The 115,343-nt window shown below is 62.1% G+C and carries 99 protein-coding genes, 1 tRNA gene and 1 other RNA gene (2 of these 101 only partly in view); 50 read left to right on the top strand and 51 right to left on the bottom strand.

Annotated features, from left to right (window positions below; translation table 11 throughout):
- From ABEA23_RS13360 to ABEA23_RS13345, 4 genes are all read right to left on the bottom strand, one after another.
- Positions 1 to 738 carry the 5' portion of a GntP family permease gene (locus tag ABEA23_RS13360; RefSeq protein ID WP_345478489.1) on the bottom strand. The gene continues 612 nt to the left of window position 1, outside the view, so the window shows 738 of its 1,350 coding nt (coding positions 1-738); it begins with the start codon at positions 736 to 738; its stop codon lies off the left edge, out of view.
- A 113-nt stretch (positions 739 to 851) separates the two neighbouring features.
- Positions 852 to 1,874, bottom strand: a complete 1,023-nt coding sequence (locus ABEA23_RS13355; RefSeq protein WP_345478488.1) for an NAD-dependent epimerase/dehydratase family protein — start codon at positions 1,872 to 1,874, stop codon at positions 852 to 854.
- The gene (locus tag ABEA23_RS13350) at positions 1,871 to 4,618 is read right to left on the bottom strand and encodes an alpha/beta fold hydrolase (protein ID WP_345478487.1); all 2,748 of its coding nucleotides are present in this window, start codon (positions 4,616 to 4,618) and stop codon (positions 1,871 to 1,873) included. Before ABEA23_RS13350 ends, ABEA23_RS13355 begins: the two co-directional genes overlap by 4 nt.
- Positions 4,612 to 5,655, bottom strand: coding sequence for a 3-oxoacyl-ACP synthase III (locus ABEA23_RS13345; protein ID WP_345478486.1), 1,044 nt, complete (start codon positions 5,653 to 5,655; stop codon positions 4,612 to 4,614). The genes ABEA23_RS13350 and ABEA23_RS13345 overlap by 7 nt, the downstream gene beginning before the upstream one ends.
- Positions 5,656 to 5,760: 105 nt before the next feature.
- Here ABEA23_RS13345 and ABEA23_RS13340 point away from each other — a divergent pair, with 105 nt between their 5' ends.
- Both ABEA23_RS13340 and ABEA23_RS13335 read left to right on the top strand, forming a co-directional pair.
- A complete protein-coding gene (locus ABEA23_RS13340) occupies positions 5,761 to 6,402 on the top strand; it encodes a DUF5998 family protein (RefSeq protein ID WP_147640435.1) in 642 nt (213 codons plus the stop codon).
- Positions 6,403 to 6,459: 57 nt separating this feature from the next.
- Positions 6,460 to 7,668 (top strand): alkaline phosphatase family protein, encoded by a 1,209-nt coding sequence (locus ABEA23_RS13335; protein ID WP_345478485.1) that lies wholly within the window; start codon positions 6,460 to 6,462, stop codon positions 7,666 to 7,668.
- Between the two features lie 147 nt (positions 7,669 to 7,815).
- On the opposite strand, the gene sepH is transcribed toward ABEA23_RS13335, so the two are convergent.
- Positions 7,816 to 9,351 (bottom strand): septation protein SepH, encoded by a 1,536-nt coding sequence (gene sepH / locus ABEA23_RS13330; protein ID WP_345478484.1) that lies wholly within the window; start codon positions 9,349 to 9,351, stop codon positions 7,816 to 7,818.
- A gap of 269 nt (positions 9,352 to 9,620) precedes the next feature.
- On the opposite strand from sepH, the gene ABEA23_RS13325 reads away from it, so the two are divergent.
- A complete protein-coding gene (locus ABEA23_RS13325; protein WP_044494711.1) occupies positions 9,621 to 9,920 on the top strand; it encodes a DUF4193 domain-containing protein in 300 nt (99 codons plus the stop codon).
- Between the two features lie 88 nt (positions 9,921 to 10,008).
- On the opposite strand, the gene ABEA23_RS13320 is transcribed toward ABEA23_RS13325, so the two are convergent.
- A complete protein-coding gene (locus ABEA23_RS13320; RefSeq protein WP_345478483.1) occupies positions 10,009 to 10,482 on the bottom strand; it encodes a DUF3093 domain-containing protein in 474 nt (157 codons plus the stop codon).
- 46 nt (positions 10,483 to 10,528) lie between these two features.
- Between ABEA23_RS13320 and dut the strand changes: the two genes are divergently transcribed.
- The 6 genes from dut (at position 10,529) to dxs (ending at position 19,275) form a co-directional block, all read left to right on the top strand.
- Positions 10,529 to 11,002, top strand: coding sequence for a dUTP diphosphatase (gene dut, locus ABEA23_RS13315; RefSeq protein WP_345478482.1), 474 nt, complete (start codon positions 10,529 to 10,531; stop codon positions 11,000 to 11,002).
- Between the two features lie 31 nt (positions 11,003 to 11,033).
- On the top strand, positions 11,034 to 11,924 hold the full coding sequence (locus ABEA23_RS13310; protein WP_345478481.1) for a DUF3710 domain-containing protein: 891 nt from the start codon (positions 11,034 to 11,036) through the stop codon (positions 11,922 to 11,924).
- Between the two features lie 13 nt (positions 11,925 to 11,937).
- Entirely contained in the window at positions 11,938 to 12,705 is a 768-nt protein-coding gene (locus ABEA23_RS13305) for a DUF3159 domain-containing protein (protein WP_345478479.1), read from the top strand.
- Positions 12,698 to 14,134: a class I SAM-dependent RNA methyltransferase gene (locus tag ABEA23_RS13300; RefSeq protein ID WP_345478478.1), complete on the top strand. Its 1,437-nt coding sequence runs from the start codon at positions 12,698 to 12,700 to the stop codon at positions 14,132 to 14,134. Before ABEA23_RS13305 ends, ABEA23_RS13300 begins: the two co-directional genes overlap by 8 nt.
- 152 nt (positions 14,135 to 14,286) lie before the next feature.
- Positions 14,287 to 17,118 (top strand): aconitate hydratase, encoded by a 2,832-nt coding sequence (locus tag ABEA23_RS13295; RefSeq protein ID WP_345478477.1) that lies wholly within the window; start codon positions 14,287 to 14,289, stop codon positions 17,116 to 17,118.
- A gap of 156 nt (positions 17,119 to 17,274) precedes the next feature.
- Positions 17,275 to 19,275 carry a 1-deoxy-D-xylulose-5-phosphate synthase gene (gene dxs, locus ABEA23_RS13290; RefSeq protein ID WP_345478687.1) on the top strand — a complete coding sequence of 667 codons (2,001 nt, stop codon included), beginning with the start codon at positions 17,275 to 17,277 and terminating at the stop codon, positions 19,273 to 19,275.
- Here dxs and ABEA23_RS13285 read toward each other — a convergent pair.
- The 6 genes from ABEA23_RS13285 to msrB form a co-directional block, all read right to left on the bottom strand.
- The gene (locus ABEA23_RS13285) at positions 19,272 to 20,423 is read right to left on the bottom strand and encodes a sensor histidine kinase (RefSeq protein ID WP_345478476.1); all 1,152 of its coding nucleotides are present in this window, start codon (positions 20,421 to 20,423) and stop codon (positions 19,272 to 19,274) included. The two genes, dxs and ABEA23_RS13285, sit on opposite strands and share 4 nt — an antisense overlap.
- Before the next feature lie 338 nt (positions 20,424 to 20,761).
- Positions 20,762 to 22,882 (bottom strand): 3-hydroxyacyl-CoA dehydrogenase NAD-binding domain-containing protein, encoded by a 2,121-nt coding sequence (locus ABEA23_RS13280; RefSeq protein ID WP_345478475.1) that lies wholly within the window; start codon positions 22,880 to 22,882, stop codon positions 20,762 to 20,764.
- A gap of 83 nt (positions 22,883 to 22,965) precedes the next feature.
- Positions 22,966 to 24,201, bottom strand: coding sequence for a ribonuclease D (locus tag ABEA23_RS13275; RefSeq protein ID WP_345478474.1), 1,236 nt, complete (start codon positions 24,199 to 24,201; stop codon positions 22,966 to 22,968).
- A 6-nt stretch (positions 24,202 to 24,207) separates the two neighbouring features.
- The gene (locus ABEA23_RS13270; protein ID WP_425577188.1) at positions 24,208 to 24,897 is read right to left on the bottom strand and encodes a DUF3000 domain-containing protein; all 690 of its coding nucleotides are present in this window, start codon (positions 24,895 to 24,897) and stop codon (positions 24,208 to 24,210) included.
- A 70-nt stretch (positions 24,898 to 24,967) separates the two neighbouring features.
- Positions 24,968 to 26,026 (bottom strand): threonine aldolase family protein, encoded by a 1,059-nt coding sequence (locus ABEA23_RS13265; RefSeq protein ID WP_345478473.1) that lies wholly within the window; start codon positions 26,024 to 26,026, stop codon positions 24,968 to 24,970.
- A 1-nt stretch (position 26,027) separates the two neighbouring features.
- Entirely contained in the window at positions 26,028 to 26,432 is a 405-nt protein-coding gene (gene msrB, locus ABEA23_RS13260; protein ID WP_345478471.1) for a peptide-methionine (R)-S-oxide reductase MsrB, read from the bottom strand.
- A 73-nt stretch (positions 26,433 to 26,505) separates the two neighbouring features.
- On the opposite strand from msrB, the gene ABEA23_RS13255 reads away from it, so the two are divergent.
- The gene (locus tag ABEA23_RS13255; RefSeq protein WP_345478470.1) at positions 26,506 to 27,867 is read left to right on the top strand and encodes an alpha/beta hydrolase family protein; all 1,362 of its coding nucleotides are present in this window, start codon (positions 26,506 to 26,508) and stop codon (positions 27,865 to 27,867) included.
- Between the two features lie 64 nt (positions 27,868 to 27,931).
- Here ABEA23_RS13255 and ABEA23_RS13250 read toward each other — a convergent pair whose 3' ends face one another.
- Positions 27,932 to 28,381: a SufE family protein gene (locus ABEA23_RS13250; RefSeq protein WP_044494726.1), complete on the bottom strand. Its 450-nt coding sequence runs from the start codon at positions 28,379 to 28,381 to the stop codon at positions 27,932 to 27,934.
- Positions 28,382 to 28,410: 29 nt separating this feature from the next.
- Positions 28,411 to 29,298: a sulfurtransferase gene (locus tag ABEA23_RS13245; RefSeq protein ID WP_345478468.1), complete on the bottom strand. Its 888-nt coding sequence runs from the start codon at positions 29,296 to 29,298 to the stop codon at positions 28,411 to 28,413.
- A 126-nt stretch (positions 29,299 to 29,424) separates the two neighbouring features.
- Between ABEA23_RS13245 and zapE the strand changes: the two genes are divergently transcribed.
- The 3 genes from zapE (at position 29,425) to gndA (ending at position 33,077) form a co-directional block, all read left to right on the top strand.
- Positions 29,425 to 30,498, top strand: coding sequence for a cell division protein ZapE (gene zapE / locus ABEA23_RS13240; RefSeq protein WP_345478467.1), 1,074 nt, complete (start codon positions 29,425 to 29,427; stop codon positions 30,496 to 30,498).
- A 100-nt stretch (positions 30,499 to 30,598) separates the two neighbouring features.
- Positions 30,599 to 31,525, top strand: a complete 927-nt coding sequence (gene ppk2, locus ABEA23_RS13235) for a polyphosphate kinase 2 (protein ID WP_260073132.1) — start codon at positions 30,599 to 30,601, stop codon at positions 31,523 to 31,525.
- 94 nt (positions 31,526 to 31,619) lie between these two features.
- Positions 31,620 to 33,077 (top strand): NADP-dependent phosphogluconate dehydrogenase, encoded by a 1,458-nt coding sequence (gene gndA, locus ABEA23_RS13230; RefSeq protein ID WP_345478466.1) that lies wholly within the window; start codon positions 31,620 to 31,622, stop codon positions 33,075 to 33,077.
- Positions 33,078 to 33,153: 76 nt separating this feature from the next.
- Here gndA and epsC read toward each other — a convergent pair whose 3' ends face one another.
- Genes epsC through msrA form a run of 3 tightly spaced genes read right to left on the bottom strand, consistent with a single transcriptional unit; the run spans position 33,154 to position 35,393 of the window.
- Positions 33,154 to 33,741: a serine O-acetyltransferase EpsC gene (gene epsC / locus ABEA23_RS13225; protein WP_345478465.1), complete on the bottom strand. Its 588-nt coding sequence runs from the start codon at positions 33,739 to 33,741 to the stop codon at positions 33,154 to 33,156.
- Positions 33,742 to 33,787: 46 nt separating this feature from the next.
- Positions 33,788 to 34,720, bottom strand: coding sequence for a cysteine synthase A (gene cysK / locus ABEA23_RS13220; RefSeq protein WP_345478464.1), 933 nt, complete (start codon positions 34,718 to 34,720; stop codon positions 33,788 to 33,790).
- A gap of 52 nt (positions 34,721 to 34,772) precedes the next feature.
- Positions 34,773 to 35,393 (bottom strand): peptide-methionine (S)-S-oxide reductase MsrA, encoded by a 621-nt coding sequence (gene msrA, locus ABEA23_RS13215; protein ID WP_345478463.1) that lies wholly within the window; start codon positions 35,391 to 35,393, stop codon positions 34,773 to 34,775.
- A gap of 129 nt (positions 35,394 to 35,522) precedes the next feature.
- Between msrA and ABEA23_RS13210 the strand changes: the two genes are divergently transcribed.
- A complete protein-coding gene (locus ABEA23_RS13210) occupies positions 35,523 to 36,374 on the top strand; it encodes a Nif3-like dinuclear metal center hexameric protein (RefSeq protein WP_345478462.1) in 852 nt (283 codons plus the stop codon).
- Positions 36,375 to 36,425: 51 nt separating this feature from the next.
- Positions 36,426 to 37,109, top strand: coding sequence for a reverse transcriptase-like protein (locus ABEA23_RS14285; RefSeq protein ID WP_425577186.1), 684 nt, complete (start codon positions 36,426 to 36,428; stop codon positions 37,107 to 37,109).
- Between the two features lie 19 nt (positions 37,110 to 37,128).
- On the opposite strand, the gene ABEA23_RS13200 is transcribed toward ABEA23_RS14285, so the two are convergent.
- Positions 37,129 to 37,890, bottom strand: a complete 762-nt coding sequence (locus tag ABEA23_RS13200) for a YaaA family protein (protein ID WP_345478461.1) — start codon at positions 37,888 to 37,890, stop codon at positions 37,129 to 37,131.
- 139 nt (positions 37,891 to 38,029) lie between these two features.
- Between ABEA23_RS13200 and ABEA23_RS13195 the strand changes: the two genes are divergently transcribed.
- The 4 genes from ABEA23_RS13195 (at position 38,030) to ABEA23_RS13180 (ending at position 41,823) form a co-directional block, all read left to right on the top strand.
- Positions 38,030 to 39,019 (top strand): aldo/keto reductase, encoded by a 990-nt coding sequence (locus ABEA23_RS13195; protein WP_345478460.1) that lies wholly within the window; start codon positions 38,030 to 38,032, stop codon positions 39,017 to 39,019.
- 34 nt (positions 39,020 to 39,053) lie between these two features.
- Positions 39,054 to 39,419, top strand: an RNA gene (gene rnpB, locus ABEA23_RS13190) — RNase P RNA component class A.
- A 149-nt stretch (positions 39,420 to 39,568) separates the two neighbouring features.
- Positions 39,569 to 41,014, top strand: coding sequence for a glyceraldehyde-3-phosphate dehydrogenase (locus ABEA23_RS13185; RefSeq protein ID WP_345478459.1), 1,446 nt, complete (start codon positions 39,569 to 39,571; stop codon positions 41,012 to 41,014).
- 209 nt (positions 41,015 to 41,223) lie between these two features.
- Positions 41,224 to 41,823: a single-stranded DNA-binding protein gene (locus ABEA23_RS13180; protein WP_345478458.1), complete on the top strand. Its 600-nt coding sequence runs from the start codon at positions 41,224 to 41,226 to the stop codon at positions 41,821 to 41,823.
- A gap of 75 nt (positions 41,824 to 41,898) precedes the next feature.
- Here ABEA23_RS13180 and ettA read toward each other — a convergent pair whose 3' ends face one another.
- Both ettA and ABEA23_RS13170 read right to left on the bottom strand, forming a co-directional pair.
- Entirely contained in the window at positions 41,899 to 43,581 is a 1,683-nt protein-coding gene (gene ettA / locus ABEA23_RS13175; RefSeq protein WP_345478457.1) for an energy-dependent translational throttle protein EttA, read from the bottom strand.
- 175 nt (positions 43,582 to 43,756) lie between these two features.
- On the bottom strand, positions 43,757 to 44,407 hold the full coding sequence (locus ABEA23_RS13170; protein ID WP_345478456.1) for a DUF8185 domain-containing protein: 651 nt from the start codon (positions 44,405 to 44,407) through the stop codon (positions 43,757 to 43,759).
- A 78-nt stretch (positions 44,408 to 44,485) separates the two neighbouring features.
- Between ABEA23_RS13170 and ABEA23_RS13165 the strand changes: the two genes are divergently transcribed.
- The gene (locus tag ABEA23_RS13165; protein WP_345478455.1) at positions 44,486 to 45,499 is read left to right on the top strand and encodes an acyl-CoA thioesterase; all 1,014 of its coding nucleotides are present in this window, start codon (positions 44,486 to 44,488) and stop codon (positions 45,497 to 45,499) included.
- Here the strand turns inward: ABEA23_RS13165 and ABEA23_RS13160 are convergent.
- From ABEA23_RS13160 to ABEA23_RS13135, 6 genes are all read right to left on the bottom strand, one after another.
- Entirely contained in the window at positions 45,487 to 46,764 is a 1,278-nt protein-coding gene (locus ABEA23_RS13160) for a glycosyltransferase (RefSeq protein WP_345478454.1), read from the bottom strand. The two genes, ABEA23_RS13165 and ABEA23_RS13160, sit on opposite strands and share 13 nt — an antisense overlap.
- Before the next feature lie 38 nt (positions 46,765 to 46,802).
- On the bottom strand, positions 46,803 to 48,335 hold the full coding sequence (locus tag ABEA23_RS13155; protein WP_345478453.1) for a DUF2079 domain-containing protein: 1,533 nt from the start codon (positions 48,333 to 48,335) through the stop codon (positions 46,803 to 46,805).
- Between the two features lie 123 nt (positions 48,336 to 48,458).
- On the bottom strand, positions 48,459 to 48,929 hold the full coding sequence (locus ABEA23_RS13150) for an SRPBCC family protein (protein WP_345478452.1): 471 nt from the start codon (positions 48,927 to 48,929) through the stop codon (positions 48,459 to 48,461).
- 12 nt (positions 48,930 to 48,941) lie between these two features.
- Positions 48,942 to 49,286 (bottom strand): ArsR/SmtB family transcription factor, encoded by a 345-nt coding sequence (locus ABEA23_RS13145; protein ID WP_345478451.1) that lies wholly within the window; start codon positions 49,284 to 49,286, stop codon positions 48,942 to 48,944.
- 239 nt (positions 49,287 to 49,525) lie between these two features.
- Positions 49,526 to 49,598, bottom strand: a tRNA-Arg gene (locus ABEA23_RS13140).
- Between the two features lie 39 nt (positions 49,599 to 49,637).
- Positions 49,638 to 50,063 (bottom strand): globin, encoded by a 426-nt coding sequence (locus tag ABEA23_RS13135; RefSeq protein WP_345478685.1) that lies wholly within the window; start codon positions 50,061 to 50,063, stop codon positions 49,638 to 49,640.
- Between the two features lie 312 nt (positions 50,064 to 50,375).
- Here ABEA23_RS13135 and ABEA23_RS13130 point away from each other — a divergent pair, with 312 nt between their 5' ends.
- The 7 genes from ABEA23_RS13130 to ABEA23_RS13100 all read left to right on the top strand — a co-directional run bounded on the left by ABEA23_RS13130 (position 50,376) and on the right by ABEA23_RS13100 (position 56,862).
- Positions 50,376 to 50,849, top strand: a complete 474-nt coding sequence (locus ABEA23_RS13130; protein WP_345478450.1) for a ribose-5-phosphate isomerase — start codon at positions 50,376 to 50,378, stop codon at positions 50,847 to 50,849.
- A gap of 21 nt (positions 50,850 to 50,870) precedes the next feature.
- On the top strand, positions 50,871 to 51,824 hold the full coding sequence (locus ABEA23_RS13125; protein ID WP_345478449.1) for an Fpg/Nei family DNA glycosylase: 954 nt from the start codon (positions 50,871 to 50,873) through the stop codon (positions 51,822 to 51,824).
- Positions 51,825 to 52,015: 191 nt separating this feature from the next.
- Positions 52,016 to 53,908, top strand: coding sequence for a threonine--tRNA ligase (thrS, locus tag ABEA23_RS13120; RefSeq protein ID WP_345478684.1), 1,893 nt, complete (start codon positions 52,016 to 52,018; stop codon positions 53,906 to 53,908).
- Positions 53,909 to 54,478 carry an HIT family protein gene (locus ABEA23_RS13115; RefSeq protein WP_345478448.1) on the top strand — a complete coding sequence of 190 codons (570 nt, stop codon included), beginning with the start codon at positions 53,909 to 53,911 and terminating at the stop codon, positions 54,476 to 54,478. It abuts the gene before it with no gap.
- Positions 54,478 to 55,080 carry a phosphatidylinositol phosphate synthase gene (pgsA, locus tag ABEA23_RS13110; RefSeq protein ID WP_345478447.1) on the top strand — a complete coding sequence of 201 codons (603 nt, stop codon included), beginning with the start codon at positions 54,478 to 54,480 and terminating at the stop codon, positions 55,078 to 55,080. The genes ABEA23_RS13115 and pgsA overlap by 1 nt, the downstream gene beginning before the upstream one ends.
- A 57-nt stretch (positions 55,081 to 55,137) precedes the next feature.
- Positions 55,138 to 55,569, top strand: a complete 432-nt coding sequence (locus tag ABEA23_RS13105) for a LexA family protein (RefSeq protein WP_425577185.1) — start codon at positions 55,138 to 55,140, stop codon at positions 55,567 to 55,569.
- Positions 55,570 to 55,575: 6 nt separating this feature from the next.
- Entirely contained in the window at positions 55,576 to 56,862 is a 1,287-nt protein-coding gene (locus ABEA23_RS13100) for a Y-family DNA polymerase (RefSeq protein WP_345478446.1), read from the top strand.
- 32 nt (positions 56,863 to 56,894) lie between these two features.
- Here ABEA23_RS13100 and ABEA23_RS13095 read toward each other — a convergent pair whose 3' ends face one another.
- On the bottom strand, positions 56,895 to 58,928 hold the full coding sequence (locus ABEA23_RS13095) for a M3 family metallopeptidase (protein ID WP_345478445.1): 2,034 nt from the start codon (positions 58,926 to 58,928) through the stop codon (positions 56,895 to 56,897).
- A gap of 102 nt (positions 58,929 to 59,030) precedes the next feature.
- Here ABEA23_RS13095 and ABEA23_RS13090 point away from each other — a divergent pair, with 102 nt between their 5' ends.
- The 8 genes from ABEA23_RS13090 to ABEA23_RS13055 all read left to right on the top strand — a co-directional run bounded on the left by ABEA23_RS13090 (position 59,031) and on the right by ABEA23_RS13055 (position 68,330).
- The gene (locus tag ABEA23_RS13090) at positions 59,031 to 59,792 is read left to right on the top strand and encodes a YebC/PmpR family DNA-binding transcriptional regulator (protein ID WP_345478444.1); all 762 of its coding nucleotides are present in this window, start codon (positions 59,031 to 59,033) and stop codon (positions 59,790 to 59,792) included.
- A 12-nt stretch (positions 59,793 to 59,804) separates the two neighbouring features.
- Entirely contained in the window at positions 59,805 to 60,476 is a 672-nt protein-coding gene (gene ruvC / locus ABEA23_RS13085) for a crossover junction endodeoxyribonuclease RuvC (RefSeq protein ID WP_345478443.1), read from the top strand.
- Positions 60,477 to 60,677: 201 nt separating this feature from the next.
- Positions 60,678 to 61,313 (top strand): Holliday junction branch migration protein RuvA, encoded by a 636-nt coding sequence (gene ruvA, locus ABEA23_RS13080; RefSeq protein WP_345478442.1) that lies wholly within the window; start codon positions 60,678 to 60,680, stop codon positions 61,311 to 61,313.
- A complete protein-coding gene (gene ruvB, locus ABEA23_RS13075) occupies positions 61,310 to 62,380 on the top strand; it encodes a Holliday junction branch migration DNA helicase RuvB (RefSeq protein ID WP_345478441.1) in 1,071 nt (356 codons plus the stop codon). The genes ruvA and ruvB overlap by 4 nt, the downstream gene beginning before the upstream one ends.
- A gap of 37 nt (positions 62,381 to 62,417) precedes the next feature.
- Positions 62,418 to 62,780, top strand: coding sequence for a preprotein translocase subunit YajC (locus tag ABEA23_RS13070; RefSeq protein WP_345478440.1), 363 nt, complete (start codon positions 62,418 to 62,420; stop codon positions 62,778 to 62,780).
- A gap of 11 nt (positions 62,781 to 62,791) precedes the next feature.
- A complete protein-coding gene (secD, locus tag ABEA23_RS13065) occupies positions 62,792 to 64,672 on the top strand; it encodes a protein translocase subunit SecD (protein ID WP_345478439.1) in 1,881 nt (626 codons plus the stop codon).
- A complete protein-coding gene (gene secF / locus ABEA23_RS13060) occupies positions 64,672 to 65,820 on the top strand; it encodes a protein translocase subunit SecF (protein WP_345478438.1) in 1,149 nt (382 codons plus the stop codon). Before secD ends, secF begins: the two co-directional genes overlap by 1 nt.
- A gap of 146 nt (positions 65,821 to 65,966) precedes the next feature.
- On the top strand, positions 65,967 to 68,330 hold the full coding sequence (locus ABEA23_RS13055; RefSeq protein WP_345478437.1) for a RelA/SpoT family protein: 2,364 nt from the start codon (positions 65,967 to 65,969) through the stop codon (positions 68,328 to 68,330).
- Here the strand turns inward: ABEA23_RS13055 and ABEA23_RS13050 are convergent.
- The 7 genes from ABEA23_RS13050 to lipB all read right to left on the bottom strand — a co-directional run bounded on the left by ABEA23_RS13050 (position 68,327) and on the right by lipB (position 76,136).
- Entirely contained in the window at positions 68,327 to 69,034 is a 708-nt protein-coding gene (locus ABEA23_RS13050) for a hypothetical protein (RefSeq protein WP_345478436.1), read from the bottom strand. The two genes, ABEA23_RS13055 and ABEA23_RS13050, sit on opposite strands and share 4 nt — an antisense overlap.
- A 98-nt stretch (positions 69,035 to 69,132) precedes the next feature.
- Positions 69,133 to 69,624, bottom strand: a complete 492-nt coding sequence (gene ruvX, locus ABEA23_RS13045) for a Holliday junction resolvase RuvX (protein WP_345478435.1) — start codon at positions 69,622 to 69,624, stop codon at positions 69,133 to 69,135.
- 7 nt (positions 69,625 to 69,631) lie between these two features.
- Entirely contained in the window at positions 69,632 to 72,325 is a 2,694-nt protein-coding gene (gene alaS / locus ABEA23_RS13040) for an alanine--tRNA ligase (protein ID WP_345478434.1), read from the bottom strand.
- A gap of 165 nt (positions 72,326 to 72,490) precedes the next feature.
- The gene (rpsD, locus tag ABEA23_RS13035; RefSeq protein ID WP_044494790.1) at positions 72,491 to 73,123 is read right to left on the bottom strand and encodes a 30S ribosomal protein S4; all 633 of its coding nucleotides are present in this window, start codon (positions 73,121 to 73,123) and stop codon (positions 72,491 to 72,493) included.
- 270 nt (positions 73,124 to 73,393) lie between these two features.
- Positions 73,394 to 74,194, bottom strand: coding sequence for a DUF4191 domain-containing protein (locus ABEA23_RS13030; RefSeq protein ID WP_345478433.1), 801 nt, complete (start codon positions 74,192 to 74,194; stop codon positions 73,394 to 73,396).
- A gap of 65 nt (positions 74,195 to 74,259) precedes the next feature.
- Positions 74,260 to 75,240: a lipoyl synthase gene (gene lipA / locus ABEA23_RS13025; protein WP_345478682.1), complete on the bottom strand. Its 981-nt coding sequence runs from the start codon at positions 75,238 to 75,240 to the stop codon at positions 74,260 to 74,262.
- A gap of 80 nt (positions 75,241 to 75,320) precedes the next feature.
- Positions 75,321 to 76,136, bottom strand: a complete 816-nt coding sequence (gene lipB, locus ABEA23_RS13020; protein WP_425577222.1) for a lipoyl(octanoyl) transferase LipB — start codon at positions 76,134 to 76,136, stop codon at positions 75,321 to 75,323.
- On the opposite strand from lipB, the gene ABEA23_RS13015 reads away from it, so the two are divergent.
- Positions 76,135 to 77,133, top strand: coding sequence for a protein kinase domain-containing protein (locus ABEA23_RS13015; protein ID WP_345478431.1), 999 nt, complete (start codon positions 76,135 to 76,137; stop codon positions 77,131 to 77,133). The two genes, lipB and ABEA23_RS13015, sit on opposite strands and share 2 nt — an antisense overlap.
- Here the strand turns inward: ABEA23_RS13015 and sucB are convergent.
- The 3 genes from sucB to ABEA23_RS13000 form a co-directional block, all read right to left on the bottom strand.
- Positions 77,076 to 78,881, bottom strand: a complete 1,806-nt coding sequence (sucB, locus tag ABEA23_RS13010) for a 2-oxoglutarate dehydrogenase, E2 component, dihydrolipoamide succinyltransferase (RefSeq protein ID WP_345478430.1) — start codon at positions 78,879 to 78,881, stop codon at positions 77,076 to 77,078. The two genes, ABEA23_RS13015 and sucB, sit on opposite strands and share 58 nt — an antisense overlap.
- A gap of 50 nt (positions 78,882 to 78,931) precedes the next feature.
- Positions 78,932 to 80,299, bottom strand: coding sequence for a dihydrolipoyl dehydrogenase (lpdA, locus tag ABEA23_RS13005; RefSeq protein ID WP_345478681.1), 1,368 nt, complete (start codon positions 80,297 to 80,299; stop codon positions 78,932 to 78,934).
- A gap of 71 nt (positions 80,300 to 80,370) precedes the next feature.
- Positions 80,371 to 81,924 carry a leucyl aminopeptidase gene (locus tag ABEA23_RS13000; protein ID WP_345478429.1) on the bottom strand — a complete coding sequence of 518 codons (1,554 nt, stop codon included), beginning with the start codon at positions 81,922 to 81,924 and terminating at the stop codon, positions 80,371 to 80,373.
- A 104-nt stretch (positions 81,925 to 82,028) separates the two neighbouring features.
- On the opposite strand from ABEA23_RS13000, the gene ABEA23_RS12995 reads away from it, so the two are divergent.
- From ABEA23_RS12995 to ABEA23_RS12985, 3 genes are all read left to right on the top strand, one after another.
- Positions 82,029 to 83,126 (top strand): PAC2 family protein, encoded by a 1,098-nt coding sequence (locus tag ABEA23_RS12995; RefSeq protein ID WP_345478428.1) that lies wholly within the window; start codon positions 82,029 to 82,031, stop codon positions 83,124 to 83,126.
- A 123-nt stretch (positions 83,127 to 83,249) separates the two neighbouring features.
- Positions 83,250 to 84,551 carry a DUF4192 family protein gene (locus ABEA23_RS12990; RefSeq protein WP_345478427.1) on the top strand — a complete coding sequence of 434 codons (1,302 nt, stop codon included), beginning with the start codon at positions 83,250 to 83,252 and terminating at the stop codon, positions 84,549 to 84,551.
- Positions 84,552 to 84,742: 191 nt separating this feature from the next.
- Positions 84,743 to 86,089 carry an RNA polymerase sigma factor gene (locus tag ABEA23_RS12985; RefSeq protein WP_425577220.1) on the top strand — a complete coding sequence of 449 codons (1,347 nt, stop codon included), beginning with the start codon at positions 84,743 to 84,745 and terminating at the stop codon, positions 86,087 to 86,089.
- 98 nt (positions 86,090 to 86,187) lie between these two features.
- On the opposite strand, the gene ABEA23_RS12980 is transcribed toward ABEA23_RS12985, so the two are convergent.
- On the bottom strand, positions 86,188 to 86,397 hold the full coding sequence (locus tag ABEA23_RS12980; RefSeq protein ID WP_044494801.1) for a DUF7455 domain-containing protein: 210 nt from the start codon (positions 86,395 to 86,397) through the stop codon (positions 86,188 to 86,190).
- A gap of 224 nt (positions 86,398 to 86,621) precedes the next feature.
- Here ABEA23_RS12980 and ABEA23_RS12975 point away from each other — a divergent pair, with 224 nt between their 5' ends.
- The 4 genes from ABEA23_RS12975 to ABEA23_RS12960 all read left to right on the top strand — a co-directional run bounded on the left by ABEA23_RS12975 (position 86,622) and on the right by ABEA23_RS12960 (position 92,057).
- Positions 86,622 to 88,697: a DNA gyrase/topoisomerase IV subunit B gene (locus ABEA23_RS12975; protein ID WP_345478425.1), complete on the top strand. Its 2,076-nt coding sequence runs from the start codon at positions 86,622 to 86,624 to the stop codon at positions 88,695 to 88,697.
- Positions 88,698 to 88,816: 119 nt separating this feature from the next.
- A complete protein-coding gene (locus ABEA23_RS12970; protein ID WP_260073081.1) occupies positions 88,817 to 89,761 on the top strand; it encodes a heme o synthase in 945 nt (314 codons plus the stop codon).
- Complete coding sequence (locus ABEA23_RS12965) at positions 89,758 to 90,399, top strand: ABC transporter ATP-binding protein (protein ID WP_345478424.1); 642 nt, start codon at positions 89,758 to 89,760, stop codon at positions 90,397 to 90,399. The genes ABEA23_RS12970 and ABEA23_RS12965 overlap by 4 nt, the downstream gene beginning before the upstream one ends.
- Before the next feature lie 80 nt (positions 90,400 to 90,479).
- Positions 90,480 to 92,057, top strand: a complete 1,578-nt coding sequence (locus ABEA23_RS12960; RefSeq protein ID WP_345478423.1) for a DUF6297 family protein — start codon at positions 90,480 to 90,482, stop codon at positions 92,055 to 92,057.
- On the opposite strand, the gene ABEA23_RS12955 is transcribed toward ABEA23_RS12960, so the two are convergent.
- From ABEA23_RS12955 to ABEA23_RS12945, 3 genes are all read right to left on the bottom strand, one after another.
- Positions 92,054 to 92,752 carry an IMPACT family protein gene (locus ABEA23_RS12955; protein WP_345478422.1) on the bottom strand — a complete coding sequence of 233 codons (699 nt, stop codon included), beginning with the start codon at positions 92,750 to 92,752 and terminating at the stop codon, positions 92,054 to 92,056. The genes ABEA23_RS12960 and ABEA23_RS12955 overlap by 4 nt on opposite strands.
- A gap of 63 nt (positions 92,753 to 92,815) precedes the next feature.
- A complete protein-coding gene (locus tag ABEA23_RS12950; protein WP_345478421.1) occupies positions 92,816 to 93,517 on the bottom strand; it encodes a hypothetical protein in 702 nt (233 codons plus the stop codon).
- 249 nt (positions 93,518 to 93,766) lie between these two features.
- Positions 93,767 to 94,006, bottom strand: coding sequence for a hypothetical protein (locus ABEA23_RS12945; RefSeq protein ID WP_345478420.1), 240 nt, complete (start codon positions 94,004 to 94,006; stop codon positions 93,767 to 93,769).
- 159 nt (positions 94,007 to 94,165) lie between these two features.
- On the opposite strand from ABEA23_RS12945, the gene exaC reads away from it, so the two are divergent.
- Positions 94,166 to 95,689, top strand: a complete 1,524-nt coding sequence (gene exaC / locus ABEA23_RS12940) for an acetaldehyde dehydrogenase ExaC (protein ID WP_345478419.1) — start codon at positions 94,166 to 94,168, stop codon at positions 95,687 to 95,689.
- A gap of 86 nt (positions 95,690 to 95,775) precedes the next feature.
- Positions 95,776 to 96,165: a DUF779 domain-containing protein gene (locus tag ABEA23_RS12935; protein WP_260073280.1), complete on the top strand. Its 390-nt coding sequence runs from the start codon at positions 95,776 to 95,778 to the stop codon at positions 96,163 to 96,165.
- A 37-nt stretch (positions 96,166 to 96,202) separates the two neighbouring features.
- Here the strand turns inward: ABEA23_RS12935 and ABEA23_RS12930 are convergent, their stop codons facing one another.
- From ABEA23_RS12930 to ABEA23_RS12915, 4 genes are read right to left on the bottom strand one after another with little or no spacing between them, the layout of a single operon-like run.
- The gene (locus ABEA23_RS12930) at positions 96,203 to 98,125 is read right to left on the bottom strand and encodes a glycoside hydrolase family 13 protein (protein ID WP_345478418.1); all 1,923 of its coding nucleotides are present in this window, start codon (positions 98,123 to 98,125) and stop codon (positions 96,203 to 96,205) included.
- A complete protein-coding gene (locus ABEA23_RS12925) occupies positions 98,122 to 99,003 on the bottom strand; it encodes a sugar ABC transporter permease (RefSeq protein WP_345478417.1) in 882 nt (293 codons plus the stop codon). The genes ABEA23_RS12930 and ABEA23_RS12925 overlap by 4 nt, the downstream gene beginning before the upstream one ends.
- Position 99,004: 1 nt before the next feature.
- Positions 99,005 to 100,627, bottom strand: a complete 1,623-nt coding sequence (locus tag ABEA23_RS12920) for an ABC transporter permease subunit (protein WP_345478416.1) — start codon at positions 100,625 to 100,627, stop codon at positions 99,005 to 99,007.
- A gap of 3 nt (positions 100,628 to 100,630) precedes the next feature.
- Positions 100,631 to 101,908 carry a sugar ABC transporter substrate-binding protein gene (locus ABEA23_RS12915; protein ID WP_345478415.1) on the bottom strand — a complete coding sequence of 426 codons (1,278 nt, stop codon included), beginning with the start codon at positions 101,906 to 101,908 and terminating at the stop codon, positions 100,631 to 100,633.
- Between the two features lie 203 nt (positions 101,909 to 102,111).
- Here ABEA23_RS12915 and ABEA23_RS12910 point away from each other — a divergent pair, with 203 nt between their 5' ends.
- Positions 102,112 to 103,800 carry a glycoside hydrolase family 13 protein gene (locus ABEA23_RS12910; RefSeq protein ID WP_345478414.1) on the top strand — a complete coding sequence of 563 codons (1,689 nt, stop codon included), beginning with the start codon at positions 102,112 to 102,114 and terminating at the stop codon, positions 103,798 to 103,800.
- 25 nt (positions 103,801 to 103,825) lie between these two features.
- Positions 103,826 to 104,836: a LacI family DNA-binding transcriptional regulator gene (locus ABEA23_RS12905; RefSeq protein WP_345478413.1), complete on the top strand. Its 1,011-nt coding sequence runs from the start codon at positions 103,826 to 103,828 to the stop codon at positions 104,834 to 104,836.
- 46 nt (positions 104,837 to 104,882) lie between these two features.
- Here ABEA23_RS12905 and gdhA read toward each other — a convergent pair whose 3' ends face one another.
- Positions 104,883 to 106,241 (bottom strand): NADP-specific glutamate dehydrogenase, encoded by a 1,359-nt coding sequence (gdhA, locus tag ABEA23_RS12900; RefSeq protein WP_345478412.1) that lies wholly within the window; start codon positions 106,239 to 106,241, stop codon positions 104,883 to 104,885.
- Positions 106,242 to 106,350: 109 nt separating this feature from the next.
- Positions 106,351 to 107,598, bottom strand: coding sequence for an MFS transporter (locus tag ABEA23_RS12895; protein ID WP_345478411.1), 1,248 nt, complete (start codon positions 107,596 to 107,598; stop codon positions 106,351 to 106,353).
- Between the two features lie 152 nt (positions 107,599 to 107,750).
- Between ABEA23_RS12895 and ABEA23_RS12890 the strand changes: the two genes are divergently transcribed.
- From ABEA23_RS12890 to ABEA23_RS12880, 3 genes are read left to right on the top strand one after another with little or no spacing between them, the layout of a single operon-like run.
- Positions 107,751 to 110,708 (top strand): DEAD/DEAH box helicase, encoded by a 2,958-nt coding sequence (locus tag ABEA23_RS12890; RefSeq protein WP_345478410.1) that lies wholly within the window; start codon positions 107,751 to 107,753, stop codon positions 110,706 to 110,708.
- Positions 110,698 to 111,867, top strand: a complete 1,170-nt coding sequence (locus ABEA23_RS12885; protein ID WP_345478409.1) for a hypothetical protein — start codon at positions 110,698 to 110,700, stop codon at positions 111,865 to 111,867. The genes ABEA23_RS12890 and ABEA23_RS12885 overlap by 11 nt, the downstream gene beginning before the upstream one ends.
- Before the next feature lie 10 nt (positions 111,868 to 111,877).
- On the top strand, positions 111,878 to 112,609 hold the full coding sequence (locus ABEA23_RS12880; protein WP_044494995.1) for a polyprenol monophosphomannose synthase: 732 nt from the start codon (positions 111,878 to 111,880) through the stop codon (positions 112,607 to 112,609).
- A 109-nt stretch (positions 112,610 to 112,718) separates the two neighbouring features.
- On the opposite strand, the gene ABEA23_RS12875 is transcribed toward ABEA23_RS12880, so the two are convergent.
- The 4 genes from ABEA23_RS12875 to ABEA23_RS12860 all read right to left on the bottom strand — a co-directional run.
- Positions 112,719 to 113,060, bottom strand: coding sequence for an RNA polymerase-binding protein RbpA (locus tag ABEA23_RS12875; RefSeq protein WP_345478408.1), 342 nt, complete (start codon positions 113,058 to 113,060; stop codon positions 112,719 to 112,721).
- A 127-nt stretch (positions 113,061 to 113,187) separates the two neighbouring features.
- The gene (locus tag ABEA23_RS12870; RefSeq protein ID WP_345478407.1) at positions 113,188 to 114,456 is read right to left on the bottom strand and encodes an SPFH domain-containing protein; all 1,269 of its coding nucleotides are present in this window, start codon (positions 114,454 to 114,456) and stop codon (positions 113,188 to 113,190) included.
- A gap of 54 nt (positions 114,457 to 114,510) precedes the next feature.
- Positions 114,511 to 114,996 carry an NfeD family protein gene (locus ABEA23_RS12865; RefSeq protein WP_345478406.1) on the bottom strand — a complete coding sequence of 162 codons (486 nt, stop codon included), beginning with the start codon at positions 114,994 to 114,996 and terminating at the stop codon, positions 114,511 to 114,513.
- 106 nt (positions 114,997 to 115,102) lie between these two features.
- Positions 115,103 to 115,343 carry the end of a putative RNA methyltransferase gene (locus ABEA23_RS12860; protein WP_345478405.1) on the bottom strand. Its footprint extends 611 nt past the window's final position, so the window shows 241 of its 852 coding nt (coding positions 612-852); its start codon lies beyond the right edge, outside the window; it ends in the stop codon at positions 115,103 to 115,105.

The following is a 115,343-nucleotide window of genomic DNA, read 5'->3' as shown; positions in this document are numbered from 1 at the left end:
ATTACCCAGAATCAGCAGAAGAGGCACAGCCAGAATCGTCAGAATAAGTCCGAAGCTGGGGGTGGATTCGGTGGCGGGGGAGTCCTCGTCATCATCATCAAGATCTTCCGGTACGCCCACATCCACGTACCGGGCAATGAATCGACCGTAGAAGACGCCAGCGACGACCACCGCCGGCACGCTTCCGAGCAGACCCATCGCGATCACCCAACCCAGATCTGCCCCGAGTACGCCGGCTGCGGCCACTGGACCGGGGGTGGGAGGGACGAGGCTGTGCCCGGCGCTGATACCAGCCAACAGCGGCAGGGCGAGCACCACCAGCGCAGTCTGCGCCTTGCGGACAAGGCTGTAGACCAGCGGCATCAGCATGACCAGCAGAACGTCGAAGAAGACCGGAATGGCCAGGATCAGGCCGGTCAGCCCCAATGACCACGGCAGGCGCTTTTCTCCGAAGGCCTGCACGAGGGTATCGGCGATCTTTTCTGCAGCACCGGTGGCTTTGAGCACTTGGCCAAACATGGCACCAAGTCCCACAATGATGGCCACGAAGCCCAGGACACCGCCCATGCCTTCTTCGACAGTGTCGATCACCTCGCTCAGCGGAATACCCACGACCACCGCGGTGATGATGCTGGTCAGCAACAGTGCGACGAAGGCATGCAGCTTCAGCTGCATGATCAACAGGAACAGGACGACGACGGCGCCCACCACCGCGATGAGCAGGCCAGCTGCAGACACGTTGGGTCTCCCCAGGCTAGACGTCAGGTGGCAGCCAGGTTAAGAAGGGTTGCTTTCCAGTACCCGGACATCAGCTGGACGGCAGGTGAGCACCGGTGCGGACCTAGTGGCCGCTAAAGCACCGTGCCAGTGCTGCGGATGTGACTGCCCAAACGAGCCAGCCCCTGATCAATACTGATGGACGGCGTCCAGTCCAGCAGCTGCTGAGTTCTGCGCTGGTCAAACCAGTGGGCGGTGGAGAGCTGTTCTGCGAGGAACTTGGTCATCGGGGGTTCATCCTGATGAGGTCCGGTGACCCGCTCAGAGAACGCCCAGATCTTCTCCACTGCCAGGCCCGCGGCCTTGGCCAGTGCGGCAGGCACCCGAAGCTTCGGCGGTGCAGCCCCGCCGGCTGCTGCGATGCCCATGATCAGCTCGCCGATGGGGCGCGGTTCGCCGTTGGTCACCACCAGTGTCTCGCCGGCAATCAGCGGAAGCCGACGAAGACCGCTGACGAAGGCCTCCACCGCGTTGTCGATATAGAGCGTGTCCACCAGGGGAGCGCCGGTGCCGATCAGCGGAAGCCGGCCACACCGGGCGCGATCAATAATGCGCTTGGTCAGCTGCCCATCACCGGGACCCCAGACCAGGTGCGGGCGCATAATCAGGACATTGACTCCCGCCGAACCTCGGGCCTGGGCCAGCACCTCTGCCTCGGCTTTGGTCCGTGCGTAATGGCCCTCAGCATGCTGGGGATCCGGCGGACCAGCCGGAGCACCCACCAAGGAGGACCCGGCGTGAGCCACTGACGGGGAGGAGACATGCAAGATGTTCTCAACGCCAGCGCCCCAGGCCGCGTCGAAGAGCTTTTCCGTGCCTAGGATATTGACCCGTTCAAAGTCCTCGCGACGGCCGGAAACTGACACTTTTGCCGCCATATGCACAATGGCGTCCTGGCCGGCGACTGCTTGCGCTACGGCGTCGTCGTCGGTCAGCGAACCGCGCACATCACGTGCGCCGACCACGCCGGAAGCGCTGCGCTGGAAGGTGGTGACCTGATAACCGAGATCGGCAAGCCGCTGCGCTACGCTGCGGCCCAGCAGACCTGAGGCACCGGTGACCAGCACCCGGGCGGGAGGCAGAATCTCGCGGCTCACAGTGCAGCCTTCTCTCCGGCGAGCACGGCCGCAGCCCAGGCGGCCAGCCTGCTGCGCTCAATCTTCGAGTTGTGACGAATATCTGTCGGCAGTTCATCAACAATGAGTACCGCCGAGACCGGCACTCCAGAACTTGCCTCGCGGACCGCGGACGCGATCTGCGGCTGGGCTAAGGGGGAGGAACCCACTCGAAGGTTGGCACCGTCAACGGGTTCAACAACGACGACGACCGCCTGGGTACCGGCAGGGCCCACTCCTACCGCAGCGCTGCGTGCTACCTGGTCGAGGGCGTCAACCGGAGTCTCGACGACGCCGGGTCCGATCGGGCCCGCAGGGGTACTGATCACATGCTGCAGCCGCCCCTGGATCCAGAGCCTGCCGTCAGCATCGATATGGCCCACATCGCCGGTGCGGTGCCATAGCAGTCCCTTCTCAGTGTCCCGACGGGACTGCCGATCGGTGTACCAGAGCCGGTCATAGCCGGCCTTCAGGTGGGCTGCGGAGACGACGAGCTCACTGAGCACCCCTGGTGCATCAGCGGGATCAACCAGCTGCTCGGCAGGGGTGCCCAGCTCATCCAGCGGCGCCAGAGCGAACTGCACTCCGCTGACTGGGCGTCCCACACATACTCCGGCCTGGCTGGTGGACATGGCCTCATGGATATCTTTGCGGGAGATGTCGGCCTGAAGCAGTCCCTCGGTCATGCCGTAGGGAGTGTGCAGCTCAGCCTGCGGGAAGATGTCCTGGACTGCATCCAGGACATCTGGGTGCACCGGGGCACCGGCGGAGAGCACCAGGCGAATCCGCTGCAGTGCCTGCCGCTGCTCCGGCTTAAGCGCACCGGCTGTGGCCACCACATTGCGCAGCGCCGCCGGTGACCCGAAGAACATAGTGGCTTTACCTGCCGCTGCGGCTTCGGCCACTGCCTGGGCAGTGAGGGTTGCCGGCTTGGTGACAGACATATCGGGGGTCACTGAGGTGGCACCGATGGCCGGCCCCAGCAGAGCAAAAGGCGCAAAGCCTGCAATCAGCGAGGAGCCGGGTTTGATGTCGAACTGCTGCCGAAGCAGCGCGACCAGGGCTCCCAGCCGCTCATGCGTGTAGAGCACTCCTTTTGCGGGACCAGTGGACCCGGAGGTGAAGAGCACCGCGGCGGGGTCAGCAGCTGAAGGCATCGGGACATCCTGCAGCCGTGAGCCGGCAGCCGAGCGCAGCAGTCGCTCCACCGAAGCCGCAGTTCCCAACAGTGCGGACTGGCGTTCAGAGAGCGCATCCACGCTGATCCGGGTACCGGGCCAGCCCAGGGCGCGGGCCACTGTCAGCCCTGGCAGAGCGCCGATGATCCACTGCGGGCGCGCGCTGCGCACCGCTCGGGTCATTCCCTTCAGGCCCAGGCCCGCGTCGGCCACCACTGCCACGGCGCCAAGGCGCAGGCAGGCGTAGAGGATGACTGTGAGGGAATTGCCCGGCTGTACCAGCAGCGAGACCCGGTCGCCGCGACGGACGCCGAGCTCATAGAGGCCGGCCGCCACGGAATCCACCTGGGACTTCAGCTGCTCCCAGGTCAGTGTTTCGGGGCCGCCGGTAGCGGTCATATCGACGCTTGCGGGTTCGTCCTTGTGCCAGCTCAGCGTCATGGCTTCCAGCTGCTCGCCGAGCCCCATGACTTGTGCCGCCGGTGCGGGAGAGCTGAGCTGCTGAGAATACTCCTGTGGCGTGAAGCGGTCCTTCAGCCAGGTGAAGAGCACAGCGGCGATATCCCGATCCTCTGCCACCAGATGTCCGGCACCTTCGAATCGGTGCAGGTCAGCATGTGGGATGCGCTCCAGTAGGTCAGCGAGGTAACGGTCCTGGAACACCGGGTCCTTCGGCCCCCAGATCAGCAATGCAGGCTTATCCCACTGCTGCAGTCCAGCGGAGACTTCTTCCAGGACGGTGCGTGAGGCGTGCTTGGCCAGGGCAGGAATATCGGCCACGAAACCGCCGATTCCGCCTCGACCCAGCCGGGAGACATAAGGTGCCCGGTAGGCGCGGTATACATCTTTGGGCAGCCCGCCCTCGGCCAGGGCCAATGTGACGCGAAGAAAGCCATCAGTGACCACCGTGGACCCCGGCAACAACCCGGGAGCCATCGCCGCCCGCAGAGCCGGGGGAACCGGTTCTCCGGTGGGATGATCCACGGCGGTGTTGAGGCTGACCACCGCGTCCACCGCATTGCGCTGGCGAGTGGCCCAGCCCAGGGAGATGATCCCGCCCCAGTCATGGCCGAGGGTGACCAGGGGCCGGTCGACGTCGACGTCGAGGGCGTCCATCAGTCCATCCAGGTCAGTCAGGCGTTGCTCAAACCGCCGGTAGCTGGGGGCATCCGCGGAGGGAGGTTCTGGATGTGACAGCCGTTCCGAGAAACCCATATCCAGCTGGTCCGGGGCGATGACACGCCAGGCGTTGCCATGTTCAGCACGTTCAACGGAGGCTGCCAGTACTCCCCGCCACAGATAGGACCAGGTGGGATTGCCGTGAACAGCCAGAATCGTGCCGGTGGGCTCGATGCCGCGGGCAGCCAGTGCAGGCCCGGTGTCCAGGACATGGAAGGTGCGTTCACCGTCATCGGTTTTAGCGCGTACCAGATGCGACCACGTCGGATCGATGCCGGGAAGCGGGGTGTGGCGGAGGGTATCGAAGGGCAGCCGCGCTGCAGCGGCCGGTATCGGCTTCCACGGGCTGAAGGTCCGGAGAGTCACCATTCCAGCTCCACCATCGCAGTGTTGAGGCCGGAACCCACACCCATGCAGAGCACTCGGGCGCCGCGGGCCAGGTTGGCGGCTTCTCGGGCCAGGGTGATCGGCAGCGAGGCCGGTCCCACATTGCCCAGCTCGGGGTAGGTGACCGGCACGCGCTTCTTGTCCAGTCTGGCCGCCTTGATGATGGACGAGGTATGCAGCTGCGAGACCTGATGGGTGACGTAGGAATCCATGTTCTCCCAGCTGAAATGGGCCTTGGCGTCTTCCCAGGCATCCATCACCAATTGCAGGCCGCCATCGAGCAAACCTCTGGCATCGGTGTACATGCCGCGGTGATCGCCCACGCAGAGTTCATGGTGCTGGGTGGCAGCACGGGTGACTCCGCCGACGATTCGGTGCCCCTCCGGATGCAAGTCAGCAGGACCGACCACGGCAGCGGCGGCTCCACAGCCTAATGTCAATGAGGCGAACTCCATCATGAAGTCGTCCCGGGAGACCATCTTCTCCAGGGAGTTGATGCGCTCCACCGTCGCGTCCTGCACCTTGCGGGCATCTTCACCATTGACGATCAGCACATATTTAGCCTGTCCGGCGTCGATCATGGAGCTGGCCAGCGTGATGGCGTTGACGAATCCTAGGCAAGCATTGGTGATATCGAAGTTCATCGCCGAACTCGGCAGGCCCAGCTCATGGTGGATGCCCACCGCGACTGAGGGCTCCAGGTGTTCGCGGGTCACCGAGGTGTTGACCATCAGCGAGACATCCTGGGCGGTGATGCCTGCGGCGTCCATCGCTTTGCGGGCGGCGTCGACGGTGGCTGTGCGGACGTCACCATCGGAGCGCCAGTTCCGCCGGGACTTGACCCCCGCCACTCGCTGGAGGAGCCCAGTGGGCAGCTTCAGCCGCTTAAGAGCGTCGGCGAGCCGCTTGTCGAGGTCCTTCGAGGTCAGTACCTCTGGGGCCTCCACCTCGGCCACGGACAGCAGTGCGGCATTGCGGTGATGGAAGGTCGCGTTTCCCTGGCCTGAATTTTGGAGCACCGCTCCATTATGGCGAACCCCGTTCTCAGCGGGCGAATCGCTCCGCCCCTGGTGAAATCCACAGGATGAATATGACCGCAGCGCTTGACGGATACCATGGAATCCATGACCCCCAGCCACCACAATCCCGCACAGGCCTCCGGATTGACGCTTAAGGAAGCCATCGATCGCGGGGGCTTCTACCCCTCACTGGTGCACCATACGGTGACCGATGCCCTGGATGGGCGCGAGGCCACCCACCAGATCGTCCACGTGGACACCCATTTTGATATGGAAGAAGTCCACCGCCACATCACCGTGCTGGTACTGGCCGATGATGTGGTCGTCGTCGCTCATCTCGATGATCACGATGCTGAGGATGAGCCCCGTGCCGTAGGGCACGAGGACCGCGGTCGTGCCGGTTCAGCAGAAGTTGTCGCGCGCATCTCCACAGAGGTTGTGCCGGTCTCGCGCATCCGCTCACTCATCCTCTCCGAAGTACACCGCCGCCCGGATCAGTTCCGACCGGACAGGGGCCTGGCCGAGGTCAGTTTGAATATGAACTGGAGCGGCGGCGCCCGGCTGGATACCTACCCAGCTGAATGCGGCAACCCTGAGTGCATGGCTGATCATGGTGACACCGGCACCCTGGCACCGGAGGATATTGTGCTGCGCATCGCGGCGACCGCAGAAGGCGATACCGCGGTAGATGAGGCGCGCAGTTTTGTGCGCGCTCTGCGCCGGGCTTGCGCCACATACGCCCGCTGAGCGCACCCAGTACACCCCCGGTGAGATGCCGACCCGCCACAGACCCAGGAGGCCCAGATGAGCCTGCCGCTGCCACCCGCTCCTGACTACGACGGCGCTCACTTACGTCATGTGCTGCCCTCAGCCTGTGCCGCCTTGGGTCTGGAAGGGTTTGCGAACCGACTCGATATTCCGCCGTGCAGCATTGCAGTGGTCATCATGGTCGACGGACTCGGCGATCACAATCTGGCCGCCCACACCGGTCACGCGCGCTTCCTCGCCTCTGCCTGGCGCCGGGCGGCTCAAGGGCGCGTGCTGGACTGCGGGGCACCTGCAACGACCTCTGCATCACTGACTTCGCTGGGCACCGGCAAGGCACCAGGGGAGCACGGAATGCTGGGTTATGACCTCTTGGCGCCTGAGTTGGGCCGAGTGGTCAATATGCTCGGGGGGTGGGATGACGACGTCGACCCCCGCAGCTGGCAGCGGCACCCCTCAGTGCTGCAGCAGGCGGTAGATGCCGGGGCGAGAGTACTCACTGCTTCGCGCAGCCAGTTCCGCGATTCAGCGTTGACAACTGCGGCACTTTCAGGCGGTGAGTTCCTCGGCGCGGACCGCATTGAGAGCCGGTTCCGGGCGGCGCAGGAGTGGATCATGGACCGGCGCACCGCCAAGGGCGGCGTGCGGCGTGGTCCGGCTCCTGCGCAACTGGTCTACCTGTATGTGGATGAACTTGATAAGACCGGTCATCACGCCGGTGTGGACAGCGTGATGTGGCGAAGCATGCTGGAGAACCTCGATGAGGCGGCTCGTCGGCTGTGCTCCGCGCTGACCGAGCGCTATGGCGATGAAGTTGCCGTGTTGCTGACTGCCGACCACGGCATGCTCGACATTGCCGAGCAGGATCTGGTGGATATCGCCGAGTGCGATGACCTGCTGCGCGGTGTCGCCCACACCGGCGGGGACCCTCGCATGATGTATCTCTACGCCGAGGCGGAGCAGGACCCTGTGGAGTTGGCTGCGCGCTGGCGGGCGGAGTTCGGGGATGTGGCCTGGGTGCTTACTCGCGATAAGGCCATTGCTGCCGGCTGGTTCGGCGCCGTGGAGGAGCGGGTGCTAGGTCGCCTCGGGGATGTGATCATCGCGGCCCATGCGCCGATCGCCATATTTGATACTGCCCGCACCGGCGTCGGAATCATGTCAATGGTCGGTATGCACGGCTCGCTGACGGAGGTGGAGCGGAAAATCCCGCTGCTGGAGCTTACCGGCCGGGGGTTCACCGGTTAAACGTGACCTGCACGTAGGGTCGAATGACCGGGGAGGCGTCGGTTATCGAGTGGTCAATCCATCCGTTAAGACGAGATTTTTCGCGCCTTTTAGCGGACAAACTGACCACTCAGCTGCGCGAGGCATGCGCCCGCTCGCGGAACGCGCTCACTCGTTCTTCGAGCCGAAGAGAATATCGTCCCAGCGCGGCATGGAGGGGCGCTTGGATTTTGAGCTACGACGGCGCTTCTCGGTGTCGCTGCTCTCCTGATCTTTTCGGCTGGGCTCCGCCGGCCGATGCGGAGAGTCCTCGGGCTCAGGTGCATGACGTCCGGATTCGCTGGGCGCGGGTTCATCGACGTCGTCTCCGGTGTCCTCGTAGCTGAAGCCCCAGGCGTCTGTGCCGGTCTCATACCCGGGTTCCTCGGCGTGATCGAGCTGTTCTTCCAGTCCGGGGATGGGGCCGGTGTGCTGCAGATCGTCGTCCTCGCCGCGGCGCCGTGCGGGGCGATGAGTTTCTGCTGCGGGCTCACCATGGCTTTCGGGGCGGCCGTGTCCGGTGCGGTCCTTGTCGCCTGACTCGCCCTCGCCACGGTCCTTTTCACCAGGATTCTCTGCTGCCCGGTGCCGTGGTGAGTCTGCTCCGGACCGCACGGGACGGCTCGGGCGATGGGGGGCGTCCTGATCAGGGATGGAGTGCGGTGAGGAGCGCGGCTGCTCATCGCGGGTGAGCAGAGTGGCGAGTTTGTCATCTCCGGATTCATCGGTACCAAGTCGCTGACCGCGGCGCGCCCGCAGAATATCGAGCAGATCCTCAGTATCGGTGCCCTGTCCGGCGTCGTCGTCTGCTTCATTCGAGGGCCTGAAGGGGCTCACGCTCGGATCGGCAACCCGATCCGGGCCTGCACCTCTGCCTCGCGTGGAGGCATGACCTGCGCGGCGGGGGGAGGAGGACGTCACGCTTGCTGGTCCGCGGTCCACATCGAATGGCTCATCCACTGCTGCTAGTCGGCGCCCTGACCGCTGTCCGGAGCCGAGCACCTCAGAAGTATCGAGCTGGGAGAGCGACTCAGCCCATTTGTTCTCAGCACGCAGCGACCGGGTATGGGTGTCGAAAGCCCACTCGGCCGGAGGTTTCAGGCCGATTCCCTCGGCGTGGGTGGAAGAGGAGCTGATGTCGAAGGAGCAGGTGATGGCCCACCGGCCATCTTCTCTACGCCACGCGTCCCAGCTGAGCGAACTCAGCGGGACATCCATCGCGCGCAGCCGGACCCGGACCATCGCTTCAAGGGTGGCTGGGGAGTCGCCGAAGGCCACCCGGTGATGCTCGGTGGTGGACGCTGATGCTATGACGGTCTGCCTGGCGCGGGTGGCGATATAGGCGCGCTCGTCAGCTACCGGGCCTGCGTACCGAAGCACGTGGTCACGTGATTGTCCGGAGGCTTCTACGACCTGCTCAATGGTGGCACCGGCCCGCAGCCGAGCCTGAATCTCTCGGGGTGAGAGGCTCGGCTTCGGTGCTGCCGCGCCTGTGGCGGACTCGGATGCTGCAGTTCCGGAGGGGGATGCACCCGGAGTTCTTCCCACGGCAGCACGCAGCGCGTCATCAACGGGCAGGGCATAGTCAGCTCCAGCCTCGTCGGAGAGCATCAGCCGCGGGGGATCGTTCTCCTCATCCAGCCCCACGATCCGCAGATCCTGCATCCTTACGCGTCCTCCAGGTACGTGTGGGAAGTCCTATCCGGCAACTGTATCGCGCAGAGGAAGACTCAGTCCTGGGGGCCTCAACCCCACCTGGAAGGATGGGTCCTGCCGGCTTTGTTCGGGCGCAGTATTTCACCCTCAGCCGTAAAGTGCCGACGCGGATTTGTCCTATGGGGGCTGATACGACACAATCTGTGCGACCTGATAAGTCCTCAAGGGTCTGCGACCTGCGGGGATGAGCAAAATACTCATGATGTGGAGCACCAGCCATGGCTACCGACTACGATGCGCCGCGGAAGAACGACGACGACGTCAACGAGGACTCGATTGAGGAGCTGAAGAACCGCTCCAATAACCGCCAGTCGGCTGTTGTCGATGAGGATGAGGCCGAGGCCGCAGAGGGCTTTGAGCTGCCCGGCGCTGATCTTTCTGACGAAGAGCTGCAGGTTCGGGTCCTGCCGGCGCAGTCGGATGAGTTCACCTGTGCCTCCTGTTTCCTGGTGCGGCACCGGTCCCAGGTGGCACGCGAGGAGAACGGTCAGTTCTTCTGCACTGACTGTGAGGGCTGATCTTCTAAGGTTTCAGCTTCGCTAATACGCCAAGGGCGACCCTGCAGAGATGCCGGGTCGCCCTTGGCGTATTCAGTTCCAGTACCGGTCAGGCCAGCGAGACTCCAGCCGTGCGTACCGGCTCATCGGATTTTAGGGCTTCCAGAAGCGCTTCAGGCTGGCGGGTGGAGAAGAGCCAATAGGGCGTGGCGTCCTCTGGATCAGTGATCTCAGCGGTGATGACCGGATCGATCCAGCCGCGGATGCACTGGTAGCTACGCGCATCAAATCCAGGCCCCAGCTGTTCCCGGGCAGCATCGCCGCGGTGACCCACCACGCGACCTAAATGTTGACGTTCAATACGCGCTCGGCCGACACGCAACCAGCCCTCGGTGACTTCGACCCGCGGAGTGGTGATCACCAGCGCAAAGACGCACAGGGCAACCCCGATGACCAGTGCAAGAGTCCCAAAAGTCGCGTTGATCGGGAAGAACATAATGGAGATAGAAGCGCCGACAATGACGGCGGACACCCACAACCACCAGGCGGGCCAGAGCTTCTCCGAATACAGCACGTCATTCATAATCCCATCGTCTCACGAGAGGCCAGTGGGCTAGGCCGGTAGACTCGTGAGCGTGAACACCATCGACGTGCCGATTCAGCTTCTGGACCCCGAACTTCCTTTGCCGCACTACGCCCATCCTGGTGATGCCGGCGCCGATCTGGTCAGTGCAGAGGACTTCACTCTTGAACCGGGCGAGCGACGTTTGGTCCCCACAGGCATCGCCGTGGCAATTCCCGAAGGCTGGGTGGGTCTCATTCACCCGCGCAGCGGCCTGGCCGTCAAGCACGGGATCACCATGGTGAACACTCCAGGCACGATCGACGCCGGGTACCGCGGGGAACTCAAGGTCTGTCTGCTCAACACGGACCGGCACACCGCGGTCAGCTTCTCCCGCGGTGACCGGATTGCTCAGCTGGTCCTGCAACAAGTCGCTCAGGCACAGTTCACTCCGGTGGATAAGCTCCAGGAGAGTGTGCGCGGTGCTGGAGGCTTCGGCTCCAGCGGTATCGCCTCTCCCGGGCTCACTCCCGCTCACTGACCACCCCACCCACACTCAAGTAAGGAGAGGCATGCTCTTCGGTAGAAAGAAGAAGAACGAGCCGAAAAAGCCAGCCACTATTCGTGAGGCTCTCGATCAGGAATCTGCCCCTGAGGTAGAAATCGAGGAGGCTGAGCTGGGGGATGAGCAGGGCGTCGTCGCTGGCGAGGAGACCGAGGTCCAGGACAGCACCGGTCACCAGAGCACCGCTGCTGAGCCGACGGATCAGTCGGGACAGGCGGATGCCGAAGAGGCTCTCCGAGGCCCGCGTGATGCCGATGAGGTCGAATCCAAGAAGGGCTACCTGGACTTCGGTGCGCTCCTGGTGCCCGCGGGCAAGGACCAGAAGGTACGACTGGACATCGACCAGAAGACCAAGCGGGTGGTGTCACTGACCATTGCAGTGGGCGAAGCCAGCATCCAGCTGCAGGCATTCTCCGCTCCGAAGTCCGGAGGCATCTGGCAGGATGTGCGCCGTCAGATCGAAGAATCCGTGGTGAAGCAGCACGGTCGGGTCAAGGAGATCGATGGCCGTTTCGGTAAAGAACTCCATGCACGCGTTCCTACGGTGCTCAAGGACGGCCGCCAGGGCTGGCGGGCTGCCCGATTCATCGGTTTCGAGGGCAATCGTTGGTTCCTGCGCGGGGTGATCGGTGGTCGCGGTGCGATCGATCGCCAGGCATCAGCCGGCGTGGAGAAGCTGTTCTCCGAGATTCTGGTGGTCCGTGGAGATCAGCCTCTGCCTCCGCGCGAGCTGCTGCCGCTGCGTCCGCCGGCTGGGGCCAAGCGTGTGGTGGTGCCGCGTCAGGGCCAGCCCGCCACAGGCCAGCCCGGCACTGGCCAGCCGAGTACAGGCCAGAGTCCCAACCGGAGCAACGGAGTGCCGAACGTCCAGCGCCCCGGATCACAGCCCGGCGCCTGAGGCTGGTGTCCCTATGACTGCCTCCCAGGAGAACGCAGCAACGCCTGAGACCGCCGGGCAGACTGATGCCGGGCAGACTAAGGCCGCCCCGTCAGCTGCTGAGCAGTTTGGCGAGCAGATTTCGGCCTCCGCCGCGCAGAAGATGCAGACCCGAGATGACGGCTCCCTCGATGTCTTGGCTTCTGCAGGAGGATGGCGAGGACTGGCCGAAGCCTCTCTCCCCGCAGCAGCGTTCCTGACAGCATTCCTCGTTACCGAAGAGCTCAGCACGGCGTTGCTGTTGGCTCTAGGGATGGGGGTCTTGTTCACCGTGGTGCGGCTGGTCCAGCGCGGAAGTTTGCTGCAGTCCTTCTCCGGGCTGGTGGGGGTGGCGATATGCGCTGCCTTCGCGCAGGTCAGTGGTGAAGCTCGGGATTACTTCTTGCCAGGCTTTTTCATCAATATCGGCTATCTGCTGGTCTTCGCGGTTTCAGTGGCTATCCGCTGGCCACTGATGGGCGTGCTCTTCGGTTTTGTCCGTGGTGAAGGAACCAGTTGGCGTCGCGATGACCTGCGCCGCCGTCGTTACGCCCTAGCCACATGGATCATTGCAGCCGTGCTGGCTACTCGTCTGGCTGTTCAGCTGCCGATGTATTGGGCAGATGCGACCGGGGCTCTTGGCACCGCTCGAGTGGTGATGGGAGTGCCGCTCTATGCCCTGGGTCTGTGGCTTGGCTGGATGATCACCCGCCCCACCGAGCAGGAACAGCCCACCTCGGCGGTACAGGATCACGATGGCTGAAATCCTCACCCTTGAAGCTGGACCGATGTCCCATGGCGGGCACTGCATCGCGCGTCATGACGGGCGCGTGGTGTTCCTGCGTCATGCCATTCCCGGGGAGACTGTGCGGGCGGTGGTGACAGAAGGAGGCGACGGCGCTCGCTTCTGGCGTGCCGACGCTGTCGATATTCTCGCTGCCTCAGATCATCGCCGACGCCATCCGTGGAAGCAGGCCGATGCGCTGCGCGCCTACGATCGGGACCAGCTGCCGGTAGGCGGGGCCGAATACGGCCACATCAGCGATGCGCACCAGAGGCGGCTGAAGGCCCACGTCTTCCGCGACACGATGAACCGTATCGGCGGTATTTCAGTAGCAGACCTTGATGTGCCCGGGCTCTGTGCCGACGGCGATATCCGTGCCGAGAGCCTCAACGGGGCGGAATCTGGCGGGCTGCACTGGCGCAGCAGGGTGAGCTTTGCGGTCAAGGACGGGTCTTTGGCGATGAAACCGCATCGTTCCCATGATCTGATTGCGCTGCGCAGTATGCCGCTGGCGGTCGCTGCAGTATCGGATTCGGGGATCTTCGGATGGGACTTCTCCGGGGCCACCTCGGTCGACGTGGTGGCGCCCGGGGGAGCGGGGCCGTTGACTTTGCTGGTTCGCAGCGATGACCCTGCTGAGCGCGATGGCCTTGCTAACCGAATGGCTGCTCAGGCCAAAACTTCGCCGCAGGTTGGCAGCGTGGTGCTGATCAGCGCAGCGGAATCCCGCGAAGGCTCGCAACGCGGCCCACGTGGGCGCCGTCGTCATCAGCAGCTGCAGCCAGTGAAGGTCCAGTACAGCGTGGTGGCCGGGGAGCGGATGGTGACCGAACCGCTGCCGGTGGCATTCCATGACGACGCCGGAGCTGAACGCTCGCAGGTGACTCTGGCTCCTGAGGGCTTCTGGCAGATTCACCGACAGGCGCCGCAGGCGCTGGTGTCCGCAGTCGCAGATCTCACGCAGCTGTCTCAGGGCGGCACCATGGTCGACCTGTATGCCGGGGCGGGCCTCTTCTCGGCCTGGGCAGCCGCAGTGGTGGGTCCCCAGGGGCAAGTACTTTCCGTAGAGGCAGCGCAGGCCAGCAGCGCTGCGGCCGAGCAGCTCTTTGCCGGCACCGGCCGCGTGGAGGTGGTCTGCGCCCCAGCGGAACGGGTAGCTCCGCGGCTGGAACAGGCGGATCTGGTTCTGCTTGATCCGCCCCGCGCCGGAGCCGATGCCCGGGTGCTTCAGGGGATCAGCGACTCAGCACCGGGCGAGATTATCTACGTCTCCTGTGACCCGGCGTCCTTCGCCCGCGATGCTAAGCGTCTGCAGGAACTCGGCTGGGGTATCTCTGACCTGCGTCTTCTTGATATGTACCCCAATACTCACCATATGGAGTCAGTGGCGCTATTCCGCCGCGGCTGAGATCGCTGGCCGCTGGGCGTGTCTGTTCTTACCGTCCGCCGTGGCTGAAGCTCAGGTGACCTGCCTTATGAGTAGGATGGTGGGCGGATAACAGGCACTCGGTCGCACCCAAGGCCCGAGGCCATGTCAGCGAAGACAGACAAGGAGTCCCCGTGAGTACTGTGGACAGCTTCGGAGCAAAAGGCGTTCTGAACGTCAACGGCGCCGATTACGAAATCTTCCGACTCAATACGGTGGAGGGCTACGAGACCCTTCCCTACAGCTTGAAGGTCCTGCTGGAGAACCTTCTGCGCACTGAGGACGGCGCCAACGTCACTGCCGAGCACATCAAGGCTCTGGGCGGCTGGGACGAGAACGCACATCCAGACACTGAAATTCAGTTCACCCCCGGCCGTGTGCTGATGCAGGACTTCACCGGTGTGCCCTGCGTGGTGGACTTGGCCACCATGCGCGAGGCAGTGGCGGAGCTGGGCGGCGACCCGAATAAGATCAACCCGCTGGCACCGGCAGAAATGGTCATCGACCACTCGGTGCAGATCGACTCCTTCGGTAACTCCGATGCGATCGAGCGCAATATGGACATCGAGTACCAGCGCAATGGTGAGCGGTACCAGTTCCTGCGGTGGGGCCAGACCGCGTTTGCAGACTTCAAGGTTGTTCCTCCGGGCATGGGCATCGTGCACCAGGTGAACATCGAGTCCCTGGCCCGGGTGGTCATGACGCGTGAGATCGACGGCGCGCTGCGCGCCTACCCAGACACCTGTGTGGGTACCGACTCCCACACCACCATGGAGAACGGCCTGGGCGTGCTGGGCTGGGGCGTGGGTGGCATTGAGGCTGAGGCTGCGATGCTGGGCCAGCCGATCTCCATGCTCATTCCGCGTGTGGTCGGCTTCAAGCTCGCCGGCGAGATCCCCGCCGGCGCCACCGCCACCGATGTGGTGCTGACCATCACCCAGATGCTGCGCGAGCACGGCGTGGTCGGTAAGTTCGTGGAGTTCTACGGCGAAGGCGTCGCTTCGGTGCCGCTGGCCAACCGCGCCACCATCGGCAACATGAGCCCCGAATTCGGTTCCACCGCCGCGATGTTCCCGATTGACCAGGTCACCCTGGACTACCTGCGCCTGACCGGTCGTACCGAAGAGCAGCTTGCTCTGGTGGAGGCCTACGCCAAGGAGCAGGGCATGTGGCATGACCCCTCCCGGGAGCTGCGGTTCTCCGAGCAGCTGGAACTGGATCTCTCCACTGTGGTGCCCTCGATCTCCGGCCCCAAGCGCCCCCAGGACCGCATCGAACTCACCGATGCCAAGGAGCAATTCCGCAAGGACATTCACAACTACGTCCAGGAGACTGAGGATGCTCTGGGCCTCAACGGCAAGGCCGATGAGGCGTCCAAGGAATCCTTCCCCGGATCCGATGCGCCGGCACATACGCCGGGCGAGGAGCAGTCGGCAAAGGATCAGCCGCGTCCAATGAACGCAGGATCTGAGCCTGCCGCCGGGCGTCCCTCCAAGCCTGTGCACGTGAAGATGCCTGACGGTCGCGAATTCGAACTGGACCACGGTGCAGTGTCGATCGCCTCCATCACCTCCTGCACCAACACCTCAAACCCGAACGTCATGCTGGCCGCCGGCGTGCTGGCACGTAACGCCGTGGAGAAGGGCCTGGTGCAGAAGCCCTGGGTCAAGACATCCATCGCGCCTGGTTCCAAGGTGGTCACCGACTACTACGAGAAGTCCGGCCTGATCGAGTACCTCGAGAAGATCGGCTTCTTCGTGGTCGGCTACGGCTGCACCACCTGCATCGGCAACTCCGGCCCGCTGGAAGAGGAGATCTCCCAGACCGTCCAGGAGCAGGACCTGGCAGTGACCTCGGTGCTCTCGGGCAACCGTAACTTCGAAGGCCGCATCAACCCGGATGTGAAGATGAACTACCTGGCCTCCCCGCCGCTGGTAGTCGCCTACGCCCTGGCCGGGACCATGGACTTCGACTTCGAGAACGAGCCGCTGGGTCAGGACGCCGAGGGCAACGACGTCTTCCTGAAGGACATCTGGCCGGATCCGGTGGAGGTGCAGAAGATCATCGAGGAGTCCATCGACACGGAGATGTTCACCTCCAAGTACGCCACTGTCTTCGACGGCGACCACCGCTGGCAGTCCCTGGACACCCCTGAGGGTGCCACCTTCGCATGGGATGAGAACTCCACATACGTGCGCAAGGCCCCCTACTTCGACGGCATGAAGCTGGATCCGGAGCCGGTCACTGACATCGACGACGCCCGCGTACTGCTGAAGCTGGGCGATTCGGTCACCACCGACCACATCTCCCCGGCGGGCTCCTTCAAGTCCGACACTCCGGCAGGCCGCTACCTGCTGGAGAACGGCGTGGAGCGCAAGGACTTCAACTCCTACGGTTCCCGCCGTGGCAACCACGAGGTCATGATCCGCGGAACCTTCGCCAACATCCGCATCAAGAACCAGCTGCTGGACGGCGTCGAGGGTGGTTTCACCCGCGACTTCACCCAGGAAGGTGCACCGCAGGCTTACGTCTACGACGCTGCGATGAACTACGCCGAAGAGGGCACTCCGCTGGTGGTTCTGGGCGGCAAGGAGTACGGCTCGGGATCCTCCCGTGACTGGGCAGCCAAGGGCACCCGTCTGCTGGGCGTGCGCGCCGTCATCGCTGAGTCCTTCGAGCGCATCCACCGTTCCAACCTCATCGGTATGGGCGTGCTGCCCCTGCAGTTCCCGGAGGGTGAGACCGCTGACACCCTGGGCCTGACCGGCTTCGAGGTGTTCAGCATTGAGGGCATCACCGCGCTCAATGACGGCCAGACCCCGAAGACCGTCAAGGTCACCGCTAAGCAGGAGAACGGCGAGGAGATCAGCTTCGACGCCGTGGTTCGCATCGACACCCCCGGTGAGGCCTCCTACTACCGCAATGGCGGAATCCTGCAGTACGTGCTGCGCTCGCTGGTGAAGTAAGCAAGCCAGGCCTAGCCACCGCGTCCTATGCACAAAGCTGCCCCGGCCATCTGGCCGGGGCAGCTTTGTCTGTCTCTGATAGATGCGAGGGTCGTCAGCGATACTGGGCTCATCAACTTCGGACCCGGGGGCACCCGCTAGTAGACTGGCCTAATGATGAGCATCCTTTCGACAGTCCAACACCCCCAGGACCTGTCCAAGCTCACGGAGGAGCAGCTGGACCGGCTTGCCGAAGAGATCCGGCAGTTCCTCATCGCCAATGTCTCCGCCACCGGCGGACATCTCGGCCCTAATCTGGGTGTGGTTGAGCTGACGTTGGCCATTCATCGGGTCTTTGACTCACCCCGTGACTCGATCATCTTCGACACTGGGCACCAGTCCTACGTACACAAGCTTCTGACCGGACGGCAGGATTTCTCCACCTTGCGACAGCAGGGCGGACTCTCTGGCTACCCCGAACGCGCTGAATCGGTTCACGACATCGTGGAGTCCTCCCACGCTTCCAGCTCGCTCTCCTGGGCAGACGGAATCTCGCGAGCACGCCGACTCGGTGGTGAAAGCGACCGTTATGTCGTCCCGATCATCGGTGATGGCGCCCTCACCGGCGGCATGGCCTGGGAAGCCCTGAACAATATTGCGGCCGATAAAGACCGGCGAGTGGTGATCGTCGTTAATGACAACGGCCGCTCCTACGCTCCCACTGTGGGCGGTCTGGCCAATCAGCTTTCGAAACTGCGCCGCGGCGTGTTGGATAAAGTCCGTACGCATCCGGTCTACGAATCTGTGATGGACGGGACCAAACAGCGTCTTCAGCATGGTGGTCCTGTCTCGCAGATGGTCTACCGCAGTCTGCACGCGGCAAAGAAGGGCGCTAAAGACTTCTGGGCACCGCAGGGACTTTTTGAAGACCTGGGCATGAAGTACATCGGCCCCGTTGATGGCCACAGCCAGAAGGCGCTGGAAGAAGCACTGACCGATGCCAAGAACTACGCCGGACCCGTCATCGTCCACGCGATGACAGAGAAGGGTCGAGGATACGCCCCGGCGCGTGCAGATGAAGCGGACCAGTTCCATGCCGTCGGTGTCATCGACCCTGAAACCGGGGAACCCGTCAGCCGGGGCGCCGCCCGGTCCTGGACAAGCGTCTTCGAAGAGGAGATCGCCGCTCTTGCCGATGAGCGTGAGGATATTGTTGCGCTGACCGGTGCCATGTTGATCCCAGTGGGGCTGCGGAAGTTCGCCCAGAAATACCCCGAGCGAGTCTTCGACGTAGGAATCGCTGAACAGCATGCGGTGGCCTCCGCTGCGGGCTTAGCCTACGGGGGACTCCACCCGGTGGTCGCGGTCTATGCCACGTTCCTGAACCGAGCCTTCGATCAGCTCCTCATGGACGTTGCGCTGCATAAGGCCGGTGTGACCCTGGTGCTTGACCGGGCGGGTGTCACTGGTCCCGATGGCGCGAGTCATCACGGAATGTGGGATCTTTCCATGCTGCAGATCGTGCCTGGGATTCAGATCGCCGCCCCGCGCGATTCCACACGGCTGCGCGAAGAACTCCGTGAAGCGGTCTCCGTCAGTGATGCCCCCACGGTGGTGCGGTTCTCCAAAGGTTCGGTCAACGGAGAGATCGACGCCGTTGAAAGGCTTGCCGACGGGGTGGATGTGCTGTTCAGCAGTACTGAGCCCGAGGACGACGGCGGCTACTCTCATGATGTACTGATTGTGTCAGTGGGCACGATGGGTGAGCTATCTCTGGATGTGGCTCGGCGCCTTCAGGATCAAGGCATTACAGCTACGGTGGTGGACCCCCGCTGGGTGCTGCCTGTTCCGGAGTCTGTGGTTTCGCTGGCAGCGCGGCACCGCATTGTGGTGTGCATCGAGGACGGGGTCAAGGTTGGCGGCGTGGGTTCGCGGATCCGGCAGACCATGCGCGAAGCCGGTGTGGACACCGCCTTGAATGAGGTCGGACTGCCTGTGGAGTTCTTGGCACACGGTTCACGTGACCAGGTTCTGCAGCGCGTGGGACTCACCTCCGCGCAGATCGCGCAGGACACTGTGGCGCAGGTGCTCGGAACTAAAGTGCCTTTCGCCCGCCGTCTGCCCGGAGAGAATATGCCCACCGGGGAAGTGCCAGTCTTTAACCCGCGCCGGTCTTAGAAGGTGCGCATTCCGCGGACCGAGATGATCCATTCGTGGTCGCCATGGGGACCTGCTTCCACTGTGGCGCCGAAGGCATTAGCTCGCTCCTTCAAACCCTCCAACCCTGCTGTCAGGGCAGGACTGTTCTGGTGCCGTTGCCGATCTACAGTGTTGATGACAGCCAGGTCCACATGGTCTCGGTCGACCGCCACCTTGAAGTGGCAGCGCGCCTGAGGGTTCTCTGCCTGCCGGGCACCGTATTTGATGACATTGGTGCTGGCTTCCTGTAGCACACGGTAGAGCACAGTGTGAATACTGGGGGAGAGGCTCTGCGGGTTTCCGCTGAACTCCTGGGTCACCGGGATTCCTGCAGCTTCGATTTCCTGGCTGAACTGCTCCAGACCTGTGAGCAGATCCATGCCGTCGTGGCTGGACTCGCTAATGGCGCCTTCGCTGGTCAGCAGTTCCAAGACACGACGCAGATGCTCACCAGCGCTTCGGACATGCTCATCAATGCGCCGGAGTTCTTCAGCGGCGGCTGCCTCAGCCGACTTGCCTGAGACTGACTGAGCCTGGAGTCCGATAATCGTGAGGTCGTGTTCGATGCTGTCATGCAGTTCACGAGCCAACTCCCGGCGTTCCCGGGCCCGCTGTCGCTGATGCTCCACGAGCTCGCGCTCGGAGCGTTCTTGCTTCAGCCGCATCTTGCGGAACGCGCGGCCCACGAGGTATGCCACGGCTACTACTGCTGCCAGCGTGGAGGCGAGCACCAACTGGGTCAGCGGATCTTCCATCAACCAGGCTAGATACAGACAGAACGCCAGAACGATCCCGGCGTACACCGTTCGTACATGCCGGTGCGAATATGCTGCGGCGACTCCCACCATGATCAGTAAGAAGAGAGTCTGCTCGAGCGAGGTAAATCCGAGCAGCTCGGTGGCCGCAGTCGCCACCAGGCTGCCCAGCAGCGCCCAGACAACGCCAAGCGCGAGCAGGGCCAAGCACATCATGACCAGAGCGAAGCGGAGGTAGTAATACCCGCTGAGACTGTAGTCCGGATCGACCAGGGAAAAGACAAACCCCAGCATGAACCACAGTACAAAAAGCAGGGCAAGGAGCGTCAGCAGCGCACGTGGCGGCTGCTGAAACTGCTGCGTTTCTGTCACAGGTTAGGGAGTGCAGAATCGCCGGTCGAAGTACCGGCAAAGCCATTCTTGCCCAAGAGTCAGAGGTCGAACGGAGACGTCAGTTGCGGAGCCTGAAGTCACCGGACCAGACACAGCGGGCGGGATGATTTCACCCACGGATGCGCTGCTGGTGGCGTGTGCCGGTCCAGCGATCATGACAGCTGACATGGCCAAGCCGAAGGCGGCGGCCGTGATTCTTGTGAGATTAGACATGGTGTGTTCCCCTCTCTATGTGAACAGGATAGGCCCATTTTCAAGATCTGGGGAGAGTCTGTTCATAAATCACGAATGCCGACCTCTCGGCTCCAGGGGAACGGCTAGTCGGCGAACGCTTTACCGTTGACCCGCTGGCTGATTCCCTGCTGATCCAGGTAGGGCGTTATGCCACCACGGTGGAAGGGCCAGCCTGCTCCGAGAATCATGCACAGATCAACATCCTTAGGGGAAGCCACCACCTCCTCCTCCAGCAACAGCCCGATTTCTTCCGCTAGTGCTTCTAGAACCGTTGTGCGGACTTCCTCAGTGGTCTTAGGGTCATCGCCAAAGCTCATCAGCGCCAATGTGGAGTCCTTGATGTGCTTGTCGCCATCGGCTTCGGCGCTCCAGATCTCGGTGACCCCGTGATCGATCAGGGCCTGCAGATTGGCGGAGACGTAGAACCGCTCACCAAAGGAGGAGTGCAGAGACTCCGTGACGTGCTGAGCGACCGGCAGCCCGACCATGGCCAGCAGATCGAAGGGAGTCATGGGCAGGCCTAGTGGCTTGAGCGCCTCATCTGCGGTCCGTGCGTCAGTGCCCTCATCGAAGGTCTTCTGCACTTCTGCCATCAACCGCAGCAGCACACGGTTGACCACGAATGCCGTGGCGTCCTTGGTGAGCACCGGAGTTTTGCGCAGCTTGGCCGCCAGAGCGAAAGCTGTGGCGATGGGCTCATCGGCTGTCTGAGACGTGCGGGCGATTTCGATCAGCGGCATCACCGCAACGGGGTTGAAGAAATGAAACCCGATGACACGCTCCGGGTGTTGGAGATCTGCCGCCATCTCGGTGACAGAAAGAGACGAGGTGTTCGTCGCCAATACAGCATCGGAAGAAATGATCTCCTCAAGCTCAGCAAACACCTGCTTCTTGACGCCGATCTCCTCAAAGACCGCCTCAATCACAAAGTCAGCATCGGCGTACACCGACTTATCAGTGCTGCCGGTGACCAGATCAGCAAGTGCAGTGGCTTGTTCCGCGCTGAGCCGGCCCTTCTTCAGCTGCTTCTGGGTCTGATCACGCACATAGTCCAGGGCCTTATCCACTCGGTCCTGGTCCAGATCCGTCAGCACCACAGGTACCTGCAGGTGCTGTGCGAAGACCAGAGCGAGCTGAGAGGCCATGAGCCCGGCACCGACAACGCCCACTTTGCGAATCTCACGGGGAGCAGCCCCAGGAACACCAGCGGGCTGCTTGGCGCGCTTCTGCACCAACTCCATGAAGGCGTAGACCACATTCTTGAACTCATCGCTGACCAGCAGCTGTCCAAGTGCTTCTACCTCTGCCTTGCGGTCCTCGTCCCGGCTGCGGTGCCGAACCTGCTCGAACACCTCCAGGGCACGAAGCGGTCCCGGTGCGGTGTCGCCGGTCTTGGCGGCGACGAGACTTCGGGCGGTCTCAATGGCTCGTTGCCAGGCCGCCTCCCCGGCGTCGTGCTCACGGTGTGTTGTGACGCGCTGGGTCAGTTCCGCATCGCCGGAAATAATCCGTGCGGCGAAATCCAGGGACTGCTGCTCAAAGGAGTCAGGGTCCAGCAGGGCATCAGCGAGGCCAATCTCGTAGGCTTCACGGCCTTTCAGGGACCGGTTGTTGTTCAGCGGGTTCTTGAAGATGACCTCGACGGCGCGCTCGGGCCCGATCAGCTGGGGTACCCGGTAGATACCGCCCCAGCCGGGGATGAGGCCCAGGAAAATCTCAGGCAGTCCCAGCGCCTTAGCGTCAGAGGACACGGTGCGGTAGTGAGCAGCCAGGGCGATCTCCAGCCCGCCGCCCAATGCGGTGCCGCTGATGAACGCGAAGGTCGGGACCGGAAAGTCCGCCAGCACGTTGTAGGCCTCATGTCCCAGGTCCGCCAGCCCGCGACCCTGATCCGGATCAGTCAGCTGCCGGGCGGAGACGATATCAGCCCCCGCTGCTAGCACACCGGGCTGGCCGATGACGGCTAGCCCGGCGATTTCGCCCGCTTGAGCTCGCGGCAGCTGAGCGGCCACTGCTTCGCCGAACTCGATGAGCGAGCCGGGGCCGAGGGTGTTCGGACGCTTGGGGTGATCGTTATCAAGCCGGATCAGCGTCAGAGTCCCTGCGCCGTGAGGCAGGGCGACGTCTTCCACACGGCTGTGCGTGACAGTCTCCTGGGTGAACGACTCGGTCAGAGTGGTGAAGCGGGAGAAATCAGAGGTCATCAGTGGCTCCTAGCAGTGCTGGGGAGGAAGTGCGTCCTGCGTCACACTCTACCGGTGAGTAACCGCGCCGTGCCACCTGTAATTCAGAGATTCTCCAGCGGCTCTGGGTCCAGCATGGCGACAGTAATGATCGCTGCGCACTGCTCTACCTGCCATTGTCTCGCGCCGTGCTCGCGCAAAGCGGCGCTGACCGAATCGAGATCCAGCTGCGGCGGGGGAGTCCAGCACAGCTGTTTCAGTACTGCCGGGGCCAACAGGGTCTCCGGCATGAGCTGAAGCTGCTCAGCTCGGCGGGCGAGCCGATCCTTAGCCGTGCGGAACTGTCTGAAGGCCTCAGGATTACGGTCCTTCCAGGTCCGCGGCGGTGGGGGAGCACCCGTGGAGCGTGGCTTGCCCGGCAGCTCCTCGGTCTTCATACCCGCCTGGACTGCGCGCAGCCAGCGGGGGCCTTCCCTCTTTGCGGCCCGACCATGGAACCCCGGTACCGACAACAGCTGTGGAACTGTGCGCGGCTGGGCCTCGGCGGCGGCGACTAGGGCTGAATCGGGCAAGAGATGCCCCGGGGCTAGGTCCTTCTTCTCCGCCAGGGCGTCGCGAGCGCGCCACAGTTCGCGTAACACCGCTAGCTTGCGAGGGGACTTCAGCTTATTGATGCCGGTGGTCTTGCGCCAGCGCTCAGCGTAGGGCACCAGCGTCGGCTTATTGGCGCGTAGGTACTCAAACTCCTCGACCGCCCACTCAGTCTTGCCCTGTTCGGCGAGCAGTGCGCTGAGCTTCTCCTGCAGCGGTACCAGCAGCTCCACGTCTAACGCGGCATAGCGCAGCCAGTCTTGCGGCAGTGGGCGCTTGGACCAGTCGGCAGCTGAATGTTCCTTGGCCAGCCGGACTCCCAGCAGCTGTTCGACGACGGCGCCCAGACCTACGCGCGGCAGCCCTGTCATCCGTGCCGCGAGCTCGGTGTCGAAGAGCTGATGCGGGCGCATTCCCAGCTCTGCCAAACATGGCAGGTCCTGGCTGGCCGCGTGAAGAATCCACTCGGCTGAGCCCAGCGCCTCTTGAATGGGCAGCAGGCTATTGAACGCCTCTGGATCAATCAGCCAAATTCCGGATCCCTCGCGTTTGAGCTGCACCAGGAATGCTCGCTGACCATAACGAAATCCAGAGGCTCGTTCGGCATCTACGGCCACGGGGCCGGTACCTTGGGCAAGCGACTGCGCAGCGCGCTGGAGGCCACGCTCAGTGTCGATGACCGCAGGGATGCCCTCGGCCGGTTCAGTCAGCAGCGGAAGGTCTTGTGCATCATCAGGTGAGTCGGTCATCTCTTCTCAGCTTCTCCTGACGTGGGGAAGCGCGACCACGCCGTCGGGCAGTGGTGGAAGTCCAGCGAAGGAGCAGACCATATCCGCCCAGGCCTCAAGGTGGGACCCGAAGTGGGGTCCTTTCGGGGTCCAGGAGGCACGCAGCTCGACATCACTACTGGCCACTCTGGTCTGCAGCGATCCGAAAGACTCTGACAGGATCCGGGTGGCAGTCCCGCCGGCGCGACTGTAGCTCACACCGTGCTGTGCCAGCGAGTCGCAGAGCCAGGTCCAGGCGACTGAGGCTAGCAGTGGGTCATTGCCCATCTCCGGCTCGAGTTCAGCGCGAATGTAGATCACCACGCGGAAATCGCCGTCCCAGGTCTGTTGTCCCTGCGGATCATGCAGAAGGATGAACCGGCCGGTGGCGAGAATCTCATCCTCATTCGCTGTGGGGCGTAGGCGTGTGACAGGATGCGCCCCTGCGGGACTGACACCGGGGGCCTGGATCTCAGCGCGAAGCGCCACTGCATAAGGAGCGAGCTTGGCCGGGGCCGGAACCTCTTCGACAAGGGCTTCGGTGCGCGGAACAGCAGCGCGCAGCTCACGGAGAGCGGCACGGAAACTCTGCGGCAGTCCCTCGACTCCCGGAGCGCGCACATGCGTACCCTGCGGTGAGGGATTGGCAGCGCTGCCCAGGGGGCCGAAAACGGTCACGCCAATAGCCTAGGAAGGCAAGCGCCTGCTTCCGCTTAAGGCACGCCGATCTGCCCAGAGATAGCTGCCCTTAACCAGCGGCGACGGCCACTAGTGCATCTAATTGCGCATCAGTGGTCTGCCAGTTGCACATCAGCCGGAGCACCGGGTTCCCTGAGGGGGCGGTATCCCACTCATGAGCAAGATAGGCGCTCTGGATCCTGGCGGCCATCTCCTGGGGCACCTCCGGGAAGACCGCGTTGACCACGGTGGAGCCGGTGATGTTCACACCCTCAAGCGTGGCCAGTGCCTCACCTAGTTTGGCTGCCTGGGCATTGGCATGTTCGGCGTTCTTGCGCCAAAGCTCGGTGCCGAACAGCTCCACCAGCTGGGCAGAGAGGAACCGCTGCTTGCTGGCCAGCTGCATAGAGAACTTACGGATGAACTCGGTGCCGCGTGCGCGGTCGGGGTTGATCACCACCACGGCCTCTGCTGCCAGTGCCCCGTTCTTGGTGGCGCCAAGGGAAAGCACGTCGGCACCGATTTCTGAGGTGATCCCGGCCAAGCTGGTGCCCAGTGCAGCGGCAGCGTTGGAGATGCGCGCGCCGTCGATGTGCACTCCCAGTCCGTGAGAATGCGCTGTCTCAGCCAGTTCAGCCAGTTCATCCCGGGAGTAGAGGGTGCCCAGCTCCGTGGACTGGGTAATGGTCACAGCCTGGGGCTGCGCGGCGTGCACGAAGCCCAGAGCCGAGAGCTCTGCGGTGATATCGGCAGGCCGCAGCTTGCCGTCAACAGTGGGCCGGGGCAGCAGTTTGAGGGCGCCGACACGCTCGGGTGCCGCCCCCTCATCATTATTGACGTGCGCCTGCATGGAGCAGATGGCCGCACCCCAACGATCCAGCAGTCCCTGGAGGCCCACCACATTGGCTCCGGTGCCGTTGAACACCGGGTAGATCTCAGCCTGTGCACCGAACTCGCTCTTGGCCCAGTCGGTGAGTGCAGAAGTCTGCAGATCTCCGCCGTAGGGAAGCGCTGCCGCGGTATTGGCCTCGGTCAGTGCCTGGAGGATCTCCGGACTGACTCCGGCGACATTATCTGAGGCGAACGAGGCATCCAGCTGCTCAGTAGCTTCTACTCGCTGTTTGCCCAATTCAGGCCTCGCTTCCGGCGTCGTCGCTTTTCTCGAACCGCATAGAAATGGAGTTGATGCAGTAGCGCAGGTCGGTGGGAGTGTCGAAACCTTCACCTTCGAAGACATGACCCAGATGGGAGTCACATGTTCCGCAGCGGACTTCAATGCGCTGCATCCCCAGGGACTCATCACGGATGTAGGTCACATTTGTGCCCTCGGCCGGCTGATAGAAGCTGGGCCAACCGCAGCGGGAGTCAAACTTGGTCTCCGAGCGGAAAAGCTCCGCACCGCAGGCCCTGCAGAAATACACGCCGGTGTCCTTGGTGTCCCAGTATTCACCGGTGTAGGGCCGCTCAGTCGCGCCTTGTCTGAGTACTTTGTATTCGGCATCGGAGAGTTTCTCGCGCCACGGATCGTCACTCATGCCTCTATCTCACCACGTCAGGGCCTGCGCACGTAAGCTGGACCTAAGCAACAGGCCCTGCGAGCAGGTGGTGATGCAGTTGAACAGAAATCTCCGGCGAACCCTCAAAAGATCAGCTGATCAGGGGCAATGGGCGCAGCTGCGCAGCGGGCGGGAGGCTCGTGCGATGCTGCGTCGGCTGCGAGGGCAGGAGTCAGAACACACCCCCTGGGTGCGGGCAACAGTACTTGGGGCTGGAACCGGCCTTGCTGCTGGTATGACCCTCACTGCCTTGGCTTCCGCAGTGGCCGGCTATTTTGCACGCGTGGTGGTCACCCCGGTGAAGGAACGCGTAGAGGATCTGGAGATCCTCGCAGTGGTCAGCGGCCCCCGGGGTGACGAAGTCATTCTTCCCGCCACCCCTGAAACGGTGGTGGACGGGGTCTATGGACTGTATTTCCACGGTGGCAAGGCTTTCGCCCGAGTGGGTGAGATTACCTCCTTCACTCCGCGCGATGGCACGATTGCGCGCCGAGTCGAGGCCGTTGAGGGCGGTGATCTGCGACGTGCGGTGCGGGGATGGTGGTCATCGGTGGCCTATCAGACCCCAGAGGCTGCGGGTTTCAGCGCCGAGGATGTGGTCATTGACCTGCCGGGAGGGCCGGCACCGGCCTGGTATGTTCCCGCTGCCCAGGACAGCACCGGGCCCCTGGCCGGGCGCGGTATCTGGGCAATCATGGTGCACGGGCGGGGCGGCAGCCGCACCGAAGGAATCAAAGCGCTGCCAGCGGCGCACAGTTTGGGAATCGATTCGCTGCTGCTCTCCTATCGCAACGACGGCGAGGCACCGGCTGCACCGGATGGCCGCTACGGCCTGGGGGTGACCGAATGGGAGGACATCGAGGTTGGCATTCAGTATGCCCTGGACCATGGGGCCCAGCAGGTAGTGCTTTTCGGCTGGTCCATGGGCGGGGCCATCTGCCTGCAGACGACCGACCGTTCGCCACTGGCTGCTTATGTGCGTGGGCTGGTGCTCACCGGACCGGTGATCGACTGGATTGACGTCCTGGCGTACCAGGCACGCGCGCTGAAGATCCCTGAGCCAGTAGGTCGGCTCACCCGCTGGTTCATTTCGAATAAGGCCGGCCGTCGAGTCACCGGGTTGGCCTCACCGGTGGACCTGCGGATTCTGAATTGGATCGACCGGGCAGACCAATTGCATGTGCGCACATTGATCCTGCATAGCCGTGATGACGACGTCGTGCCCTACGGCCCCAGCCGTGACCTCGCCCAGCGCAACCAGATGGTCTCCTTTGTGCCTTTCGCCAGTGCGAAGCACGTTAAGGAGTGGAACCACAGTCCGCTGCGTTGGGAACGTCACGTCACGAGCTGGCTCACCGACCTCTTTAACCAGCCCGAACCTGGACAGAGCAGCGACGTCGATCCCGGAGCCTGAACCTTCGTCAAGAAACTGTAGGAATGACCCCCATTCGGGGGATAGTTCCTACAGTTTCTTGACGCTACTTCGCTAGGTGCTCCCGAATATTTCGCTTGACGCGGCCGAGCATGGCACTCATCCCGCGCAGACGCAGAGGAGTGATGGCTTTGCCCAGCCCCAGGCGCTGATGCAGGTCATCAGGAGTGTTCAGAATCTCCTGGTAGCTGAGTCCTGACAGGCCCTGCTGCAGGATGGAGGCAAATCCGCGGGTGGTGGGCGCCTCTGCCGGTGCGGAGAAAATCAGCTCAGCGGTTCCGGCTGCATCGTCGTACTCCATAGCCAGAAACAGCGGTGACTGACACTCCACCACCTGCTCCATGGAGTCGGTGTAGTTCTCCTGGTACTTGGCAGGAAGCTCGGGAAGTTCGCGGGAGAGTTCCAGCAGCAGCTCAAGCTTCTGCTGGTCCGGTACGGCGGCAAACTCCTCGACGATCTCAGCCAGCTGTTCGGGAAGATCTGCGGTCTGGGTCATTTCTCCAGCCTACTTCTTCCGCACCCGCCCTACTTCTCTGGTGCCTGGCCGGGTCCCTCACCCACAGCGATGGGCAGCCGAACTGCGTTGCCCCACTCTGTCCAGGAACCGTCGTAGTTGCGCACGTTCTGGTAGCCCAGCAGATGCTGCAGCACGAACCACGTGTGTGAGGAGCGCTCGCCGATTCGGCAGTAGGCGATCACCTCATCTGCCTCACCGATGCCGGCCTCGTCCCTATAGATGGCCTCAAGTTCGGCGCGTGATTTGAAGGTTCCATCGTCATTGGCGGCTTTGGCCCAGGGCACGTTGGCGGCGGTGGGGATGTGGCCGCCGCGCAGGGCTCCCTCGCCTTCAAAACCGGCAGCCACCGTGACCTCACCGGTGTATTCCGGATTCGATCGCACGTCCACCAGCGGCTTGCCGAGATGGGCCAGGACGTCTTCACGGAAGGCCCGGAAGGTGGCATCGTCGCGGGATGCCGGTGCGGGATAGTCCGCCGGGGCGGGGGAGGGCACGTCAGTGGTCAGTTCACGTCCTTCTTCGATCCACTTGGCCCGGCCGCCGTCCAGCAGTCGCAGATCCTGGTGGCCGAAGAGGGTGAAGACCCACAGAGCATAGGCTGCCCACCAATTCGAACGGTCACCGTAGAAGACCACAGTGCTCTCCGGAGTGATGCCCTTTGAACCAACGAACCGGGAGAACTCCTCGGCGTTGATGAAATCGCGGGTCACCGGGTCATTGAGATCGGTGTGCCAGTCAATCTTCACCGCACCAGGGATGTGGCCGGTGTCATAGAGCAAGACGTCTTCGTTGGACTCCAGGATCACCACATCGGGGTCGTGGAGGTGCTCAGCAAGCCAGTCGGTGCTGACCAGGGCGTGCGGATTGGCGTACTGGGTGAGGTCCTTCGCGGTCATGGACTGGCCCTTTCGTATCGCGTGGGGAAGACGTTGTGTCGACTCCGACCAGAGTAGTCCTCCCAGCGCAGACCCAACCAGGGTTCCGTCACAGGAGGCAATATCGGTTTGAGTAGAGTGGGTGGCATGCCATCGAACGTCACGCCGCTGTCTGAGCGCACTCCGCAGGTCACCGTCGAAGACCTGCTTGAAGGGTTGCGGCCCTCCTTCCGCTTCTCCGAGGTGTCCTTTGACAGCTACATCCCGGACCCGGCTCATCCTTCGCAATCCGAGGCGGTGCAGGCCCTGCGTGGCTTCGCTGAGGGTATTGGCGGAACCAGCGGAGGTGGAGGGTTCTTCTCCAAGTTTTTCGGGGCCAAATCCCCACGCGCTGCTTCTCCTGCAGGTATCTACCTCGATGGTGGGTTCGGAGTGGGCAAGACCCACTTGCTGGCCTCGCTGTACCACGCAGCCGGGGCCAACGGGGTGCCGGAGAACCGTCGTGCTTTCGGAACATTCGTGGAGTACACCAACCTGGTGGGCGCGCTGACCTTCCGGAAGACCGTAGAGGTCTTGAGCGACTATCAGCTGGTGTGCATTGACGAGTTCGAACTCGACGACGCCGGGGACACCACCTTGATGTCTCGGCTGCTGCGTGAACTTGCCGATGCCGGAGTGAAGTTGGCGGCCACCTCCAATACCCTTCCCGGTTCCCTCGGTGAGGGCCGGTTCGCGGCGTCGGATTTTAAGCGCGAAATTCAGGTGCTGGCAGATCAGTTCAGAGTGATCAGGGTCGACGGCGAGGACTACCGTCACCGCGGGCTCCCGGAGGCACCTGCCCCGCTGAGCACCGAAGAGCTGACGCCGTTTGCACAGCAGAAGTACGCCGACAAAACGATCGTCGTTGATGATTTCGGCGCCCTGTGCGAGCACCTCAGCAGAGTCCACCCCAGCCGCTACCGCCAGCTGATCGCTGAGACCGATGTCTTAGTTCTCAAGGATGTGGACACCATCGAGGGCCAGTCGCTGGCTCTGCGTTTTGTGGTGCTGGCTGATCGTCTCTATGACCAGGATGTGAAGATCATCGCTTCCGGTGCTCCCTTCGACCGGCTGTTCACCGAAGAGATGATGAGCGGCGGGTATATGAAGAAGTACCACCGCGCGGTCTCCAGGCTGACGGCTCTGGCAAGGTCCGGTCAGATGGGCGAGCAGGCGCTCTAGCGATCCAGGGTGAGGCACTACTGGAGAACGTTCACCTAGCATTCATGGACTAGTGGTTCTATAACGGCGTAATACGCATAGCGGCGAAAGGCAGCATCACATGGTGAAAGACCCCTTCAAGGAAGTGGGCGCTGGACCCCGGCAGAATCTGCGGGAGTTCATTGATCAGCTGCGTGAAGGCGGTTACACCGTGCGCGATGGTCATACGCCAGATCCTGACCTCATCGATCCGCAGGGCAATGCTGTGGAGACCTGGCAGGACAACTATCCCTATGATTTCCGGCTGGACCGGGATATCTATGAGATCGAGAAGTACCACCTGCAGGTGGAGCTACTGAAGTTCCAGTACTGGGCCGAGGACTATGGCCTGCGTCATGTCATCGTCTTTGAAGGGCGCGACGCCGCGGGCAAGGGTGGCACCATCAAACGGTTCACCGAGCATCTGAATCCGCGCACGGCACGGGTCGTGGCGCTGAACAAACCTTCGGACCGTGAACGCGGCCAGTGGTACTTCCAGCGCTACATCTATCACATGCCAACGGCTGGAGAAATGGTCCTCTTTGACCGTTCCTGGTACAACCGCGCTGGTGTGGAGCGGGTGATGGGGTTCTCCTCGGATGAGGAGTACGAGATCTTCATGAAGCAGGCTCCGGTGTTCGAGCAGATGCTGATAGACGCTGGCATCCATCTGACCAAGTTCTGGTTCTCAGTGACGCAGCGGGAACAGCGCACGCGCTTCGCTATTCGGCAGATCGACCCGGTACGGCAGTGGAAGCTTTCACCCATGGATCTGGAATCCCTGGACCGTTGGGAGGCCTATACGGAGGCCAAAGAGGAGATGTTCCTGCGCACTGACACCGACCACGCACCCTGGATCACCATCAAATCCAACGATAAGAAGCGTGCGCGGCTTAACGCGATGCGCTATTTCCTCTCACAGTTTGAATACGAGGGGAAGGACCATGAAGTCGTAGGAGAGCCGGATCCGCTGATCGTTCAGCGCGGTCGCAATGCCGTAGGTGACTAACTGGTCGTTGCGGGCGTGCTGACGTGCTGATGCGCTGGGGCGTGACGATGCGCGTAGGATGATGGCTGATCACTTTCCCCAGCAGAGGAGAATAATGAGCGCTGATATTGGAGTTACCGGTCTTGCTGTCATGGGCGCGAACCTGGCCCGGAACCTGGCTCGAAACGGTTACACCGTAGCTTTGCATAATCGTTCTGTGGCACGTACGGACTCTCTGCTGAACAGCTATGGGCACGAGGGCAACTTTGTGCGCACTGAGTCCCTGGCCGAGTTGGTCCAGTCCTTGGAGCGTCCGCGCCGGGTGCTGATCATGGTCAAGGCCGGTGCCCCGGTGGATGCGGTGATTGATGAACTTCTCCCGCTGCTGGAAGAAGGCGACATCATCATTGATGCCGGTAACTCCTTCTATGAAGAGACCCGACGGCGCGAAGCGGCTCTGCGGGAGAAGGGGCTGCACTTCGTCGGTGTGGGTGTCTCCGGTGGTGAGGAGGGCGCACTCAACGGGCCTTCGATTATGCCCGGTGGATCGCGGGAATCGTACCAGGCGCTGGGCCCGATGCTGGAGAAGATCGCTGCCGAATACCACGGTGAGCCCTGCTGCGCGTGGGTGGGCACTGATGGTGCTGGGCACTACGTGAAGATGGTGCACAACGGCATTGAGTATGCCGATATGCAGGTCATCGGTGAGGCCTATGATCTGATGCGCTCTTTGGCTGGGTTGGAGCCGGCTCAGCAGGCTGGGGTTTTCCGGGAGTGGAACACCACTGATTTGGCGTCGTATCTGATTGAGATCACTTCTGCGGTACTGGAGCAGGAGGATGAACTCACTGGTCGTCCGCTGGTGGATGTCATTGTTGACTCCGCTGGGCAGAAGGGCACTGGTCGCTGGACTGCTATTTCGGGTCTAGAGGTTGGTTCTCCGGTGACCACGATTGCTGAGTCGGTGTTCGCCCGTTCTATCTCTTCACAGCGTGAGTTGCGCGCGGAGACGTCCCGGGTCTTCTCTGCTGGGATTAATGGTGTTGTCAGTGCTGAGGAGCTTTATTCAGAGCAGGATGCTCAGCAGGACTTCGTGGAGGATGTGCGTAAAGCGCTTTATGCCTCGAAGTTGGTCTCCTATGCGCAGGGCTTCGATATGCTCACTGCCGCTGGATCCGAGTTCGGTTGGGAGCTGGATCTGCGGACCATTGCTTCGTTGTGGCGGGCGGGCTGCATTATCCGGGCGGATCTGCTGGATACCATCATGAAGGCCTACGAGGTCCCGGAGGAGCGGCCTAAGAATCTCCTGCTGGCCCCGGCCTTCACCGAGGCGCTCAATGAGTGCTTGCCCGCATGGCGACGCGTGGTTGCTGCCGCGGCCACCTATGGTGTGCCAGCGCCGGTGTTCAGTTCATCATTGGCTTATTACGACAGTCTGCGTCGTGATCGACTGCCGGCCTCGTTGACGCAGGGGCTGCGTGATTACTTCGGGGCTCATACCTATGAGCGGGTTGATAAGCCAGGTACCTTCCACACTCGCTGGAGCGAAGACCGCTCCGAGATGGAGATGTAGAGAAGTTCACCCCTGACGACGACGCCCGGCCTCCTTGAAGGAGAGCCGGGCGTCGTCGTTGTGAATCAGCTGCGGATCAGATGAACAAGGCAGGGTCCAGGGCGTACTCCGCGGGATCAACCGCGGGCTGATGCTCCTCGGGCGACCGTTTGCGATCCTTGGCGGGTATGCCGGTCAGGATTGAATTCTCCGGTGCGGATTTCACCACTACAGCGTTTGCTCCGATAGCGGAGCCGGCACCGATCTCCACCGGACCCAGCACTTTGGCACCTGCCCCGACGACGACGCCATCGCCCAACGTGGGATGGCGTTTAGTCTGCTCCAAAGAACGCCCGCCAAGGGTCACCCCCTGGTAGAGCATGCAGTCATCACCGATTTCGCTGGTTTCGCCGATGACAACACCCATGCCGTGATCGATGAAGAACCGCCGCCCGATGGTGGCTCCGGGGTGAATCTCTATCCCGGTAAGTCCCCGGGTGACTTGGGAGAGTATGCGCGCAGGGGTCTTCAGCGCCTTGACCTGCCACATCTTGTGAGCCACGCGATGGGACCAGACAGCGTGCAGACCGGAGTATGCCAACACGATCTCAATATTGCTGCGGGCAGCGGGATCGTGTTCGCGAGCGCTGGCGATATCCTCGCGCATACGGGAGAAGAAACCCAAGAGTCAGCCTTTCACAGAAACAATCACAGGGTTACGGTTCCGAGGCTCAGCCGCGGATGTCTTCATAGAGCAGCGTGGAGATATACCGCTCGCCGAAGTCACAAGCCAGGGTCACAATGAGTTTGTCCTGCATCTCCGGCCGCGCTGCCACTTCCAAGGCCGCGGCAACATTGGCGCCGGTTGAGATGCCGCCCAGGATGCCCTCCTTAGTCCCCAGCTCCCGTGCGGTGCTGACCGCGCGCTCCAGGTTGGCCTGGATCACCTCGTTGTAGATCTCGGTGTCCAGAATGTCTGGGACGAAGTTCGGGCCGATGCCCTGGATCTTATGCGGTCCAGCTGCGCCGCCGGAAAGGATAGGTGAGTCCTCGGGCTCCACTGCCACAATATGCAGGTCTGGATTGTACTCACGCAGTTTTCGGCCTGCACCGGTGATAGTTCCGCCGGTGCCGATCCCGGAAACCAGGACATCGACGGCGCCGTCGGTATCACGCCAGATTTCCTCACCCGTGGTGGCGTAATGCACATTAGGGTTGGCCTCATTGGCAAATTGGCGCGCCCAGATCGCGTTGTCGGTCTCTTCCACGATGGCTTTTGCCCGTTCTACGGCTCCCCGCATGCCGTCAGCACCTGGAGTCAGCACGATCTCGGCACCATAGGCGCGGAGCATCACTCGCCGTTCGGTGGACATAGTCTCCGGCATAGTCAGGACCACGCGGTAACCTCGGGCCGCACCGACCATCGCCAGGGCGATACCGGTATTGCCGGAGGTGCCCTCCACAATGGTGCCGCCGGGCTTCAGTACGCCTGCTGCTTCGGCGGCGTTGATGATCGCGGTGCCGATACGGTCCTTCACCGAGGAGGCGGGGGAGTAGAACTCAAGCTTGACTGCCACGTTGCCCGGGAGGTCTGCGGCGAGCCGGTTGAGCCGCACCAGGGGAGTGTTTCCGACAGCTTCAGTGATGTTATTGAGCATGCCCATAAGATGAACCTTTCGGTGGGGAGGGAGTTGTTCAAGATCCTCGGTGCTTAGCCTATCGCCCGAGGCCAGGCCGGAGATGCCCGGTGACGCTGCTTGACTGATTCTCCCGGAGCCACTGGGCCCAGTGCCTGCGCAGGTAGCTGATCTTCGGATCGATGATGAAGTGGCAGTAGCCCACATCGGGCCGCCGAGTATGGAAATCCTGGTGCTCAGCTTCTGCCTCGAAGACAGGACCAAGAGCTTCCAGGGTCGTGACTATCGGTTTGTCATAGTGCTGCTGCGCGGCGGTGATGGCCTCCTGGAACTCCTCCCGCTCAACTGCTGAGGAGAAGAACATAGCGGAGCGGTACTGAGTCCCGACGTCGTGCCCCTGGCGATTCAATGAGGTGGGGTCATGGGTGGAGAAAAATACTTGGTAGAGCACCTCAGCCGGCAGCTGCTCAGGATCGAAGGTGATCTCCACGGCCTCAGCGTGCCCGGTGGATCCCGTGCATACAGCCTGATAATTGGCAGGGCCGCTTCCACCGGTGTAGACGCTGCGCACCGAATGAACTCCGATGAGCCGCCGGGCGATGGAATCTAAGCACCAGAAGCACCCAGCAGCCAACACCACCGTGCGCAACCTGCCACTCGGTGCGCTGAAGAGGTCGGCAGGACGAGAATTCTCAGTCATAGTCTCTGCAACCGGTGCACCGGCGGTGGAATTCCTGCAGGTTGCTCCTGACGACTTCATCAGCGGAGATATGCAGACTTGCCGCGGCTCCACCCGCAGTCACAGGCGGGTCCGGGTAAGAATGGGGCTATGACTGAGACTCCCTCTCTGCAGGCAGTGCTGGATATCGTCGAAGAGCTGTGGCCCCGGAGCCTGGCTGAAGACTGGGATGCTGTGGGCCTGGTGGCCGGACGCAGAGACTCTGCGGTGAAGAAGATTCACTTCGCTGTGGACCCGGTGGCCGCCGTCGTTGATGAAGCCTGTGAGGCGGGGGCGGACCTGCTCATCACTCATCACCCTTTGCTGCTGCGCGGAGCCACCAGCGTGGAGGCGGGGACGTTCAAGGGCGCGGTCATCCACCGGCTCATCGAATCCGGCTGTGCACTACTGACCACCCATACCAACGGCGACTCCGCTGTGGGTGGTGTCAATGATGTACTGGCCGAGATCCTGGGGCTGCAGGACACCGCCCCATTGAAGCCCGCACAGGACGGGCTGCCCGAAGAGGGGCTCGGACGCATCGGTACTCTCCCGCAGGGCACGACGCTGGGCGAATTCGCCGCAAGAGTGTTCGGCATTCTGCCGGCTGTGGCCGGTGGGGTGCGTGTGGCAGGAGATAGAGACGCCTTTATCCAACGTGTGGCGCTCTGTGGCGGGGCCGGGGATTCCCTGCTGGGGGCGGCGCGCGAGGCAGAGGCCGATGTCTACATCACCGCTGACCTGCGCCATCACCCGGCTTCGGAGGCGCGCGAGGCTGCTGCACTGGGCAGCGGCCGGCCGTATCTGATGGACGTTTCGCATTTCGCCTCCGAATGGATGTGGCTACCGGCCGCGGCTCAGGCCCTGGACCGCCTGCTGGCCGACCGGGGATATGAGGTGGAAGTGGCGGTCAGTGGACTTAACAGTGATCCGTGGGACTTTGTGATCACACCTGGCCATTGAGCCCGAGGCAGCTGGTGATTCAGACGCGGCAGCAGGGTAAGGTCTCTGGTCGTGACTGATCTGATTGTTGAGGCCGACGGCGGCAGCCGCGGCAACCCCGGGATTGCCGGTGCCGGTGCGCTGGTCCGTGACGCTGAGGGCCGGATACTGGCCACTACGGCCGTGCCGTTGGGGAAGGCTTCAAATAATGTGGCTGAGTACACCGGGCTGATTGAGGGCCTGCGACTAGCCGCAGCGCTGAACCCTGCCGCGCAGGTGGAAGTCCGCATGGACTCCAAGCTGGTGGTGGAACAGATGAGCGGGCGCTGGAAGATCAAGCACGAGGATATGAAGCGTTTGGCCCAGGAAGCCAAGCAGATTCTGCCGAACTCGCAGGTGTCCTACACCTGGATTCCCCGGGCGCAGAACGGCGACGCCGACCGGCTCAGCAATGAGGCTATGGACGCCTCAGCCGCTGGTACCTCGTGGGATCCCTCGACCAGTGAGATCAGTATCGATCCTGCCGCCGAGGCAGACGAGCCAGGACAGTCCACGACGGAGCATACCGAGCAGGCCATCATCCGGCGGATCGCTGAGGCCCATGACCAGGTGCTTCAGCAGCGGAAGCGGTTAGAGAAGCTGGTGGCCGCGCGAGCCGCAGCTGTGAGCTCCGCCCGTGAGGCGGGAATCTCCCCGATGCGGATCGCCAATGAGCTGGGTGTCTCCGCTGATGATGTCCGGCAGATGCTCGTGTAAGGCGGTCAGCAGAAGCGCATCAGCTGATCAGGTCCAACTGATGCGGTTTCTTCCCGTCTGACTCGCGAATCTCCACAGTCCATCGCTGGGAGGCTACGGCCACGACGTCGTCGATAGTTTGCGGTTCTGCTTCCGCGCGCAGCAGCATCCCGGTGAGTTCACCCCGGGCATGCTTGGCAAAATGTGTGACCACTTTGCGCTGGCCGTCCTTGACGGTGAAGTTATTGACCATCAGAGTCTGCTGGGCCGCGGGTTTGAATGCGTTGGCGTAGGTGGCCGAGCGGCAGTCCACGACGAGCTGGTCACCGACACGATCAGCCATGGTCGCGGCGAGCTCCTTCTTCCAATAACTGGCGAGTCTGCCCAGCGGGTCGAGGGCGACGTCCATGGCGAGCCGGTAGGCAGGGATGCGGTCGGTGAAGCCGGTGGCACCGAAAAGTCCGGAGAAGATCAGCACCTGCCGTTCAGCGCGATGCAACTGCGCGCCGCTGAGGCTGCCGGCGTCTAGTGCGTCAAAGAGCACCCCGGTATAGATCTGCCAGGCAGCGGCTGTGGGGGCTTCGGTGAGTCGGGTGTTGGCCTCCACTTCTGCCATGACTTTTGCTCCGACCTTCAGGATCTGCTGGGCATCCTCCTGTGCGCTGACCCGCACGAGCGCGTGGAGCACCTGGGCACGTGGCGAGCCCAGTTCAGGGAGAGTAAGAGCTTGAAGGTCCAGGCGAGCGCCGTCGTCGTGGGCAGGGGGAGTCTTACCTTCTGAAGGAGGGAGGAAAATTTGCACCGCATTACCCTAGCAACGCCAGCGCTGATCAGCTGCGATGGGAAGAAACTGCATGCATCAGCCGTTACCAGCAGGTGGCGGACCTCATCAGTCCGTTGACGTCTTTGACCGCCGATCAACAGGCAAGGAGCCGAACCCCATGGCTGAACTGCAGGAACTGCTCAAGGACAAGATCGGATTCGGAACTGCCCCACTGGGGAATATGTTCCGCGACATCCCCCAGGACGAGGCACTGGCCACGGTCCAGGCGGCCTGGGACCAGGGCATACGATACTTCGACACCGCCCCGTTCTACGGTGCGGGCCTGGCCGAAGAACGCCTGGGCGAAGTGCTCTCAAGCTATCGCCGAGATGACTACGTGCTCAGCTCCAAGGTTGGCCGGGTGGTTGAGGCCGAAACCGAGAAGAAGGAAGGTCTCTTCGAACACGGACATCCCTACAAGATCACCACCGATTACAGCGCCGATGCCACCAAGCGTTCCATCGAGGACAGCCTCAACCGACTCAAGACTGATCGTCTGGACTTCGTCTTCGTTCATGACACCTCTCCAGACTTCTACGGCGACCAATGGATCAGCCTGTTCGACCAGGCGCGACAGGGTGCCTTCCGGGTACTTGCCCAGTTGCAGGATGAAGGCGTGATCTCCGGGTGGGGGCTGGGTGTGAACACCACTGAACCCATTGAGCTGGCGCTGGACCTTGAAGAAACCACTCCGACGATGAGCCTCTCAGCCACCCAGTACACCTTGCTGCAGCACGAGCACGCCTTGCAGCGCATGATGCCCAAAGCAGCAGAGCAGGGTGCCGGGATTGTCGTCGGTGGTCCCTTCAACTCCGGTGCACTGCTGGGCGGAGAGCACTTCGACTACGCGGAGATCCCCGAGCACATTGCGCAGAAGATCAAGGCGCTGCGGGAGGTCGCCGCACGCCACGGGGTCAGCCTCAAGTCGGCAGCGCTGCAGTTCTCCACCGCCCACCCAGCAGTCACGGCAGTGATCCCCGGTTCAAGCCGCCCCGAGCGAATCACCGAGGACCTTCAGGCTCTGAAGGAAGAGATTCCAGCGGCCTTCTGGGCAGAGCTCAGGGAGCAGGACCTGATCTCCGCGCAGGCTCCGCTGCCGCAGCACTGAACTGACCCGGCGTAGTATGGACAGGATGAAGGGACGGGTCGGCCAGACCATCGCGGCGTTCACCTGAGCTAACAGGTCAGCGCCGAGGAAAGTCCGGGCTCCGCAGGGCAGGATGGTGGGTAACGCCCACTCGGAGTAATCCGCAGGCCAGTGCCACAGAAAACAGACCGCCCGGCTGGTCGCCAGACCGGGTAAGGGTGAAACGGTGGTGTAAGAGACCACCAGCACACCGGGTGACCGGTGTGGCTCGGCAAACCCCATTCGGAGCAAGGTCGAACAGGATGCGTGACTAGGGCTGCCCGCCCGAGCATCCGGGTTGACCGCTTGAGGCCCGTGGCAACACGGGACCCAGATGGATGATGGTCCACGACAGAACCCGGCTTACCGGCCGGCCCGCCCCTTCTCCTCCTTGTGTATGAGGTGCATCACACTGACTGTTTCCGGGCCCACCCGCGTCTGCGGGCAGCAGCGCCTCACGTAGACTCTTCTTCGGCACTGGGCGAATCGCCCAGCTACAGACAATGACGTCTACGCAGGAGGAACAACACTGTGTCCGCACCCGTGAGCGAGCACCTCAACAGCTGGATCGACCGCGAGGCCCAGGCCGAAGCGATGATCCCTCTCATCGGAAAGCTGTACCGGGAGAACAACGTCGTCACCGGCATCTACGGTCGCAAGCTCGTCAACCAGTCCGCCATCGACATTCTCAAAGCCCATCGCTTTGCCCGTCAGGTGGATGAACACGAACTCCCGATTTCCGAAACACTGCCTATCGTGCAGGCCCTGACCACTTTAGACCTGGGTGCAGCCAGCATCGATCTGGCCCGTCTGAACAATAAGTACAAGGCCTCCGGCACCTCCAGCCTCGAGGCGTTTTTGCGAGAGGAGCTCGCCGATGTGGTCGGACGGCGGGGAGAAGGCCGGGCCGAGCCGCGCGACGTCGTGCTTTATGGGTTTGGACGTATTGGCCGTCTCCTGGCCCGGATCATGGTCGAGCATGCCTCCTCTGCCTCGGGTCTGCGGTTGCGGGCCATCGTGGTCCGCAAGGGCAAGGGCAATGACCTGGCTAAGCGTGCATCTCTGCTGCGACGCGATTCGGTGCACGGTCCTTTCGCCGGTTCCATCCGAGTCGATGAGCAGAACCAGGCCATCATCGCCAACGGAACCTATATCCAGGTGATCTACGCCAATGCTCCTGAAGAGGTGGACTACACCGCCTACGGTATCCAGGACGCCGTGGTGGTGGACAATACCGGGATCTGGCGGGATGAAGAGGGTATGAGCAAGCATCTGCAGTCCAAGGGTGCCGCCCGGGTCCTGCTGACTGCACCAGGTAAGGGCGATATCAAGAACATCGTCTACGGGGTCAACCACAGTGACATCACCGACGAGGACGTGCTGCTCTCGGCGGCTTCCTGCACGACCAACGCCATCACCCCGGTGGTGAAGCTGATGCAGGACGCCTACGGCATTGACCACGGGCACGTGGAGACGGTGCACTCCTACACCAACGATCAGAACCTGATTGACAACTACCACAAGGGTGAGCGCCGCGGCCGCTCGGCTGCGCTGAACATGGTTATCACCGAAACTGGTGCCGCCAAAGCGGTAGCCAAGGCCCTGCCGGAGCTCTCGGGCAAACTCTCCGGCAATGCCATCCGTGTTCCTACCCCGGATGTCTCAATGGCTGTCCTGAACCTTGAGCTGGAGAAGGAGACCAGCAAAGAGGAACTCAACACCTTCCTGCGCAAGGAATCGCTGGAAGGACCGTTGCACAGCCAGGTCGACTATATCGATTCCACCGAGGTGGTCTCCACGGACTTCGTCGGTTCGCGTGCTGCAGGCGTTGTGGACGGACTGGCCACTATTGTCAACGGTAAGCAGGCCATCCTCTATGTCTGGTACGACAACGAGTTCGGCTATTCAGCTCAAGTGGTGCGGGTACTTGAGCACATTACGCAGTCCGAGCCGGTGAAATACCCGAAGCTGGGCTAGTCCCTGTCATTGGCTCACGGAGCCTTGAAGGGGTGGTTTTCCCCAGACTGTGGTGCTGGCGGTGTACGCGCCAGAGAATCCACAGGCGGTGGGAGGGCCACCCCTTTGGCGTATCTGCCGGTAGCAGACTCGGTGGTGAACCGGCGTGCTGCTCACGGCCCATGCTGGTTCACCACACTCCACTGGCCGTGAATGAGGGAGGGACCTCGATGTCTGACTCAATCTCGGTGCGCGGGTTCGCCGGCACTGCTCCAGAGCTGAGGATTACTGAATCTGGTCTGGCTATCGCCAGTTTCCGATTGGGCTCCACGCCGCGTTGGCGCAGCCGAGACAACGGAGAGTGGGTCTCGGGGACCACTAATTGGTACACCATCGTCTGTTTCCAGAAGCTGGCGGAGCACATTGCCAGCTCTATTCAAAAAGGTGATCCGGTGGTCGTCAGCGGTCGTCCGCGGATTCGCAGCTGGGAGTCTGAAAACAGCAAAGGTACTGAAATTGAGATCGCCGCCCAGGGCATCGGGCATGATCTAGCCTTCGGCACCTCCGCCTTCACCAAGGCACGTCATGGCGCAAGTGAGCAGGATGCCGAACACCAGGGACATGATGAGACAGGCGATCGCCGGCAGGGCGATAGTTCCTTGTCCTCTGCAGGGCAAACATCAGAGGGCGGTTCCGGAGAACACGCTCCCGTTGGTGCCGGAGCCGATCACCTGGCGGAGAGCGCCGACACCAATGCTGGCGCAGTGTCCTCGGGAACCGGCGCAGTGTCTTGGGATGCCGCAGCCCAGGAGCGCGAGCCGGCCTTTTGAAGGCCAGCGCATACACCGACGGCGGCATGTCAGATAAGGTGACATGCCGCCGTCGGATCAGCTGAAGACCTTCGATCAGTCGCGGGTCAGGCGACGGTGAGTCACACGTGAGGGACGTGCTGCATCCGGTCCCAGGCGCTCGACCTTGTTCTTCTCGTAGGACTCGAAGTTACCCTCGAACCAATACCAGTTCGCCGGGTTCTCCTCGGTGCCCTCCCAGGCGAGGATATGTGTCGCTACGCGGTCCAGGAACCACCGGTCGTGAGAGATGACCACCGCACAACCGGGGAAGTCCAGCAGCGCGTTCTCCAGTGAACCCAGGGTCTCGACGTCGAGGTCGTTAGTGGGCTCATCGAGCAGCAGCAAATTGCCGCCCTGCTTCAGGGTCAGGGCCAGGTTCAGGCGGTTGCGCTCACCGCCGGAGAGCACCCCGGCCTTCTTCTGCTGATCAGGCCCCTTGAACCCGAAAGCTGAGACATATGCGCGCGAGGACATCTCCACAGCACCCACGTGGATGTAATCGAGTCCATCGGAGACGACCTCCCAGAGGCTTTTCTCCGAATCGATGTTCTCGCGGTTCTGGTCCACGTAGGAGATCTTGACCGAATCACCGATAGTGACAGCGCCGTCGTCGGGCTGTTCAAAGCCCACGATGGTCTTAAACAAGGTGGACTTACCCACACCGTTAGGACCGATCACGCCGACGATTCCATTGCGTGGCAGCGAGAAGGACAGCCCGTCGATGAGCGTCCGGTCACCGAAGCCCTTCTTCAGATCCTTGACCTCAATGACCTGGGTGCCCAGACGCGGGCCCGGGGGGATCTGAATCTCATCGAAGTCCAGCTTCTTGGTCCGCTCGGCCTCTGCGGCCATCTCCTCGTAGCGGGCCAGACGAGCTTTGGACTTAGCCTGGCGACCCTTGGTGTTCGAACGGACCCATTCGAGTTCGTCGGAGAGTCGCTTGGCCAGCTTCTGGTCCTTCTTGCCCTGGATCTCGAGGCGGGCACGCTTCTTCTCCAGGTAGGTGGAGTAGTTGCCTTCATAGGGGTAGAGCCGTCCGCGATCGACTTCACAGATCCACTCAGCCACGTGGTCCAGGAAGTAACGGTCGTGGGTCACTGCCAGCACGGCGCCTTCGTAGGAAGCAAGGTGCTGCTCAAGCCACAGCACCGATTCAGCATCGAGGTGGTTAGTGGGCTCATCCAGGAGCAGCAGGTCTGGCTTGGAGAGCAGCAGCTTGCACAGCGCGACGCGGCGGCGCTCACCTCCTGAGAGGTGGGTGACGGGCTCATCGCCGGGAGGACACCGCAGGGCGTCCATGGCCTGCTCGAGCTGCGAGTCGAGGTCCCAGGCATTCGCGGCGTCGATCTCTTCCTGGAGTTTGCCCATCTCCTCCATGAGCGCCTCGAAGTCCGCATCGGGGTTAGCCATCTCGTCGGAGATCTGGTTGTAGCGAACGAGCTTCTGGTAAATCTCACCGACGCCCTCCTGGACATTGCCCAGAACGGTCTTCTCCTCGTTCAGCGGGGGCTCCTGCAGGAGAATGCCCACCGAGTAGCCTGGCGAGAGCCGAGCCTCGCCATTGGAGGGCTCATCCAGGCCCGCCATAATCTTCAGGATCGTGGACTTACCTGCGCCGTTGGGGCCGACGACGCCGATCTTGGCGCCAGGGTAGAAAGACATGGTGACGTCATCGAGGATGACTTTGTCGCCCACCTTCTTGCGGGCTTTGACCATGGTGTAGATGAACTCAGCCATTGTGTATCTGAAGTGTCCTTACCGGTGTCGGATGTAATCGGGCGCGCCGTAAGAGGCAGCCGTTCTCGCTACAAGCCTAGCCGCTGACGCCAACTCATGCCCTGCACCGTGTGCGGCCGTTCAGATATCTTGGTTCTTATGAGGCGGTGCCAGAGCGGGAAGGTAAGGCGCAGCGCTACGGCGTTCGGCAGAGGATGAACCCGCCAGCGGAGCTGAGCCGCAGCCAGCGCCCGAGGCGGTGTATCTGGGTCTCAGCCCCCTCCTCGCCGCTGAGGAACCCCAGCGACAACGCACCGAAGGCAGCTCCGGCAGGAATGTCGATGCCCGCCGCGGCCAGCCGGCGGCCCCAGACTTTTTCGCGCACCTGTTCCACAACATGGGCTCCGGCGCTGGTCGGCACCGCCTGCGCGATCTCCGCGATCCCCGCATCGGCGGCTTCACGCAACCGCTGGTCTGATTCAGCCCCTACAGCCTCCCAGCCTGAACGCGGGGGAGTCACCGCTGCCCAAGGCGCGTTGATCCGGCTCGGCGGCAGCGGAAGGGTCACCTCGGCCGGATTAAGCCGGGCCAACCGCTCGCTGATAGAACCCAGCTCCACCGTAGCGTCCGTCGTCGTGGGCTCCGCCAATGCCATAGTGCGCAAACCCAGGACGGCCGGTACCCCGGAGGTGAGAGTATTGGGAGTCATCACCGGCACCCAAGCGGCCAGTACGGAACCTACTGCCTGGAGTCGAATGCCCTGTTCCTGGATGCGCCGGGCCCGCTTGACGTAGGTACCGAGGTCCTGCAGTGTTGCGGCCTCGGCGAAATGCAGCTGCTGGGTCATAGGATTGATTCTGTCAGAGCGCGGAGCCGCAAACCGGACCGCTTCGCTGTCAGCCGTAAGGACCCACCAAGGAGACCCATGCCCGACCGTGAATTCCGTATCCCCACATCTGAGGAAGCGGTGGATCAGCTGGTGGGCATGCTCCAGTTGGAGCAGCTGGAGAACGACGCCGACGGCGAGGACCAGTTTCTGGCTCCGGTCTTCGAGCAGGCCTTCTGGCGGGTCTTTGGAGGTCAGGTCCTGGCCCAGTCAGCGACCGCTGCCATGCATACCGTCGACCCAGAGCGTGCCATCCACTCGGTGCACGGCTACTTCCTGCGTCCCGGTGATGCCAGCAAGCCGATTGAGATCAAGGTTGAGCGGCTGCGCGATGGCGGCTCCTTCTCCGCGCGAAGGTCGCAGGCCTACCAGAACGGCAAACCGATTCTGTCCATGATCGCCAGCTTCCAGCGTCCCTCGGCGGGACCAGCCCACCAGGCTCAGATGCCCGCAGGCATTCCGGATCCGGAGGAGCTGGCTTCCCCAGAGGAACTCGTGGGGCATGTGAAACACCCGATCATCCAGGAATGGGGACGCGGCCGACCCTTCGAGATCCGGCATATCGATCGTCCGCTCTACCTTGAGGCGGACCGAGAAGCGCGTCCCACCAGTGCAGTGTGGATGAAGACCAAGACCGCGCTGCCAGATGACCCGAATGTGCACCGGGCCGCCATCCTCTACGCCTCCGACTACACCCTGCTGGAACCGATTCTGCGCAGACACAGTCTGTACTGGGCTAAGCCCGGGCTGAAGATGGCTTCCCTGGATCATGCGCTGTGGTGGCACCGGCCGGCCCGGGCAGATGAGTGGCTGCTCTACGTCCAAGACAGCCCCAGCGCCCAAAGCGCCCGCGGACTCAGCACTGGGTCCATCTACAGCCGCGAAGGTCTGCTGGTGGCCACTGTTGCGCAGGAAGGTATGGTGCGGCCGCCGCAGGGCATTCGCCCCCGTATCCAGGAAACCATCCAGAAGACCGTGGTGAACAACGGTCGAACCCAGCGCCAGCTCAACCAGAAGTACTCCAGCGCCTGGCAGTCACGCTATAGCGGCTGATCAGTGCTGAGAGTAGTTTGCCGTGCGTGGCTATAGGCGCTCATAGCCTGCACCGCAGTGGCTTCCCAGGAATAGCCGCGGGCAAGTTCTGCAGCGTGGTGTGAGAACTGCCTCCAGCGTGTCGGGTCTGCGGACAGCCCGGCAATCTCAGCGGCCCAGTCCGCCGGATCCAGCGAATCGATGAGCCGACCGGTGCTGTTGTGCCTGACGAGTTCGGCCAGTCCACCAACACGGTGGGCAAGCACTGGTGTGCCGCAGGCCATGGCTTCTAGCGCCACCAGGCCGAAAGACTCGCTGTAGGAAGGCACAAGGACCGCATCTGAGCGGCGGAACAGAGTCGCCAGATCATCGTGGGGCAGCGGCTTGCGATGCACGACGACGTCGTCCACCCCGTGCTCAGCGGCGAGAGCTTCGATGTCGATGGCATCAGGTCCGCTCTGCCTGCCGGCAACAGTGAGGTGCACCGTCAACTCAGGGTGATCTCGACGCAGATGCGCCAGTGCCTCCACCACAACCTGGGGACCCTTATGCGGCTGCAGTCGGCCCGCGAAGGTCAGTTCCAGGGGCCGATCGCCACGCCGGAGATGCCGCGGGTCACCGGCGGCGGGAGGATGGAAAATCTGCAGATCCACCCCGGGCTTGACCAGTGAGATCCTGTATCGCGGTACCTCAAAGAGGCGCTCCAGGTCCAGCCGCTCCCGCTCAGTATTGGCGGTCAGCGCGGCGGCCTCGGCAGCGATTCGAGCCTCAGCATCATGGCGACGCGGATCCTCCTGGGTGGCGGGGTCCCTTTCGATCTTGATCGCCCCGATGGTGTGCATGGTATGCACTGGACTCGCATCCAGTTCCTTAGCCAGGGTCAGACCCGCTAAACCGGAGAGCCAGTAGTGCGAATGCACCACATCCACCGTGGTGCTTGTGGCGGCTCTCAGCACCTCAGCGGCACGCTGCGACAGGGAATCCAGGCATTCAAGCAGCTGGGTCTTGTCTTGACGACACCCGCGCGGGACATGCAAGGAATGAAGCCGCCGACCATCGGTCAAGGTAGTACTGAAGTCCTGGCCGCCTTCCTGCGCGGCGGTATCTACGGTGGGAAGGTCCAGGTCTGTGGTGACAATGTCGACTTCCACGCCTTGGGCAACAAGGGCCTGGGAGAGCGCATTGACATAGACATTCAGCCCCCCGGCGTCGCCCATTCCCGCCTGTGCCAGGGGAGAGGTGTGCAGGCTGAGCATGACCACGCGCTGTACAGCGTCAGTGGGCATAGGAATCTCCGGGGATGGCGTGCTGGGGCTCTGTCATGTTATCGCGAGAGATAGTCGCCGCATTTCTCGGCTGTGGGAATATCGCGCCGCAGCACCCATAGTCCCATGTCATCCTCGCTGACCGGTTCGAAGCCCAAGCGTTCTGCGCGTTGGAAGGCCTCCTCCGGCGTGAGCGGATGAGAGCCGCCAAGTTCAGCAGCGCGTTCGTCGATGATTAGCCACTGCAGGTCCTCCTCGGCGGTGGTCCCGTTGAGTCCCACGTAGGTGCGGTCCACCAGATGCGGCACCGCAGTATCGGCGGCCTCCACGCAGACACCATCGGGGATCATCTTCACTGCGCGCTCATGGGCCTGCGCCCGCTCGTACATGGACCAGTTATGCCCGGTGAGCGTGCGCTGATACGGGAAGACCTGCGGAAAGAGCAAGGAGCCGACGACGCCGCAGGCCAGCAGCAGCGCAGGAATTGCTACTGGCAGGTGCCCGCGAACTCCGGATGCGCCGACTGGAGCCTCGGAGACGGCATCGCCTGAGCTGCGGTCCGTGCGACGCCGTGCCCAGGGCACTCGCGGAATCAGCACACCCTGATGGACGAGGCGCCGAATCACGTCCATAGCCCCCAGCAGGAAGATCGGCGCGAGAATCGCGTCGTATTGATAGACCGGCGACCACACGTTGAGGCGATCGTTGAAGAGTCTGGAGAGCAGTATCGGTGCGCCCAGCAGCACATAGGGGGAGAGGAAGGGCAGGAACAGCAGGGGCGCGAAGTGCAGCAGCCACAGACTGACCTTCAGGGAGTGGTCAAACAGCACGACGACGGCGTTCCACGGCTGGGTGAGGATAAACAGTACTGCCGCGCCGGCAGAGGGACCCAGAGAGGTGTACTGCCAGTAGACGAACTCGCCAGCGGGGGAGAAGTGCGGGATCACTGTCTCGACCGCCAACCAGTAGCCGAAGATGCCGAGGCCAGCCGTGATCGCTGCAGCCAGCCAGGCGCGGCGGATGGCGAGGACTAAGGCGATGGCGAAGAGTGTGACGCCCATGTCCTCTCGCACAGCCAGCAGCACAGCAGAGAGGCCAACGGCCCACCACATTCGACGTCGTTCAATAGCCCAGATGATCCAGGCAATGATCGGTACACCAAAGGCGATTTCGTGAAAGTCCCAGTTCACAATTGCCTGGAAGGGCCACCACAGCAACAGGGCTGCCGCACTCAGCAGCGCCGGCACATGAGAGAACCAACCGCGCACCACCAAGTAGACCGGAATGGCAGTAGATGCCAGTAGTCCGATCATGCCGACATTCAGCATTCGCGGGTCGTCCCAGATCCAGTACAGCGGCGCGAAGAGCACCAGGATCGGATGGAAATGGTCACCTAGGAGATGAAAGTCCTCGCCCTTGATGGGGACGATGGGTGCTTTGAACATCGCGTACTGCCGAACCGCCTGGTCAAAAATCCCCAGGTCATAACCCTTGGCCTCGAAGTTCCGGAAGCGCAGAAGAGAATGGATCAATGCCAGGAGAGAGCCGGCCGCCATGACCAGTCCGAGATGAACTTTGTGACGCAGCGGCAAGTAGAGCTCCTGGTGGTGCGAGTGAGTTGCTTCTGTGGCGGTCCACCGGCGTACGCGGCGTCGCCGTAGGACGTTCTATGGTATCGCCGGTGGTCGCGCGGGTGTCATTTCCCAACCATGAGCTCAGGGCAGTTTTTTGGCTAGGAGGTGCCGGTGCAAGTTGGTGAGCGCCTCATCCCAGCCGTCGTAGACGAAGCCGTCCCCGGGGTTGCCGGAGTACCCGCGCAGGTGGAACACGAGTTCGGTACTGTCGCCGCGGGGAATGAAAGTGAGCGTGACAACGGGTGAATCGTTGACCGGCGCGTCGGGGTTGCCCCAGGTGAAGACGAGCTTGTCTGTCGGCTCGACCACGAGGAACTCTCCTCCTGTCGGGAACTTCTCGCCTGTCTGGTCATTGGTCATCGTGTACCGATAGCGGCCGCCGACACGGACGTCGAAGGAAATGCTGTCGGTGGAGACCCCGAAGGGGAACAGCCACTGGGCGAGCTCGGATTCGTCGGTCCAAGCACGCCAGACGAGGTCTCGAGGCGCATCGAATGTGCGGGTGATGGAAAAGTGCGGGGCGTTCGTCGATGAGGGTTGAGGTGTTGTCATGGCCCGGTCTCCTTAGGGATCGATGTTCGGTTTGGTCTTCATGGTGTCCAAATGAGTTTCGAGACTGTCGAGACGTAGATTCCATTCGCGGCGTTGCCGCTCGACCCAGGCGGCGGCCTCATCAAGGGGCTCGGCGTGCATCGAAAGGGTTCGCCATTGGGCTCGTACTGTTCGGGTAATGAGCCCGGCGCGTTCCAGGACCTTTAAGTGCTGGGAGATCGCGGGAGCGCTCAGTGGGAACGGCTCAGCGACCTCGCTCACCGTGGCCGGTCCCTGCGCGAGCCGGCTGAGGATGGCTCGACGCGTAGGGTCGGCTAGTGCGGCGAAGACGATACTCAGAGTGTCCCCAGCAGTCATTTCACCAACTCCTTAATAAAGCGGATGCTTAATTAATGCACGGTGGCGCGTTCTTCGTCAATAGCCGGCGTCGGCTGAGGTGAAGAACGTCGGTGCCCGGAGAGCGGCAGCGCTGCGGGAGAACAAGGCAGCCAGAGACCGAATGTGGTCAGAGTCATGGTCACAGGTACAAGAAAGGGCCCGTTCCTTTGGAGGTGGAACGGGCCCGTTGGCCTTGTATTTACTGGGATGTAGCCGTGTGCCCCAGGAGGGATTCGAACCCCCGACCGGCGGATTAGAAGGCCGCTGCTCTATCCCCTGAGCTACTGAGGCGCGGGCCGAGAGGCAGCCCGGCGGATAAGTCTACCGAATTCAGGCATTGACCATGGAGTGCGCGGCGCGCTCCAGGTAGTCCCACAGCACCTGCTCGTGCAGGGGTGAGAGTTCAGCGGCATCGACGGCCTTGCGCATGAAGCGAAGCCATTTATCCCGGGCTTCGGCGTCGACTCGGAAAGGCATGTGGCGCATCCGAAGACGCGGATGACCGCGCTGCTGCTGGTAAGCCCGCGGGCCGCCCCAGTACTGCTCAAGGAACAGCAGCAGCCGCTCCTTAGCAGGGCCGAGATCTTCCTCTGGATACATGGCCCGAAAATCGGGATCCTCTGCGACCTGGTCGTAAAAAACATCCACGACCTTCTGGAACGTCTGGCGCCCGCCGACCTGGGCGTAGAAGCTCTCCGGATTCACCGCGTCGGGATCCGGCTCCGCCGGCACCGGTGAGCCGTCGGGTCCTGGCATCACGCCGAAGTCAGTGGGCATGGGGCGCAGCGCCGGTGGCAGGTGCGTGCGCTCCTGCGGGGACGTCACCGGGGTCAGCTCGGCGCCGTCGTCGTTGGTCTGCGGTTCTTGAGCCGCGGCAGGTGGCTGGTGTGCCTGCCTGTCCGGGCGCCCGGTCACCTGGGACGGAGGTTTGCCCACTGGCCGTATCGTGGCGATGGGCGCACCAAGACGGCGGGAGAACTTGGGGAGCTCGCGGTGCTCTTCTGTCATAGTCGTTTAAGCATAAGATGGTGCCCGCTTGTTCCTTAAACCCCATACGGGAAGGTCCCCATGCGCGTCCACATAGCCACTGACCATGCCGGAATGGAGCTCTCGGCTCATCTGGTGGAGCACCTGAAAGCCAAAGGATACGAGGTGATCGACCACGGTCCGGCGGAATACGACGCCGCCGATGACTACCCGGGCTTCTGCCTCAAAGCCGCAGAGGCTGTTGCTTCGGAGCAGGCCGAAGGTCAGGACTCGCTGGGCATTGTTCTCGGCGGCTCCGGCAATGGAGAGCAGATTGCGGCAAATAAGGTTCAAGGCATCCGGGCCGCACTGGCGTGGAACCTGGATACCGCGCGGCTGGCCCGTGAGCACAACAACGCCAACGTGGTAGGACTCGGCGGGCGACAGCACAGCCTAGAAGAGGCCACCGCCATCGTGGACGCCTTCCTCGAAGGTCAGTGGAGCAATGAGGAACGCCACAGTCGGCGCATCGGCAAGATCACCCATTACGAGAACACCGGGGAAATCCTCGACTGAGCCGATTCACACCTGCCTGACGTGCCCGAAGGTCATACCCTGCATCGTCTCGCTGCTCAGATGCACCGGCTCTTTGCCGGTCAACAATGGCGAGTCTCCTCCCCACAAGGTCGATTCACCGCAGGCGCTGCTCGTCTAGACGGCGAGGTCCCCGAACGAGCTGAAGCGTGGGGCAAGCACCTTTTCCTTCACGTCGACGGCGTGATCTGGCAAGTCCACCTCGGGCTCTACGGGGCCTTCAGCTTCCGCGGTGACGAACAGTTCGCCGGCCCTGCCAGCATTGGGGCACCACGAGCCGCCGTCGAACAGCTGCAGCCCAGTTACGCCGAGGACGGATGGATCATTCCGGAACCAGCTGCCGGCGCGGTTCGGGCAAGAGTCCAAAGCCGTCACGGCTGGGCAGACCTGCGAGGTCCAGCCACCTGTGCGGTGATCACCGAAGATGAGTATCACACTGTCATCGCCAAGCTGGGACCGGACCCGCTGCGCCAGCCCGAAGGTACCGTGGACGATTGTGCCCGAGGGCAGTTCGCCAGCAATCTCGCGCGACGGCGGATCAGTATTGCCGCGGCACTGATGGACCAGGCAGTGATAGCCGGGGTAGGCAATATCTACCGCGCTGAGTCACTGTTCGTTGAGCGCATCGACCCGGACACCCCAGCCCAGCAGTTGCGCCCCAGACAGATCGACTCACTGTGGAACACCCTGACCACCCAGCTGCGCCAGGGATATGAAGAGGGAGTCATCCGAACTCTGCGTACTGCGCACAGCAGTGCCGCCACCGGCGATGATGTCCATGATTATCGTGCCGGGCATGCGGCACAGCAGAATCAGCAACTGCGTCGCCACTCGGTGTATCAGCACCACAACACAGCCTGCCTGCGATGTGGTGCTGCTATTGCCATGCGGGAGCTGCAAGGACGGCGCCTGTACTGGTGCCCAGGCTGTCAGGACAACAGTCGCAGTCAGGCTTAAGTACCGTAGAATCTCAGGGTCAGTTCCGGTGCCACCGGTGACCGAGACACCAGCTATCAAGGAGAGCATTCCCAGTGAGCGAAAACGCCGCGTCCGCATCCATCAGCATCAGTCTCGGCGGTCAGCCGACAACTGTGACTGAGGGCACCACCGGCACTGAGCTCTTCGCTGATCAGGCCACCACCGTGGTGATGCGCGTCGATGGTCGGCTCTGGGACCTCTCCCGCCAGATCCCCGACGGCGCTTCTGTTGAGCCGGTAGATATCAGCGAGCCCGACGGTCTCAACGTGCTGCGGCACTCCGCCGCCCACGTCATGGCTCAAGCAGTCCAGCAGCTGTTCCCAGGTTCGAAACTGGGCATCGGCCCCTACATCACGGACGGCTTCTACTTCGACTTCGACGTGGAGAACCCCTTTACGCCTGAGGATCTGAAGAAGATCGAAAAGGCCATGCAGAAGATCGTCAAGTCCGGTCAGACCTTCGAGCGCGAAGTAGTGGACCTCGACGAGGCCAAACGGCAGATGGCTGATGAGCCCTATAAGCTCGAGCTCCTCGGCTCCGGCAGTGAAGCCGGCGACGACGCCTCCGTTGAGGTCGGCGGGGATGTCATCACCATCTACCACAATGTCGACCGCAAGGGAGAGCGGGTCTGGGCAGATCTGTGCCGTGGCCCGCATCTGCCCAGCACCAAGCTGATCGCCAATGGTTTCGCCGTCATGCGCTCGGCAGCGGCCTACTGGCGGGGTAAAGAATCCAACCCCCAGCTGCAGCGGCTCTACGGTACTGCATGGCCTACCAAAGACGATCTAGTGGCCTACAAGGAACGACTGGCCGAGGCCGAACGCCGCGACCACCGCCGTCTGGGTAATGAGCTGGACCTCTTCAGCTTCCCCGACGAGCTCGGCTCGGGTCTGCCGGTATTCCATCCCAAGGGCGGTGTGCTGCGCCGTGTGATGGAGGACTATTCACGTCGCCGCCACGAGGAAGCCGGCTACGAGTTCGTCTATACACCGCACATCACCAAGGGGCGGCTCTACGAAGTCTCCGGCCACCTCGAGTGGTACAAGGATGGCATGTTCCCGGCAATGCACGTGGATGAACAGCGTGATGAGCAGACCGGCGAGGTCATCAAGCCCGGCCAGGACTACTACCTGAAGCCGATGAACTGCCCGATGCACAACCTGATCTTCGACTCCCGGGGACGTTCTTACCGTGAGCTGCCCCTGCGGCTCTTCGAATTCGGCTCTGTCTACCGCTATGAGAAGTCCGGCGTGGTCCACGGCCTGACTCGGGTGCGCGGAATGACCCAGGACGACGCCCACATCTACTGCACTCGAGAGCAGATGAAGTCTGAGCTGACCGGCACGTTGAACTTCGTGCTGGGGCTGCTGAAAGACTACGGGCTGGACGATTTCTACCTCGAACTGTCCACTAAGGACCCTGAGAAGTACGTGGGCTCGGATGAGATCTGGGAGGAAGCCACCGAGACTCTGGCCGACGTGGCAGCGGAGTCCGGGCTGGAGCTGGTGCCCGATCCGGGTGGCGCCGCCTTCTACGGTCCGAAGATCTCCGTACAGGCCCGGGATGCCATCGGCCGTACCTGGCAGATGTCCACTATCCAGCTGGACTTCAACCTGCCTGAGCGCTTCGACCTGGAATACACCGCAGCTGACGGGACTCGCCAGCGTCCCGTGATGATCCACCGGGCACTCTTCGGCTCCATCGAGCGTTTCCTCGGCGTGCTCACCGAGCATTACGCAGGCGCCTTCCCGGCATGGCTGGCACCAGTGCAGGTCCGCGCCATTCCGGTCGCCGAGCCCTTCAACGACTACCTCGCTGAGGTCGTAGCCAAGCTCAAGGCCAAGGGTGTGCGGACGGAGCTGGACGATGGCAACGAGAGATTCCCCAAGAAGATCCGTACCGCATCCAAGGACAAGATCCCGTTCGTGCTCATCGCCGGGGGAGAGGATGCAGAAGCCGGTGCCGTCTCCTTCCGCTTCCGTGACGGCAGCCAGGAGAACCAGGTGCCGGTGGATGAGGCTGTTGAGCGCATTGTTAAGGCCATTGAGGACCGCGTGGCCTAAATGAACCAGGCACCCTGGGACACCGATAATTACGTGCTGCCTGGGGTGCCTGATGCCTTCCAACGGCTCTGGACGCCCCATCGCGAGGCGTATCAGGTCAAGGGGCAGGACCAGGTCACCGGTGAGGACAACTGTCCCTTCTGCGCTGGCCCGAAGCGCGAGGATGAGCAGTCACTGATCGTCCATCGTGGTCGAACCTGTTATGTCCTGCTGAACCTCTACCCCTATAACCCGGGGCACCTGCTGGTATGTCCCTATCGACATGTACCGGATCTGACGGACCTTGGACCAGAAGAGGCCGCCGAATTCACCGCTCTGACCCAGGATGCGATGCGTGCCCTGCGGGCCCAGAGTCATCCAGCGGGCTTCAACTTGGGCATCAATCAGGGCAAAGCCGGTGGAGCAGGTATCGCAGCGCACCTTCATCAGCACGTGATCCCGCGCTGGAGCGGGGATACCAACTTTCTGCCGATCATTGCGCAGACAAAGTCTCTCTCGGCCACTCTCGGAGAGATCCGGCGTCTGGTAGCGCAAGCGTGGCCTGACACAGCAGGGGGCGCGGAGGACTGATGCTCAATAAGTACGCTCGGGCGTTCTTCGGCGCGCTTTTCACCCCGGTGGCCAAAGCTCTGCTGAGGATGGGACTGTCACCTAACGCCGTCACCGTCATCGGTACCCTCGGCGTATCCGCCGGCGCCCTGATCTTCTACCCCATGGGTGAGCTCTTCTGGGGCACAGTCTTCATCACACTCTTTGTCTTCAGCGACCTGATCGATGGGCTGATGGCTCGCCTGAGCAATAAGGGCTCACAGCTGGGCAGTTTTCTTGATTCTGTCCTGGACCGAGTGCAGGACGGTGCGGTGTTCCTGGGCCTGCTGCTTTGGTTCTTCACCGGCGGGGAGAATTACTGGCTGGGCACCACGGCGGCTGTCTGCCTGATGCTGGGAATGCTGGTTTCCTATATCCGCGCCAAGGCCGAGTCGTTGGGATACCGTGCCGATGTGGGTATTGCGGAGCGGCCAGAGCGCATGGTACTCACCCTGGTGTTCACCGGCTTCACTGGTCTGGGGCTTCCGCTGATCGTGCTCCAGGTGGTGCTCACCGTACTCGCAGCTGCCTCCCTGCTGACGGTGATCCAACGTATGGCCTCGGTGGCGCGGCAAGCACGCTAATCCCGTCAGGCACCCAAGGGCTTGTATCGAACACACATTCGAACGATACTTGGTTCTGTGACTATCACTGAGCTTCGCCCCGTTGAGGAATCTGCTGCACCCAGCGAGCTCACTGTGCTGCCCACTACCGTTCCAGCGGGGTTCCCCTCACCCGCCCTGGACTTCGTCAGCGAAACCATCAACCTTCACGAGCATCTGGTTCATGATCCACCGTCAACATATATTGCACGAGTCTCCGGTTCCTCCATGGTCAACGCGGGGATCAGCGATGGTGATCATTTGCTCATCCGCAAAGGCGCGCAACCGCGCGACGGGGATGTGGTGGTCGCTGTGCTTGATGGACAGCTCACGGTGAAGCGCTTGAGGCTCACCTCCACTGGGGTCCTGCTGCAGGCTGAGAACCCCGAGTATTCGGATATCGAGGTGCCCGAACTCTCAGAGCTGATCATCTGGGGCGTGGCATATATGTGTCTGCACAGTCTGCGGTGACCAGGTGTGAAATTTGTTGCGCTTATTGATGTCAACAGCTTCTATGTGAGCTGCGAAAGAGTCTTTGATCCCAGCCTTCGGGACAGGCCCGTTGTTGTGCTGTCCAATAATGATGGATGTGCTGTTGCCATGAGCCGGGAGGCGAAACAGCTAGGGATCAGCGTTGGTGCGCCCTGGTTCAAGCTCGCGCCTACGGCAGCGCAGCGTGGGTTAGTGGCACGCTCGTCTAACTACGAGCTCTACGGGGATATGAGCCACCGTTTCTTACAGGTGATCGCTGAGCACAGCGGTCAGGTGGAAAAGTACAGCATCGACGAGGCGTTCGCGCTCTTTGAGGGCCAGCCGCAGGCTGCCCGGAGCTTCGCTGCCACGGTGAAGGCCGATATTGCCCGGAGGCTCGACCTTCCCGTCGGAGTGGGGCTCGGTGCCACCAAGACCTTAGCCAAACTGGCGAACCTGGCCGCCAAGAGCATCGGCTGGATGCAGGGAATCTGCGTCTGGGAGGCCCTGCCGAGTGATTACCGAGTGTCCCTGCTGGAGAGTCTTCCGGTCCAGCAGCTCTGGGGTGTGGGCCGACGCAGTGCTGCCAAACTTGAAGCACTTGGCATCACCACAGCGGCTGACCTCAAAGCGGCTGATCCGCAGCTTATTCGGCGCCGCCATGGGCTCCCGCTGATGCGCACGGTGATGGAGTTGAACTCCCATGCGTGTATCGAACTGGAGGAAGAACGAGAGTTCCGGGACTCGCTGGTCTTCAGCCGGTCCTTCTCGGCACCGGTGACCACGCGCGAGGTGATGGATCAGGTGCTTTCCAGCTATGCCCAGCGGGCCTGTTCGCGCCTGAACAAGCGCAGTACCGAAGCGCGAACAGTAACGGCCTGGGCCATGACTTCATGGCACAGTACGGGACCAGAAGCCGAGAGTGCATTCCATTCGCCCTCGGCGACCGCCTCCTTGCCGTCGCCGACCAGCGACCCGGTGACGTTGATGCGGGCGGCGAAGCGACTCCTGCCCTTGATCGAGGAAGGCCGGCGCTACACCAAAGCCGGAATCACGCTGACCGGCCTCTCGCCGGCTGGTCAGCAGGCAGCCTTCGATCTGTTTACCCCAGACCAGGACAGCCGCGCCCTGGGGCCATTGATGGAGCAAGTCCGCGCCAGGGCCGGAGCCGAAGCCATCGGACTAGGACGCGGCGGGCTGCGCACCGCAGCAGACTGGGAGATGAGACGCGAAATGATGAGCCCGAGATACACCACCCGATGGGATGAAGTCCTCGAAGTCAGGGCCTGTTGAGGCTTGGGTTCAGGAGGGCTGCGCGGCGCAGGTCACGCCAGTCCTAAGCTGCGCAGCAGAGGCTCCACCTGGGGGTCGCGCCCCACCGCTCGGCGATAAGATTCCAGCGGATCCCGGGTATTACCCCGGGAGAGAAGTTCAGCCCGGAAATGTGCGCCGCGGCGAGCCAGCGCCTCGTCGTCGTTGAGCACCTCACGGAACCACTCGCTGGCATCTGCGGCCAGCACCTCAGCCCACAAGTAGGAGTAATACCCGGCTGCGTAGCCCGAGCTGGCAAAGATGTGCTTAAAGAAGCCGCTGGAGTACCGCGGCGGCACGAGGTCGAGGTTCAAGCCCCACTCGGCCAGTGCTCGCTGTTCGAATCCGCGAGGATCCTGCCGGGCTTCTTCGGCCTGGTCGGGCGTGAGGCTATGCCAGGCAATATCAATGACCACAGCGGCTACATGCTCGACCGTGCTCAGCCCCTTGCCCCAGAGCTCCTGCTCAGAAGGTACTGCGCCTGGGCGTGTGGGGGTGGGGGAGTAGAGATCCTGAAAGACCTCATTGACCTGCGAAGGGAACTCCACATTGTCCCGGGGGACCGCAGTGCCCGATAGCTCCTCGAATTCTGCAGCAGCAAGAAGCCCATGCAACGCATGACCGAACTCATGGAAGAGCGTCTTGTGCTCCCCGGCCGAGAGGATAGTGGGCTGACCCGGCGCCGGAGGAGAGACATTCAAGCAGTTGATGACCACCGGACGCGTTCCTGAAAGCTCAGAAGCGACGGCGAAGGAGTTCATCCAGGCACCGCCGGACTTGGTGGGGCGGGAGTGGATATCCAGCAGGAACAAGCCGATGCCAGTGCCTGCTTCGCCGGGGGCGCCGTCGAAAACCTCAAAGCTGCGGGCCCCGGGGACGAAGCCCGGGAGATCCTTCCGTTCCACTACGTGAAGCCCGTAGGTCCGCTGTGCGGCGTCGAAAACCCGAGTCAAGGCCTGATCAAGAGTGATCGGAAACGCGGGGGCAGCAGACTCCTCGGCAGCGGCAGCTGAACCCGGTTTCAAGCGGTGAATCCAATAGGACATATCCCAGGCGGCCAGATCCTCGCCGAGACCACTAGCCTCGGCGATAGTTGAGGCTTCTTGCTGGAGGCGCTGCGCCGCGCCTGCGGCGATCTTCTGCAGCATCTGCTTCACCGCTTCGGTGCTCGTGGCTGTGCGCAGCGGTAGGACGGATTCGAAGTAGTTGCTGAAGCCCAGCAGCTGTGCCTTCTGCGCGCGAAGGGAGGCGATGCTGGCGCCGATGTCATAAGTGGTGCGGCCATCAGATCCGGCCAGGCTGCCGCGGCCCACCGAGGCCTCATGCAGCCGACGACGGGTCTGGCGATGCTGTAACTCTGCCAGGGCCTGCTGCTGGACGGGCATCGTCAGACTCAGCAGATAACCATCACGGTGACCGGCGGTCTTAGCAGCGGCAGCAGCCGCGTCAATCTGGGCGGAGTTGAGACCCTCGAGCTCCTCGCGGCGTTGCACCACAAGCGCGCGCTCCACAGCCTCGCGGGACTGCAACTGCTGATAGGCGGTCTCCTCAGCGGCTAGCTGTTGATTCAGCTCAAGAAGTCGGGCGCGGTCGGACTCATTCAGAGCTGCACCGGCAGCCTCAGCCTTGACCAATTGGTGCTGGAGCATCCAGCGCTGTTCAGCTGATGCCTCCACCTCGCCCGCATCCATACGGTCGCGGAGCTGACGGAATCGAGCATTGAGCTGAGGATGCAGGGCGATCCAGTCCTCATGCGCAGCGCGCCGAGGGGCGAGCTCGGCATAGACCTGCTGTCGGGCTTCAGTAGCGTGGGCAGAATAGACACACGAGAAAGCGCGCATGGCTGAGTTCAGCAAAGCCCCGGAGCGACCGAAGGCTTGAAGCGTATTAGCTACAGTCGCTGGCTCTCCCGCAGCGGCGATGGTCTCAATCTCTTCCTTGTGACGGGCAAAACCGGCATCAAAGACGCTCAGCCAGGCGGCGTCGTCGAAGGCGGTCAGATCTGGATAGCCATAGTCCAGAGACCGGGGAGGGAATGTCTGTGCCACGGTAGTCACCTTTCAGCCGATATTCTGGTGAACAGCCTACAGACACCGTTGCAGTATGCAACTAAATGCATCGCTGCACACCGCAACCTCTTGAGGAGAACTATGGCCGGCCATTCCAAATGGGCCAACACCAAGCACCGCAAGGCAGCGGTGGACGCCAAGCGAGCCAAGATCAACGCCCGCTACATCAAGCAGATCGAAGTCGCGGCACGCAACGGCGGCGCCGATATTGAAGGCAACCCTGCATTGGCTCTGGCTGTGACCAAAGCCAAGAAGGAATCGGTGCCCAATGACAACATCGACCGCGCGATCAAGCGCGGTGCGGGCCTGACCGGCGACGCTGTCGATTACGAGGAGATCACCTACGAGGTGCGCGGTCCGCAGGGCTCGGCACTGTTGGTGGAGTGTCTGACTGATAACCGTAACCGCGCCGCCGCTGAGGTGCGCACCGCGGTGACACGCTCCGGTGGCACCGTGGCAGACCCTGGTTCTGTGGCTTACATGTTCCAGCGCAAGGGCGTTGTTACCGTGCCCAAGACCGAGGACCTCACCGAAGATGATGTCCTCGCGGCGGTTCTGGATGCAGGCGTCGAAGAGGTTATCGAGAACGCCGAGAACTTCGAAGTCCAGTCCGAGGCCAGCGACCTCCAGGCAGTGGTGCAGGGGCTCGAGGAGGCAGGCATTGCCTATGACTCCGACGAGGTGGCCTTTGTCTCGGATGTGAAGGTGGACCTGGACCTGGAGTCTGCCAAGAAGTTCCTGAAGCTCCATGACGCCCTGGATGACCTCGACGACGTCCAGAACATCCACACCAATGCCGACCTCAGCGCTGACACCCTGGCCGCGCTCGACGCCGAGAGCTGAGCCGTCACCCCTATGGCACTGCCGCAGCGGATCGGCACCACAGCAGGGAACTCCCGGACCGCCCAGCGGATCCTTGGTGTGGACCCTGGGCTGACCCGCTGCGGCTTTGCTGTGGTGGAGATGAACCCTAATCGCAAAGGACATTCTGTCCATGTTGAGGTCAAAGGCACGCGCAGTGACGAGGATCTGGCACACCGAATCCTGGCGATTCAACGCGCGGCCGAAAACCTGCTGGACAGCTACGCCCCAGATGTTCTGGCAATAGAGAGAGTCTTCGCCTCTAATAATGCGCCCACCGCGATTGCCACCGCCCAGGCCTCTGGAGTGGTGATCGCCGCGGCGGCAGCTCGCGGAATCCCTGTTGCCTGGCATACCCCCAGCGAGGTCAAGGCAGCAGTGACCGACGACGGCAACGCCAGTAAGGATGCGGTAGCTCGCATGGTCCAGCGCATTCTCAAGCTGCCGGGGCTCCCGAAACCGGTGGACGCCACCGATGCATACGCTGTGGCCATCTGCCATGCCTGGCGCTCCGGAGTCGGGGCGCGCTTCAGCATGACAGCCAATACCTCTACGCACCAGGGCGCCCGTACCGCCATGCAACGTGCGGCAGCAGCACAGAAGGGTGGGCTCACACCCGCGCAGCGCGCCTGGCAGGCAGCCGAGAAGCGCGCACTCGGCCGTTGAGCACTGTGAGGCATTGGAGTCCTTGAAGACGCGCGTCTGAGTTCTGATAGTGCGCTCAGCCCGCGCCGAACTTGTGACGGCGCGGCCAAGCAGACACGCATTCGCGGTTTTCGGGCTGCGGGCTCACACTCGGCTAGGCTGATCGAAGACATTTTCTAATGCGGCCTGCCCAGGGCAGCCGGGAACCCCAGAAGGAGCCCCATGATCTCCAGTATCCGCGGTGAGGTGCTCAAAGTAGCCCTGGACCACGCCGTCGTCGAGGTCTCTGGGGTTGGTCTGCACGTCAATGCCACAGCGCAGACCCTGGGCCAGCTGCGTACCGGCCAGAGTGTTCGCCTGCAGACCAGCTATGTGCCTCGACAGGATGAGGCGCCGCTGTTATTCGGTTTCGCCGATGAGAGCGAGCGCGAGATATTTTCCACCCTGCTGTCGATTTCCGGTGTGGGGCCGCGGCTAGCGCTGGCTGTGCTCAGCGTTCATACACCGGATGAAGTGCGTGCCGCCATTCGGGACTCCGATACTGTCGCTTTCACCAAAGTGCCCGGAATCGGAAAGAAAACCGCCCAGCGCATCCTGCTTGAACTGGCTGGCAAGCTGGTCATTGATGAGCCAGCGACGACTTCTGCGGCAAAGACTGCATCTGCCCCGACCGCTGCGGACACCACGCTCGCGGAAGTACGTTCGGCGTTGACGTCGCTGGGGTGGACGGAGAAGGACGCTGAAGCAGCCGTGCAAGCAACCATTTCGGCCGAGCCGGAGCTGGCCGAAGCTGACACGGCAGTACTGCTGCGCAGCACACTGCGCGGGCTGGGCTCCAGGACGGGAGCACGGGCATGACACTTCAGCCGGAAGGCGATCCTCGGGAAATCGTCGGCACCGCCCAGGCGGCCGAGGAGAAGGCCCTGGAGGCGGCGCTGCGCCCCAAGGCACTGGATGACTTTGTCGGGCAGGCTACCGTTCGCGCCCAGCTCTCCCTGCTGCTGCAGTCATCGAAGATTCGCGGCACTGCGGCAGACCACGTTCTGCTCTCCGGGCCACCGGGACTGGGTAAGACCACCCTGTCCATGATCATCGCCGCTGAGATGGGCGCACCCTTGCGCATCACCTCCGGTCCAGCCATACAGCATGCCGGTGACCTGGCAGCAATCCTCTCCTCGCTCACTGAAGGGGAGGTGCTCTTCATTGACGAGATCCACAGAATGTCTCGCCCGGCAGAAGAGATGCTCTATATGGCCATGGAAGATTTCCGGGTCGACATCATCGTCGGCAAAGGGGCCGGCGCCACTTCCATTCCACTGGAACTGCCTCCCTTTACTTTGGTGGGTGCCACCACGCGGGCAGGTTTATTACCCGGCCCGTTGCGAGACCGCTTCGGATTTACCGGTCACCTGGAGTACTACTCGGCGGGGGAACTGGAGAAGGTCCTGCGGCGCTCAGCAGGAATGCTGGACATAGACGTCACCTCCGAAGGCTTCACCGAAATCGCCTCGCGATCGCGCGGGACGCCGCGAATTGCCAACCGGCTGCTGCGCCGGGTGCGCGACTGGGCTCTGGTCCACCAGATCCCCACCGTTGACCAGCACGCCGCCTCTGACGCACTGAACACCTACGAAGTGGATACCCGAGGATTAGACCGCCTGGATCGGGCGGTACTAGAAGCTCTGTGCACCACCTTCCGCGGCGGACCCGTGGGGCTCTCCACCTTGGCCATTCTGGTGGGGGAAGAGTCGGAAACCGTGGAGACCGTGGCCGAACCGTATCTGGTGCGCGAAGGGCTGTTGGCCCGGACTCCACGCGGAAGAATCGCCACCGATGCCGCCTGGCGGCACTTGGGGCTTACACCCCCAGCAGAAATCCCCGGGGCTACGCTGGAGGCTGAAGATCGCCGTGATCCAGCGTCATAGTCCCGCCTATGAGGTGAAGCTGATATCGTAGGCGGCTGTGATTGAGACGCCTTTTCTCCAGTTCGTTGCCCAGCAGGGTGCCGCAAATCCTATGGCGGATCCGCTGCTGCTGATCATGCTCGGCATCCTGGTGCTGTTCATGGTCCTGACCTTCCGTCGCGGTAAGAAAATGCGCGAGCAGCAGAAGCAGGCCCACGCCGCTGCTGTCGTCGGAGCCGAGGTGGTGACTGCTGGTGGCTTGGTCGGCACCGTCGTGCAGCGCGACGAGGCCCGTCAGCGCATCACCCTAGAATTCTCCGGCGGTGGCCGCGCAGATTTCCTCATTGGAGCCGTCCAGCAGGTGACTGAGCCCGCACCGGGTCAGCAGACCCCGGGCCAGGCCACCACCGAGACAGACTGACTTTTACTCCTATGGCCACTCCCACTCCGGTGCGCAAGGCGCGCGCCGCACTCCTCGGGCTGCTCATTCTCCTCTTGGGTATGGGCGGCCTGCTTGCCTATGGCGTCGCTGATGGCCGTGCTCAATGGGCACCGCTACTGGCTCTGGACCTCGAAGGCGGCACCCAGATGGTGCTTGCCCCGCAGGTCGAAGCTGGTGAGCAGATCGACAGCGAGCAGCTGCAGCAAGCGGTGGAGATCATCCGCCAGCGCGTAGACGGAAGCGGAGTCGCCGAAGCCGAGATCACCACGCAGGGCGCAGAGAACGTTGTGGTGTCTCTGCCGGGTGTCCCAGATCAGCGCACCCGAGAGCTCATCCAGGCCAGTGCGGACATGGAGTTCCGACCCGTACTTCAGACCGGCGTAGACATTGACTACGTGGAGAATGTGCTCCTGGCTGAGGACAACGAAGAGCTCACGGACGAAGAAGCCGAGGCCATTGAAGCCGAAGTTGATGACGCCCGGGAGGAGCAGGATGAAGAAGCTGCCCGCCCGGAGGATTTCCCTGAGCCTGAGGGTGAGCCGCAGAACAACTCTGACCTGAACTGGATCACTCCTGAGCTGGCCGCAGACTTCGAGAACTACAGCTGCTCGCGCGACGCCAGTGTTGACGAACGCAGCTCCGCCGAGGCTGATGAGCCCACGATCACCTGTGACCCCAACTCCGGTGCCACCTACCTGCTGGGACCGGTGGATGTACCAGGAACTCTGATCTCCGACGCCAGCTTCGGTTCCGCCCAGGATCGTCCAGGCTGGGTGGTTCACCTATCCTTCGATTCTGAAGGTACTGAACGCTTCCGCGAGTCCTCCACCCGTCTGAATGGGTTTCCCCAGGGGGATCCGCGCAACCAGTTCGCCATCGTCCTTGACGGACATGTCATCTCCGCACCGGGAATGATCAACCCCATCCTTGACGGAAACGCGCAGATCAGCGGAGATTTCACCGAGGAGGACGCACGTAACCTCTCCGAACAGCTGCGCTACGGCTCACTGCCCATCAGCTTCAGCATCGAATCCGAGCAGCAGATTTCGGCCACTCTGGGCCAGGATCAGCTCCGTATGGGTCTGCTGGCTGGCATCATCGGCCTGCTGCTCACCGCTGGGTATGCCATCTTCCAATACCGCGCACTAGCCCTTGCGGTGACTATCCCGTCGCTGGTCGTGGTCGGTGTCATCACCTGGTGGGCTATCTCGCTCTTAGGCTGGACTGACGGCTACCGTCTCTCACTGGCTGGTATTGCCGGCCTGATCCTCTCGATTGGACTCACTGCCGATTCTTTCGTGGTGTACTTCGAACGCATCAAGGATGAGCTGCGAGAAGGTCGCTCCCTGCCAGGTGCCGTAGAGGCCGGCTGGTCCAGGGCACGCCGTACTATCCTCGCCTCCAAAGCCGTCAACGTACTCGCCGCCGTCGTGCTTTATCTGGTAGCAGTGGGCAACGTGCGCGGCTTCGCCTTCACGCTGGGTCTCACCGCGCTGATCGACGTCATCCTGGTGTTCCTGTTTACCCACCCGCTGATGCAGGTGCTGGCGCGACGGAAGTTCTTCGCCTCCGGGAAGAGATTCTCTGGTCTCAGTGCTGACGAACTCGGAGTAGATGTGCTTTATCGCGGTGCCGGAAGGTTTGCTCGCAGCAACGTGGTGCACTCCGGAGCTGTCGAGGGCGAAACAGCCGCCGAGAGTGTCACCGGCGATTCCGACAACCCTGCGCGTGCGGCACGCCAGCAGGAAGTACCCGATATCCCTGAGGATGAGTGGGCCCAGATGACCATCGCTGAACGGCGCCGCGCCCGTGAGGAGCGTTCACGAGCTAGCGGCGTATTGGCTGATCAGGCACAGGAAGAGGCACGCTGATGGCAGCAGGATTCTCCAAGGCCGGAAATCAGCTCTACACCGGCGAGCGCAGCTTCCCCTTCATCCAGCGTTCCAACCTGTGGTTCATGGTTGCCGCGCTGCTGATGGTTGCCGCTGTGGCCGTGCCTTTCTTCCGCGGAGGCTTCAACCTAGGAATTGAGTTCACCGGCGGCAGCGAGTTCACCATCTCGCAGACTCAGGACACCGATATCAGCATCGGTGAGGACGTCGTCTCGGAAATCTCGGGACAGACCGCAGCGGTGACGAACATCGCTCCTGGCACAGTGCGGGTTCAGACTGAAGAGCTGGACGACGAGCAGACGCTTGAAGTAGCACAGGCCCTGCAGGATGGCTACGGCGTCTCGGCAGAGCAGGTCTCGTCCAGCTTCATCGGCCCGGTTTGGGGTGAGCACGTCTCACAGCAGATGCTCATCGGCCTGGTGATCTTCCTAGTGCTGGTTACGCTATATATGGCGTTCTACTTCCGGACCTGGAAGATGTCCCTGGCAGCGATCGCAGGCCTCGGATTCGTCGTGGTCACGACCGTCGGCATCTATTCGCTCTCCGGCTTCGAAGTCACACCGAGTGCGATTATCGGCTTCCTGACGATCCTCTCCTACGCGCTCTACGACACAATGGTGGTCTTCGACAAGATCCGCGAGAACCTGGAGTCGCTGCAGCAGCAGAAGGATCAGACCTTTACCGAACGGGTGAATCTCGCGATCAACCAGACTCTGGTGCGATCCATCAATACCTCAGTGGTCGGTATCCTGCCGGTTGGGTCGATCCTGTTCATCGGCTCCTGGCTGCTGGGCGCCGGTACGCTGCGCGATATCGCGCTGGCCCTGTTCATCGGCATCATTGTGGGCACGATCGCCACTATCTTTGTTCAGGCCCCGCTCTACGCCCGGATGCGTCGCCATGATGCAGATATCAAGGCCCATACTGACGAGGTGTTGGCACTGCGTCAGGAGCGCGGCATCGGTAGCGTTACGGCCTCGGGCACCCCCTTGGACGACCACGGCAGGCCAGTGCCATTCCCACCACTGCCAGAACCCGAGCCGGAAGAGCTTGAGGACGAGGATCTCGGCTACGAGATTGTCATCAGCGCTGACACCCCGGATCATTCGGGTCACGAATCTCGATAGAATAGCCCCTATGGCGTTTTCCGACCAGGGTTCTGGGCGGAGCGCCCGACCCGGGAAGGCAGGCGTCAGTGACTCAGGACAGTGCATCAGCACGCGCGGCCTCGGCCGGTTCTGCCCCCGAAGCAGCCAGCAGTAAAGGCCTGACCATGTCAGATAGCTCTGCTGCGTCCGAAGGATCATCGACGCCTGAGGCTTCGACAGGAGACGTTCGTCCCGTGGTTCCGCGCCGGTCCCGAAGCGTAGGCGTCGTCGCCGGCTCCAGCGACTCACCTCTGCTGGAGCCGCTGCTTCGCGCGATGAGGTCCAACGGCGCCGATCAGGACCTTCCGCTGATCCGACGAGCTTTCGACGTCGCTCATCACCACCACCGTGATCAGAAGCGCAAGAGCGGCGATCCCTACATCACCCACCCCGTCGCCGTGGCGACGATCCTCGCCGAACTCGGCCTCAACGGTTCCACGCTTGCAGCGGCCCTGCTGCATGACACTGTGGAGGACACCGAGTACAGCCTCGAACAGCTGACCGATGAATTCGGTGAAGAGATCGCGCAGCTGGTCGACGGAGTGACGAAGCTCGATAAGCTGAAATTCGGCGACGCCGCCCAGGCTGAAACAGTACGCAAAATGGTCCTGGCCATGGCCAAGGACATTCGGGTGCTGATGATCAAGCTCGCTGACCGTCTGCACAACGCCCGCACCTGGAGATACGTCCCAGCAGAGTCCAGTGCCCGCAAAGCCAAAGAGACCCTGGAGATCTTCTCGCCACTGGCACATCGGCTGGGCATGAACACCATCAAATGGGAGCTTGAGGATCTGTCCTTCGCGGCCCTGTACCCGAAGGTCTACGAGGAGATCGTCCGACTGGTGGGGGACAGGACGCCGCAGCGCGAGAAGTTTCTCTCCGAGGTGCGGCAGCAGATCGCCGATGATCTTAACGGTGCAAACATCGCAGCAACAATCACCGGCCGGCCCAAGCACTATTACTCGATCTATCAGAAGATGATCGTGCGCGGAAAAGAATTCGACGATATCCATGACCTTATGGGTGTCCGTGTGCTGGTTGACTCTGTGCGCGACTGCTATGCGGCCCTGGGCACTCTGCATGCCCGCTGGAACCCGCTGCCTGGGCGGTTCAAGGACTACATCGCGATGCCGAAGTTCAACATGTACCAGTCACTGCACACCACGGTGCTTGGTCCTTCGGGGAAACCGGTGGAGGTGCAGATCCGTACCTATGAAATGCACCGGCGCGCTGAATATGGTGTGGCTGCTCACTGGAAATACAAGCAGCAGGGAAGCTCCCAGACCGAGGAATCCTCGGTCTCTACCGCACCGGCCTCCGTAGCCCCTGGTGCCCGGCAGCAATCACAAGCCACCGCTGATATCGGCTGGTTGCGTTCGTTGGTGGACTGGCAGTCTGAAACAAAAGACCCGGACGAGTTCCTCGAGTCGCTGCGCTATGAGATCAACGCCAAAGAGGTCTTCGTCTATACGCCGAAGGGCGAGGTCATCTCCCTGCCGGCTGGGGCTACGCCGGTAGATTTTGCATACACCATTCACACCGATGTGGGACATAAGACGATCGGTGCCCGGGTCAATGGCAAACTTGTGCCGCTGAGTTCAGAGCTGCAGCACGGCGACTGGGTGGAGATCTTCACCTCCAAGGCTGAAGGTGCTGGTCCCAGCAATGACTGGCTGATGTTCGTCAAGTCCGCCCGGGCGCGCAATAAGATCCGTCAGTGGTTCTCCAAGGAACGCCGCGAAGAATCTATTGAACGCGGCAAGGAAATGTTGACCAAGGCGGTGCGGAAGTCCAGCCTGCCGCTGCAGAAGGTCATGAATCCAGATGTGCTGCAGACCATCGCCCAGCAGCTTCACTATGCAGATATCTCGGGCCTGTACGCCGGAGTCGGTGAGGAGCACGTCTCCACACAGAACGTCATCGAACACCTCACGGCTCTCTTTGATACCGAGGACGAGGACTCCGAGGAGCACGACACCACCCCGATCACCTCACCGAGTATGCGCCCCTCTGAGTATTCAGACGCCGGCGTGGTGGTCAAAGGTGCTGGCAATGTGCTTGCCAAGCTCGCCCGCTGCTGCACACCCGTGCCGCCGGATGAGATCGAGGGCTTCGTCACCCGAGGTCAGGGAGTGTCCGTTCACCGGGCAGACTGCCGCAACGTCCGTCAGCTGCGGGAGCAGCCTGGACGTCTCGTCGAGGTTGAATGGGCTCCCACTAAGTCTTCTGTGTTCCTGGTGGAGATCCAGGTCGAAGCCCTGGACCGGAAGTCACTGCTCTCGGATGTGACACGAGTACTCGCCGAGTCCCAGGTCAATATCCTCTCCGCGACTGTCCACACCTCCCGCGACCGAGTCGCGATCTCACGGTTCAGCTTTGAGATGGGGGATCCGCGCTATCTCAACCATGTGCTGAATTCTGTACGCCGTATCGACGGGGTCTACGACGTCTACCGCACCGTGGGTAAGCGTCGCGAACTCCACGATTAGAGTGCTCTGCCCAGCAGGTCCTGCACGGTCTCTGGGTCGATACTGATGCGCGCCGTATAGGTCAGCCTCCTGCAGACGGTCTCAGCCAGCTCAGGCGCAGAGCAATTCGTTGCCGCTACCAACTGAGCTACTAGCTCCAGTCTGCGGCGCAGTTCATGTTCGGCAGGCAGACTGGATCCACTGTTGGGACTTGCATCAGCAGGGTCGCTGAGCAGCTCGTCAAGCCGACGGCGGTCGCCAGGGATGCCCACGCCGACTAGCAGGTCCGCTGCAGTGCGCACGGGTGTGGTCACCGGCATCAGCGTGTCGTCGAGCTGTGCACATTCATCCGGTGACAGTGGAACCTGATGCACCTGCCAGCGCCGGAGTGGTCCGGTGGGACGGCGGAACGTACCCGACGAGATGACCGTGACAACCTGCGGGCCGTGACCACCCAAGTGAATCCAGGCTGCCGTTTCACCGCAGAGCACCGTTGAGTCACGCAGTGTCGAGCTGAGCACACTGGCTGCGGCCCCGGTGCGCAGGCTCCTGTCCGCGGGCAATTCTGCCCACGCGTAGACGTCTGCGAAGACATACTGCAGCACGCCGTCGAGACAGAGTGAGTGCAGCTCAGCCAGGCTGAAGGGGCGCCCGGGCCGGAGATAGTGCCCCTGCTGCGGTACAGGAGGTCCGGCAGCGCAGTGAGCAGTCGAATCGGAAGCCATGAACCAAGCTTCGCCGCCTGGGAGCGGCGTCTCAAGAGTGCTAGTGGGACTGTGGAAAGAAGTTCGGCGGAGCGGGTGAGACCCTGCAGTGAGAGTGTTTAGCTCTCCGGGTCGATCTCCACCAGCGTTCCTGCCTCCCGACCCAGGGCCGAACGCATATCGAGCGCGTGGGTCAGGATCTCCACTGCGGCAGCCTGGTCAATGGTCGAGCGCTGATTCTTCGCCTCCACACCAGCGGCTCGCATCTTTTCGGCTGCAGAGACTGTGGAGAGCCTCTCATCTATCAGCCGCACCTGGGTGGGGCTGGCCTGCTCCGCCAGTTGTGACGCTAGAGCCACAGCGTAGTCGCGGGCCTTCTGGGTCGACGGTGTCTCTGTCCCAGACAGCGATAGTGGCAAACCCACGTACACCACGACTGCGGCACGGTCGGCGATGATCTTCAGCAGCATTCGCAGATCAGAGCCCCGGTTAGCGTCTCTGCGTAGCGTCATGACCGGCGTTGCCATTAAGGCGTCGGGATCCGAAGCCGCCAAGCCTACTCGAACATCCCCGACGTCGACGGCGAGTCGAACTCCGGCGCGCGCACTCATCGGCTACTCAGCGTCCACGCACCGCAGCGACGACGGCGCTGAGTGCGTCGTCGATCTTGGCTGCGTCCTGCCCGCCGCCCTGTGCCAGATCGGGCTTGCCGCCGCCTCCGCCTCCGAGCACACCGCAAGCGGTCTTGACCAGTTCACCGGCGGCAAGTCCAGCGGCACGTGCTGCCTCTGTGGTGCCAATGACAATCACCGGGCGCCCCTTAGATTCAGCTGCCACCGCCACGACAGCGGCCTGGGAACCGAAGCGGCCGCGCAGATCCATCACCAGCTGGCGCAGATCGTCCCCGCCGGCGGAACCGGCATGGTGGGTCAAGACCGAGACGCCGTCGGCATCGACTGCCTGCTGCAGCAGATTTCCGGCCTGAGCCTTCAGCTGCTCTGACCGCAGCCGCTCCAGTTCGCGTTCAGTCTGCTTCAGCTTGGCGAGGGTGGCAGAAATACGATCCGGCACCTGATCTGCGGGAACCTTCAGCATCTCCGTCAACTGGTTCACCAGAGTGCGCTCAGCAGCAAAGTGCTTAAAAGCGTCAAGGCCGACCAAGGCTTCCACTCGGCGGTTGCCCGAACCGACTGAAGCTTCTGAGAGCAGAGCCATGGTCCCGATCTCGGAGGTGCTGGTGACGTGGGTGCCGCCGCAGAGTTCCCGCGACCACGGCCCGTTCATCTCCACGACGCGGACCTGATCTCCGTATTTCTCGCCGAAGAGCATCATCGCGCCCAGCGCCTTGGCCTCATCGAGGGCCATGACCTTGGTGGCCACCTCGTAGTTGTCACGGATCGCCAGGTTAGAGATTTCTTCCAGTTCCTGGCGAGCGGCGGGGGAGAGGGCGTCGTCGTGAGTGAAGTCGAAACGCAGGTATCCCTCCTTATTGAAGGACCCTGCCTGCACGGCCTCCGGGCCCAGGACATCATGGAGAGCTGCGTGGAGGATATGGGTTGCCGAATGTGCCTTCTGCGCGTCGAGGCGTCGACGGACATCAATACTGCCCAGCACTTCAGCCCCGGAGGGCACTTCGCCCGAGACCACCCGGGCGCGGTGCACGGACAGCCCCTTGATAGGCGACTGCACATCGGTGACTTCAAGCTCGAAGCCGTCACCAGTGATACGCCCAGTATCGGGGGCCTGGCCGCCGGCCTCCGCATAGAAGGGAGTGGCATCCAGAACAATTTCGATCTCATCGCCGGCAGCGGCCCGATCACGTGTCTCCCCGGCGACCAGCAGGCCACGGATACGGGACTCGGTAGTGTGCTCGGTGTAGCCGGTGAAGTGAGTGGGCTTTTCTGCCAGCAGTTTCTGGTACACCTCAGTGTTGGCATGCCCGGACTTCTTGCCCTTGGCATCGGCGCGGGCACGCTCGCGCTGCTCGGTCATCAGCGCACGGAAGGTCTCCTGGTCTACGCTGACTCCGGCCTCTTCTGCCATCTCCAAGGTCAGGTCAATGGGGAAGCCGTAGGTGTCATGAAGGGCGAAGGCATCATCGCCGGAGAGCGGACGGCCTGACTTCTTTGCGTGTGTCACCGCACTCTCAAGTCGTTCAGTGCCTGCAGAGATGGTGCGCAGGAAAGCTTGCTCTTCCTTCACCGCTACCTGGTGGATGGTCTCGAATCGCTCTGCCACTTCCGGATAGACACCCTTCATGGCGTCACGAGAGACGCTGAGCAGATCGCCGAAGACTGGTTTCTCCACCCCGAGCAGGCGCATGCCGAGAATGACACGGCGAATCAGCCGACGAAGGATGAAGCCGCCAGCCTCGTTGGAGGGGCGCACCCCGTCAGTGATGAGCATGAGAGCGCTGCGGACATGATCGGCGATCATCCGCAGCCGCACATCGGTGGTGTGATGCGGGTCCTGGGGATCTTCGGTGGAGGTATAGGTCACCCCAGCGAGCTCGGCTGCACGATCCAGGACGGGGCGGACCTGGTCGGTCTCATACATGTTCTCGACACCCTGGAGAATCATTGCCAGGCGCTCCAGGCCCAAGCCGGTGTCGATGTTCTTGTTCTGCAGAGGACCCGAGACTTCGAATTCAGTCTTCGAATGGACTGCCGAGAGCAGGTCCTGCATGAAGACCAGGTTCCAGATCTCCACATAGCGGGTGTCATCGGCGGCAGGGCCGCCTTCGATACCGTAGGCCGGGCCGCGGTCGTAGTAGATCTCGGAGCAGGGCCCGCCTGGGCCGGGCTGACCGGTGTTCCAGTAGTTGTCTTCAGCGTCGAATCGCTGAATGCGCTCCTGAGGCACTCCGACTGTGTCGCGCCAAATGGCCAGTGCTTCGTCGTCGTCCTCGTAGACGGTGACCCAGAGCCGCTCCGGATCCAAGCCGAAGCCGCGAAGGCCAGTTTCGGGATCGCCCTCCACCGGGGAAGTCAATAGCTCCCAAGCCATCGGAATTGCGGTCTCTTTGAAATAGTCCCCGAAGGAGAAGTTGCCGCACATCTGGAAGAAGGTGCCGTGACGTGCAGTCTTGCCCACCTCTTCGATGTCTGCGGTGCGGATGCACTTCTGCACGCTGGCAGCGCGGCGGTACGGCGGAGTCTCCAGACCCATGAAGTAGGGGATGAATGGCACCATGCCGGCAATAGTGAAAAGCAGAGATGGCTCAGGGGAGACCAGTGACGCCGAAGGTACCCGCTCGTGGCCTTTGGCGGCGAAGTAGTCGTACCAGGTGCTGGCGATGTCCTGAGACTTCATCGGAAGAAGCGTCCTTCTGCTGTGGGGCGTTGACTGGTCAATCTTAGTGGAACAGCGAGGCCAGTGCCTGCTGTGGTGTCGTGGTGAAACGGCTGGAGCCCGCCGCAACCCCTTACAGCGGGGTGGCGACGGGCTCCAGCGCGAAGATACTAAAGATCTAGCAGATCAGCGAGCGTAGTACTCGACCACGAGCTGCTCTTCGCAGGTCACGGGGACCTCAGCGCGCTTGGGCTTGCGGACCAGGGTGGCCTGCAGCTTCTCGATTTCCACGTTGAGGTAACCGGGAACAGCCGGGAGCACTTCCTGGTGAGCGCCGGCAGCGGCGATCTGGAAGGGCTCGAACTTCTCGGAGCGCTCGTGCACGTGGATCATCTGGCCGGGCTTGACGCGGAAGGACGGACGGTCCACGCGCTTGCCGTTGACCAGGATGTGACGGTGCACCACAAACTGGCGAGCCTGGGCAATGGTGCGGGCGAAGCCAGCACGCAGAACCAGGGCGTCCAGGCGGGACTCGAGCAGCTCGATGAGGTTCTCACCGGTCAGGCCCTCAGACTGGCGCTTGGCCTCCTCGTAGTAACGAGTCATCTGAGCTTCGCGGATGCCGTACTGGGCGCGAAGACGCTGCTTCTCGCGCAGACGCACCGCGTAGTCAGAGTCAGTCTTGCGGCGAGTACGGCCGTGCTGGCCGGGGCCGTAGGGACGACGGTCCAGGTACTTCTGGGCCTTCGGCGTCAGGGCAATGCCAAGAGCGCGCGAAGCCTTCACGGTCCGACGACCGCGCAGGGGGGTGGTGGGCATACTGGTGCCTTTCTTCAATCAGTCGGCTTGGTGATTTATTGCTCTCTGCGGCACGAATGAGCAGACAGCACCTGGCCTCCGCGATCCCTACGGAGAGCCCACGCTGCCGAGTAGCGTGGTCACTGTGACACGGGAGAAGAGGGATCTTTATAAAGAAGCTCACCCGCGCCTGCCAGACAGCAGACCATTCTATCAGTGATCATAGAGAAACCCCATCCTGAGAATAGGACGGGGTTTCTCTGGGCGTTGCCCGAGCCGGGCAGTGACTTCTTAACCGCGCAGTGCCTTACGATCGGGTCGCGCGCGGTAGGGGTCGACACCCTTGGGGATTGGTGGGCGGCTGATCGGTAGGGCCGACAGGCGACGTTCGACCTCGTGGACCTCGTGCTTATTGAGCTTCTTGTCCAGCTTCTTGATGTGCTTGGTGAGTTTGGGCAGTGGCACCTGGCCCTCACCCCGACCGGTTTCCACGACATGCACCGGGACTCCGGAGTCACGGAGAATGGGGCTGAAACGCTTACGGGTGCGCTGGACAAGCTTGGAGTGTGCGGAAACGCCTTCAGTCACCAGGATCAGGCCGGGCTTGCCCACAACGCGGAAGATGGCGTGCTGCGTCTTGGGGTCCATTGCTACGGGCTCTTCCGAGACCACCCAGCCGCGGCGCAAGGTGCCCAGCGCAGCCGCTGCAGCGCCGGGTCGGCCTTCGATCCTGGCAAAGGCTGCGCGTTCGGCGCGGCGATTCATGATGATCATCGCAGCAAGCAGGGCGAACGGCAGAGCCACCAGCAGCGCGGTGATCCAGTTCAGCCACCAGGTGACCAGAACAAAGATGACGGTGAAGGTCAGTAAGGCCGCCAGCGCCATCCACCAGCCGATATTGGGATCGTGCGAGCGGGTCATGTTGAAGACCTGCTTGATCCTGGAGAAGAAGCCTTCGCCGTTGGCCCGGTTCGCCTTGCGGCGGGCCTTGCGCTCCTGCTTCTCCACCTTCTGCTGCTGGCGCAGCTTCTTCAGCTCGGCCTTGGCCTGCGCTTTGGAGGTGACCTGGGGGGTGGTGGAGTTCGCTGCCATAATGGCCCCATTCTACCCGAGCCGCGGGCAGGATGCCCCCGCCCGCGGGACTAGCTCTGCCCAGCTCAGAACCCAGCAGCTACCAGGGTGGCTGCTTCCTGCTTGGTCTGGCCGGAAGGCTCGATGTGGCGAAGCTGCTCCGGGATCTCCCAGCCCTTCTTCTGCATGGCCTTGGCCCATAGCGAACCAGCGCGGTAGGAAGAACGCACCAGAGGACCGGACATCACACCGAGGAAGCCGATCTCCTCAGCCTCCTGCGAGATCTCCATAAACTCCTGGGGCTTGACCCAGCGGTCCACGGGAAGGTGCCTCGGAGTGGGGCGCAGGTACTGGGTGATGGTGATCAGGTCGCAGCCGGCGTCGTGCAGGTCCTGGAGGGCCTCAGTGACTTCTTCTCGGGTCTCACCCATCCCCAGGATCAGGTTGGACTTGATGATCATGCCATGCTTGCGCCCCTGGGTGAGCACGTCCAGCGAGCGCTCGTAGCGGAACGCGGGGCGGATGCGACGGAAGATACGCGGGACGGTCTCCACATTGTGGGCGAAGACTTCGGGTTTGGCTTCGCAGATGCCGGCGATGTTCTCTTCTTTGCCGGAGAAGTCCGGGATCAGGATCTCCACGCCGGTGCCGGGGTTCAGCTCGTGGATCTTGCGGATGGTTTCGGCGTAGAGCCAGACTCCCTCATCGGGGAGGTCATCGCGAGCCACACCGGTGACGGTGGCATAGCGCAGGTTCATCTCGCGCACTGATTCTGCCACCTGCAGCGGTTCTGATTCGTCCAGTGCACCGGGGCGGCCGGTATCGATCTCGCAGAAATCACAGCGTCGGGTGCAGGCGGATCCTCCGATGAGGAAAGTCGCCTCGCGGTCTTCCCAGCACTCAAAGATGTTCGGGCAGCCGGCTTCTTCGCAGACAGTATGCAGACCTTTGGAGCCCACGCGCTTCTTCATCGCGGCGAACTCCGGTCCCATTTTGACCTTGGTCCGCATCCACTCAGGCTTGCGTTCGACCGGTACCGCTGCGTTCTTCGCCTCGACGCGCAGCATGCGGCGACCTTCAGGGGCAATACTGCTGCTGCGGTTTCCGCCGGTGCCGCATGCTCCTGCGGTCCGTACTGCCTGTTCCGTCACTTAAGGACACCTTCTTTCGGCTGCGAGATCGAGCAGGCGGTCAGCAGGGGTTCGTCGTCGGATGACGACGGTGGCTGCTCGCCTGAATAGATGTAACTGGGCAGAGCAGCGGCTAATTCCGCTTCGATGCGGTCCACCACATCTGCTGGGGTTACAGTTCGTCCAAGCTCTGCTGTGATGCTTGTGGTTCCTGCGTCGCGGATGCCGCAGGCAATAATATTCTCGAACGGGTCAAGCTCATTGGAGCAGTTCAACGCGAATCCGTGCATGGTCACGGATTTATGGACCCGGATTCCTACGGCGGCGATTTTTTTATCCTGGGCACCTCCGGTGATCCAGACGCCTGAGCGCCCTTCAACCCGGGAACTGGTGATTCCGTAATCCTCAGACAGGACTTTCATGATCACCGCTTCGAGGGTGCATACATAGTCCTTGACCAGTGCCCGATCACGCAGGTGCAGGATGGGGTAGCCCACCAGCTGACCGCGGCCGTGCCAGGTGATCTTTCCCCCGCGGTCGACGTCGACCACCGGGGTTCCGTCCTTGGGCCGGTCTTCTGCTTCGGTGCGTTTACCGGCGGTATAGACATCAGCGTGCTCCAGGAGCAGCAGGGTGGAGGGCTTCTGCCCAGCGAGCACCTCTTCGTGCAGCTGCTTCTGGAGGTCCCAGGCGTTGGTGTAGTCCACCAGGGAAGGAGCAAAGCCCAGACGTCGAGTTTCCAGAGTCATGGTGTCTACCCTAAACCCGTCGGGGGAGGGGGCGCTGTGGAAAACGCCTGCAGCGAGATGAAATCCGCGGCATTCTGGGGCTATGGACAGATATGACGATGACCACAGTCTTAATGTGTCGTCACCGCCGAGGGTCGCCCGCATGGTGGTGGAGCGTCTCCTGGGTGTCGGCGGACGCTGTGCAGTGTGGTCGGTTTCCAGGACCGGGCCTCCGGCGCAGTCACATGTGTGGGCCGACTTCAAGCGCCAGCCACCGGTCAGGATGGCGCTGAAAGTCCCGCTTCGCAGACCAAGAGGGGCGCCCTCACAACGCGGCCTGGAGCAGGAGTTTGAAGCCATGCTTCCGATGATGCATCCGCACCTTATCCGTCCCTGGGGTATTGCACAGACGACGGCGGGGCCAGGGCTGTTGCTGGACTTGTACCAGGGCGGTTCAATGGCGGCATTGATGCGCAGCGCTGGTCCGCTTAGCCTGGGGGAGACGGTTACCGCTCTGACTCCGGTAGCCGAAGCCTGTGCACATCTGCACCAGCTAGGGGCAGCTCATGGCGATGTGACCGCCGCAAATATCCTGCTGACCCCGGAGGGGTTGCCCGCCCTCGCGGATCTCGGTGACGCCCAGCTGCTGGGCATGCCGGTAAGAGACGCATCCCCGGCTGCGGATGTAGCTGCGTTGGCCGCGACCGCATGGTTCTGCCTGACAGGACAGCTGCCAGAAGCTCGTCAGGTGCGGCTGCCGCTGGGCTCACTGCGCCCGGATCTCACGACGCCGCTGATCTCTCTGCTCGAGGAGTCCTTGGAGCCCTCCGGCGGGATTACTGCTGATGAGTTCGCCCGTGAGCTTTATTCGCAGGCAGAGCCGGAGCCGCTGAATCTGATGCGAACAGCCGATGAGCAGGTGCTTGCTGAGTTGCCTACGGTCCTCCCAGAGCCAGCCGCCAAGCGGCCCCTGGTGGGGTGGTTCAGACGGCTGTGGGGACCAGCCAGAAAGGCTGATCCCCACAGATCGCGCCGTGATCAGGCTCAGAGCCCCAACTGGGCCTCGAAGTTACCCTCTTCCAGACGTGCCTTCAGGGTCTGAAGGAAACGGCCGGCGTCGGCGCCGTCAACGATGCGGTGATCGTAGGTCAGCGAGAGGTACATCAGGTGGCGAATACCGATGGTGTCATTGCCATCAGCGTCGGTGACAACCTTCGGACGCTTCTCGATCGCACCTGTTCCCAGGATGGCAACCTGGGGCTGGTTGATGATCGGGGTATCGAAGAGAGCACCCACCGAACCGATGTTGGTGATGGTGAAGGTGCCGCCCGAGAGTTCCTCCGGACCGATCTTATTGGTACGGGTGCGCTCGGCCACGTCGGCGATCTTCTTGGAGAGTCCGGCAATGGAGAGATCTCCTGCATCGGAGATCACCGGGACCAGCAAGCCCTTCTCGGTGTCCACCGCGAACGCCAGGTGTTCGGCGTCGTGGTAAATGATCTCCTGGCTGTCCTCGTGGTACTCCGCATTGAGCTTGGGGTGCTGCTTCAGCCCTTCGGTCACCGCAGTGGCGATAAACGGCAGATACGTGAGGTTGACCCCATTCTGCTGCTTGAAGCCCTGCTTGGCCTTTGCGCGCAGGTTGACGATGCGAGTCATGTCAACCTCCTGCACCTGGGTCAGCTGCGCGGAGACCTCCAGGGACTCCTTCATGCGGCGGGCAATGACCTGGCGGATTCGCGGGGCCTTCTCTGTGGAACCGCGCTTAGTGGTATCCACCTTGACCTCAGGGGCGGCCTTGGAGGCAGCCGGGGTCCCGGAAGACTCTGCTGGTGCGGAGCTCTTCTTTGCCTCGATGGCCTCAAGGACATCCTGCTTGCGGATACGACCACCAACGCCGGTGCCCTTGACAGAAGATAGGTCGACGCCTTCCTTCTTCGCCAGGCGACGCACCAGAGGAGTGACATAGCCCTCAGCAGAAGAGTCGTCCTGGGACTCCTCCGCCGCGGTGTCCTTCTCTGCAGACTTTGTTTCGGTGCGCTGCTCGGGCTCTGGCTCAGAGGCGGGCTCTTCGCTGGGTGCCTCTGCAGGCTCTTCCTCCTTGGCCGGCTGCTCAGCTGGAGCAGATTCAGCCTCAGGTGTGGGCTCTTCGGACTGTGCCGCCGGGGCGCCGGAGCCGATAAGGGCCAGTACGGCCCCGACCTCTACCGTCTCGTCCTCAGAGACCTTCAGCTCCTGGACGGTGCCGGCGATCGGTGAGGGAACCTCAGTGTCGACTTTGTCGGTGGAAACCTCCAGCAGGGGCTGGTCGACCTCCACCTCATCACCGACCTCGACGAGCCAGCGGGTGACAGTACCTTCAGTGACAGACTCACCCAGTGCAGGCAGGGTCACCTCTTCGGCGTCGCCGCCAGCTGCTCCGGTGTCCTCTGCCGGGCTCTGTTCTTCAGGGGTGGCTTCTGCTCCGCCGGATTCACCAGCAGCCGGGGTGGGCGCTTCTTCGGCAGCTTCAGCAGTTGCCTCAGGGGTTTCTGCCTCAGTGGCGGCATCCTCAGCGGCCTCGGCGGTGCTCTCCGACTCCTCGGAGTCATCGGAGCTCGAGCCTCCGCCGGAGCCATCGCCAATGCGTACCAGGGGTGCACCGACCTCGACAGTCTCATCTTCAGCGACGAGTTGTTCCTCGATGACGCCGGCAATGGGGGAGGGAACCTCGGTGTCGACCTTGTCCGTAGAAACCTCCACGATCGGCTGGTCGACCTCCACCTCCTCTCCGACCTCGACGAGCCAGCGGGTGACAGTGCCCTCGGTGACAGATTCACCGAGTGCGGGAAGGTTGACGGTCTCAGACATGATGTCCGGCTCCTACTCGTTTTCTCAGGTCTAGGTCAGCTCGCAGAGGTTCAGCCGTGCAGAGGATGACCGAACAGGGCCATCGCGGCTTCGCCCAGTGCTTCGTTCTGGGTGGGGTGGGCATGGACGAGGGTGGCCACGTCTTCGGGGTAGGCCTCCCAGTTGACGATGAGCTGGGCTTCACCGATCTGCTCACTGATGCGGGTGCCGATGCCGTGGACGCCCACGATCGGGCCTCCCTTGACGCCGACCATCTTGATGATTCCGCCGGTGCCCAGGATGGAGGACTTACCGTTGCCAGCGAGGTTGTACTCGGTGACCTCGATGTTCTCCTTGCCGAACTTCTCTTCCGCCTTCGGCTGGGTGTAGCCGACCGACATGATCTCCGGCTCGCAGAAGGTGACCTTCGGGATATTGATATCCTCGACGATCACCGGGTTGTTGCCTGCGATCTCCTCAGCGACGAAGATGCCCTGCTGGTAGCCGCGGTGGGCCAGCTGCAGTCCGGGCACGATGTCACCGATGGCGTAGATGTTGCCCACGCCGGTGTGGAGCCGCTCATTGGTAATGACAAAGCCCCGGTCCAGGGTGATGCCCTGGTCCTCGAAGCCGAAGCCCTCGGTCACCGGGCCGCGGCCCACTGCGACCAGGCAGATCTCGGCTTCAAAGACCTTGCCGTCCTCAAGGGTGACTTTCACGCCGTCGGCGGTCTCTTCGACCTCCTTGAAGAACGTCCCGGTGTTGAACTTGATGCCGCGCTTCTTGAAGGAGCGCTCCAGGTTCTTGATGATCGAGGGGTCCTCGTTCGGAACGAGGTTGGGCAGGCCCTCGATGATGGTGACCTCGGTGCCGTAGGAGGTCCATGCCGAGGCGAACTCACAACCAATAACACCGCCGCCGAGGACGATGGCGGACTTCGGAGTCCGGTCCATCTCCAGTGCTTCAGTGGAGGTGATGATCTTGTCGCTGATCGGCAGGCCGAAGGTCTTGGAGGTCGAACCGGTGGCCAGGACGATGTTCTTGCCCTTGTACCGGGTGCCATCCACCTCGATCTCGTTCTGGGAGACTAGCTTGCCTTCGCCTTCAATGACCTGGACCTTGCGCATCTTCAGCAGACCGGTCAGGCCCTTGTGCTTGCCGGCAACGATGCCGTCCTTGTACTCCTTGACCTTGGCAAGGTTCACGCCCTTGAAATCGACGTCGACGCCGTACTTCTCGGACTCCTTGGCATCATCAGCCAGCTCGGCTGCGTGCAGGTAGGCCTTGGTGGGGATACATCCCCAATGCAGGCAAGTGCCGCCGAGCTTGGCCTTTTCGACCAGACCAACGGTGAAGCCATGCTGGACGGAACGCAGTGCTGCGGCATAGCCAGCGCTGCCTCCGCCGAGGACCAGGACGTCAAATTCTTCGGCCACGATCAATTGCTCCTTGGGGTGAGACGTTTTCAGTTGTTCTTGCTCATCAGACTATCAGCGGGGCGCTTAGCCAACTACGCCCGACGAACGCCTTCGAGGTAGGTCAGCAGGGTGCGCACGCTGACGCCAGTACCGCCCTTGGGGGTGTAGCCGAAGGGTGCCTTGTCGTTGAAGGCAGGACCGGCCAGGTCGATATGTGCCCAGGGAATCCGTTTGGCCTCGGCATCGAGTGCTTTCGGATCGGCATCAGCACGGTCGCCAACGAACTCGCGCAGGAAAGCTGCAGCGTTGAGCATGCCACCGAAACGGTCTCCGGTGTTGGTCAGATCCGCCACCTCGGAGTCGAAGCCGCTGCGTGCCTCCTCAGGGATGGGCATAGCCCAGTGGGATTCACCGGCATCCTGGGAGGCCTCGACCAGATCGTCGCGGAGATCTTCATTACCCATGACGCCGACAGTGCGCACGCCCAAGGCGATCATCTGGGCACCAGTAAGAGTGGCGATATCGATAATCGCATCGGGGTGTTCCTCAGAGGCAGCCACCAGCCCGTCAGCCATGACCAGTCGGCCCTCGGCGTCGGTGTTGAGCACCTCCACGGTCTTGCCGCCGTAGATGGTGATGACATCCTCGGGACGCTGAGCGGTATCCGACGGCATGTTCTCGGCCAAGCAGAGCCAGCTGGTGACCTTCACCGGCAGATTCAGCTCAGCTGCGGCACGCACCACTGCGTAGGCCGTGGCAGCGCCAGCCATATCCAGTTTCATGGTCACCATGGCGGTGGCGGGCTTCAGGGAGAGTCCGCCGGAGTCGAAGGTAATTCCCTTACCCACAAGCGCGATATGCGCGATGGGCTTAGCCGGGGAGTGCTCGACGCGCACCAGGCGAGGCTTGCGGGAAGACCCGGAGCCTACGCCGAGCAGGCCTCCGAAACCGTCTTTCTCGAGATCCTTCTCATCCCAGACCTTTACCTTCAGCTTGGAGGTCTTGCTCTGGGTCTTGACGATCTCAGCGAAGGACTCGGGGTAGAGGTGGCTGGGCGGAGTGTTCACCAGATCGCGCACTGCACGTACTGCATCGGCGACCACTGCGGCACGTTCCAGCGCAGGTTTGGTGTGCTTGTCCTTCAGCTCGGTCAGCACGGCGATGTGTGCCACCGGGGTCTTGTTGCGGGCCTCTTCGCTGCTCTTAAAGTGCGGGAAGCTGTAGGCACCGAGAGCGGCACCTTCAGCGACGGCGGTGACCTGGTCCACTGTGGCGGCCGGAAGGGCCAGTGCTACCGAGTCAGCAGAAGAGAGCTGGCGGATAGCAGCACCTGCAGCACGGCGCAGGGCCTCCAGGGAGACGCCGCCATCGGGCTCACCGGTCAGCGGACCGACGCCGATGAGTACCAGCGTCTCAGACTTGAAGCCGTCCACACCAGGCAGACGAAGCAGCTGGTCAGCGGTGCCACTGGCACCAAGAGCCTGCAAAGAATCGGCCACTCCTCGTGCGGCTTTGTCAGCCAGCGGATTGGGGAGCAGGATCGGGCCTTCGGGGCCCTTGGCCACGCCGAGCACCAAGGCATCGGCATCGACCTTCTCGACGGCAGAGGACACGGCGGACACTGTGGGCTTAAAGTCGTTGATCACAGAACCGATCCTATCCACATTCGGAGCGGGAATGGGGATAGATGGAATGCTGTTGAGTTCAGATATGCCAGCCCAGCCATTTCCTTCGAGAGGAGACACCCCCGGTGACCGATGCTTTTGACCTGCTTCACGTGCATGCTGATGAGGATGTCCACACCCGCAGCTCGGCACATGGTGAGGAGCACGACGCCGCTGCTGTTGACCACAGCACCGCTTTGGTGCCGCTTGCTCCAGGCGGAGATGGTGATCACCGGACACTGCTGGTCTCCTGGGCTGGTCATACCGACGCTGGGACGCTGAGCGAACAGCTTTCCGATGCCCTGCTGGGTTCGCTGCCGCATAAGCGCATCGCCAGCTTCGACGTCGACGAGCTTTTTGATTACCGCTCTCGGCGTCCGCAGGTCACTTTCAGCGATAACCGCTTCTCCGACTACCAGGGCCCCCAGCTTGATCTCTTCGAGGTGAAGGATGCCCTGGGGCGGCCATTCCTGCTGCTTACCGGCGATGAACCCGATTACCAGTGGGAACGTGTGGCCAATACGGTGCTGGAGCTTATCGAGCATCTCGGAGTGCAGCTGGTGGTTCTGGTGGATGCTCTTGGTCTGCCCACTCCGCATACCCGTCCTATCGGTGTCACTGCCCACGGAAACCGTCAGGACCTCATCGAGGGGATCTCCACCTGGTCTCCTGCGGCGCAGATCGAAGCTGGGTTGGCACAAATGCTGGAGATGCGTGTGGACGCCGCAGGGCGCGACGTCGTGGGCTATACCCTCCACGTTCCGCATTACTTGGCCAGCGGTAAATATCCGCAGGTGGCGGTGGCTGCGTTGGAATACGCCGGTGCCGCCGGTGAGCTGATGCTGCCCACTGACGAGCTACGCGAAGCTGCGCGGATGGTGGACGCCGACATCACGCGCCAAGTGGGACAGAATCCCCAGATTGCAGCCCTGGTGCAGCAGCTGGAGGTGAACTTTGATGAGTACTCCACGCCTCAGCAGCGCTCCCTGCTGGTGAAGGAGGACGACGTCGTCCCAGATGCAGAAGAACTCGGTGCCGCGGTGGAGGCCTATTTGCGCACCCAGCCAGGTGACGTGATCTTCGGCACCCGCGTCCCTGATCAGGCAGATCCTGGGGTCGATGATGAGGACGCCGCCACCGATGACGATGACTCCGCGGAGGGCCCGGGACACAACGAGGACTGAGGGCGACTGTCCCTGGGATGGGGTTTTCCCCAAGTACGCCGAGTAGGCACGTCCACGCCGGCATCTTCACAGCAGGCTCATCGACTGCTGCTGCCAGCTCTTCAGTCAGCACAGGCTGGGGCCATGGATACCTCATCGGAGCTCACACCCCATGGCTCTTCACCGAATGACCATTTCAATCTGGGCACCGCCGGAGACGCGCTCGCCCTAGTGCACAGCTGCTTCGGTGAATTGCCTGAAGATTCGCTAGTTCTGATCGGCATCATGGATGGTCGAACCGGAGGGCACCTGCGTGTTGATCTGAGTGCCACAATGCATGCGCCTCAGTCCAGGGCTGCCCAGTACGCCGACTGGCTCGCAGGCCCTCAGGCCGAACCTGCACCTGATGCGGTGATGGCACTGCTCTTCTGTCCCGAGCTGCCATCACCTGAAACCCAGAACGCCTACGCCGAGCTGCTGCTTGCTCTGGCCACGGCCTTCTGGGAAGATCACGCGACGGTTCTCAGCCGGGTCTGGCATATTGGGGGACCCCCGGGTCCTCAACGCAGAGTTCGAGCCCTGGGCTGCCAGGACCCCAATTGCTGTCCGTTCCCCGGCATGCCTGCAGAGGAGCAGTTGGCGGCAGCGTTGCAGGCGCATCCGGAACTGCAGAGTTCGCGCGTGTCCGCCCCACAGCCCCGCCAAGCGCTGGCGGAGTATCTGCGACCAGCGCATCCGCCCTCTGAAAAGGACATGCATCTGGTACAGCAGCTAGCTGACTGCAGTGAGGTATCACTGGCTGCACAATCGCTTGCAGCCCTGTGGGATGAGACGCTGCGCAGAGTCCAGTGGACCCAGGACCTCAGATGGTTACATCAGGACACTGAGCACACCGGTGCCCTACTGGCCACGTTGCGCCGCAAACGGGGCAGGGACGCATTGATCCCCCTCTCAGCTCTGGGCTTCCATGCGGCTCTGGCGGGCATGAGATTCGAAGACATGATGCTGGGGAACACCACCTTCGGTCGGGAGGACTTTGACGAGCTCAGCGACCACGAGCAGCTGACGTTGCTGAGTGAGAGTCTGCCGGGTGAGTCCGCCCCGGAGCTGGCCGAGCAGATGTTGAATGACTATGCCGCCTGCTGGGCGGGGGCAACCGACTACGCCCCCAATTGGGAACGCATTGACGCGCTGGACCGGATACTGCGTGAGCTTCTGGCATACGCCCGAGGTATGGAGCGCGAATCTGTGCTGAACGTCAAAGCGTGGATTGAATGGGCCCGTGGACGAGGTTCCATCTCTGCAGTGTTCATACAAGCGGTACTGGCCGAGTTTCCCGACAGCACTCTGGCTGGGCTGCTGGCAAGATTTTCGGAGGCTTTCGGCGTGTGTCCTTGGGCACGGGTGAAGCGCCAGAGCCACAGCTGGAGGTTGAGCACCAGCTAAGGCGCGCCGAAAAAACCTCCGCATTTCGGGAATGGGCACAAGATCAGTAGTGTTATCACACGCATCAGACCCTGCAGCCTTGCCGGAGAACTCTCTCCCGCTGGGACTTGACAGGGTCATAGGCGTGTTGGCCTCCTGTCTGCACGCCGCCTCCTGGAGAGGGAGGTGCCCAAGTATCGAATCGGAAGGTCATCGTGCCCACTACTGCGTCGAAGTCCACAGAAGAGACTTCCGCCGCTGAGGCGGAGAAGAAGTCAGCTGCCAAGAAGACCACTACTCGGTCCCGGGCGGCCTCGACAAAGAAGAGCACGACATCTGCGTCTACTGCCAAAAAGTCGAGCACCGCCAAGAAGGCCCCTGCCAAGACCGCAGCTAAGAAGACCGGCGGCCGAAAGAAGGCCACCGATGCGGTTGATGAGATTCTGGCCGACGCAGATGCCGAAGAGCTGCCCACTGAGGCACTCGAGAACGCCGTCGCTAAGGCAGAGAACGAGGGCGAGGACGCCGAAGAGCTCATGAAGTCCAAATCGGGGGAGAACGAGGAGGACGAGTCCAGCTCCGGACGCGGCTTTGTGATCTCCAACGCCGACGACGATGACGCCCCGGCCGTCCAGGTCGTCTCCGCCGGTGCAACTGCCGATCCCGTCAAGGACTACCTGAAGCAGATTGGCAAAGTTGCCCTGCTGAACGCTGAGCAGGAAGTTGATCTGGCCCTGCGGATCGAAGCAGGCCTGTTCGCCGAACACAAACTCGCCACCGACGAGATCACCGACCGGCGCCTCAAGCGCGATCTCGAGCTTATTGTCGCCGACGGCAAGAAGGCCAAGAACCACCTGCTGGAGGCCAACCTCCGCCTGGTGGTCTCGCTGGCCAAGCGCTATACCGGCCGCGGCATGCTGTTCCTGGACCTGATCCAGGAAGGCAACCTCGGACTCATCCGCGCGGTGGAGAAGTTCGATTACACCAAGGGCTTCAAGTTCTCCACTTACGCCACTTGGTGGATCCGCCAGGCCATTACCCGGGCCATGGCCGATCAGGCCCGCACCATCCGCATTCCGGTGCACATGGTGGAGGTCATCAATAAGCTCGCTCGCGTGCAGCGTCAGATGCTGCAGGATCTTGGTCGCGAACCCACTCCGGAAGAGCTGGCCCAGGAGCTGGACATGACCCCGGAGAAGGTCGTGGAAGTCCAGAAGTACGGCCGTGAACCTATCTCGCTGCACACCCCACTTGGTGAAGACGGCGATAGCGAATTCGGCGACCTGATCGAGGACTCCGAAGCCGTAGTGCCTTCTGATGCTGTGAGCTTCACTCTGCTTCAGGAGCAGCTGCACTCAGTCCTGGACACCCTCGCAGAGCGCGAGGCTGGGGTAGTGGCCATGCGATTCGGCCTCACCGACGGCCAGCCGAAGACGCTGGACGAGATCGGCAAGGTCTACGGAGTAACTCGCGAACGCATCCGTCAGATCGAGTCCAAGACAATGTCCAAACTGCGTCACCCCAGCCGGTCCCAGGTGCTGCGCGACTACCTCGACTGAGTTGGTCCCGCGGCCGGGGAGACCCCGCCACGGGATAGACGAAGCCCCCGACCTCGTTGAGGCCGGGGGCTTCGTCTATCACAGACGCTTAGCCGGTATCAGCTGATCCGGGAGGACTCATCAACCCACGCGACGGTCTTAGGGCGCAGCGTGGGCTCCACCTCACGGCCGTGGTGGTTGCAGAAGAGCAGTACGCCGCCGGAGGCGAGCTCTGCGCGGACATAAGCCTGTGCGCCGCAACGGTCACAGCGGTCCAGGGCGGTCAGCGTCGGGGTTTGTGCTTCGAGGGTCCCAGTAGTGCTGGTCATGCTCTTCGCCTCCTTAATCACGTGAAGTGTGCGTCCCATACAACCACGAACCCCCTTAAAACATTCTGAAATACCCCGGGTGTGCCGTCTGCTTTCGCTCACCGCGTACCAGGCAGGCGCCCAGCAGCCTTGCCAAGCGGCGCTTCTGCGCTAAACCAGCCCTGCGCCGTCGTAGGCTCAATGTCAGATTCTGTCCATCACAAACAAACACCTATGGAGGCTGCGTGGCTCAGCGCGATGAGTACAGTGCCCGGCACCTATCAGTGCTCGAAGGTCTGGAAGCTGTTCGCAAAAGACCTGGCATGTACATCGGCTCCACGGACTCCCGGGGGCTCATGCACTGCCTCTGGGAGATCATCGACAACTCTGTTGATGAAGCACTGGCCGGCTACGCCTCCAGTATCGGGATCACGCTGCATCGTGACGGCTCCGTGGAAGTCTCCGACGACGGCCGCGGAATTCCCGTAGATATCGAACCGCGCACCGGACTCTCGGGCCTGGAGGTGGTCTTCACCAAGCTTCATGCCGGCGGTAAGTTCGGCGGCGGCTCATACAACGCTGTCGGCGGCCTGCATGGTGTCGGCGCATCGGTGGTCAATGCGCTCTCTGCACGGCTGGACGCCAAAGTCACGCGCGGCGGAAAAGTCCACCAGCTGTCCTTCCGCCGTGGCGAGCCCGGAATCTTCGCCGGCTCGGGCCCCGAAGACAGCTTCACCGCCGCTGAGGCCGGCTCTCCGCTGCAGATTCCCGGCAAGGCCAAACGCGGGGTCACCGGTACAACGATTCGGTACTGGGCGGACCGCCACATCTTCACCACCGACGCGGCCTTCGACGATGAAGAAATTGCCAACCGTGCTCGGCAGACTGCGTTTCTTGTACCAGGCCTGCGCATCACCATCCGGGATGAGCGCGGGGGTGAACCCACCGAAGAGGTATTCCAGTACGACGGCGGCATCAGCGAGTTCGTTGAGCACCTGACCCCCGACACCGCGGTCACCGATACCTGGCGCATCCAGGGCCACGGCAAATTCACCGAACGCGTACCGGTCATCGGCGAGAACGGTCGCAGCCATATGGAAGATGTAGAACGGGACTGTGAAGTCAACATCGCCCTGCGTTGGGGGATCGGCTATGACACCACTGTGCGTAGTTTCGTCAACATCATCGCTACCCCAAAGGGCGGCACCCACCTCACCGGTTTCGAACAGGCGCTTCTGAAGACCTTCCGCAAAGTGGTGGAATCCAATGCGCGCCGACTCAAGGTGGGCAATGACAAGCTGGAGAAGGACGATGTCCTGGCCGGTCTCACCGCCGTCATCACCGTGCGCATCGCCGAGCCGCAGTTCGAGGGCCAGACCAAGGAGATTCTCGGTACCCCGGCTGCCCGGCAGATTGTCTCCAAGGTGGTTGCTAAGGAGCTCGAAGCGCGTCTGACCTCGTCCAAGCGCGCTGAGAAGCAGGAAGCCACAGCTCTGCTGGAGAAGGTTGTGGCTGAAATGAAGTCGCGGATTTCTGCGCGCATGCATAAGGAGACCCAGCGCCGGAAGAACGCTCTGGAGAACTCCACGATGCCAGCGAAACTGGTGGAGTGCCGGGCCAAGGAGGTCGAGTCCTCCGAGCTGTTCATTGTGGAGGGCGACTCCGCGCTGGGTACCGCAAAACTCGCACGATCTTCGGATTACCAGGCGCTGTTGCCTATCCGTGGAAAGATCCTCAACGTTCAGAAGGCCTCGGTCTCGGACATGCTCTCGAATACCGAATGCGCCGCGTTGATTCAGGTCATCGGCGCCGGCACCGGGCGGAGTTTTGATCTGGAGGCAGCCCGTTACGGGAAGGTCGTGCTGATGACCGACGCCGATGTTGATGGTGCACATATCCGGACCCTGCTGCTGACTCTGTTCTTCCGGTATATGCGTCCAATGATCGAAGCTGGCCGTGTCTTCGCTGCCGTCCCGCCTTTGCATCGAGTCGAAGTCATCCACCCGGGACGTAAAGCCAATGAAGTGCGCTACACCTATTCCGAAGCCGAGCTGAATAAACTGCTGCGCTCCCTGGAAGCCGAAGGGTTGAATTACAAGGAACCCATCCAGCGCTATAAGGGTCTGGGTGAGATGGACGCTGACCAGCTCTCGGAGACCACCATGGATCCCCAGCATCGATCATTGCGCCGGATTCGTGTGGAAGATGCTGAGGCGGCGGAGCGAGTTTTTGATCTGCTGATGGGCTCAGTGGTGGCCCCGCGCAAGGACTTCATCATCGAAGGAGCCCGGGCATTGGACCGGGACATGATCGATGCCTGAGCGCGAGGTCGACGTCGTCTCGCTGCCCAATTTCTACCGTTTGTAGAAATATTTGCGCAGATAGGCGAGCCAGCCGTCGTCGGACGCGTTATCCCCGCTACACTGGACCGGTGACCGAACTGACCACGCACTCTCGTGTGCCCGCTGACCGTGATGCCCGTCCGCGTCTGGGATGGCGGCGCAAAGCGGCAGCCTATTGGTCTTTGACGAAGCCGCGTGTCATCGAACTGTTGCTGGTCACCACATTCCCCACCATGGTCTTCGCCGAGCGCGGCTTTCCCAACTTCTGGCTGACCATCGCCACTATGCTCGGCGGCGCCATGGCTGCCGGATCCGCAGGTGCCTTCAACTGCTATATCGATCGCGATATGGACAAGTTGATGAACCGAACCAAGAAGAGGCCGCTGGTCACCGGCGAACTCACCCCGCGGGAGGCCCTGGTTTTCGCCTCCCTGCTGGGTGTGGCGGCATTGGTGGTGCTCTGGTTCGGTGCGAACCCGTTGGCAGCTGCGCTGGGCGCGGCGGCGATGTTCTTCTACGTCGTCGTCTACACCCTGATTCTCAAGCGCCGCACTGAGCAGAACATCATCTGGGGCGGCATTGCCGGATGCTTCCCGGTGGTCATCGCTTGGGCTGCGGTCCGCGAGACACTGGAATGGCCGGCCCTGGTGCTGTTCGTCATTATTTTCCTGTGGACCCCGCCCCATTACTGGCCACTGTCCATGAAATACCGCACGGACTATCAAACCGCTTCGGTGCCGATGCTTGGTGCCGTGGCAAGCGCAAAGACCGTGGGCGTACAGGTAGTGCTCTACGCCTGGGCCACCGTGATGTGTTCGCTGCTGCTGGTTCCCTTGGGCTGGGCCGGGATCACCTATACCGCGGTGGCACTGGCAGCAGGTGGCTGGTTTATCTGGGAGTGCCATGTCCTGTACAACAAGGCGCAGAACGAGACGCTGACCGATAAGAAGGCCATGAAGGTCTTCCACCTGTCCATCCTGTACCTCACCCTGCTGTTCATCGGTCTGTTCCTCGATCCCTTTATCGGCTCGCCGCTGCTGTGACCCTGCAGGTTCAGGCCGAGAAGCTCGAAGTCGCTGCGGGCGAGTCGGTGCTGCTGCCTGAGACCTCCTTCACCCTGCAGGCCCCGGGGCTGATAGCCCTGACTGGACCCAACGGGGCAGGGAAAACCACCCTGTTGAAGACGCTGGCCGGCAGGCAGCTGCCCAGTTCGGGCCAATGTCTGATCGGTAACCTCACCGCCTACGAGTTCGACCCAGCGTTTCGTGCCGCGGTGGCGTCCCTCATTGACACTCCGCCGATGGCGCGAGATATGACGCTGAACGAGCAGCTGATGCTGGTCCGGCTTTCCTGGGGAGATGACGACGACGAGGCCCGCTTCGGCGCTGAGCAGTGCCTGGCGCGGCTGACTATCCCGCATCTGGGGGACCGGTTCCCCTATGAACTGTCTTCCGGGCAGCTGCAGCTCTTCGCCCTCGCGCTGACACTCAGTCGCCCATTCGAGGTGCTGCTGTTGGATGAACCAGAGCGTCACCTAGATGCCGAGCGCGTCGTCGCCTTACTAGATGTGCTGGACCAACATGTGGATCGCGGTGCACTGATCATCACGGCCACGCACCGTCAGGAGATCATTGACCGGAACACCCACCGTATCCATCTGGTGCGGGACGCAGGGTCTTGATCCGGACCGAGAATCAGGCCACTGCCCAGGTGCACTCGGCTGGGAGGGCGACTAGTAGGGAAGTCCTACATGCGGCGAAGGTGCACTACCGACGTCGACAGGGTGCTCCGACCGCCGGTGACCGCTGGTTTGTTCTGTATCTCATCGGATTTGTCACCGGCTTCTTTGTGATCCCGGTGGCCTATGTCATCGGCGACTATCTGGACCCGGAGTTTGCCCGGCGAATCAGCTCTGCAGATACTCGCCCCTGGGTTGCCAGCTTGTGCACTGCGCTCGGTGTGACAGCGTTGTGGGCGGGCCGGGTGCAGGGGCCTGCCTATATGCCGCCGTTCTTGGCGCAGACTCTCTTGAGTTCACCCATTGACCGCCGCCGGATCTTGTTTGCCCCAACGGCTGGCTCAGTGGCCTTGGTCGCCGCGGTGACAGCAGCCTGCGGTGCCGTCGGCTTCTTCGCCCTGACTACCGCCGGATTATGGGGCTGGGAGCGTTTCTTCCTGATGTGTGCGGCCGCACTATCGGGTGGGGCGATTCTTGCGCTGTTGGCTTTCTTGGGTCAGCGAGTCACCGTAGCGAGTACGGCGGCGCTCAGCGCCGCTGCAGTACTACTAGCAGCCGCGGGATTCGTCCAAGAGCTGTTCATCATGCTGCATCCGGCGGGGTGGTTCGCTCTGCTCTGGTCACAGGGACCGTGGTGGTGGCTTGTGCCGCTGGCGCTGAGCTTGTGCGTGGCTTTGGCCATGCTGGCTCTGCACCCCGCGGCACTGGGCGAACTGCCTGAGCAGCGGGTAATAGGCCAAAGCAGTCGACTGGCTGATGCCAGGCTTTTCACCTCAACAGGCAACGTTCACGACGCCGTACAGCTGTTTCGACAGCCCCCACGACGTCATCGGCCCGGAGCTGCCGTGCACTCTGGCGTGCCCGGACTTTCCGGACTGCGGCAAGAGATCCACGTCGCTATCCGTTCACCTGCATCTCTGATTGCTGCCGCAGTATGCATCCCCGTCGGTGCCGCAGCTCTGAGCGTTGCTGCGACGGCCGTGGGCTACGGCTTCGATGAGAGCCGGCTGATTCTCACGGTACCGGCTGGACTTGCCGGTGCACTTCTGGTGTTCTTCGGCACGGGCAGCCTCACCGAAGGGTGGCGCACGTTGAAGAACGAGTTCGATGCCGCTTCCCTTTACGGCTGGAGCGCCCGTGACGCGCTGGGACGACGCCTGCTTTGGCCGCTGCTAGGGACTGGTCTGCTCAGTGGTATCGGCGTGGTCCTGGCGGGCGCATTTCACCGCGAGCTTCTCAGCGGCGCCCTCTGGGTGGCAGCCGTGAGCCTGCTAGCCCTGACCGCACGGTTCTTCCAAACCATGCGCAACCGGGATATCCCGGTGGAGTTCTTAGCACCGACAGTGATCCCAGGAGGAGTAGACCTCTCTGCCGTAAAGATCCTGGCGTGGCTCGGAGATGGAATCATCATCACCGTCGCCGGGACGCTGGCTCTGATCGTGCTTCCCTGGAAGCTGCCGAGTCTCGCGCTCACAATGCTGGTGATTGTCATGGGCACGGCGCTGTGGGGATGGATACGCACGGGTCAGCGCTTCTTTGCGGCCAGTCCTCTGCGGCATTGGCAACACAGGCAGACTGCCCCGCCCGAGTCGTCGTACTAGAGGTCTACCCAGGCGGTGCCGAGTTCCTCCAGGGATGCAGTACCCGAGCTGACGGCGGCGGTCTTAGCCGCCAGTTGATTCGCCTGGTCCATCTCATCGGGAATCGCAAGAGTCAGCGCCGCATTGCCAGGGATCTTGCCATAATCAGTATTGAGCACGGAGACACCTGTGCTGCGCAGTTCGTTCTCCCATCGTCCTGCTTCAGCAATCGGGGCGAGCAGACTGTAATGGCGTAAGCGTTGGTGCCGCCGGAAAGCCCCGGAGGCCCCCGCGCTGTCCAGGGCGGCGATTACCGAATCCGAGTAGGCACTGACCAGCCCTCCAGCCCCCAGCAGTGTGTCGCCAAACCAGCGCACCACCACCACGACGACGTCGCTGAGGTCTTCCCGCCCGGAGGGCATGCTGGCCTTCACCAGGGCTTCGAGCATGGGAGCGCCTGCTGTGCCGGAGGGCTCACCGTCGTCGTTGGCACGCTGAATGCGGCGGTCAGCGCCGATGACCCAGGCACTGCAGTGGTGCCGAGCCGTAGGGTGTGTGCGCCGGAGGTCATCGACCAGCTGGTGCGCGCGATCTGAGGATTCTGCCCGGCGCATGACAGTCAAGAAGCGCGACTTCTTGCGGTCGATCTCGGTGATGATCTCAGTATCACTGGCGAGCACGGTGTAGGCAGAAGCGGCGGTCGAGGGGGAATCCATCAGCTACGAGTCTAGGTGCTGCCTTGACGTTATCTGGACCGAGAAGCCACGATCATTCATGATTCAGGCCTGCATCCGAGCGACGAGAGCCGCCCTCAGTGGAGACTCAGTCGGCATCACACGCAGTGCCGTGTATGCGGCTTCCTCGTCCTCTATGGCTTCGGGCAGCTGGAGATAGCGGAAGAGCTCTTCGGCACTCCCATCGGCGAGCAGCGACTCGCGCAGCGCTGCGGCAAGGTGATGACGAATCGAGAGGATCCCCGGGGCCTCGGAGGCAGGCAATAGGCTGCCGCCGTAGAGGTCTAGAGCGGCCATGCGATCTCCAGCGGTGAGAGCGGTCAGTACTGCGACAGCGTCGTGATCAATCGCCGAAGTCAAGCGATACGGTTTCGACGCCACATCTACGCCTGCAGCTGCAGGTGAGCTGCGCAGCTGTTTGCGCAGTCGGACCATCTCGGCACGCATCGCTACCTGATGGCCAGACTCACCGTAAACCAGTTCGGCAAGCTCCTGGGCGCCGTACCCTCTCCCCGTACTGGCCATATCCCAGGAAAGCAGGGTGAGAATTTCAGCGTGCCGCAAACTCAGGCATTCTCGTGCCACCGCGCCACCGAGCTGGGGCCGAAAGGTCCCCAAGGTGATGAGCTGGGGCAATCCGGATACCGCTGGCAAGACCTTCAACTCCGCTTCGGCAGCTGAAATAGCCGCCTGAATCAGCGGCAGAGAATGGGTGGCCACCGCCTTCTCATCTCCGGTCAGATCCACCACCCCTAGGAGCACGCCGGTATGAGGGTTCCGGATGGGCGCCGCCGAGCAGGAGAACTGGTGGGCAGAGTAGGCGAAGTGCTCATCCTGGTGAACCTGGGCACCGCATCCGGTGGCCAGTGCCAGGCCTGGGGCGGAGGTGCCGATAGCTTGCTCCGACCAGGTGGCACCGGGTCGGAAAGAAGAGTTCTCGGCCTGTCGCAGTGCTTGCCGGTCACCGTCTACCCAGAGCAGGCGCCCCTGAGCATCTCAAATAGCCACCAGCAGTCCAGCCTGTGCCGCTGGCTGAACGAGAAGCTTCTGAAAAATAGGCAGTACCTGCTGCAATGGATGTTCTCGGCGGTAGGCGTTCAGGGTCTCATCGTCGAGCTCCACAGGAGCCATTGCCGTGTCGGGGTTGTGGAGAAATTGTGATGACCTGTACCAGGACTCGCGCAGCACAGGGGACAGCGAGTGCCATGTGCGCGGTTCATCCGGAACGGCCTTCATTACCCTCCTCACCCACAGATATGTGGTGTGGCTCACAGTCTACGTTGGACGCGGCTCGCAGACTATGCAACGGTGATGCAACCTTCACAGGAGTAGTTTTCGGCCAAGGCGTGATGCACATCACGCCTGGTGGAATGCAACCTTGACGAAGGAGTCACCATGACTGTCTATGCGCAACCTGGGACCGACACCAGCGTGGTCAGCTATAAGTCCCGGTACGAGAACTTCATCGGCGGCGAATGGGTCGCGCCAGTGAAGGGCCAGTACTTTGAGAACCCGAGTCCAGTCACTGGCAAAACCTTCACCGAGGTGCCGCGTTCTACCGCCGAGGACATCGAGTTGGCTTTAGACGCAGCGCATCAGGCCGCGCCCGCGTGGGGGAAGACCTCCGTAGCAGATCGATCCGTCGTGTTGAACCGGATCGCAGATCGCATCGAGGAAAATCTCGAGGCCCTTGCAGTGGCCGAAACCTGGGAGAACGGCAAACCAGTTCGCGAGACCTTGGCCGCTGACCTGCCCCTGGCCGTTGACCATTACCGCTACTTTGCCGGAGTCATTCGTGCTCAGGAGGGCGGTATCAGCGAGATCGACGCCAGTACGGTGGCCTATCACTTCCATGAGCCACTTGGCGTGGTGGGTCAGATCATCCCGTGGAACTTCCCGCTGCTGATGGCGACCTGGAAGCTGGCCCCGGCATTGGCCGCTGGGAACGCCGTCGTGCTCAAACCAGCAGAGCAGACACCAGCGTCGATTCTGCTGCTGATGGAACTGCTGGCAGACATCATTCCTCCCGGAGTTGTCAACGTGGTCAACGGCTTCGGAGTCGAAGCAGGGGCCCCGCTGGCGTCGAGTCCCAGGATTCGCAAGATCGCCTTTACCGGCGAGACCACCACGGGGCGACTCATCATGCAGTACGCCTCGCAGAACCTCATCCCGGTCACCCTTGAGCTTGGAGGCAAGAGCCCGAATATCTTCTTTGAAGATGTCGCCCGGGAGAACGACGCCTACTATGACAAGGCCCTCGAAGGCTTCACCATGTTCGCCCTGAATCAGGGTGAGGTGTGCACCTGCCCATCACGTGCGCTGATCCAGTCGAGTATCTATGACCAGTTCCTCGGTGATGCAGTCGAGCGCACTAAGGCTGTGAAGCAGGGTAATCCGCTGGATACCGACACCATGGTCGGCGCACAGGCGAGCAACGACCAGCTGGAGAAGATTCTCAGCTATATCGATATCGGAAAGGCTGAAGGGGCGCAGGTGCTGACCGGCGGCGCCCGCGCGGAACTGGACGGGGATTTGGCGGAGGGTTTCTATGTAGAACCCACGATCTTCCGCGGCAGCAATTCCATGCGGGTCTTCCAGGAGGAGATTTTTGGTCCGGTGGTCTCGGTGACAGAGTTCTCCGAATACGACGACGCGATCTCCACTGCCAATGACACCCTCTATGGTCTGGGTGCCGGTGTGTGGTCCCGCGATGCGAATACTGCCTACCGCGCCGGCCGGGATATCCAGGCCGGACGAGTCTGGACCAACTGCTACCACCAGTATCCCGCCCACGCAGCGTTCGGCGGATACAAACAGTCTGGTGTTGGACGAGAGAACCACTTGATGATGCTCTCCCATTACCAGCAGACCAAGAATCTGCTTGTCAGCTACTCAGAGGACAAGCTCGGTTTCTTCTAGAAGGGGTGGCCCGATGACTTAGTCGGGCCACCCCTGGTGGACTGAAGTCACAGGTCTGAAATCACCGATTCGAATGGAGGGAAGTCATGGGGGCCGAGCGAGTATCGATCACGGAGGAAGCCGCTGCGCTTCTGCGCAGCTTGCGCCAAGAGCACGGTAAGCCGCTGATGTTCCACCAGTCCGGAGGATGCTGCGATGGCTCGGCCCCCATGTGCTACACCCAAGGAACATTCCTGACCGGGTCTGCAGATGTTCTGCTCGGTGAGCTCACCCCGGGCACCCCCGAGCCTGTGCCGGTGTGGATCTCCAGAGCACAGTTCGAGTACTGGTCCCATACGCATATCACCATCGACGTGACGGTAGGACGAGGTGCTGGTTTCAGCATCGAAGGGCCTACCGGACATCGGTTCATCATCCGTTCGCGGCTTTTCACTGACGAGGAGACTCAGTCGCTGGAACCAGTGCGCAGCGGCTGATGGTGTACCCACAACGCTCCGGGGACTGCAGTCATCTTTACCGGGGAACTTTCACCCCGGGCAGCTGCCACATGCCGAACCGGACTCCACCGCTACGCAGCAGGAGGTGGTCATCCTCGACGCGGAATTCCACTGCGCCGTAGAGCTTCTGCACACCGATAGCTGGGTTCAGCGGACTTGAACACACCAGGTCTACCGGCAGGCTTGTGGTCTGCTCTTCCGGTGAGGTGGATGCGAAGACCAGCAAGGACTCCTGCTCGGATTCACGGATAAAGATAATCGTGTCCGCATCGCTGAAAAGCCACCGCATCGCACCGGTAGAGAGTACCGGGTGCCGATGGCGCAGCCCTATGAACTCCCGGTAGAGACGAAGTCGCTCGGCAACCTCTGGCTGGTGGCTCGAGGACCAAGGGATAGGTGTGCGGCTGATCTCGCCGTCTTCGCCGGTGAGTCCGAATTCGTCACCCGCGAAGAGGGTCGGCAGGCCCGGCAGCGAGTGCTGGAGTCCCACTGCCACCGTTACCCGCTCACCGGTGGCGTGGGTGGCGAATCGGGCGGTGTCGTGAGTGTCCAGCGGATGCATATTGCCCAGTCGAATCCGCCAGGGGATCGCTGCGTTGAACCGCTCCACAGCCTCGCGGAAGGAGTGGGCGTTTCCACGGGGAATGCCGCCGAGAGGTTGTCCGAAGAACCATGGCTCGGTTTCCTGACTGCCCTGGGCGGTGGTATAGGACTGACCTGTGGGCTCTGCCAGCCAAGCCCACAGCGGTCGGGTGAAGGAGGGATAGGTCATAGCTCCGTGCCAAGCATCCCCGGTGAGGTCGCTGGCGGCATCATTGGTGGACTCAGCCAAGAGGATGGAGTCCGGATTGACCTCCTCCATGGTGCGACGCAGGATCTGCCTGACGGCGGCGTTGAGGTCTACATCACGAAGGCGACCGGTCATGTTGGCCACATCGATCCGCCAGCCGTCCAGGTTGAACGGCGGCTTCAGCCACTTAGCCACTACTGAATCGGGACCTTCAATGAAAGCCCTGCGCAGCTTCTGCGAGGACCAGTCAAACTTCGGCAAGCTGGCCGTTCCCAGCCAAGTCTCGTAGTCGCCGTCGTCGGTGAAATAGTAGAAGCCGCGCTCATCTGAGTCTGGCTCCGCAAGTGCTCGCTGGAACCACTCATGGCGATCACCGGAATGATTGGTGGTGAGGTCTCCGATCACCTTCATGCCTCGCTGGTGAGCTGCATCGGTCAGCCTGATCAGCGCCTCCTCGCCGCCGAGCAGCGGATCCACCTGTTCAAAGCTCGACGCGTCATAACGGTGATTGGACGCACCCGGGAAGAACGGGGTCAGGTAGAGAATGTTGATACCCAGCTGCTGGAGGTGATCAAGGTGCTCGACGACGCCGTCGAGGTCACCTCCGTAGAACTGACATACCCGGGAGGGCATCACCGGGTTGACCGGATCAGCCCAATCAGCTGGCTCCGCCCAGTCCGGGATCTCCCGTGAGGCGGCACCAGCAGAACGGGCGAATCTGTCCGGAAAGATCTGATACATCACCCCGTCATAAAGCCAGAGCGGCGGTGCCGGATAGGCCAGCAGCGCGAAGTCCTCGGCATCGAGCACTTCGCCGGAGTGAATACCGGACTGATTCAGCCATTCAATAGTTGGGGCCGAACCTCCAAGCGTGTCTTCATCGTGTATCAGCAGCCACCGGTAGCCGTGGCGCAGGTTGGCCACCTTGACCTGCGCCTTCCACCAACGCCAGCCGTTGAGGGTACCTAGGTCGGTGGCAGTATCCCAGTGCGGCTCATGATCGGGATTGGACCTGACCATGACGTTCCGTAACTTCGGGTACTTCTGCGGCACACGTAGGCGCAGGGTAACGGTTTCACCCAGCGTTGGATGCGCAGTGGAGACGTGGAGCGGTGAACCATCGTGATGGGGCAACGGCTGAGGGGTCATTTCACACTTCCTGCCACGAGGCCGGAGACGATATAGCGCTGAAGCAGCAGGAACAGCGCTACCGGAATGATGGCCGCGAGAACAGCACCGGCTGCAAAGACCGACCAGTTCTGCGAGGTTTCCTGGGAGATGAACTGGTAGAGGCCCACCGCAAGAGTCTGTTTCTGCGGGTCACGCAGCAGTACCGAGGCGATGACGAACTCGCTGAGGGTACCCACCAGGGACAGCAGCGCGACCACCGCGAGAATGGGGGAGACCAGTGGCAGGATGATGGTGAAGAAGATGCGGGCGTGGCCGGCGCCGTCGATCCGCGCTGCTTCATCGATGGACTGCGGGACTGTATTGAAGAACCCATACATCAGATAGGTGTTCACACCCAGAGCACCGCCCAGGTAGACCATGACCAGCCCTGCCTGGCTGTTGAGGCCGATGGCTGGGAAGATCTCGCCGATACCGAGCATCAGCAGGAAGATCGCGACCATCGCCAGCAGCTGGGGAAACATCTGCACCAGCACCAGAGTGATCAGTCCGACGCGGCGTCCGGTGAAACGCATCCGGGAGAAGGCGTAAGCCGCCAGCGCTCCCAGCAGCACAGATCCGGCTGAGGCGCTGAGGCCGATGACCAGGGTATTAAGAAACCAGGCGGCATAGGGCTGCTGCGGTCGGTTGAACAAGTCGATGTAGCTGTCCAGGCTCACCGTCGTGAAGAGTCTGTTCGCGGTGATGAGCGTACCGGCTGGGTTCAGCGACGCTGAGAGCACGTAGATCAGCGGGAACACGGAGAACAGCACCACGGCCGCCCCGACAACATGCCTCCATCCGGTTTCCCGGAACCAGCGGCGGAATGGACGCCGATGATGGGTGAGCGTCTCTGCCATATCAGTTCAGCTCCTCAAGGGCCTTGGTCTTGCGGAACGCCATTACCGAGATAGTTCCCACAATGATGAAGATCAGAATGGAGAATGCGCTGGCGAGGCCGTAGTCCGCCCGCGCACCGACGAAAGCGACCTTGTAGACCATCGAGATCAGGATGTCGGTGGACCCCACATTGACACCTGCGCTGACGTCGCGCGGACCGCCGCCGGTGAGCATGTAGATCAGGTTGAAGTTGTTGAAGTTGAAGGCGAAGGAGGAGATCAGCAGCGGAGCGATAGCTGTCAGCAGCAGAGGAAGTTTGATCATCCGGAAGGCCTGGAACGGCTTGGCGCCGTCCATCTGGGCCGCCTCGGTGAGTTCATCGGGGATCGATTGCAGGGCACCGGTGCAGACCAAGAACATATACGGGAAGCCCAACCAGAGATTCACTATCAGAATGCTGAGTTTGGCAAGCCACGGATCGGTCAACCAGGGAATTGCTGCTCCGCCGAAAAGGACGTTATTGATGAATCCGAACTCCTGGTTCATCATGCCCGCCCATACCAGGGCAGAAAGAAACCCCGGGAAGGCGTAGGGGAGGATCATCACCAGCCGGTAATACTTACGGGACACCATTTTTCGGTCATTGAAGACGATCGCCAGAAACAGACCCAGGATGAAAGTCGTCGCTACGGACAGCAGAGCGAAGGCGAAGGTCCAGAGCGTGACGTAGATGAGCGGTCCACGGATGGAGTCTTCTGTCACGGCGCGCAGGAAGTTGTCGAAGCCTACGTTGACCCTCCACCCCGGCATTAGCTTCTCGCCGTCGTCTGCAATGAAAGCGCCTTCTCCGGTATCTCGGTACACGGTACCGGTCTCGGAGTTGGTGAGCGTATCGGCGTTCTCGTCATACACGTAGCGGGAGGTATAGAGGTAGGCGCGCTGGCCATCCTGGGTGCGGAGGTAGCCGGCGTTGAGGTCCTCCTCCAGCGGTACGGCCAAGTTGGTGATCTCCTGCTGGCGGTTCAGCAGGTCAGCGAAGCTGAGGACGTGATGTCCTTCAATCGCGGTGATAGTGCCATTGTCGACGACGGCCCCCTCCGCCGGTTCCAGGGGCTGTTCTTCAGCACCGATGAGAACCTCACCGTTGTCATTGATGATGGCGAAGTAGATCTCGCCGTCGTAATCGGTCACTGCCAAGGGATAGGTGGGGGAGTCAGGTACCCGGTCCTGTGTCTGCAGCATAATTGCCTGGACCGCATGATCCTTAGTGCTGTTATGACCGGTTCCGTAGTTGGTGAAGGCCACATATCCGGAGTAGAGAACGACAAAGATCTGGAAGATCAGCAGAAACACCAGACCTGGTGCCAGATACTTCGCAGGAAGCGCTCCACGCTGCAGATATATCCAGGTCAGCGCTGCAGCGCCGACCACCACCAGGGACCCGATGAGCCAGCGATCATTGATGAACAGCACCAGGGCGGCATAGACCGCTGTAGCGCACAGGATGCTCAGCACGATGATCTTCAAGAGCATCAGCTTCCAGCCTGTGGTGCCGTCGACAATGCGGTCGGCCTGGCGTCGTCGTCGGTCTTTCCGGCTTGCTGTCGGCGGACGGGGGCCCGAGGTGGTGGTCGGTTCAGTCATGGCTTAGTCGAGCGCTCCTGCAATGTCCTCTGCCATGCGGTCCCAGAGTTCAACCGGATCGCCTTCACCGTTGATGATGGCAGTCTGGGTTGCTCCCCAGGAATCCCACACGGCTCCCATTTCCGGAATGGAAGGCATCGGCACGGCATCTGCGCCTACGGCACCGAAGCCGGCAACGATTTCATCCTCAGCCAGGGCTGCGTCGAAGGACTCGGTCAAGGCAGGTGCGCGACCACCCACCTCATAGAGTGCGGTCTGCACGTCAGGGGAACCGATGTAGTTGATCAGGAAATTCGTCGCCGCCACCACGTTCTGGCTCTGGGCGGAGAGGAAGAAGCCCTGGACTCCGGCGAAGGGCTGTGCCGGGTTGTCCCCGGGGGCCGGGATGGGATCAACAGCAACGTCGATGCCGCTCTCCTGGGCGGCTGGAACGTTCCAGGGACCGGTCAGGTAGAACGGTGTGTCACCGGAGTTGAAGTTCTCCCGTGCCAGGTCGCCGTCGATATTAGTGTTCAGCACGCCAGCTTCACCCTGCTCGGCCAACCACTGGGCGAACTCCTGGCCGCCTTCATTCCCGATCTGCAGGTCCTCGGGGTTGTAGGAGGCGTCCTCATTGGTGCCAAAGACTGGTGCTCCGAAGGACATCTGGAAGGGGTACAGGTGGTACGGGTCTGCGGCCTGGGGATCAAGGCCTACCAGAAAGGGGTATGTGGCGTCGGAGGCTTCTCCCATCTCGATCATTTCATCGAAAGTCTCAGGGGCCTCAGGTGCTAGTTCGGTATTGCGCAGCAGAGCAATGTTCTCGATCGAGTAGGGCACACCGTAGGTCTGACCGTCATAGGACCAGGCGTCCACAGCGACCTGCTCAAAGTCATCGGCAGTATCTCCGAGTTCTACGGGCGCGACCACACCGTTGGTCACCAAGACGCCCAGCCAGTCATGGGCACCGACTGCGATGTCCGGCCCCTCACCGGTGGGGACCTGAGAAACGAACTGGTCGCGGATCTCGCCGAAATCCTGCTGGACCAGATTGACTGCGATCCCGGTATCGGCCTCAAAGTCCTCCGCAGCATCTGCAAGAACATCGGCGCGGTCGGCGTCTACCCAAACTGTCAGTTCGCCAGCGGCTTCCGGGGCCGCGCTGGAGGATTCACCGTTCTGCTCCGGGGCGGGGGATCCGCTGGGTTCTGCACCGCCGGAGCCGCCACAGGCGGTCAGGGCGAAAGCGCCAGCGCCGAGCAGGGCACCCAGGCGGATAGGTGCTGAGAATGTAGCCCTCATGATGTGCCTCTCTTCATTGAGTCGGAAGGTGCGCAGTCGTGCCAGCTGACTGCAAGCGCTTTCAGTATGGACGCAGAATGTGACGTACGCAACTCTCGTTATGCCGAGGGGCTATGTGGTCTCCTGCTGCACTGAAACCGCAGGCGTCTCACGCCGTCGGAAGTGCGCTGGTCAGTGGAAGCGCTTGCAGCTACAGTGGTGGCATGACGCTCGAACATGATGTGGATCACGCAACGCCCGCTGCAGCCGGTCATGAGTGGTGGCGTAGTGCCGTCATCTATCAGATCTATCCGCGCTCCTTCGCAGACTCCAACGGTGACGGCATTGGGGACCTGCCCGGCATCACCTCCCGGCTGGACTCACTGGCTGAACTGGGCATCGATGCCATGTGGCTGAGCCCCTTTATGACCTCCCCGCAGAAGGATGCTGGCTATGACGTGGCGGACTACTGCGATGTAGACCCGCTCTTTGGGACTCTGGAGGACTTCGACGACATGCTGCGAGCCGCCCACGAGCGCGGCATCCGTGTCATCGTGGACCTCGTCCCCAACCATTCCTCCGACCAGCACCTTTGGTTCCAGCAGGCGCTGGCCTCAGCACCGGGCAGCCGCGAGCGTGCCCGCTACATCTTCCGTGACGGCCGGGGCGAGAACGGCGAGCTGCCTCCGAATAACTGGCAGTCCATCTTCGGGGGCCCCGCCTGGACTCGTGTCACCGACCCCGATGGCGTTCCCGGCCAGTGGTACCTCCACCTCTTTGATTCCAGCCAGCCCGACTTCGACTGGGATAACGAGGAGGTCAAAGAAGAGTTCCGCCGGATCCTGCGCTTCTGGCTGGACCGCGGCGTGGACGGTTTCCGCGTTGATGTCGCCCATGGCCTGGTCAAGGATTCGCAGCTGCCGGACTATACGCCGTCACCTGAGGCGGCATCCATGGGCGGGGAGGAGACTCCGGCTCCCTACTTCGAGCAGGCCGGTGTCCATGAGATCTACCGGGATTGGCATCGCATTCTGAGTGAATACGACGGCGACCGGGCGCTGTGCGGGGAGGCATGGGTCTCCTCAGTGGAGAAGATGGCTCTGTGGGTGCGCCCAGACGAGATGCACCAGACCTTCAATTTTGACTACCTCATGGCCTCCTGGGATGAGGCCGAACTGCGAGACATTATTGACCGGTCCCTGGCCGCTTTCAGCGGCGTGGGCGCGCCCAGCACCTGGGTACTTTCCAATCACGACGTCGTACGCCACGCCACCCGGCTTTCACTGACCGGCGAGAATCCCCAGGGTACAGGCATCGGCCCAGACTTCCCGGGGATTCCGCAGTATGAGGACGGGGTGCGCCGGGCCCGGGCTGCCACCACCTTGATGCTGGCTCTGCCCGGTTCGTCCTACCTCTACCAGGGTGAGGAGCTCGGGCTCGATGAGGTCCATGATCTGCCGGGGGAGGCGCGTCAGGATCCCACCTGGTTCCGCACGCAGGGGGAACGCTACGGACGTGACGGCTGCCGGGTGCCGCTGCCCTGGGAAGATTCCGCGCCAGCGTTTGGCTTTAGCCACACCGGCGAGTCCTGGCTTCCGCAGCCAAAGCGCTGGGCGCCTCTAGCCCGATCAGTCCAGGCTCAGCAGCCAGCGTCCACACTGAACCTCTACCGCCGGCTCCTGCAGTTGCGCCGCGAGGCCGATCTGGGCAGCGGCACGCTTGAATGGGCGCCGGAGTTCGGCAGCGGTGTTCTGGCGTTTAGGAACTCGGGTGTGCTGGTGGTGGCAAATATCAGCGGTGCAGACGTCACTCTTCCTGACGGGCACGAGGTCCTAGCCACCAGTACGCCGATTGAAAATCGAACCGTGCCCCGCGACGTCACAGTATGGTTGAAAGAGATAACTCATCAGTGACAGACGAGCGGAGGAGCGGCGCCCAGTGGTCAGCCTCGACGAAGTCGCCCGAACAGCCGGTGTGTCCTCCGCCACGGCCTCTCGGGCACTAAGTGGTCGAGGCCAGGTCTCAGCTGTAGCCCGAGAGAAGGTTCTGGCTGCTGCCGAGCAGCTGGGCTACGTCGTCTCCTCCGCCGCATCCAGTCTTGCTTCCGGTCGCAGCCGCAGTATCGGGGTGATTACCCCCGATCTGCACCGGTGGTTCTTCAATACGGTGCTGACTGGCATCTCCGACACGCTGACCCGCTCCGGCTATGACCTTACGCTGTACAACGTGACGGCGGACCCCCAGTTGCGCCGCGAGATCTTCCGGGCATTCCTGCGGCGACGTCGGGTTGACGGGGTCATTGTGATCGCCCTGGAACTCGACGATTGGGAGGCCGAGCAGCTGGCGCAGCTTGATCTGCCCGTGATCATTATCGGCGGGTCCCAGCGCGGCATTCCCGGAATGGCCATCGATGACCGTGCGGTCACCCGGTTAGCTGCTGAACACCTCTTGCAGTTGGGACACCGGCGGCTGGGGTACATCGGCGGCGACCAGGCCTTTGATGTCGATTTTCACGTTCCCACGCGCCGTCGCGAAGGGTTCAACCAAGCGTTAGAGGCCTGGGATGCGGACCCGGATGCGGCACTGGTGCGGGCGGCAGACTTCACCATCGAAGGCGGATACGAGGCCGCCAAGCAGCTGCTGGGCACTCCCGGGCACAGTCTGACCGGTATAGTCGCGGCTTCGGATGAGATGGCCATCGGCGCCATCCTGGCAGCCCGGGACCTGGGACTGGGAGTTCCGCAGCAGCTATCTGTGGTGGGCGTGGACGGCCACGAACTCGGAGCTTTATTCACGCTGACCACAGTGGATCAGAAGCCAGCCGATCAGGGCCGACGCGCAGCAGAACGTATTCTGCGTCAGGTTGATGGCGAACATGACGGCCAGCCCACCCTGCCTTATGAGCTGGTAGTCCGCGGCAGCAGCGCAGCACCGTTGATTGGCGGCTAGGCCGAGGTGCCTGCCAAGGCTGTCCCTGGTGCCTACGCCATCAGCCTTAGATCACGCCTTGGGCGATCATGGCATCGGCCACCTGGGTGAAGCCTGCGATATTAGCCCCCGAGACGTAGTCTCCGGGCACCCCGTACTCTTCTGCGGTCTCAGCACAGCGCGTATGGATGTTCTCCATAATCTCTGCCAGGCGCTGCTCGGTGTATTCGAAGCTCCATGAGTCCCGCGTGGCGTTCTGCTGCATCTCCAATGCTGAGGTGGCTACACCGCCGGCGTTGGCTGCTTTGCCGGGGCCGAAGAGAACGCCGGCATCGCGCAGGGCACGGATGGCCTCAGGCGTGGTCGGCATATTTGCACCTTCAGCTACGGCCTGTACTCCCGCGGCGATGAGCAGTGCGGCGTCGTGCTCATCAAGTTCATTCTGAGTGGCGCAGGGCAAAGCCACATCCACCGGCGTCTTCTCGGCCACCGCCCAGACCGGGGCACCGCCGATGTACTCTGCCCGGTCGCGTTCCTGTGCGTACTCGCTGATACGGCCACGTCGGACCTCCTTGATCTCGCGCAGCAGCTGAAGGTCGATTCCTTCTGGATCGTAGATGCTGCCGGAGGAGTCTGATGCGCCCACTACGGTGCCGCCGAGTTCGGCGACCTTCTCGATGGCGTAGATGGCGACATTGCCTGAGCCTGAGACCAGCACCTTGGCGCCGTCGAATGAGCGTCCGCGCGTGGCCAGCATGTGCTGGGTGAAGAAGACCGTGCCGTAGCCGGTGGCTTCCGTGCGTACCAGAGAGCCGCCCCAACTGATCCCCTTACCGGTCAGGACACCGGATTCATACCGGTTGGTGATGCGTTTGTACTGGCCAAAGAGGTAACCGATCTCGCGTCCGCCCACGCCGATGTCTCCGGCTGGAACATCGACGCGGTCGCCGAGGTGACGATAAGCCTCAGTCATGAAGGACTGGCAGAATCGCATGATCTCGGCGTCGCTGCGGCCTTTGGGATCGAAATCACTGCCGCCCTTTCCTCCGCCGATGGGGAGTCCGGTGAGGGCGTTCTTGAAGATCTGCTCGAAGCCCAAGAACTTCACTGTCCCCAGCAGCACGCTGGGATGGAAACGCAGACCGCCCTTATACGGACCCAGTGCAGAGTTGTACTGAACTCGAAAGCCGCGGTTGATATGCACATTGCCCTCATCATCAGTCCAAGGGACTCGGAAGATGATCTGCCGTTCGGGCTCGCAGATGCGCTCCAGAATGGACGCTTCCACATACTGAGGGTGCCGGGAGAGGACCCGAGGAAGGGAGTCGAAAACTTCCCGAACCGCCTGGTGAAACTCAAACTCGCCGGGATTTCGGCTGATGACCTGTTCGTAGACCTTCTCGATCCGCTGACTGCTAGGGCTCACACAATTCCTCTCAAAGGCATTTCCGCATTGCGGAACATGCTATCCGGCGGCTGCCCTTGGTCGGCGCCGCGTGTCACATGCTGAGACTCGGCCCGGCGGAAACCATCCCCTAGCGCATGATGCCGGCTCGACGCCGCGTGGACCGGTTGGCGTGATCTGAATACCGCGGCAGCCAGCGCTGCATAATTGCCGCGCCCACCGGACCATAGCTGGCAGCTATCAGCACACCGATGGCAAGTGAGCCCAGAGCCGCGCCGGCTGCCAGGGTCAGCGGTCCCAGGCCTATGCCGATATCGGTCAGTACCCGCCAGGCGCCTAAGAACTGGGGCCGGGCCTCAGCCGGGGCGATATCAGAGGAGATGGTCATCATAATGCCGGATCCCATGCCATTGGCGAAGCCCATGAAGATGCCTACTACTCCCAGTTGCACCGCTGTACCGCTGAGCGGGACCATAGCCATCGCGGCCCCCAGTGCGAGCATGGCCGGAACTCCTACCCAGAGTCTGCCGAAGCTGTCCATGACTTTTCCGGCCGGATAGAACAGCAGCATATCGATGCCGCTGGAGATGCCATAGATCAGCGAAATCGTGGTCGGATCCAGTCCGATGTACTCGCCCCAGAGGGGCAGAACCTGCTGCTTCGCGCCGCGGATGGCACCCACAAACATTCCGCACATGCCCAGTGTCAGCAAGAGATGCCGGTAGTCGCGCAGCACCTGTTTCAGCCGCACTGGGGGAGTGCCAGCACTGCGCGTCCGCTGGTCCGGATCATCCTCACCTTTCGCAGGCCGCGCTGTGAACACCGTAGCGACGGCGGCCAGGGAGGTGACTGCCGCCAGGGCGAAGACCCAGCGCAGATCGCCACCAAGGGTCAGGGCTGCACCGAGAAAGGGGCCGGCGAACTGACCGATCCGGTGCACTCCGCCGAGTGTAGAGAGAACCCGCGCGCGCTGCAGGGGACTGGTGACTTCTGTGAGGTAGGAGTGCCGGGCGAGATGGAAAACTGCGTTGGCCGCTCCCACCAAGAAGATCGCCGCACCGAGAGTCAACAGCGACGGCGCAAAACCGGCGGCCAGAAACCCCGCGGCCGCGCAGGCTCCCGCGATCAACATGGCCCGCCGGTCCCCGATTCTCGAAGCTAGCGCCCCCGCAGGTAGGTCAGCGACGATCTGCCCGATGGGAAGCATCGCCGCGATCACACCCGCTAGAGCAATAGTTGCTCCGCGTTCTACGGAAAATGAGGCCAGCACCGGGATCATGGCACCGATGCCGGTGCTGAAGATGAAAGCCGGTATCAGCGCGCCAAGCACCACGGTGCGGAAGGGGAACATCGGTTCGCGGGAGGCCGGGGTGCTCACAGAGCCCAAGCCTACTCTTGTTGTTGCAGCGGGCAACTAGTCCCGCGCTCATAGATGCTCGGCACTGCTGCGTTGTTGCGGCTGCTGATTACCTCGATGCAGGATGCGAGGTGAACAGACTCTGTGCAGTACGGACCGATAGGGTGGAGGCTATGAGTTCACCGGCTGATCGATCCTCTGATGAGCGCCTATCACCGGCACAGCGTTATGCCCAGTCACGCCGGCGGGCCGCAGAAGCCAAGACCGAACTGGCGGCGTTTCGTGCCGAGCAGGCTTTTGACCTCGATGACTTCCAGCTGGAGGCCTGTCGGCACCTGGAAGCTGGCCGTGCTGTCCTGGTAGCTGCTCCTACCGGTGCCGGTAAGACGATCGTCGGTGAGTTCGCCGTCCATCTCGCTCTCGCCCAGGGCAAGAAGGCCTTCTACACGACGCCCATTAAGGCCCTTTCGAATCAGAAGTACCAGGAACTGGTGGCCGATTACGGTGCTGACCGGGTGGGGCTGCTCACCGGTGATACCTCAATCAACTCCGAGGCCCAGGTTGTGGTCATGACCACCGAGGTGCTGCGCAATATGCTGTATCAGTCCTCCTCAACCTTGGACGACCTGAAGTTCGTGGTCATGGACGAGGTCCACTATCTGGCCGACCGCTTCCGCGGGGCAGTGTGGGAGGAAGTCATCATCCACTTGCCCGAGAGCGTTCAGGTGGCGGCGCTTTCGGCAACAGTGTCCAACGCAGAAGAGTTCGGCGCTTGGCTGGACACAGTACGTGGCGAGACGGCCGTGGTGGTCTCAGAGCACCGTCCAGTGCCGCTCTGGCAGCACATGCTGGTGGATCACCAGATCTATGACCTCTTCGTCATCACCGAGGAGAACGACGACGCATCCGGTGGCCAATTGGTGAATCCGGAGCTGCAGCGTGCCGTGGCGTTTTCACAATCCCCGCCTTCGCGGCGAAGTGGGGGTCATCGCGGTAGAGGCCGGGGCCGCCACGGCTATGGCCGCCCCGGCGGACCTAGACGTGAGCTCAGCACCAGCGGCAAGGATGTCTCCAAGATTTCTGGTTCTCCTGCTGGCGGACCCCGACTGCATCGGCCACGCATGATCAGAGCTCTTGATCGTCAGGGTCTCTTGCCCTGCATCAGCTTCATCTTCTCCCGCGCCGGCTGCGAGGCAGCGGTGGAGCAGTGTCTGCATGCCGGAATCCAGCTGACCTCTAAAGAAGAGGCCGCGGAAATCGCGTCTCGGGTTGAGGAAATGGGCTGGGAGCTGCCAGCTGAAGACCTTTCTGTACTCGGCTTCGACAGTTTCCGGGAAGCTCTGATCAACGGCGTTGCCGCCCACCACGCCGGAATGCTCCCGCCTTTCAAGGAACTGGTAGAGAACCTCTATGCAGAGGGCCTGCTGAAGGTGGTATTCGCCACTGAGACCCTGGCCCTCGGCATCAACATGCCTGCGCGCACAGTAGTGCTGGAGAAACTCGATAAGTTCAACGGCGAAACCCATGAGGACATCACCCCGGGCGAGTACACCCAGCTCACCGGGCGGGCGGGGCGACGAGGTATCGATGTGGAAGGTCACGCCGTCGTGGTCTGGCAGCCCGGTATGGATCCACGACAGGTGGCGGGTCTGGCGTCCAAGCGCACCTATCCGCTGAATTCCAGCTTCAGCCCCAGCTACAACATGGCAGTCAACCTGACCGCGCAGTTCGGACGGCGCAGGGCCCGCACCATCCTGGAGTCCTCCTTCGCGCAGTTCCAGGCCGACCGAGCCGTAGTTGGACTTGCCCGCGACGTCGCCAAGCGTGAATCCTCCTTGGCCGGCTATGAGAAGGCTATGCAGTGTCACCTGGGAGACTTCCGGGAGTATGCAGGACTGCGCCGAGAGCTGACCGAGCAGCAGAAGGATCAGGCCAAGGCGCGCAACCGACAGCGCCGCCGCGAGATCGTCAGGGTGCTCAGTTCGCTGGAGCCTGGAGATGTCATTGAGGTAGGTGGCAAACGCCGATTAGGGGAGTGCCTGGTCGTTCATTCGGCACCCGAACATGATCCGCGGCCCGGGGTCATCACAGCTGACGGCAAGCTGCGCAATCTCACCGTGGAGGACTTCTCTCAGCCTCCGGAGGTGATCTCCGCTGTCCGGTTGCCACGCAAACCTCAGGTCAAGGTCCCTAAGATTCGTCGAGACCTCGCCTCGGCTATGAGAGCCGCGCTCCACGACCGGGTGCCCCCGCGCAAGAACGCGCCGCAGCCAGGCTTCGGCTTTGCTGAAGCCGAGGATGAAGGCCAGCAGGTTGATGAGCTGCAAGCCGCACTGCGTCGCCATCCCTGCCATTCCTGCAGCGACCGGGAAGAACACGCTCGCTGGGCCGAACGCTGGTGGAAACTGCGCCGCGAGACTGACCAGCTCAAGGGCAAGATCGACCGGCGTACCGGATCCATTGCCAAGACCTTCGATCGAGTCTGCGGAGTCCTCTACGACCTGGGGCACCTGCAGCCTGCCGAGGAGGAACGGCTGCCAACCGCTGCACCCATCGCTGAAGAGTTCGGCGCCGAAGAGTTCATTGTGACCGAGCGCGGCCAGCGATTGCGGCGAATCTACGGCGAACGTGATCTCTTCACCGAGATGCTCATAGATCGCGGGGTGCTTGCTGGGCTCTCTGCTGAGGAGTTGGCAGCCTTCTCCACGCTTTTGGTCTATCAGGCCAAGCGAGAGGATGAAGGCGCGATGCCGCTGATGCCGACCAAGCGCCTCAGCAACGCGGTGCGTTCAGCACTTGAAGTTCATGCTGAGCTTGAAACCCTGGAGAAGCGTCACCACTTGGAACCCACCGACGGCCCAGAGATGGGCCTGAGCCTGCCGATGTACCACTGGGCCTCGGGCTCGAGCCTGCGGCAGTCGTTGGAAGATTCCCCGCTGGCCGCAGGTGACTTCGTCCGTTGGGCCAAGCAGTGCATCGATGTCTTGGACCAGCTCTCCAAGGCTCCCACTACGGGCGGAAAATTCGCCTCTCGCTGCCAAGAGGCTGTGGATCTCATCGCCAGAGGAGTGGTGGCTTACTCCTCGGTGGCTTATCAATCAGTGGAGGAAGACTTTGACAGTGACGCCTGAGGCCGAAGCAGAAGCACCGGTACTGCTTTTTAACGGCACCATCCATTCGACTGCAGAACCGTATGCAGAGGCGATGATCGTAGAAGATGGGCAGGTCGCCTGGCTGGGCTCTGACGAAACTGCTGAGCGCATGGCGGGGGACCGGCTTATCCGGCAGGATCTTGACCGCGCTCTTGTGGCACCAGCCTTTGTGGGACGGGTAGGACTTGAGCTGAGCGAAGCGTCGGCTGTCACAACGGCTGAAGTCCTTGATGTTGCCGCCCAGAAGCTGGGCTATTGCGCGCTGCGATTGGTCGTCACGGTCTCGGCGGATGACCTGGCTGACGCTACCGCAGTGCAGGCTGCGCTGGCTGAGACTTTCACAGCGGCGGCGGGGCATCCGGTGGAGGTATACCCGGTGCTGCGGCTGACAGGTGTCCACGCCGATGGGGGAGCCCCTTCAATTGCGCCGCTGAACGCCCTGTTGGATCTGCTTCCCGCTGTCGAGGAGGCTGCCGGGCGTCCCGCGGGAGCGGCTGTACTGCTGCGGGAGGTGCTGCCGAATCTCCTGGGCGTGCGCTCCTGGGCGGCCGAGGCAGGTCACCAGCTGTTGATCGAAACTGACGGTATCGACGCCGCGGAGGCAGTTGACGCCGTCGTCACCACCACCAAGCACCTGCGTGAGCTCAGGCAGACTCCGACTGCTTCGATGCCGACTCTGCTTGTCGGCTTTGACTCAGCTGAGCGTGATCACTGGGAGGCCCTGCTGAACACCGGCGTACACGTTGTGCTCACCGGTCCCGGACACCTGGGCACGGCGTTGAGTGTGGGCGTGCCGACGTCAGCTGTCCCCGGGGAGGGGGAGAATCCCTGGCAATTGGTCTCCGATCATGTGCACTCCGTCACAGAGGCAGTCTCAGCCCGAGCTGGATTTAACGCATTGACCCGCGGTGCATACCGCTCTTTGGGCGGCGCCTCCGAGACTGCCGGACAACTCAACCCCGGTACGGTCGCGACCTACGCGATCTGGGAGGTGGAGTCCCTCGCGGTACAGACGCCACACTCCACTGTGGCTGCCTGGAGCACCGACACGCGCGCCCGCACACCCCTCCTTCCGTACCTGGATGGAGAGACTCTGCCGCGCCTTGTCAGCACGGTGATTGCCGGACGCGGCGTGTAACGTGGTGAATATGAAGATCCTGACCATCATCCCCACCTACAACGAGATCGACGCGCTGCCGACCACTATTGATCGGCTTCGTGCAGCTGTGCCCCATTCTGATGTGCTCATCGTTGATGACAACAGTCCTGATGGCACTGGCGAGCTCGCTGAGGAGATGAGCGCTGCTGACTCGGCCATCCATGTGCTGCACCGCACCCAGAAGAATGGTCTCGGCGGCGCGTATATTGCTGGATTCGGCTGGGGGCTGGAGCGGGATTACGACGCCTTCGTTGAGCTGGATGCCGATGGTTCACATCAGCCTGAGCAGCTCCCGGACCTGCTCGCAAAGATCGACGAGGCAGATCTGGTGATCGGTTCGCGCTGGGTCTCTGGGGGATCGGTGGTGAACTGGCCGCTGCACCGCGAGGTGATCTCCCGGGCGGGCAGCTTCTACTCACGGACCATGCTGGGACTGAAAGTGCGCGATATCACCGCCGGATTCCGAGTATTCCGACGCTCCACGCTCGAGGACATCGATCTGAACTCGATCGAATCAGTGGGCTATGGATTCCAGGTGGATATGACGTTCCGCGTGGCTCGGCAGGGCAAGACCATCGCAGAGGTTCCCATCACCTTCGTGGAGCGCACCCTAGGTGAGTCCAAGATGAGCGGCGGTATTGTGCTCGAGGCTATGACTAATGTCACCAAGTGGGGGCTGGCAGCACGCGCGGAGACCCTGCGCAAACGCTTCAGCGGATAACCAGATATCAGCTGCAACAGATATGACTATGGCCCGGGGGAGTCCCCGGGCCATAGCCATATATAGCGCTTGACCCAAAGCTAGTGGGCCGAACCCTGATCCTTGGCGATCAGACCTTCTCGCCGCGACGTTCGCGCAGGATCTTCATACGGTCCTGAAGGATGTCCTCCAGCTCGTCCATCGAGCGGCGCTCCAGCAGCATGTCCCAGTGGGTTCGCGCAGGCTTCTCGGGCTCCTCGTCAGGAGTATCACCTTCAGCCAGCACGCCTACCTTGCCGGAGGGAGCGGTCCAGGTCGGCGGAATCTCAGCGTCGGCGGCGAAGATCACACTGATCTTCTCACCGTCCTCGCAGACGTATTCAACGGTCTGGCGAGGTGCCGGTTCCACACCCTGCTCGGTCTCCATGGACTGTGCGCCCAGGCGCATTCCGCGCAGACTGCGATCACTCATCGGGTTTCCTCCCACATCATCAGGACAGACTCTTCACTCACTACAGAAGTCTCTTCGGCACTACAACAGGGCAGCGGCTGTAGATTATTCCACAGCCGCTGCCCTTGGCGTTGAATAGGATCGCCGCTCAGCGGCTTTCGGAGCCCTGCTGGTCCGGACCATCCTGCGGATGGGGAGGGTTATTGCCGGTTTCAGACTTCAGCGCGGTGTCTGCCTCCGGGGGAGCTGTCTGTGCTACCCGGCGCAGCGCCTCGGCGCTGTCCTCTTCCAGACCGGGAACCTTCCGGGAAGCCGCGGAGGCATTGCCTGGCTCGGCCTTGCGCGCCTCTTCCTCCAGGTCCTTGGAGGAGACGTAGTGGGAGTGCTCATCGGTCACCGAGGTGGACCGTGCTGATTCAGCCAGATCCGCAATGGCGTCGGAGATGCCCGGCTTGGATTCCTTGCGCCGTTCAGCATGGCGCTGGGCGCGCTCGGCACGGATCTTCTCCTGAGTCTCGACTGCATCAGCTGGTCCTGCCGAGCTGCTGCCGCCGAATGCTCCGGAGAGGGACTTCAGGGCATCACCGAATTCACCGGGGATGAAGAACATCGTATTGGTTTCAGACTTGGCCATCTCCGGCAGCGTCTGCAGGTACTGGTAGGAGAGCAGCTCGGGGGAGGGCTCAGCAGCATGGACGGCGTTGAAGACCGTCTCAATGGCCTGCGCCTCTGCATTGGCGGCAAGAATGCGGGACTGAGCTTCACCCTCAGCCTTGAGGATCGCGGCCTGCCGGTCACCTTCAGCGTTGAGGATTGCGGACTGCTTATTGCCTTCCGCGGTCAGGATGGCAGCGCGGCGGTTACGCTCGGCGCGCATCTGCTGCTCCATGGAGTCCTGGATGCTGTGCGGCGGGTCGATGGCCTTCAGCTCCACACGTGCCACACGAATACCCCAGCGGCCGGTGACTTTGTCCAGCTCACCACGCAGCATCGAGTTGATCTGATCTCGTGAGGTCAGCGCTTCTTCCAGGTTCATACCACCCACCACGTTTCGCAGCGTGGTGGTGGTCAGCTGCTCGACAGCGACGATGTAGTTCTGGATCTCGTAAGTCGCGGCCTTCGGATCAGTGATCTGGAAATAGACCACAGTATCAATGGAGACCACCAGGTTGTCTTCGGTGATCACCGGCTGCGGGGGAAAGCTCACCACCTGTTCGCGCATATCCAGCATCGGCAGCAGGCGGTCGATAAAGGGCACCAGGATAGTCAGTCCCGGTCCCTGGGTGCGCTGGTATTTGCCCAGCCGTTCAATAATGCCAGCACGGGCCTGCGGGATGATTCTCACGCTTTGGGCGAGGATCACCACCACAAAGGCCACGAGGGCCAGCAGTACGACGATGGTCACGATTTCTGGCATGGTGTCCGTTCCTAGTCCTACGACGGGTTATCTGGGCTGAGGTGGAATAAGCACTTAGGCTTCCTGGCCTTGCGGGTCGTTCCACTGAATGCTGGGGGCCGGGCGGAGGTAGACGGTGGCGCCGTCTACGGAGTCAACGACGGCGGTCATGCCCGGTTCGATTCGGTACTCGCCAGCTGAGCGGGCGGTCCAGGTGTCGCCGTCGACCTCGGCCAGTCCGGACTGCGCTGTGACTGTTTCGATGGTCTGGGCTTCCATCCCGGTCATCCGATCGACATTGGTCAGCTGGTCGTGGGGACTCTTCTTCAGATGCTTCAGGGCGATGGGGCGAACAGCACCGAGCATGAGCAGAGCGGTCACGGAACCTACTACCACCTGCAGCCACCCGGGGCCTCCGGCCAGGGACACAGTCATGGCCGAGAGCGCTCCGGCGGCGAGCATGAGGAAAAGCAGATCCAGCATGAACACTTCTAGCACGAGCAGCACGAACGTCAGTGAGAGCCATGCGGCCCAGAGATTCTCGCCGAACCACTCGATCATGCAGGTACGCCTCCTTGTAGCCTTATGCGGTCACATCTGGCCTGTGATCTCCACCCTATCCGCGCCCGGGGGAGAACGGAATAAGATGACAGCATCAATCCGCTGGTCAGGGCTGGTTCTGCCAGGTCAGAAGTTCGACGTCAACGCTAATAGTGGACACTGGATGCTGCTGAACGAGGCGGAGAAGCTCTGCCGAGTCCCTATGGTGGCCTGCTGGCCCCATGAAGATCAGATCAGCGGCCAGCTCCGGGCTGACCTGAGGGCTTGATGCCGCGATGTGAATAGTGATCGGTTCGCCAAAATGCGGTGCCATCTGCGCTATCAGCTGCTCACGTTTATCCGCCTGC

This window comes from Nesterenkonia rhizosphaerae (assembly GCF_039544555.1).
Taxonomy (GTDB): domain Bacteria; phylum Actinomycetota; class Actinomycetes; order Actinomycetales; family Micrococcaceae; genus Nesterenkonia; species Nesterenkonia rhizosphaerae.
Note: the sequence above shows the minus strand (reverse complement) of the source record. Positions and strands in the feature narration are given on the sequence as shown.

What these genes read in the sequence shown, in the direction of transcription:
- ABEA23_RS13350 (WP_345478487.1), bottom strand. Translation starts at nt 4,618, where the DNA reads ATGGTGACTCTCCGGACCTTCAGCCCGTGGAAGCCGATACCGGCCGCT.
- ABEA23_RS13340 (WP_147640435.1), top strand. Translation starts at nt 5,761, where the DNA reads ATGACCCCCAGCCACCACAATCCCGCACAGGCCTCCGGATTGACGCTT.
- ABEA23_RS13335 (WP_345478485.1), top strand. Translation starts at nt 6,460, where the DNA reads ATGAGCCTGCCGCTGCCACCCGCTCCTGACTACGACGGCGCTCACTTA.
- sepH (WP_345478484.1), bottom strand. Translation starts at nt 9,351, where the DNA reads ATGCAGGATCTGCGGATCGTGGGGCTGGATGAGGAGAACGATCCCCCG.
- ABEA23_RS13325 (WP_044494711.1), top strand. Translation starts at nt 9,621, where the DNA reads ATGGCTACCGACTACGATGCGCCGCGGAAGAACGACGACGACGTCAAC.
- ABEA23_RS13320 (WP_345478483.1), bottom strand. Translation starts at nt 10,482, where the DNA reads ATGAATGACGTGCTGTATTCGGAGAAGCTCTGGCCCGCCTGGTGGTTG.
- ABEA23_RS13310 (WP_345478481.1), top strand. Translation starts at nt 11,034, where the DNA reads ATGCTCTTCGGTAGAAAGAAGAAGAACGAGCCGAAAAAGCCAGCCACT.
- ABEA23_RS13305 (WP_345478479.1), top strand. Translation starts at nt 11,938, where the DNA reads ATGACTGCCTCCCAGGAGAACGCAGCAACGCCTGAGACCGCCGGGCAG.
- ABEA23_RS13300 (WP_345478478.1), top strand. Translation starts at nt 12,698, where the DNA reads ATGGCTGAAATCCTCACCCTTGAAGCTGGACCGATGTCCCATGGCGGG.
- dxs (WP_345478687.1), top strand. Translation starts at nt 17,275, where the DNA reads ATGAGCATCCTTTCGACAGTCCAACACCCCCAGGACCTGTCCAAGCTC.
- ABEA23_RS13280 (WP_345478475.1), bottom strand. Translation starts at nt 22,882, where the DNA reads ATGACCTCTGATTTCTCCCGCTTCACCACTCTGACCGAGTCGTTCACC.
- ABEA23_RS13275 (WP_345478474.1), bottom strand. Translation starts at nt 24,201, where the DNA reads ATGACCGACTCACCTGATGATGCACAAGACCTTCCGCTGCTGACTGAA.
- msrB (WP_345478471.1), bottom strand. Translation starts at nt 26,432, where the DNA reads ATGAGTGACGATCCGTGGCGCGAGAAACTCTCCGATGCCGAATACAAA.
- ABEA23_RS13255 (WP_345478470.1), top strand. Translation starts at nt 26,506, where the DNA reads ATGCAGTTGAACAGAAATCTCCGGCGAACCCTCAAAAGATCAGCTGAT.
- ABEA23_RS13250 (WP_044494726.1), bottom strand. Translation starts at nt 28,381, where the DNA reads ATGACCCAGACCGCAGATCTTCCCGAACAGCTGGCTGAGATCGTCGAG.
- ABEA23_RS13245 (WP_345478468.1), bottom strand. Translation starts at nt 29,298, where the DNA reads ATGACCGCGAAGGACCTCACCCAGTACGCCAATCCGCACGCCCTGGTC.
- zapE (WP_345478467.1), top strand. Translation starts at nt 29,425, where the DNA reads ATGCCATCGAACGTCACGCCGCTGTCTGAGCGCACTCCGCAGGTCACC.
- ppk2 (WP_260073132.1), top strand. Translation starts at nt 30,599, where the DNA reads ATGGTGAAAGACCCCTTCAAGGAAGTGGGCGCTGGACCCCGGCAGAAT.
- gndA (WP_345478466.1), top strand. Translation starts at nt 31,620, where the DNA reads ATGAGCGCTGATATTGGAGTTACCGGTCTTGCTGTCATGGGCGCGAAC.
- cysK (WP_345478464.1), bottom strand. Translation starts at nt 34,720, where the DNA reads ATGGGCATGCTCAATAACATCACTGAAGCTGTCGGAAACACTCCCCTG.
- msrA (WP_345478463.1), bottom strand. Translation starts at nt 35,393, where the DNA reads ATGACTGAGAATTCTCGTCCTGCCGACCTCTTCAGCGCACCGAGTGGC.
- ABEA23_RS13210 (WP_345478462.1), top strand. Translation starts at nt 35,523, where the DNA reads ATGACTGAGACTCCCTCTCTGCAGGCAGTGCTGGATATCGTCGAAGAG.
- ABEA23_RS13195 (WP_345478460.1), top strand. Translation starts at nt 38,030, where the DNA reads ATGGCTGAACTGCAGGAACTGCTCAAGGACAAGATCGGATTCGGAACT.
- ABEA23_RS13180 (WP_345478458.1), top strand. Translation starts at nt 41,224, where the DNA reads ATGTCTGACTCAATCTCGGTGCGCGGGTTCGCCGGCACTGCTCCAGAG.
- ettA (WP_345478457.1), bottom strand. Translation starts at nt 43,581, where the DNA reads ATGGCTGAGTTCATCTACACCATGGTCAAAGCCCGCAAGAAGGTGGGC.
- ABEA23_RS13170 (WP_345478456.1), bottom strand. Translation starts at nt 44,407, where the DNA reads ATGACCCAGCAGCTGCATTTCGCCGAGGCCGCAACACTGCAGGACCTC.
- ABEA23_RS13165 (WP_345478455.1), top strand. Translation starts at nt 44,486, where the DNA reads ATGCCCGACCGTGAATTCCGTATCCCCACATCTGAGGAAGCGGTGGAT.
- ABEA23_RS13160 (WP_345478454.1), bottom strand. Translation starts at nt 46,764, where the DNA reads ATGCCCACTGACGCTGTACAGCGCGTGGTCATGCTCAGCCTGCACACC.
- ABEA23_RS13150 (WP_345478452.1), bottom strand. Translation starts at nt 48,929, where the DNA reads ATGACAACACCTCAACCCTCATCGACGAACGCCCCGCACTTTTCCATC.
- ABEA23_RS13145 (WP_345478451.1), bottom strand. Translation starts at nt 49,286, where the DNA reads ATGACTGCTGGGGACACTCTGAGTATCGTCTTCGCCGCACTAGCCGAC.
- ABEA23_RS13135 (WP_345478685.1), bottom strand. Translation starts at nt 50,063, where the DNA reads ATGCCAGGACCCGACGGCTCACCGGTGCCGGCGGAGCCGGATCCCGAC.
- ABEA23_RS13130 (WP_345478450.1), top strand. Translation starts at nt 50,376, where the DNA reads ATGCGCGTCCACATAGCCACTGACCATGCCGGAATGGAGCTCTCGGCT.
- thrS (WP_345478684.1), top strand. Translation starts at nt 52,016, where the DNA reads ATGCGCGTCGATGGTCGGCTCTGGGACCTCTCCCGCCAGATCCCCGAC.
- ABEA23_RS13115 (WP_345478448.1), top strand. Translation starts at nt 53,909, where the DNA reads ATGAACCAGGCACCCTGGGACACCGATAATTACGTGCTGCCTGGGGTG.
- pgsA (WP_345478447.1), top strand. Translation starts at nt 54,478, where the DNA reads ATGCTCAATAAGTACGCTCGGGCGTTCTTCGGCGCGCTTTTCACCCCG.
- ABEA23_RS13090 (WP_345478444.1), top strand. Translation starts at nt 59,031, where the DNA reads ATGGCCGGCCATTCCAAATGGGCCAACACCAAGCACCGCAAGGCAGCG.
- ruvC (WP_345478443.1), top strand. Translation starts at nt 59,805, where the DNA reads ATGGCACTGCCGCAGCGGATCGGCACCACAGCAGGGAACTCCCGGACC.
- ruvA (WP_345478442.1), top strand. Translation starts at nt 60,678, where the DNA reads ATGATCTCCAGTATCCGCGGTGAGGTGCTCAAAGTAGCCCTGGACCAC.
- ruvB (WP_345478441.1), top strand. Translation starts at nt 61,310, where the DNA reads ATGACACTTCAGCCGGAAGGCGATCCTCGGGAAATCGTCGGCACCGCC.
- secD (WP_345478439.1), top strand. Translation starts at nt 62,792, where the DNA reads ATGGCCACTCCCACTCCGGTGCGCAAGGCGCGCGCCGCACTCCTCGGG.
- secF (WP_345478438.1), top strand. Translation starts at nt 64,672, where the DNA reads ATGGCAGCAGGATTCTCCAAGGCCGGAAATCAGCTCTACACCGGCGAG.
- ABEA23_RS13055 (WP_345478437.1), top strand. Translation starts at nt 65,967, where the DNA reads ATGTCAGATAGCTCTGCTGCGTCCGAAGGATCATCGACGCCTGAGGCT.
- ABEA23_RS13050 (WP_345478436.1), bottom strand. Translation starts at nt 69,034, where the DNA reads ATGGCTTCCGATTCGACTGCTCACTGCGCTGCCGGACCTCCTGTACCG.
- ruvX (WP_345478435.1), bottom strand. Translation starts at nt 69,624, where the DNA reads ATGAGTGCGCGCGCCGGAGTTCGACTCGCCGTCGACGTCGGGGATGTT.
- alaS (WP_345478434.1), bottom strand. Translation starts at nt 72,325, where the DNA reads ATGAAGTCTCAGGACATCGCCAGCACCTGGTACGACTACTTCGCCGCC.
- rpsD (WP_044494790.1), bottom strand. Translation starts at nt 73,123, where the DNA reads ATGCCCACCACCCCCCTGCGCGGTCGTCGGACCGTGAAGGCTTCGCGC.
- ABEA23_RS13030 (WP_345478433.1), bottom strand. Translation starts at nt 74,194, where the DNA reads ATGGCAGCGAACTCCACCACCCCCCAGGTCACCTCCAAAGCGCAGGCC.
- lipA (WP_345478682.1), bottom strand. Translation starts at nt 75,240, where the DNA reads ATGCTGCGCGTCGAGGCGAAGAACGCAGCGGTACCGGTCGAACGCAAG.
- ABEA23_RS13015 (WP_345478431.1), top strand. Translation starts at nt 76,135, where the DNA reads ATGGACAGATATGACGATGACCACAGTCTTAATGTGTCGTCACCGCCG.
- sucB (WP_345478430.1), bottom strand. Translation starts at nt 78,881, where the DNA reads ATGTCTGAGACCGTCAACCTTCCCGCACTCGGTGAATCTGTCACCGAG.
- ABEA23_RS12990 (WP_345478427.1), top strand. Translation starts at nt 83,250, where the DNA reads ATGGATACCTCATCGGAGCTCACACCCCATGGCTCTTCACCGAATGAC.
- ABEA23_RS12980 (WP_044494801.1), bottom strand. Translation starts at nt 86,397, where the DNA reads ATGACCAGCACTACTGGGACCCTCGAAGCACAAACCCCGACGCTGACC.
- ABEA23_RS12955 (WP_345478422.1), bottom strand. Translation starts at nt 92,752, where the DNA reads ATGGATTCCCCCTCGACCGCCGCTTCTGCCTACACCGTGCTCGCCAGT.
- ABEA23_RS12945 (WP_345478420.1), bottom strand. Translation starts at nt 94,006, where the DNA reads ATGAAGGCCGTTCCGGATGAACCGCGCACATGGCACTCGCTGTCCCCT.
- exaC (WP_345478419.1), top strand. Translation starts at nt 94,166, where the DNA reads ATGACTGTCTATGCGCAACCTGGGACCGACACCAGCGTGGTCAGCTAT.
- ABEA23_RS12935 (WP_260073280.1), top strand. Translation starts at nt 95,776, where the DNA reads ATGGGGGCCGAGCGAGTATCGATCACGGAGGAAGCCGCTGCGCTTCTG.
- ABEA23_RS12930 (WP_345478418.1), bottom strand. Translation starts at nt 98,125, where the DNA reads ATGACCCCTCAGCCGTTGCCCCATCACGATGGTTCACCGCTCCACGTC.
- ABEA23_RS12925 (WP_345478417.1), bottom strand. Translation starts at nt 99,003, where the DNA reads ATGGCAGAGACGCTCACCCATCATCGGCGTCCATTCCGCCGCTGGTTC.
- ABEA23_RS12920 (WP_345478416.1), bottom strand. Translation starts at nt 100,627, where the DNA reads ATGACTGAACCGACCACCACCTCGGGCCCCCGTCCGCCGACAGCAAGC.
- ABEA23_RS12915 (WP_345478415.1), bottom strand. Translation starts at nt 101,908, where the DNA reads ATGAGGGCTACATTCTCAGCACCTATCCGCCTGGGTGCCCTGCTCGGC.
- ABEA23_RS12910 (WP_345478414.1), top strand. Translation starts at nt 102,112, where the DNA reads ATGACGCTCGAACATGATGTGGATCACGCAACGCCCGCTGCAGCCGGT.
- ABEA23_RS12890 (WP_345478410.1), top strand. Translation starts at nt 107,751, where the DNA reads ATGAGTTCACCGGCTGATCGATCCTCTGATGAGCGCCTATCACCGGCA.
- ABEA23_RS12880 (WP_044494995.1), top strand. Translation starts at nt 111,878, where the DNA reads ATGAAGATCCTGACCATCATCCCCACCTACAACGAGATCGACGCGCTG.
- ABEA23_RS12875 (WP_345478408.1), bottom strand. Translation starts at nt 113,060, where the DNA reads ATGAGTGATCGCAGTCTGCGCGGAATGCGCCTGGGCGCACAGTCCATG.
- ABEA23_RS12870 (WP_345478407.1), bottom strand. Translation starts at nt 114,456, where the DNA reads ATGCCAGAAATCGTGACCATCGTCGTACTGCTGGCCCTCGTGGCCTTT.
- ABEA23_RS12865 (WP_345478406.1), bottom strand. Translation starts at nt 114,996, where the DNA reads ATGATCGAGTGGTTCGGCGAGAATCTCTGGGCCGCATGGCTCTCACTG.